Source organism: Paenibacillus physcomitrellae (genome assembly GCF_002240225.1).
GTDB classification, from domain to species: Bacteria; Bacillota; Bacilli; order Paenibacillales; family Paenibacillaceae; genus Fontibacillus; species Fontibacillus physcomitrellae.
In genome coordinates this window covers 346,028-461,370 of the sequence record NZ_CP022584.1, presented here as the reverse complement: position 1 = coordinate 461,370, position 115,343 = coordinate 346,028, and the positions used below count along the sequence as shown (strand labels likewise).

Here is a 115,343-nt window from a genome sequence, read left to right as displayed (position 1 = left end):
GACCTTGATGCAGTCCTCTTCCTTGTTGTCGAAGATGCTGTAGCCGTGTTCTGCCTGTTCCAAACCGAGGCGGTGCGTAATGATGTCCGTCGGATCTATTTTCCCATGCTTGATCTGCAGATAAAGCTCAGGAATCAAATGAATGACAGGGGCTTGGCCGGTCTTGATGGTAATGTTGCGCTCGAACAAATGGCCGAACGGGAACATGTTATAAGTAAGCCCGTAAACGCCGGTGACCTGGATGGTGCCGAATTTGCGAACCACTTTGGCTGCCAGCTCAAACGCGGACAAAGATCCGCCCTGCAGCTTGAGCGTTGTTTCAATCTTTTCGATCATCGATTTCTTGGCATCCAGCCCTACACAGTCAATCACGACATCTCCGCCGCCCCCGGTGATTTCCTTGATATGATCAGAGAAATCGGCGCCGTATTCTTCAAAGTTAAACACCTCAACGTTGTTGGTCCGTTTCGCATGCGCCAGCCGGTAAGGGACATGGTCGATGGCAATAACCCGTTTCGCACCTTTCTGCCAGGCAAATTTCTGAGCCAGTAAACCCACCGGTCCACAGCCTAAAATAATAACGGTATCTCCCGGCTTAACGCCCCCGTTAATTACGCTCCAATAAGCTGTAGGCAGTATGTCCGAGAGGAACAGCAGCTTCTCATCCTCCATTTCTGCATTCTCCGGAATGACAAATGGCATAAAGTTGCCGTACGGCACACGCAGAAGCTCCGCTTGTCCGCCCATAAAACCGCCGTAGCTGTTGGAGTACCCCAGATAGCCACCCGTATCTTTCGCTTCGTTCGCATTGTCGCATTGGCTCTCCATCTGATGCTTGCAGAAGAAACATTCCCCGCAGGACACATTAAACGGAATGATGACGCGGTCTCCTTTCTTCACATGCCTAACCTCAGGCCCCACTTCTTCGATGATGCCCATCGGTTCATGGCCTACCACATAATCATCGTACATGCCGGGAATCTCCCCGTTATAAATATGAAGATCCGATCCGCAAATAGCCGTACTTGTAATCCGAACCAGTACATCCTGTTTCGTTTCCAGCTTAGGGTCTCTTACTTCCTTAACTTCCATCTTCCGCTTGCCTTGATAGGTAACAGCCTTCATTTTCTCCTCCTTGTTGTCCAGCGCGGGTTTAAAGTTTCAGTTCATCGATTGATTACCCATTTTGAAGAAAATCAGAACCACCCGTCCAACGGGTGGTTTGCACTAGGGGTATAACCCCCTGTTACCAAACTGCGCCTAAAGACGCTAGCCTGACCACAAAGCGTTCAGGCTCAGTGTTATTTGTCTCTTTCACTTACCAGTTAAACTGGTTTTACTTTTTCTTGCCCTTGTTGCTGCTGAATGGATCTTCATACTCTTTTACACTCAGCTTATCTACGGCTTGGTCATGTGCCTCTTGCTCTCGAATGTACTTGGCGACGGTGGCTTCATTTAGCCCCACTGTACTTACGTAGTAGCCTTCCGCCCAGAATTTCCGATTCCCATACTTATACTTCAAGTTGGCATGCTTCTCGAATATCATGAGTGCGCTTTTCCCTTTTAGATAGCCCATAAAGGAAGACACCGATATTTTCGGTGGGATCGCCACCAGCATGTGGACATGATCCGGCATCATATGCCCTTCTAATATCTCTACTCCCTTGTATTTACATAGACGCTTCATGATTTCAATTAGATCTCGTCTCACTTGATTGTAGATCTCTTTACGTCTATACTTCGGGGTGAACACAATGTGATACTTACACATCCACTTTGTGTGCGCTAAACTAAAATTTTTATTTTCCATATAAGACCATCCTTTCGAATTGAGCCTGAACATCTCAATTTTATCCGGATGGTCTTATTGGTGTAACCCTAGATCCCTCCACCCGCATAGCGGGTGGTTTTATATTTCGCACGTTTCACGTGCTCAACAGGCTAAAGCCTAAAAATAAAAAAGCCAATCTTGGTAAGATTGGCTTCATTTAAACCTTATATACTTTAATTCCAAAAGAAGATTCGGCCCTATCGACATACGGGCCCTTGGCCAGACAAGTAAAAGACAAATGGCTGCCCCGCAGACAAAGGAGCTTGTCACCCGGCTGAAGTCCCCATTGTTTCAAAGTGGCAGGCGGCACGGTTAAACTGTGATCATTACGAAGCGTTACCCAACAGAACAAACGCTCTTTAAACGGGATGATATGCCCCTCCTGGACTGAAAAATCCTGCAATTCAGGAAGATTCGCAAACACGGCTGCCAGCGGGGAATTCGGAATCAGTTCCTTGCACATAACGTTAAAGCCGCTTGATGTATTTCGTCCGGACATGAGAATAATCGGACCTGGGCCAATACCGTATTCCTGCAAGGCCTGCTCAGGCAAATGAAGGGAGCCGTCTTCGCCGATCAGGCTCCAAGCATAAACAAACTTGCCGCCTCTGGCAGTCATGGACATGTTATCGCCTCCCGGAAATATAGAGAACTTGGATAACTCCATCATCCTCTATCCCGGGAAGGTCCCGATATGACATCTGTCACTTTCAGGCAAAGCCGGTACCTAATCCACAAATTCTTCCACTTTATCCGCCAGAAAGATCCGGTAAACGCGTACGATCGTAACTTTTACAATCATATACAGCGGGATCGCCAGCAGCATGCCCAGGATTCCGCTGATCTCCCCAGCAATCAAGATGAGCACCACCGTCGTCAGCGGGTGAATGTTAATCGTTCTGCCGTATACGTAAGGTGCGATCAGATTCCCTTCAATTTGCTGGGCTACAAATACAACCACGATGACCCACAGCACCATGCTCGGAGATTCGGTAAATGCAACGATGACGCAAGGAATGGCGCCGAGCAAAGGACCAAAATACGGGATGAAGTTAAAGATCGCGCAAATGATGGCAAGCAGCAGCGGATATGGCAGTCCGATGATGAGGTAACCAATAAAACTAAGCACGCCGAGCAAGAAAGAGCTGATGATGCGTCCGGCAATGAACCCGCTTAACGCATTATCGATTTCATCGGTTACATATTTGGCATCCTTGCGATATTTAGAGGGAATCATCCGCACAAGAGCGGCGGACATTTTGCCATCTTCCTTCAACATGTAATACAAGACGATAGGCACTGTACCTACAACGATGAAGAAACCGCTCAGGAACGAAATAAAATGGGACAAATAACCGCTGATGGTCTGAAGCAGTTCATTGGTATATTCCGTGATTTTACTGGTGAACTGAGCGTTATCGCTGTCGAACATCGAGAAATATTTACTTTTCTGGATCTCGTTCATCTGGTTCGTTAATCCGTCAATCAGAAACGGCACATTGTTGATGAACTGCTGAATCTGATTGCGGAGCGGCGGCCATACCACAAGGAAAAAGATCGTCAGCAGCAGGCAGATCGCCAAATAAATAACGAGGACAGAAGCTACACGATTAACTTTGCGTTTGTCCAGTAAATGGATGAGCGGCCGCAGTAAATAATACAGAAATACGGAGACGCTCACCGGCACGATCAGAATGGAGACGAGTGTCACAACCGGATTAAAAACAAAATTGATTTTGTGAAGCAGAAATACAATCGTAAGCACCATAACGATGCCAAGAGATGTTTTGAAAAAAGTATTCTGCGGCATGCCTGTTCCTCCCAGTCCTTTAAGCAAGGGCTAGGCAACACCGCCGGTTACAGCTCTGGATTGGCATCCAGCGCAGCGTCCAGCAGGTTGTCGAATGCCTCCTCGCTTTCTTCAATAAACGCATCGACCACAAGGAGTTTCTCTTCTTCTCCGGGCTCTGCATGAAAGTGAAGACTATAGTCCCAATCCTTCCCTTTTTTGCTGTAGAAAGTGATCTCATAAGGCTGGGTATGTCCTTCAACTTCAAATACGGTTTTACCCAGGAAGGCACCTTCCGAATCCTTATTCATTTCAGCGTTCTTGATTATCATGTTCATTTGTTCTAAAACTCCTTCACTTCATTAGTTGGTTGTGTGTTATTTTTCTCCAGCCAGACCTGCATAATACCTAATACATGATGGATATCCAGCGGCTTGCTGACATAATCGGAAGCTCCTGCAGCCAGGCATTTGTCTCGGTCTTCTTTCATGGCCTTTGCCGTCAATGCGATAATGGGCAGCTCCGTGAATCCAAGCGTCGAACGGATCTCCCGAATAGCCTGATATCCGTCCATCTCCGGCATCATAATATCCATAAGCACCAAGTCTACCGGCTCCTGGGAGACAACGTCAAGACTCTCATAACCGTTCTGGGCAATGAGAACTTTCATGTTCAGCTTCTCCAGAAAGCTTGTGAGCGCATATACATTACGGATATCGTCATCCACGATCAGAACCGTTTTGTAATCGAAAATCTCCGTCCGGACTTCATCCGAGCGAAGCTCCTCAACCGGCGCACTGATCGTCTCAACCGTAGGAGCGGCCTGGGCCTCCATCAGACTATCGTAAGGTTTAGGCAGCAACGCTTGATCGAACCTGAGCAGATCGCTTGTTTCTTCATAGAGCGGCAAATAAAAGGTAAATGTGCTGCCGCCCCCCCATTGGCTTTCGAGGCTGATGCTGCCGCCAAGCAGCTTGGCAAGCTGCAAGGAAATAGACAGACCAAGTCCAGTCCCCCCAAAACGACGGGAGGTGCTGCCTTCCGCCTGACGGAATGCTTCAAAGATCGACTCGTGCTTATCCTGCGGAATGCCAATTCCCGTGTCGCGGACGATAAAGGCAAGCACATCGACGGACTTACCAATTTGAGGGACAAACCTCCCGTCCTTCTGCTCGACGACTAACGAGACCTCTCCCTGATCCGTAAATTTAACGGCATTGGACAAAAGGTTCTTTAATATCTGCTGTACCCGCATGGAATCCGTCCGGATCGATTCCGGCACCTGGTCATCCATGCGTACGGAGAACGCTAAATTTTTCTGTTTGGCCGTATTCTCGAATTGAAGCTGCAGCGATTCCAGCATGTCCTTTATGGAGACATCCATCATATTTAGATCCATTTGTCCTGCTTCGACCTTCGACAAGTCCAGAATATCGTTAATCAAATGCAGCAAATCCTGGCCGGATGAGTGAATAACCGAAGCGTAGTTCTGCTCTTCCTTGGTCATATTTCCGCTTTGATTCGCGGATAAAATCTGCGACAAAATCAACATACTATTAAGCGGAGTGCGAAGCTCATGCGACATATTAGCCAGAAATTCTGATTTGAAATTGGAGCTGGTCTCGAGTTCTTCCGCAATTTTTTTGAGCTCTAAAGCCGATTGTTCAGCAACGGCCTTCTGCGATTCAAGGCGGTCATTCAAATGATGCAGCTCTTCGGCCTGCATCGTTAATTCTTCCGTTTGAGTCTGAAGTTCTTCGGCCTGGCTTTGGAGCTCCTCGGTCTGTACCTGCAGCTCCTCATTAACCGCCTGGGTTTCCCTGTAAAGGTGGTCCAGCTCCATTTTCGTACGGATAGAATGAATGGATGCCCCTACTGTGTTCAGCAGCTCGCTTAGGAATTTCTGCTTGTCTGCGGCCAGTTCTTCCATTATCCCGAACTCCAGCACAGACACCACATGATCTTCAAAGACTACAGGCACTGCGGCAACTTGGAACGGAACTACCGTACCAAAACCGGATTTGATGGACAAGGCATCCGAAGGGACTGCCTTCACCTGAACTTTGCTTTTGCTTACTGCACATTGACCGACAAGTCCTTCACCGAACTTGAACTCGGCAGGTCTATCCTTTTGCTCCATATTGTAGGCGGCTGCCCGGACTAAACGGCTTCCGTCCTTAGACAACATATATAAGGCGGCTACAGGCAGCTGCAGAAGCTCTGCCAGCTTCTGCAGCAGCACTTTGCCGAGTTCCTCGGTGGACGGTTTATTTTGCAGACTTAACGCCATTTCTTTCAACTGTTCTTTCTGCCAGTTCTCTTGTTCAATCTGACTTAGCAGCTCATTGGTGGCCTGTGCCAACACCCGAAACTCATCTTTGGTTCGGACCGTAATCCGGTCAGATAAATTCCCGCCGGTTCCAATCTTACGGATAGCCCCGGTCACTTGTTTAATGGCGCTCACGATATTATTGGAGACCATAATGGCGGCGATCAGCGCAATTCCCGCTACGCCCAGCCAGAGGAGCAATATAAAGCTGACCAGCTTCCGGTTGCCCTGCTCCAAAGCAACCACACGCTGTTGGGTCGCATTTCTTTCGTAGGCTCGGAAATTGTCGAAATCCCGCCGAATCTGATCGATTAACGGTTTACCAGGATCATTTTCAAAGAACTTCTCTAGCTCATCATCCATCTTCTGGCGTTTATATTCGATAGAGACGTTACCCGCGTTTTCGATCCAGTCAGTAATCTCTTCATCAATCTTGGCCAGCTGATCGCTCTGCCGGAGATCGCCGGCAATCAGCCCTCTCAGCGTATCGGAGGTTGCTTTCCAGGAACTATAAGCATTATTATAAGGCTCCAGATAGGCCTCCCTTCCTGTCAGAATGAATCCTCTCTGAGCCGTCTCCATATCCAGAACCAGCTTCTCAATTGTGTTCGTCTCGTTCTGTACCTCCAAATCATGATCACTGATATAGGCAGCTTCCGTCTGCAGGTCATCGAGTCTTGAAGCAACCGTCAGCAGGAGGATGCCAAGGAAAACAATGATCAGGATGAAACCGAGTAATATTTTGCTGCGAATATTCCAAATCTTCTGTCGCAAACCAGGGCCAACCTCCTTGAATTTTTATTGAAAAAGCTCATTTATCTCACATAAAAAGAGATTTGTGTGGTAATTTTAAGATATGTCACGCTTTATACTATCATTTTTTGCAGAGGCGGGCATTTGTTTTTAATAAAAGAAAGGGAGTTTTCTTTTCATGAATAGTCTTAGTTATGCTCTGCTCGGTATGCTGGTCAGAAAGCCTTGCTCAGGCTATGAACTCGCCAAAATGATGGAAGTGTTCTGGCAGGCCAAACACAGTCAAATTTACCCGCTTCTGTCTAAACTCGAAGAACAGGCTCTGCTAACCTCTGAAAATGTGGAACAAACCGGCAAACCGAATAAGAAGATCTATCACATTACCGAGTCAGGACGGCAAATTCTGAAGAACTGGATGTCCAAATCGCCGGCCCTGCCTGTTACACGGGATGAATTTCTCATTAAGGCTTACGCTCTTGCTTTAACCGAGCTGCCAACAGCTAAACGCCTGTTTCACGATCGAATCGCTTACTACCAAACAACCAGTGAGAACCGGAGAGCCAAGATCGCAAGTATCATCGAAGAATCGGGCGGTAGGGTTCCCGAATTTGGAGAGCTTCAGTTTGGACGTTACATTGTCCATAATCGCAAGCTCAAAATGGAAGAAGAAGAAATTGCATGGTGCAAATGGGTCCTTAGTCTTCTAGACCCGAATGAAACGAATTAGCTTTGGATTCTATATCCATTTCCTGTACAATAGGAAGGGTAGTTATTTGGTGAATGGAGGAAAAAACACATGTCAGATTTTTTGCAAAAATTAGAGAAATACGCTGAACTAGCCGTAAGAGTTGGAGCTAATGTTCAACCCGGCCAAACACTAGTCGTTAACGCTACGATTGATTCCGCGGAACTGGTCCGCCTGATTGTCAAGAAAGCCTATGAAAAAGGCGCCCGTTTGGTAAAAGTAAACTGGAACGATGATACCGTTACCCGCCTCAGATACGACATGGCTGCAGACGAATCGTTCCTTGACGAACCTAAATGGTACGCCGGCGAAATGCTGGAGCTTGTAGAGAACGGCGCAGCCGTGCTGCATGTCATTTCTTCCGACCCGGATCTGCTTAAGGGCGTCAACCATGAACGGATTACCAACCTGCAGAAAGTAACCGGCAAAGCAATGAGCAAATATCGCCAGTACCAGCAGGCCGATAAATTCAGCTGGTCCATCGTCGCAGTTCCTTCCAAAGCCTGGGCCGCCAAAGTATTCCCTGACGTTCCAGAACCCGAGCAGATCAATAAATTGTGGGATGCTATCTTCCATACGACACGTATTGACCGCGAGGATACGTTTGAAGCCTGGGACAACCATATTCGGACCTTGAACGAGAAATCCGACTACTTAAATGAGAAGCGATTCAAAAAGCTGCATTACATAGCGCCCGGAACTGATTTGACGATCGAGCTGCCTGAAGGACATCTGTGGGTTGCGGCTGACAGCATCAATCAGAACGGGCATGCCTTCCTGGCTAACCTGCCTACGGAAGAGGTCTTTACCGCTCCGCTCAAAACCGGGGTCAACGGTAAAGTATCCAGCACGAAACCGCTCAGCTACAGCGGCAACATCATCGACGAATTTACCATTACTTTCGAGAACGGACGGATTACGGACGTATCGGCCAAACAAGGCGAAGACGTGCTGAAGCAGCTTGTCTCCCTCGACGAAGGCGCTCATTATCTCGGCGAAGTGGCACTGGTGCCTCACAATTCCCCGATTTCCGAATCCAATATTCTGTTCTATAACACTTTGTTTGACGAAAATGCTTCCAACCACCTGGCCATCGGCAGCGCTTATGCCTTTAACCTGAAAGGCGGCAAGGAAATGAACCAGGAGCAGCTGGAGCAAAGCGGTTTGAACACCAGCATTACTCACGTCGACTTTATGGTCGGTTCCGGTGAAATGGATATCTTCGGCACTACCGAAGACGGTACGGAAATTCAAATTTTCAAAAAGGGCAGCTGGGCGATCTAATCGTTGCTCCTTTGTAGTTAAAAAACCAACAAGCGGATCCTCTCCTGCCGGAGAGATCCGCTTGTTTTTGTGTGATAACCAGCTATAGACTGGCCGTAACGCTTTGTTTGAGACGACGGACCCTCTCAGCGGCGGCAATGATCAGACCCAGCACGAGCAGCAGCGCTAATACTCCCGCCAGCAGCCAGCCTGTCGGGGCAGCCCCGTAATGATCCATGCTGCGGCCAAGCAGCAGCGGCAGCACGGCCCCTCCTACTCCACCCGATGCAATCAGCAGACTTGGCGTTGTCGCTTCACTGCCCGGAAGCAGAGTTGTTGCATAAACCAACGCAATCGAGAAGATCCCCGAGAGAAACAGCCCGATAAACAGGACGGCCAGCAGGAACATCGCAAAATGATCGACCAGATTAAACAAACTCAAGAACACCAGCGACAGAAAAATGCCGCAAATGATATATGGGGCAAATCCTATCTTTTGAGCCAATATCCCCGCATAGACTCTGCCAATCGACATGGCCAGCCAGAAGACCGCCACCCCATACGCTGCTGTAGCCTCCCCTGCCCCGCTTCTCTCGACCAGCATGGACGGCAGAAAGTTAACAAAACCCATTTCTATCCCCACATAAATGAAAAAGAAAAGAACAAACACAGCCAGCAGCACAGCTCGTGAACCCGTATAATGCCGGGCCCATCCCTTCTGTCCGCGTGTTTTGAAGTCTTCCGAACCTAGATCCGGCAAGTCAACCGGATTGAGCTGAGCTGCCGGATTGGCACTCTTCATCTCCCCTTCACCGTTTGCCTTTTGCTTGGCAGCCTTGCTCCCCGGACGATCCTTCAGCACCCCATCCAGCTCGCCAAACCGGACTCTGAGCCAAACAATCAGCATTACTGCCGCAAATATCGAAATAAGGAGGAAACCATAACGCCAAGCTCCCGAACGGATCAGCCAGCCTGATAACAGCGGCATCAATAATGCCCCCACACCAAAGGCTACCTCGATCCGGCTCATCGCTATAGCTGCTTTTTCTCTTGCCGCCGCAATAATCAGCGTCCCGATGACCGCTTCGATCATGCCAAAGCCAAACCCTGCAAACGATCCTATCACATACATAAGAGACCACGAGGGAAGCAGTGTGTAGAGCAGCTCGGCTGCTCCCAATACGCCCAGGGCGATTAACAATCCTGACCGCTTGCCCAGCCTGGAGATCAGCCATGGGGATCCAAGCACCCCGACAAGAAATCCCGCAAATTGAGCAAAAATCAAAGTTCCTCCCGCACTATAATCCTGTCCATAATGCTCCAGCAGCACCGGCATAATTGAACCGATAATGACATGAGCCAGGCCGATCAGCAAATAAGACAATCCGCTGATCCAGATCAACCTCTTCATCTGTATATCTCCTCTTCTGCAAATGTTGAAAACGTAAACAAACCGCACCTCCCATTGTATATGAAATGGAGTCATGCGTCACCGTCCCCTTTTTCCGGGTAAATAATAACTGACCTTATTCGGAGGAGGAAACCTAATGAATCATTTAACCCCATCCCAGCTGGATAAGCTGAAGCATATATTGCTAGATATGAAACAGGATTTGGAGAATCACTTCAAAGAAGACGGAGGCCCCGGCCTGAACGAATCCCTTAGAATGTCTACAGGTGATTTAAGCACGGCCGATAATCACCCGGCGGATGAAGGAACGGAAACATTTGAACGGAGCCGCGACCTGGCTATCGATGACAATCTCCAGCATCAGCTGGAGCAGGTGAATGCAGCCCTGCAGCGAATAGAGACCGGTGAATACGGTATCGATGAAATCACCGGCGAAGCAATTCCGTACGAGCGGCTGGAGGCCATTCCCTATACGACTTATTCGGTTCAAAATTCACCGGAGCAGCAGGTTCCATCCACTCGGCCTATCGAAGAAGAAGTGATGACACTGCCTCCAACCGGAGCGGGTGAACACCGCCAGCAAAATGCCGGACGGTTTGATGACGCTAGCGCCTGGAAAACCGTGGAGAGCTACGGCAATTCCGATTCCCCGGCCATGTCCGCTAAGAGAAATGTCGAGAGCTATGAAGACATGGCTTCGGATACAACGCCGGACGAGGATTAAGAGTCCGCAGGTTAAGTTAATAAATCTAGTTCACTGGGTTCAGTGCAATTGACAAATTCAAGCGCACGAGCCCAGTAGTCCAGGTTCAAAATCACAAGTTAAGAACACTAGTCAAAACTTACAATTCACAAGTTCAAACTCATAAGTTCAATCAACGTTAAATAAACGCACCCCCGATCGGGGGTGCGTTTATTGTTCTGTCTATCTATTTGTTGTATCCAGCTATTTATTGTTGTGATTATCTACTCGCTGTAATTATCTATTTCTCGTTGTACCTACCTATTTAATCTCTCTCGATCTAACCTTTTCATTTCCGTTAATCTATTAGACCAAATGACAAGCTACGAAATGGTCGCTGCCCACATTCCGGAACTCCGGAACCTCGGATTTGCAGCGTTCAACCGCAAACGGACAGCGGGTATGGAATTTGCAGCCGGAAGGCGGATTGACTGGGCTTGGAATATCCCCTTTCAGCACGATCCGCTCTCGCTTCAGCTTCGGAATCGGAACCGGAACGGCAGACAGGAGCGCTTTGGTGTACGGGTGCAGCGGGTTCTTGAACAGCTCGTCGCGTGAGCCCGTTTCCATCATCGTGCCCAGGTACATAACACCGATCCGCGTGCACAGGTGCTCAACCACGCTGAGGTCATGGGAAATAAACAAATAAGTCAGTCCGCGGTCCTCCTGCAGCTTTCTGAACAGGTTGATAATCTGGGCTTGAATAGATACATCCAGCGCCGACACCGGCTCGTCTGCGATGATCAAATCCGGGTTCAGAATCAAAGCCCGGGCGATGCCGATCCGCTGACGCTGGCCGCCGGAGAACTCATGTGGGAACCGGTCGATATGATAGGAAGAAAGTCCGCACAGTCCAAGCACTTCCTTCACCCGATCCCGGATTTCATTCTTGGGCGCCAGTCCGTGATCCAGCAACGCCTCCCCAATCGCATCGCCTACGCGTACACGCGGGTTTAGGGAGCTGTATGGGTCCTGAAAAATCAGCTGCATCTGCGGTCTGATCTTCCGCAGCTCTTCACCGGACAGCTTATAAATATCCTGTCCTTTGAACAAGATATCCCCGCTCGTCTTCTCGGTCAGACGAACAATGCTTCTGCCGACCGTGCTTTTGCCGCTGCCGGACTCGCCTACCAGGCCAAAGGTCTCCCCACGGCCGATGGTCAGGCTAATGTCATCCACCGCTTTGACATTGGCGACGGTCTTGTTCAGCAACCCCTGTTTAATCGGAAAATATTTCTTTAAATGTTGAATCTCCAGCAATGGCTCAGACATGGATGGCAGCCTCCTCTTCATACAGCCAGCAGGCCACTTTCTGCTCGCTGCCTACCTCCTTCAGACGCGGCTGGCGCACCCGGCAGATGTCCATGCAGTGTTCGCAGCGGTCATGGAAATAGCAGGACTCGGTCAGCTCCAGCGGATTCGGAACCTGTCCCGGAATCGAATAAAGCTCTTCCTGCCGCTGATTCAGAACCGGCTTCGATTTCAGCAAGCCTTGGGTATAAGGGTGCTTAGGATTCTCAAACAGTTCCACCACTTCGCCCTGTTCCACGACTTGACCGGCATACATAACTACGACGTAATCGGCCATTTCTGCCACTACGCCCAAATCGTGCGTGATCAGCAGAATCGACATATCGGACTCTTCGCGCAGCTTGCGCATCATCTCCAGAATTTGCGCCTGAATCGTAACGTCAAGCGCCGTTGTGGGTTCGTCCGCAATCAGCAGCTTTGGATTACAGGAAATCGCAATCGCGATCATCACCCGCTGCAGCATGCCGCCGCTAAGCTCATGCGGATAGGCATCCACAATTTGCTCGGCACGCGAAATACCGACTTCCTTGATTAATTCGATTGCGCGCTCGCGGGCTTCTTTCTTCCCCATCTTCAAATGCTCGCGCAGCGGCTCCATAATCTGCTGCCCAATCGGCAGAACCGGGTTTAGCGAAGACATCGGCTCTTGAAAAATCATCGCAATCTCTTTGCCGCGGAGAACACGTTTTTCGTTTTTTGTCAAGGTCAGCAGGTTCTGACCCTCCAGCTTGATTTGGCCGTTCACAACCCGGCCAGCCGGCTCTTTGACGAGGCCCATAACCGACATGGCCGTGATGCTTTTGCCGCTGCCGGATTCGCCAACGATACATACGATCTCGCCTTTACGAACCTGAAAGCTCACATCGTCAACCGCCTTGACCGTGCCTCCATCTGTGAAAAAGTGTGTGCTCAAATGCTCTATATCCAGCAAAGTTTTATTCATGACGAACTTGCCACCTACCTTTTATGGTTGGGATCGAGAACATCCCGCAGACCATCGCCAAACAAATTAATAGCGATGACCGTTGCAAAAATACACAAGCCCGGCGGTATCCAAAGCCAAGGTCTCATTTGGAAATCGATCAGGTTGTTGCTGTCCTGAATCATGTTGCCCCAAGTAGGTGTAGGCGCCGTAACGCCGACACCAAAATAACTCAGCACGGATTCCAGCAGAATCGAGCTGCCGATATTCAAGGTGGCAATAACGATGATCAGCGGAGCCAGGTTCGGCAGCAGGTGCTTAAACAATTTGCGGCGGTCCCGCAGTCCAAGCACTACCGTTGCCTGCATATATTCTCTTTCGCGGAGACTCAGCAGCTGGCCGCGGATCATGCGGGCCAGTCCCGGCCAGCCGACCACACTCAGCATCAGCATGACGACGTACATCCGATAATCCGTTGGCACATTCCAGCTCGACAGCATGGAACCCGCGATGAGCAGCAGCGGCAGACTTGGAATGGTGAGCAGCAGATCGGCAATCCGCATGATGACCTGGTCGACTACTCCCCGGTAGAAACCGGCGAGCGTTCCCAGAAGAGTACCGATAAATACGGACAGCACCATCGCAGCAAATCCGACGGTCAGCGAGATTCTGCCGGCCATAAGCACCCGCAGCAGCACGTCCCGGCCGAGTTTATCCGTACCTAACCAGTGCTGGGCATTAGGCCCCTTCCCCATGATCCGCAAATTAATCTGGTTGTCGGTATAAGGCGAAAATAAAGGCCCGATAAAACAGGCAAGAAACATAATAATAACGATAACTAGGCCGGTTACGGCCAGTTTGTTCTTCCATAGCTGTTTAAACGATTGTTTCCATAACGAGGTTTTGACCGGAGGCGCCTGGGTTCCCCCGGCGGCCAATTTGCCGCTAACCGATGACATGTATGACTACCTCCTTATAATTTCACGCGCGGGTCGGCTATTTTGTACAGCAGATCCGACAACAGGGTTCCGATCACCGTCAAAATCGCGATCAGCATCGTAAATCCCATCAGCAGCGGATAATCGCGGGTGGAGAAAGACGACATGTACAATTGGCCGATTCCGGGCCAGTTGAAGATTTTTTCAATAATCAGGGAACCCCCGAACAGTCCCGGAAGCTCGAAGCCAATCAGCGTAATGGCCGGAAGCAACGCGTTGCGCAAAGCATGAACAAACAGTACCTTGCGTTCTTTCAGCCCTTTGGCCCGCGCTGTCCGGATATAATCCTGCTGAATGACATCAATCATATTGCTTCTAAAGTAACGGGTCAGGGAGCCGAGCCCAAGCAGCGTCATAACGATAACCGGAAGCGTCATATGATGAATAACCTCCGAGACATAAGCCATCCCTGTCGCATTGCTGCCTGTCGTAATCATGCCGCCCGGAGGCAGCCATTTTAGGTCAACCGCAAGCATCTTGATCAGCAGCAGCCCGATAAAGAACGAAGGCAAAGACATACAGGCGAAGATTAATACCATGATCAACGAATCAAACCAGGAATACAGCTTGTAAGCAGCGACAACGCCGATGACAACCGCGATAAACCAGGTGAAGAAAGTAGAGACGACCGCAAGCAGGAACGAATTCCAGATGTAATCGTTAAACAAAGTGAGGACCGGTCTTTGCTGAGCCAGGGAATATCCGAAGTCGCCGTGGAAGGCATTTTTCATCCAGATGATGTACCGCTCCAGAACCGGTTTGTTCAGTCCGTAAATCTCTCTAAGCTCCGCTTTGCGTTCAGGACTAAGCTTCATATTGCCGCTGATGAAATCACCAGGTGTGAAGGCATACAGGCAAAAAATGAGCAGCGAGGCCGCAAGTAAAATCAATATCATATACGTAATACGTTTCGTAAGATAACTACTCATGATCGGCTCCTTATGATAAGGCATCCCCCACACCAGAAACAGGCGCAGGGGATGTCCGCATATTGATTATTTCAGAGTCCAATTGTTTACGTTTGGAGAAAGTCCAAGGATCGGATCCATCTTAAAGTTCTCGATGCGTCCGTTGTACGCGTAAACTTGTTTCTTATAGTTCGTGAAAATAACCGGAAGCTCGTCGTTCAACAGTTTATACAGCTCGGCATAAATCGTCTTTCGCTCTTCGATGTCGCTTGTGGCCAAAGCTTTGTTGTAAAGCTCTTTCACCTGCGGGTTGTCATAGCCTTTCAGTTCACCGTCCACAAATTGAGCGACGCCGTCGGAAGGATCGTTCAGCAGCGAAGTGGAGAACGCGGCCAGATCGTAATCTCCGCCTTCGACTTTGGCTACCATTGCGTTAAAGTCAGCGAAAATTTCCGGCTGGAAGTCGATGCCGATTGCTTTGAAGTTCTCGGTAGCTAGCGAGATAAAGATATCATTCTGCGCGTTCTTGAAACCAAGGAAATGAACCGTCAGCTTCTTGCCGTCTTTCTCACGGATACCGTCAGAGCCTACAGTCCAGCCGGCTTCATCCAGCAGCTGGTTGGCTTTGTCCGGATCGTATTTGTACGGGTTGATGCCGTCTTCCGTATAAGACCAGGAAATGGCGGCTGCCGGGATGTTCGCAACAGAACCTGCGCCTTGGTTGGCATCTACATAGATGCTCTGACGATCAAGACCATAAGCGATAGCCTGACGGACATTTTTGTCGCTCATTTGCGAATGCTCCAGGTTAACCTGCAGGTAGCCGTAGTTGCTTGGTGTATAAGTCGCGAGGTTGACAAAACCCATGCTTTTCAGCTTGTCGATGTTCTCCTGAGTAGCACTGAAGGAAGCATAGTCGACTTCGCCGGTTTCAAGGTACTGCCAGGTATCGCCGTCAGAGGTTTTATAAATGAAATGCTCTGTCTTTGGTTTGCCTGCAAAATAGTTTTCGTTGGCAACCATCCGGACTTCTTGACCCGGAATAAACTTCTCTAATTTATAAGGGCCTGTGCCGAGCGGTTTCGAGGACAAGTCTTTCATATAATTAAGGTTACCGTATTTGTAGTCTTTGCCGTAATAGGCTTTGGACAGCACATCCGAGCCCAGCAGCTCCAGAGCGGTTGCGTTCGGTTTCTCCAATGTAACCGAGACCGTCTGCGGATCAATCACCTTGATCCCGGAGATCGTTGTTGCTTTCCCGGCTTTGTAGTCGGCTGCTCCCTTGATTCCGATCGAAGGAATCAGCGAGTCCCCGTCATAGGAAGGATCATTGAGAATCGTCCAGGTAAAAGCCACATCGTCTGCCGTCAGCGGCGAACCATCGGTGAATTTCAGATCCTTGCGTAGATGATAGGTATAAGTCAGCTGATCTTCGGAAACCTCCCATTTCTCGGCCAGACCTGCTTTAGGCAGTCCTTTTTCGTCCTGGGTAACCAGCGGTGTATAAAGCAGAGAAGAAACGTTGCCGTCATAACCGCTTTGTTGGAAATATGGCGTAAACGATCCGCTTGGATCTGTAAGTCCTACAATGATGGTATCCGTACGGTTCTGGGCAAGCTGCGGCAGTTTGGTCATATCGCTCGCCTCGATGGACAGATCGTCGCCCTGCACGCCTGCGGCGTTCGAAGACGAATTGCTTCCGGAATTGCTTGCGACTGCATTAGAGCCGGCGTTCGAAGCGTTAGAAGCCTCGTTATTGCTGGAGCATGCGGACAGCAGAATCGATCCGGCAAGCATTAATGAAGCTAACAAAATCGTACTTTTTCTCATATCACTCTTACCCTTCTTATTTAATTTATCTAGGCCTACAGCACAGGGAGAGACTTTCTATGTAGCTAATGATTATAATTCCGATAAAATCAGTGTGCTTTAGGCTTGCTGACCTTATTATAAGTAAGTCGGGCGGTTCTGTAAAGAGAGAACTTTTTCAGTTTTCTTCTTTCGCAGAATCATAAGGGAAAAAATGCAATTTCGTATAGAAGCTGCCGGCCAAAATCAGCTTAATCGCACAAAAAAAGCCCGCTCCTTCATGGAAGGAACGGACGAATCGGAAAAGTGTTATTCCGTTGTTATTGCGTGATAAAGTCCACCAGCTTGTCCTGCATCTGAGCCAGTCCCTTCATCCGAGTGCTGTAGCTGGTCAAGTTCTCGCCCTGAAAATGAGCATAAATCAATCCGGCACTGCGCAGCTTGGAAATATGGTCATGAGTAATGCCTTTCGACAATTTCAATTCGCGAACAATTTCGATAAAAGGTTTGGGACCGTTCTGCAAATAACGCAGAATCTTCAGGCGGCTTTTCTCCGCAAGGCTTCGGAGAACCCGATAATCATGCATAGACATAAAATCCTCATCGTTGAGATCGATCCGCGAGGTATAATGGCAGAACAGAATGGAACCAAAATGGTAGATCAAATTGACAGGCTGAAAGTGATATTGCGGCACCAGAAGCAGCGTATCCGCCCCGCCCGTAGACTCAAAAACAAATCCGCCCGTCGTATCATCAATAAATTCTGCCGTATTCATCTTCGTTCGTTCGGCCGTCCGTTCAGCCAGATGCTGCTCAAGGGCCTCATGGACGGCCGGACTACACGCCTCAAAATATTGACGGTTCCATTCGGTAAATACCTTAATCATTTGGGATTGGAAATTCCCCATATGTTCCGGGAACTGACCGCCATAAGGAGCAAACCATTCGTACAGGTTGCCCGGCGTCAGTCCCTCCAGCCAGGCGATCACGTCTTGCGGAGTGTCCGTATGCTCGGACATGACAATCAGCAGATAGGCCAGCTTCCAGTCGGCGTTAATCTCCAACTCGTCCAGCATTGCGGCGAAGTCAGGCGTTATCCGCTGCTTGATCTCCTCGGCCCAATGGGGAGTGAGGTCGATTTTCCGGTGTGATTTCCGGCAAATATAGCTATGTAAGCTGCTTATAAATTCAAATTTCGGTTTAAATTGCAGATCTACATTCAGAACTTCGTTCACAGCTTTACACTCCTCTCCATTTCCCTTTATTATACTAAAGTCCCTATAGAAATCTCTACATATAGTTAAAAGACCATGAAAAAACGCGGCCTATCGCCGCGCTCTTCCCTTTTTCTACTGCTTTCCTTGCTTACTTACTTTGTTTCTTACTTCCTTGCATCCTTGCTTACTTTCTTCTATTTCATCAAGCGCCCGCTTCTTCAAGCGGAATAAACTGCTGTTTGAGCAGTCTGACGCGCGAAATTCTCTTGTTGTCTGTCTCCTCAACCGTAAACAGGTAGCCGCCAAATTCGGCGCTCTGCCCCACTTTCGGCGGGAGAACCTCGATGCGCGCATACAGCCAGCCGCCAATCGTATCATAGTCCTCTGAATCCATCTCCAGATTGAACCGGTCGTTGATCGAATCAATCAGCATCAACCCGTCAATCGAATAAACGTCGTCTTCGATTTGCTCAATACCCGGACGTTCCTCGTCAAACTCATCCTGAATTTCGCCTACAATTTGCTCCATGATGTCTTCCAGCGTAACAAGTCCCGATGTTCCGCCATATTCATCAATCAGGATTGCGATTTGCGTTTTGCTTTTCTGCATGCGTTTCATTAGATCGCTGATCGATATCGATTCAGGCACTGCCAGTATGGGACGAAGCAGCTCCCTGAGATCACTGCAATCCGAACGGATCATATCCTTGATATGGATAAAACCGATAATGTGGTCTTTGTCCGTATCGCACAAAGGATAACGCGTCCGCATGCCGCCCACAGCGATATCGATATTGTCCTGCAGCGAATTATTCATGTACAAACAGATCATTTCCGTACGAGGGATCATAATCTCCCGCGCCGTTGTCGCCGCGAAATCAAAGATGTTGTCAACCAGCTTCATTTCAGCGCTGTCGATCAAACCGCTTTCGCTGCTTTCCTTCATCATAATCCGGATTTCTTCCTCGGTATGCAAATAGTCCTGCTCGCTGGCGGGTCTGATATGAAGAAGGCCCAGCAGCCTATTGGCAAGACCATTGACGACCCAAATTAAAGGGTACATGATTCTGTAGAAAACCTTCATCGGTTTGGCCGAAAGCAAAGTAACTTCTTCGGCTTTGCGCACCGCAATCGTTTTGGGTGCCAGTTCGCCAAGCACGATGTGCAGAATGGCTATAAAGAGAAAGGCGATGATAAAAGAGATGCCGTACGCCCAGCCCTGCTTCCAGCCGAACGTTTCAAATAAAGGCTGCAAGAAGGACGCCACCACCGGCTGTCCGACCCAGCCCAGTCCAAGCGAGGCCAAAGTAATCCCCAGCTGACAGGCGGACATGTAACCATCGAGATGGTTGATAATGCTTCTGGCCGCAGCCGCATTTTTTCTTCCTTCTTCAACAAGCGTATCGATCCGGCCGCCTCGAATTTTGACGATGGCATATTCGGCCGATACAAAGAAACCGTTTAAAATCACCAATAATAAAATGAATACCAAATGTAAAAGACTCGGTAAAGGGTCACTCAATCCTTAATCCTACCCCCGCATCTGCAGGCGGTGAGTAGGAGCACCTCCTTCGCGGATTAAAATATGGATCATAAGCAAAAAATACAGCAGGCTTAAGCGTCAACTTCCCAATGGTTCCACCCCCTTTCAGAAAAGATGTGTCAACTTTTTCATAAATCTTTAACTTCATTATATATTTATACACTACACAGTCAAACCCCGTTATAGTACAGAAATGCAGTAAAAACAGAAGAACCTCCCCCAAATGTGGAGAAGGTTCGTCATTTTACGCCTTTTAGCCCCGTCTTGTTGCGGTAGGCGGATTGCCGATCACACCCGGATAAGTATAGTTAAGCGGTTGATCAAAAGTGGCATAGTCAAAATTCACCATAAGCATTACGATACGCTGGCCAGTTTTAGGGTCGCTGATAATGATATGGTCACGTCCAGCCGCTTCCAGTATGCCTTGGAAAATTTTCGCATTCCATTGGCTGTTGTTCTCATACGTCATATAGAAGGTGCCGAGTTTGCCGAGGTTCATGCGGAAAATGTTCTCAATATAAGACTGCTCGTAAGTAGGTGTAGGCGATACAACCACCGCTCCTCCTTGAGTCATCTGGTTGCCGCTCAGCGACGGCGGCGTGCCGGTGCCTCCCATCTGCATAGGCATAGCCGCCTGAGTACCTCCCATTTGGTTAGGCATAGCAGCCTGAGTACCTGCTGCTTGGTTAGGCATAGCCGTCTGAGTGCCTCCAAACGTATAGGAAGCGCGGTAATTCGGGTTAAACATTGAACATTTCCTCCTTAAATCAAATGGTTAACAATGAATAAACATGCATTTCGGCGAATCGCCCGGACAAGCTTAATAGACTGCCGGACATTCCCCTGCCGCCGGAGCAAAAAAGCAGTGGGCTTTGTATCTGCCGACGTTCTGCTGGTTATACCAGGTTGCCGGACAATCCCCAGCCGGACGGAAAAACCATAAAGCATTGCTGGCCGGCCACGTTCTTTCTCCGTTGATCGCGCGCTGTGCCAAACGGATATCCCTTTCGCGGGCTCTCTGGTAGAAATAGCCCTTCTGTGTTGATTCGTATCCGCCGGGCGATTGGAATACCATCTGGTCCATGGTCCGGATGCCCTTGAAATCCAGGCAGTTGGCTAGAATGCGGTTAATACCTACATTTCCGACCATCAGCATGCCCGGATCAAGATCCCCTTCCGCTTCCGCCCGCATCAGGCGGGCCAGCAGCTTAACGTCTTCCGAATTTGCATTTACAACCGCCAAGACGTTTCCTCCTTCTGACTGATCCTTGTCGGTTTATCTTATGTGCGAATGCCTATCCAGGTTCCATGATTATGGAAAAAATTAAAACGGCATCTGGCTGGTCAATTGTTTTTTTAATATGATAGGTAAGCAATAGTCTATGATCAGGACAAGCTGATGGAGGTAACGAAGATGAGCAAACTGGTATTTTTTCTGGGCCCTGCCGGCGCCGGAAAAACATCGCTGGCCAAGGCGCTTTGCGCCCGCCGCAAGGCGGCTTTTTTTGATATGGACGTTCTGCTTAGACCCGCGGCGAACGCCCTCATGAGCATGAAGGGTTTAGATCCGGCTGACCGGGACTCCTCGGCTTATAAAGAACTATGCCGTGATCTCGGTTACCGAATTACCATGGACGCGGCACTGGACAATGTAGTGCTGGATACAGATGTGTTTGTTGTCGGTCCCTTCACCCAGGAGACGGCAATGGAAAGCTGGATTGAAGATGAACTCCAGCGCATCGGCCGGACGCTGGCGGAGGTAGAAGTCAAAGTCGTTCTCGTAAGACTGGCGGACGAATCCCTGTACCGCTCAAGAATAGAAGCTCGCCGTTCTCCGCTTGACGCCTGGAAGTTGACACATTGGGACGAATTCAGACATTCACTGGGCCCTCGCAGTTTGGCCTGGCCAATACCTGAATCCAGTGTCCTTGAGCTCGACAACTCGGAACCGGACATGCATTTGGCCCTCGAGACTCTGGAGAGATTTATTTATGGCGAATAAAAGAAGACGATCCCACGCCCGCCTAGGATATGGGATCGCCACAAGCCTCATATCGTTTAGAAATCAGAAGCAACAATCTGAATCGTACCAAAGGTACCTGCAGCCGGCCCGGTCAGAAGTGCTGCGACGAGAAGCAAACCGACACCAATGGTCAGGCTGGTTCCGGCCGGAATCGTATACGTGAGCACCGGAGAATTGACCGGGAACAAGACAAGATCAATCGGGGCGGCCCCGTCATTATTTACGGTAACCGTAGCGTTGGTGCCGCCGCGCAAATCCTCAAAATAAGATTTACCGATACCGGGGCCGATGTCGAACGTTTGCAGCGGTAACAAAATAGCCATGTTTCATTCCTCCTTTTCTTGTTGCACTTTATCTTATGCGAGGAATCTAGCGAGGCATCGACGAATCTATCAGAAAGAACAACCATTTTTCTACTAAACTGTGCCTTAATCTTCTAATTAAATGTCAAATACATAGAGAACAGGCAAAATAGCCTCCCGGATTGGGAAGGCTGTTTTGGAGTTAGCTATGAGGTTAAACACATTAAAGGATTTATAAGAAAGGTTTGGTTCATATTAGGATTAGCAACGCGGAATTCCAAAACGTCCACCGAGGCTTTATTCTTTGCCTTCGGTTTGATCCAGCAGACTGCCGTATACCTTCTGAAGAAGCTGTACAAACTGGCGCTGCTCCGCCGCGGTCAAATCCCGGGTCAGCCGGCTGTTCGATTCATCCAAAATAGCTTGAAGCGTCGGGGCAAATTCCTTCCCCTTCTGCGTCGGATACAGCCGGATGGAGCGCCGGTCCTTCTCGTCGGTCCTGCGTTCGATATATCCGGCCTCTTCAAGCTGTCTGACCGTGCGGGTAGTCGTGGCTTTATCGAATTTTAAATCACTGGTAAGCTGCTCCTGACTCTGCCCGGGACGCTGGAGAATGGCTTTTAAATAGCTGTGGGCGCCGCCGCTTCCGATACCGAATGCTTTTAACTGGCTGGCAAGCTTTCTTTGGTTAACCCGGCTGATCAGGGAAATGAGCTTCCCTATGGATGGTTGTTTCACCATTGGCACCTTCCTTTGGAACGCCGATCTGGCTGAACGGTTTGAGGAGAATTTTACCTTAATTCAGTTGCGTCCGCAACAAAATCGGAGTACATTAAGAAAGGTTAAGTTAGTTGCGGGTGCAACTAACTAGTTTTTTAGAGAATAGAGGTGTCTACATTGATGAGTCAAGCGGCAGCCGCCCCCAGGAAAACTTATCAGGACGATCCGAACATACAGAGAAGACGCTGGATTATCCTGATCGTCATGAATTTGTTTACCTTCATGTCCACGCTCGACGGGAGTATCGTCAACATCGCGCTTCCGGTCATTTCCAAAACGCTGAACCTGCCGGTAGCGCAAACGGAATGGGTGGTCACCAGCTACCTGATGACGATCTGCGCGGCGATTTTATTTTTCGGCAAACTGGGAGACATCATCGGTAAAATCAAAATTTTCAAAATCGGAATGGTGATCTTCATTATTGGTTCCGCTTTATGCGGGTTAAGCCACAGTCTCCCCTTCCTCATCGCCTCCCGCCTGATTCAGGCCGTAGGAGCCTCGATGACCATGGCGAACAGCCAGGGAATTGTTACTGATATTTTCCCGAGCACCGAACGGGGCAGAGCACTGGGCCTGGTCGGCACTTTTGTTTCGCTGGGCAGTATCGCCGGTCCAAGTCTGGGTGGGGTGATCATCTCGGCGCTGGGCTGGGAATATATTTTCTGGGTCAACCTGCCGATCGGAATTATTGCTTTTATCTTCGGAATCCGGGTCCTGCCTAAGGACTATACGAAGCTGAAGGTAAAAATCGACAGCCAAGGCAGTCTCTTGTTTACCTTATTTATAGTGGCATTGTTCTCCGGCCTGCTGCTGGGTCAGCAATATGGTTATGGAGATATGAAGATCGTGGCGGCTTTGATTGTGGCCGTTGTGACTCTGGGTGTTTTTCTCTGGGTCGAATCACGGAAGGAAAATCCTCTGCTCCAGCTGACCATGTTTAAGAATCCGTTGTTTTCTTTAAGCATTACCTGCGGATTTCTAGTTTTCGTGGGCAATTTCTGCTACAACATCATTGCGCCTTTTTACGCGCAGAGCATCTTGAACCTGTCACCGTTTCATGCCGGGTTCCTGCTGATGCTGTTCCCGATCATGATGGTGATCGTAGCTCCGCTGAGCGGCGCCTTATCGGACAAAATCGGTTCCGAGCTGCTGACCTTCGTGGGTCTGGTCGTAACCGTCATCGCACAGGTAGGCCTGGCTAATCTGCATGAAGGAAGCCCGATTGCGCTTGTCGGCTTATGGATCGCCATGCTGGGCTTGGGTAACGGCGTCTTTCAGTCGCCGAACAACTCGCTGGTCATGTCGCGGATTCCCAAAACTCAGCTTGGGATCGCTGGCAGCATCAACTCCCTGATCCGAAACGTCGGGATGGTGGTGGGCATTACGGTAGCTACCACAACCCTGTTCGGCGTGATGAGCTCGGAAGCGGGGCACCGCGTTACCGGGCTGATTCCAGGGCAACCGGACATCTTTATTGCAGGCATGCATGTCGTCTTCATGACCTCTGCCTGCATCAGCACCGCCGCTGCCCTGCTGACCGGGCTCCGCCTTTGGTCCTCCAGACGCGGGCAGCGGCTGAGAACCAAGCAGGCCTGAGTGTCCATACAGCGAAGGCCCTCGGAGCCGCCAAATAGCGGAACCGGGGGCCTTCTTTTGCTTATGAACTGCAGCTTCTACGGTGCAAACAAGGCGCCCATTTAATAGCCTGTTGAAGTTATCCAACCAACATATTAAAAATCTTCATCGCCGCTCAAGCTGTCAATAAATCTTCTTCAACATCTCAATCATTTCATCCAGGGTGACGCCAAAGGATTTGTAGTACAAGGCGTCGCTTTCCATTTGCTTCAGAATCATTTCGCTGCGTATTCGCGACATCTCTTCCGCGGTAAATTCTGCTACAAAACATCCTTTCCCCGTTACCGTATTGATCAAACCTATTCGTTCGAGTTCTTCCCAGGCTTTCTTTACGGTGATGACGCTGACTCTAAGCTCCAGCGCCGCCTGCCGAATGGGCGGTAAGCAATAACCGCTTTCCAACTCGCCTTTCAGGATTTGAGCGCTGATCTGTTCATAAATCTGCTGATAGATCGGTTTCTCGGATGTATTCAAAATCGTTACGTTCATAATATCTCCACTTTTAGGAATCGTTTCACCGCAATCCGGTAAGCAATCAGAGTGAAAGCAATAAAAATGACAATGCCTAGGGCCAGTATGGAGAGCTGCTGCAACGTATGATTTGTACCGGAGCCATAAAAAATACCGTTCATCCACGGACTGCTTATTCCGGCCCATTGGGCAGCTCCGGCAAAAAGGATGGCGGCCGTAATGGATACAACGGTTGCCGCTCCATACTTATAGGCCGTTTTGTAATACATGGGCAGAAATACGATGTTGAAGATCCCAAGCATGATGAAACATAATCCCCAAAACCCCGTGTGCGGCGCAAAGAAATAATAAGTGAGATTCGGGTATAACCGAAGCGTAAACAGGCTGAAGATCATGGCAACAAGCAGATGCAAGAGCTCCAGAATGACAACAACGGTGATTCTGGCTTTTACGATGTCTTTTTTGGTCACGGGCATAATTGTACTAAACACCAAGTCGTTCTGACTTTTAAATCCGCCAAACATATTCGGCACCGTTATGAAGCAGAAATAAAGCGGGACGATAAAATAAACCCAACCGGGAACAAACATCAAGGCCCCCGTAAATAAAGGCAATACAAGGAACCAGGGATTTACGCCTAATTTCAAATCTTTCATCACCAAATTATACATGCACATCCTCCTTTTTCGCGAAGTAAATCATGATTTCCTCAAGACTTGGCGTGATTGCCTTTAGCTCTGAGAATGGCTCGAGGTCTTTGGTATGAATCAATCCGGTAAAGCCGAAAGAGTTTATTTTGTACGAAATCAACTGTTCCTTCACCTCGTTAAGCTGATCCTCGCTGCCGCTGAGCAAACGATAGGAGTCCTTAAAATCGTTTTTCTCGGAGCTGGCGATGATTTGCCCATTCTCAATAAAGGTTATAAAATCCGCACATTTCTCCAAGTCGGATGTAATATGGGTGGAGAACAGAATGCTGATCTCGCCATCAACGATAAGCTGCTGGAAGATATCGAGCAGATCGTCTCTTGAAACAGGGTCGAGTCCGCTTGTCGGTTCATCCAGGATGAGAAGCTTCGCGCCATGGGATAAAGCAAGGGCCAAGCTGTACTTGACTCTCATTCCTGTAGACAATTCGGCAATTTTTTTGTTTTCATCCAATTTGAATCTTTGCAAATAGTTATAATACGTTTCGTCATTCCAATTCTTATAGAACTTCTTTGTGATTTGGGTCATCGTTTTTATCTTGCTGCGTGTATAGAAATCAATATCACCGAAGGCGCACCCGATTTCCTGCTTCAGTTCCAATTCGTGCTCCGCCATATTCTTGCCAAAAACGTAGATCTCGCCGCTATCGATTTGAATCAGGTTTAAGATCGATTTTATCGTGGTTGTTTTCCCGGCGCCATTGGCACCGATAAACCCCATGATATAACCCTTCTCCAACTGAAATGAGACGTCTTTTATCTGAAAGTCTGAGTATTTTTTGTGCAATTTCCGAATGTCTAACGCGAGCATAACATACCTCCTCCGTAAATTGTGTATATCGTATATTCACAATGTATCACGAGGTATTTTGTAAAGTCAATAAAATTCCTATCTTTAGGCCATAAAAAAGCGGCGACCGGAGACAAAAATCGTCCCCAATCGCCGCTTTCCAGCCCGAAGGGCTGCAGCCCAGCAGCTGAGCTTTTTTTAAGACAAGATTAAATTAAACCAGTTGTTTCAAAGCAGAAATGGCTGCTTCATAGTTAGGATGGTCGGTCATTTCGCTCAGATATTCCACGTAACGGATCGTGTCATCAGCATCGATGATAAAGATCGAACGCATTTCCAATTGAAGTTCTTTGATCAATACGCCGTAAGCTTCACCGAAAGAACGGTGTTTGTAGTCCGTCAAAGTTTCAACTTTATCAATACCCGCTACGGAGCAGAAACGGCTTTGCGCAAACGGAAGGTCAACGGATACAGTCAGCACTACAACATTATCGCCCAATTTAGCGGCTTCTTCGTTAAAACGGCGGGTCTGCGCGTCACACACGTCCGTGTCCAGGGAAGGAACAACGGAAATCAACTTCACTTTGCCCGCATAGTCAGACAAACCGGCTTCCGTCACCAGGTCTTTGTTAATGCGGAAATCAGGGGCTATATCGCCAACTTTCAATTCAGGTCCGATCAGTGTAATTGGGTTCCCTCCAAGAGTTGCAACTCCAGTACGTTCTTGTGCCATTTTAAAATTCCTCCAATAAGTGTTTTTTATATTTTTGGTTGTGCAGCATGCTTAACGGTCAAAGCAAAGGGGATTAGACCACCTCCTGCACAGACGGCTCTGCTACAGGGTGTTCATCCAAGAATCTTTCCAGGTCCAGTGCCGCCATGGCGCCGCTGCCCGCCGACGTAATCGCTTGACGGTAAACAGGGTCCTTAACGTCGCCGCAGGCAAATACGCCCGGAATGCTCGTTTCGGAAGTCCCCGGTTTAACGACCAGGTAGCCGTTAGCATCCGTTTCCAGCTGGCCTTGCAAAAACGCCGTGTTCGGACGATGTCCAATCGCTACAAAGATACCCTGTGTGTCGATGACTTCGGTTTCGCCAGTTTCATTGTTGAGAACTTTAAGGCCCGTTACGCCGTGTTCCCCTTCCACTACTTCAATCGGCGTACGGTTCAGGCTCCATTCGATTTTTTCATTACTGCGGGCACGGTCCTGCATGATGCGGGAGGCCTTCAATTCCTCTCTGCGGTGCACGACACGCACTTCGCTGGCGAAGCGGGTCAGGAAATGAGCCTCTTCCATGGCGGAATCTCCGCCGCCGACCACGATGATTTTTTTGCCGCGGAAGAAAAATCCGTCGCAAGTCGCGCAGGTGCTGACGCCTCTGCCGATGTTCTCCATCTCATTCGGGATATGCAGCAAATTAGCCGATGCCCCTGTGGAAACAATCAGGGCTTCCGTCGTCAAAGTCTCACCGTTCTCCAGCCGCAGCGTGAATGGCCGGTTTTGCAGATCGATCTCCTTGACCCAGCCGGTTTGGAAAGCCGCGCCGAATTTCTCGGCCTGCTTTCTCATATTGTCCATCAGATCCGGACCGAGAATGCCCTCCGGGAAACCGGGGAAATTTTCTACTTCCGTTGTGGTAGTCAGCTGGCCGCCCGGCTGATCGCCTTCAATGACCAATGGCTGCAGATTAGCTCTTGCCAGATAGATAGCTGCAGTTAACCCCGCTGGACCTGTACCGATTACGATTGCTTTGTGCATGTTGATTTCCTCCACTCATTTTAGTTTTTACCAATTTGATTGTCAACAACATATTTGCTTAAAAAAATAAATACCTACATTTAAACGTGCAAAACTTTTTGGACCTGACTCAACTTTTTTTAATTTGCTGGCCGGTCAGTTTCTCCCGTGAGCATTGCTTTGGCCGATTAGGTTCGGTTGATTGGTTTCAAGCTGTTTATGTTTCGAACAATTATCTTTTGCACAATTTATTTATACTCCTTATTTTAATTCCTGTCAACACTTTTGTTTAAATTTGTTTCCCCCTGCATAAAACGCCTCCCCGCTCATATTCAATGTTGTATGGAGATTTGCCGCCATTTCGCGGAAACTCAGGATGAAAGGAGAATGGAGTTGAATTTGTACGATAAGTCAAAGCAGCCGGTGCCGATTCCCCAGCCGATCAGAGGAAAGGAAGGCACAGAGGATAAAGGGCCGCGAAACGTAATGCTGGATCTTCAAAATCCAGACCTGCTGGTGCCACCCGATACGGACAACGGTCTTGTACCCAACATGCGTTTCTCTTTCTCGAATGCACACATGCAGCTTAATGAAGGGGGCTGGTCCCGCGAGGTCACGCAGCGCGAGCTGCCGATTGCCACCACCCTTGCCGGCGTTAACATGGCATTGACGCCAGGCGGCGTCCGCGAGCTGCACTGGCATCAGCAGGCCGAGTGGTCTTACATGCTGCTGGGCAATGCCCGAATCACGGCCGTTGACCAGGACGGGCGCAATTTTATCGCCGATGTAAAACAGGGGGACCTTTGGTATTTTCCGCCGGGTATTCCCCATTCGATTCAAGGGCTTGAGGAAGGCTGCGAATTTTTGCTTGTCTTCGACGACGGTGCTTTTTCGGATTTAAATACGTTGTCCCTGTCCGATTGGGTTGCCCATACGCCCAAAGACGTTTTATCCGCCAACTTTGGCGTACCCCTCTCCGATTTCAGCAGCATTCCGGACGAACAGGTGTATATCTACCAGGCCCCGGTTCCGGGCAGCCTGGAGAGCCAAGCCGTCTCCTCCCCTTACGGATCGGTCCCGCTGTCATTCAAACACGAGCTGCTGGCCCAGGAACCGCTGATTACGCCTGGAGGGTCGGTGCGCATTGTGGATTCAACCAATTTTCCGATCTCAAAAACCGTGGCGGCCGCGCTCGTGGAAATCAAACCCGGCGCCATGCGCGAAATGCACTGGCATCCCAACAAGGACGAATGGCAGTATTACTTGTCCGGCAGCGGGCGCATGACGGTGTTTGCCGGCAGCGGAGCCGCCCGAACGTTCGATGTCAGGGCCGGCGACGTAGGTTATGTCCCGTTTGCCTACGGACACTACATTCAGAACACGGGCGATACGACGCTCTGGTTTCTTGAAATGTTCAAAAGTGACCGGTTTCAGGATGTTTCGCTTAATCAATGGCTGGCCCTTACGCCCAAGGAGCTTGTGGGAACCAATCTGAACGTGCAGCCTGCCTTCATGTCCAAACTGCGGAAAGAAAAGTGGCCTGTCGTAAAATATCCGGGTTTCTCTTATTATCCGAAACGGCCGCTCAATAAAAGCGATTCAAGGAGGAAATCATAATAAAAACGTTGGCGGAGCGGATCGCGTAATCCGTATTCTTCTTGGCATAGCTCTCTTGGCTCTCTTTGTTGTCCTTCCAGGTTACTGGAAACTGTTTGGCCTGACGGCCGTACTCAAAAAAAGCAAGCCCCCTTGAAGCAGCTTCAAGGGGGCTTATTGGATTCATGAAAGGTTATCCCGCCATATTGTTAACGGCATCCTGCGGTGAAAATACCGAAATATGATCCACCTTCCCGGTCGAAGCAGGAATGATGAATTTTAATTGAAATTGATCATTGGCGGTGTAAATATAAATGCTGTCGTCCCCGTTCTTCTTGGTGGAGACCGGCTTGCCGAGTGCCGACTCGATCTCTTCGAGCGTCAGCTTCTGCAAATCCGGGCTGCTGGACCGGACATCAAAAAGCTGGCTTCCTTTGTTATATCCAAACACTGCGTCTTTCTTCGCGTAGGTCGCATAAAAGCCGCTGCCTGCCATATCCACCTTATCGGCTTCTCCCCATGCTTTGGTCACATCATCAATCAAGGAGTTGTGGGCGGCAAACGGAATGCCGGGCGCTTCCCCTTTCTTCGCCAGCTCCAGCAGCTGCTTGATCTGCTCTTCGGCCGAGGAAGTCTGTTCTGCCGGGGCCGAAGGCTCGGTGCCTCCATTGGTGGCTGCCGGCGGGGTTGCGGATGCCTCCTGACCGGCGCCCGAAGGGGCTTCGGAGGCAGTTTCCGTACCAGACGGGGACGGGCTTGCCGTTTGAGCTTCATTGGAAGCATTGGAACTGCATGCCGATAAGGCAAACACGGTAGAAATGAAAAAGGCTCCTGCGGCTAATTTGATTGGTTTCATCATGTACATCCACTCCTGTTGCTCAAATTTTAATGCTTGGCGACTGATTTTCTCTTTCGAATCGCTTTGTACGGATATATATAAAACGACATAGGGTTCAAAAAGGTTCCGTTCTATCCTGATTTCCGCTAAAAGGAACTTTTGCAAGCGGCGGCAAGTATTCCACGTTCTTATGTAGATTCCCTCTCTTGGCGGATTTATACACGTTCACCTTCTTTAAGGTTTACTCCTGTCCGGATTTTTGTACAAATTTGACCTCATAACGGAGGAAATTTTGGAATATTGCAGTATTTTTTATTCTTTCTAAATCTGCAATTGCCTCATATGACTGGTTAAAACCGGTTCATTAGTGCTATTATCTTAACAGGAGAGTTATTAGCCCAATTACATAATTTATACTTAAGAAAAGGAGGAACCCCCTTGAAAATTGCAACTATTGTAGGAAGTCTGCGGAAGGATTCTTTTAATATGAGACTTGCCCGTTACATGCAGGAACAATTTAAACACAAGATGGATATAGAAATTTTAGAAATTCATGAGCTCCCGTTTTACAATCAGGATATTGAGCTGGATCCGCCGGAAAGCGTTCAAATCTTTAAACATAAAGTTAATATGGCTGACGCGGTTTTGTGGATCACACCAGAATACAATTACTCCATTCCGGGCGTCACTAAAAATGCGATAGACTGGCTGTCGCGCGTAGACAAGGTCATGAAAGGCAAACCCTCCTGGATTCTCGGATCTTCCATGGGTTTTCTGGGCAGCGTGCGCGCCCAGCTGCATCTGCGCGAAATTTTATTCTCGCCCAGCATCGCTTCCCCGTTTTATCAGGGCCACGAAGTTTATATTGGCACGGCTCACGAGAAATTCAACGAGCAGGGCGAATTGATCCACGAACCTACCAAACAGTATCTGGAGACGGTCACTGATCAATTTATCGAATGGATGGAATCCGGCTCCTGGCGTTTCAACCCAAGCACCACGAACAGTTCGATCAGCACGATGAGCAGAGTTTAAGGCTCGCTGGAACAACAATAAAAGCAGCTTTTCTCTCAAGAAGACAGGGAAGCTGCTTTTTCAGGTTTGAGACCTTTCATTTGCGGTCAAGCACAACGTTTTTTCTCCGAAAAAAAAACAGCCAGGCTGCCGCGGCAATGCCGATGCCGAGTACAAGTGCCCAAACCCAGGGACTGCTCCGCATTCCCGCATAAAGGCAGCTCATGGCGATGGAATAAGGTAAAATGCCTACGGCCGTCGTCCAGGCAAACCCCCAAAGTCCCACTTTCAACAGCCCCGCCGCATAATTGACGACATGGTAAGGGACAAACGGCACAAACCGGATCATCAGAAGCCCTAAGTCCCCGTACCTGCCCAGCCACTCTTCCATCTTGTCGAGCGCCGGTTTTACTGCCGCTACATGAGGTTTAGCCACCCAGCGGGTCAGATACAAGCCGCCTATGGAACCTACGATCCCGCCGATCCAGGCATAAACGCCTCCCCATACCGGTCCGTATACCTCCAGCAGAAGCAAAGCGGAAAACTCCCCCGGAACCGGCAGCATATTGAGCACCGCCTGGATGAAAATGCCGGCGACAATCCCTAAAATCCCCAGCTGCTGAACGGAATTCATGACTTTGGAATATTGTCCGGTTTTGATTAAATAAGCCACATAAACGATTGCAGCAAGAATCAGCAGCAGGCTGAAGGCGGATATCCATTTCACGCCTGTCCTGCACGTTTTGCAATTGCTTTTGTTGTCCATGAATTCCCCCGGCTATCGGCTCCCCTGCGGGATCCTTTTATTAAACCGTAACCCGCAGCCTGCTTTCCAGCAGCTCCAGCATATCACTGACGATCTTTTCCGCCGCCACGCCCTTGCAGAGATCCGACATTCGTCTGCGAATTCCCATTTCTTCTGCGGGATTATCCAGCAAACGGCTGATTTGCCGGCTTAACTCCGGGGCGCTTTCCGCGATTGTGGCTGCGCCTTTTCCGGCGAGATAAACCGCGTTTTCCTTCTCCTGTCCTGAAAAAGGTTTATAGATAAACACAGGCACGCGCAGCGCGATCGCTTCCGATAAAGTGACCCCTCCCGCCTTCGTAACCAGACAGGCGGCCTGCGCCATAATTTCGTGGATATTCGGCACAAATCCGAAAATTTCGACTTTCGGGTTTCCGCCAAACATTGCGGACCACCTGGCATATAGTCGTTCATTGCGGCCGCAGACGATCGCAAGCCGGCAGTTTCCCGCCGCCAACAGCCTCCGGACGATCTCCTCCAGCTGCTGCGGTACGCCGAATGAACCGGCGCTGAGCATTACCAGCTTGTTGCGGTGAGCACGGTCTCCTGACGGAATTTCCTGCTGCTGATAGTGTCCCCGGTCATCCCCGGCGCCTTGATTCCGCAGGACAAAACCTCTGCGGACCGGAATCCCCGTCACCAGAATCTGCTGCGCTGAAGCAAAGGCTTTCTTCTCCATATCATATTTCAATTCGTCCGTCGCCACATAATAGCGGCTCATGGCCGGATGCGTCCATCGTCCGTGGAGCGTATAATCGGTGATCACCGTGCAGACCGGCACGTCAAGCTCATTTCCGGCTTCAGCTGCCGCCCCGAAAGGGAAGGTGTTTAGAATGATGTCGGGAGAGACCTGGCTCAGCAGGGCTTTTAGCTTTCTTTTTCCAAGGGAATTAAAATATTTGCCCAGCGAGCTGCCCGGACGGGTTCCCCTCGTCCAATAATAACTCCAGCCATAGAGGTCCAAGCCGTACTGGGAAGTCAGGCTGCTCTTCAAATATAATTTCGTCGAAACCGAGTTTAACAGCGGGTGGGCCTCCTTCATCAAATCCACGATGAATACGTCCTTGATGCCTCTGGCGGCGAATTCCTGCTCCACAGCTCTGGAAACCTGATTATGCCCCTCTCCGTAACCGGCCGTTAAAATCATAATGCGCAGTTGACGCATTCCCACGAAGCAGCTCCCTCCTGAATAAACGTCGAATATTTTCGCTAACACTCCAAGTATAAAGGCAGAACATGAAAATTCGCTCCGAGAAAGGTTATCTGCATGTAAGAATTGTTAAAGACAAGGAAAAATAAGCGGTATTCCGGCCATTTTCCTAAAGGTTTGTTATAATGATGAAGACTAGTTGCAAACAAACAAAAATTTTCTGAAAGTCAGGTGAAAAAATGACGGAGAGAAGTATTATTTTCTTCGATATAGACGGAACGCTGCTGGGGGAGGATAAAAAGGTGCCGGCTTCCGCCAAAGAAGCGGTATTTGCCTTAAAACGCCTGGGCCATGAAGTGGCAATCGCGACCGGCCGGGCTCCCTTTATGTTTAAAGAACTTCGGAAAGAGCTGGACATCGACAGCTTTGTCAGCTACAACGGTCAATACGTCGTCCTGCGCGGCGAGGCAATTTACACCAATCCCATGGATAAAAATGCTCTGCAGCAGCTGACGGACCTGGCTCTCCAGCGTAATCACCCCGTCGTTTATATGGATCACGAGGATATGAAGGTGACGGTCCCGGATCACGAATACGTTACCGCCAGCATGGGGACTTTAAAAATTTACGATCTTCCCGGTCATGACCCGCTTTACTACCAGAACCGCGACATTTATCAGTCCCTGCTGTTCTGCGAAGAAGGCGAAGAACAGGAATACGAGCAGCAATTTAAAGCCTTCGATCTGATCCGCTGGCATCCTTACTCCACCGACGTCATTCCAGCGGGCGGCTCCAAAGCCAAAGGCATTGCCAAGATCACCGAGAAGCTGGGTATTCCGGCCGAACGCCAATATGCTTTTGGAGATGGACTTAACGATATTGAGATGCTCTCGCAGATTACGAACAGCATCGCTATGGGCAACGGAGTTCCGGAAGCCAAAGCCGCAGCCAAATACGTGACTAAATCAGCGGACGAAGATGGCATTTTACATGGGCTGCAAATGGTTGGACTGCTGTAATTCAGGCTGCGACTTCCCAGGATTTTCAGCAAAATAAAAAGCTGGCGTTAATCAGGCCCGTGGCTCCGAAATCGCCAGCTTTTATTTTTCACCAAGCTAATTAAGCACTATTTAGTTCCCTGCTGATCCCAGCGGTCATAGGCCGCCTGGTAGATCTCCGCGATGCGGTCGCCGCCCATTTGCTTCACTTGGGCATTATATTTATCCCAATTCGAAAGAGGCTCCTGACCCGTTACAAACTTGGCTTCCATTTGCTCCACATAGTTGCTCAGGTCGGACTGAAGCGCAGTAACTTCGTTTTGTTCCTCTTCGGTCAAGAAGACGTTCGGGTAAGGCACTTTCGCGTAAGGCAGAATTTTCTCCTTGTTCTCCTTCTCAACCCAATCGTCAATTTCCGATCTCAAGCCCTGGGTAACTTCGGGCAGACTGACACCAGGCGTCGTAATACCGTAGTTTGGCGTCAGAGTACCGCGGTACTGCTCACGGTCGCCTCCACCCGGAACGGGCAGCCACTCTTTGATATGTTTATCTTTGTCCGTATATTTCCACAACACATTTTCCGGCCCCTGGTTGAACAAAGTTGAGCCTTCATAGCCATACTGATAATCAACCCAGCGCATCGTTGCTTCCGGAGCCGGATTGGTTTTGGAAATGGCAAACGTGCCGTTTTTGGAAATGCCCGAGTTTTTGGCCACGACCGGAGAGTCCGGGAATCCCGTCTTCAGCGGCGCCATAAACGGATTTTCGGTGTTGGGCTCCCCGCCCAGCATAAAGTAAGGCAGCCAGTCGTTGAACAGCGCAACCTGGTTATTTTTCCCCTTGGCTTTCTTCTGATCGTCCGTTTGGGAGAAGGTTTCGTGATCCAGCAAATCATCCTTCCACAGACGGTTCAAGAAGGTCAAATATTCCTTGTACCCTTCCTCCTGCGGAGTGTAGTGCACTTTCCCCTCTTTGTCTGCGTAATATATCTCGTCGTACATACCCCAGAAACCCAGCAGCTGCACACGGATGTCCTTCAGTTTGGTAGAGGTGAGCGGGATTTCGTCCGCCTGTCCATTACCGTTCGGATCCTCAGTCTTCACCCGTTTCAAATAGTCATAAAGCTCATCCGGCGTTTCAGGGAGCTTGGTTACGCCAAGCTTCTTCAGAAAGCTTCCGTTGTAGTACAGCGGGCTTTTGTACCACACGGCGCCTTTATCAATATACGGCAGAGCATAAATATGACCGTCCGGCGTAGTGATGGATTTTCGGACATCCGGGTTCTCGTCCAGCAGCTTTTTAAGATTCGGCGCATACTCATCAATCAGATTTTCCAGTGGAATCAGCGTTCCCTGGCCTCCATAAGTAACCTGTTCAGCAGGAGTCAGATTCGCAGCATAGAAAATGTCCGGCAGATCTCCGCTCGCAAAGACCAGATTCTTTTTAGTCTCAAAGCTGTCTACAGGAGCTGTCTGGAAAGTAAGCTTGATGTTGGTCATACTCTCCATGTCCTTGAATACCTGCATCGTATCCCAGTTAGCAGCGCCAACGTCCGGCGCAAAGACCGACAGCGTGATCGGCTTGTCGACGATCGGAAAACCGTCCTTATGCACGTCTTCCGCAGAGCCTGAAGTCGGTCCGCTGTCCCCGGCTCCGCTCGATCCTGAACCGCAAGCGGCAAGCAGTGAAACGAACATCGTCAGGCACAGGATGATCCCCCATGGTTTTAACCTTTGTCTCATTACCAGATTCCTCCTGTCTTCTTCTTAGTAAGTGGCTTAATCTTGGACCGTTTGGCAGACGCCCTATGACAGATTCAAGTTCAGCATGGCCTTATGCCGCGTGGCCCAGAAAGAGGTCTAAGGCAAGCAGATTGGCTATCTGTCTGAATGCTGCCACCGCTAACTTGTTAGCGCTTACACAAGTGTAGGTGACGGCCGTTCGGAACGTAAATATGTTATTTTTGCTGTGGTTAAAAATCGAATCGGTCCGCTTGAATAACGCTGACAGGATCGGTCTCCGCGCCCTTTCAACAGACGATAATTCCAAATCTTTGCATTAAAGGAATATGTCAAATATGTTCTTGGATAATATCCATTTTGGATTAGAGGGTCCCTTGATCAGGTGCATGTTTGGTTCTTTACGCAAAAAAATAGAACTGGACAAATGTTAATCCCTTTGTCCAGTTCATTTAATTGATTTCAGTCCACGCACTCCATACGGAGTGCGACCGCGAGATGGTGACGGCGATCACGTAGCGGATTGATTTCAATCCACGCACTCCATACGGAGTGCGACGCACAGGCGTTATAACGTGCCGGCAGTGCGGATATTTCAATCCACGCACTCCATACGGAGTGCGACCACTTCGTAAAACTCGCCGTCAATTACGTGTTGAGATTTCAATCCACGCACTCCATACGGAGTGCGACGCGTTGCTTGTAGTAATTAACTTGCCGTTATGCCGATTTCAATCCACGCACTCCATACGGAGTGCGACAGCGAAATAACTCGCTTTTTTCTATTTTTATCATGAAAATCTTTGTTTTACAAAAACATTTATCTCAACAAAGCATTAATTCTTCACCTATCTCAGACTAAACGCAAGAAAATCCTCAAAATCTGACAGATTGTGAGGTGCGAATGTCCCGGGGTTTTCATGGGAGCTTCCCTTTCGCACCTCTTCCCTCCTACTGCTGTTGATCAACCACCCCTGTCACCTTGTCCTCCCAACTCCTTGCCGTAAGGCTCTGCTAGATCTTATACTGTTCGATATCAGGTTAGAGATCGTAGCGGTGAAAGGGCAGTTATCAAGCCCCTTAACCCCTACGATGGACGATTGGAGGATTACACTTTTGCATCACTTGTTATTTCAAGATCAAACCGTTAACCACCATATTACGGTTTACGATACGGATGAGCTGGATGGCCAGAAAGGCCGATTTCGGGTTTTGAAGTTTGCCAGCGAGGCTAATCAGGGAGCCATGGATTTGGATGATCCGGACCGTGTTTTATTTGAATATCCAAGAGCCATAATTCATTTGATGGAGCATAACGCACCTGATTTTGAAGAGGTTTTTATGATTGGACATGGGATTGGGACCTTGTCGCGTTATTTTTCAGAGAAGAATATCATGGTAGCCGAGCTTGACCCCGTGGTGATTCAAATCAGTCGAGATTATTTCGGCTACAGCCGGAATAATGTGCAGATCGGAGACGGGAGGGTTTTGCTGGAACGCCAGCCTGCAGGGAAGTTTGATTATGTGGTATTGGATGCATTTGACGCGGAGGGCACTCCCCTGCATCTGGTGTCTACAACGTTCTTTCAAATCATAGCTGACAAACTTAAGCCGGATGGAACGGTGCTTCTTAATCTCACAGGAAGGGCGGGTCATGACCATCTGTTAGGGGCTATTGGAGAGACCATGAGCCAACATTTTGCTTATACCCTGGTGTTTGCCCTAAAAGCGGACAGCCGCGGAGATGTGGTGAATTTTATTCTGGCTGGCTCAGGTAAACCGCTGCTTTATCAGGAACGCCAAATGGCTGGGTTTAAAGAGACAACTCTTCCTCCTGGGTATTTGCTGTGGGACGAATAGGGCGGGCATCCTAACAATGAAAAAAAGCGCCCCATCCGGAGCGCTCATTTCTCTACTAATCGAAGACTCTCTTTATGCGTGAAATTCCTGTCCGTCCAGCACTTCTTTCACATATCCGGCGCGGATCGTGAAATCACCGAAGTGCTCCCCTTCAAGCCGTTCTTTGGCATAACGGTTAATCATCGGCTGAAGCGAACTCAAAATTTCTTCTTCGCCGATATTTTCCTTGTACAGTTTGTTCAAGCGGTTCCCGCTGAAGCCGCCGCCCAGATACATATTGTAGCGTCCAGGAGCTTTGCCGATGAAAGACATCTCTGCCAGCATCGGTCTTGCGCAGCCGTTCGGGCAGCCGGTCATGCGGATCACGATGTCCTCATCGCGCAGGCCCGCTTCCTCCAGCATCGGCTCGATTTTGTCCAGCAGCGATGGCAGATACCGTTCCGACTCCGCCATCGCAAGCCCGCAGGTTGGAAGCGCAACGCAGGCCATCGAGTTACGGCGCAGCGCTGAATAATGGGTGCCATCGGTCAGGCTGTATTGTTCAATCAGTTTCTGAATCTTTTTCTTATTCTTGCTGCTTACATTGCCGATAACCAGATTCTGATTAGGCGTCAGACGGAAATCCCCGCTATGAACCTTCGCAATTTCGCGCAGCCCGGTCATCAACGGATAATCATCGAAATCTTTAACACGGCCATTCTGAATGAACAAGGTAAAATGCCATTTGCCGTTGCTGCCCTTCACCCAGCCATACCGGTCACCGTTATGTTCGAAATGATAAGGGCGGGCATCGGCCAGCGAATAACCCAAACGATTGGTTAATTCCTCGACAAGCCAGTTAATACCGCGATCATCAATCGTATATTTGAAGCGCGCATGCTTACGAACCGACCGGTCCCCGTAATCCCGCTGAATCGTCACTGTTTTCTCCGCGACGTCCACCATTTGCTCCGGTGTGCAGAAGCCGATAATTTTGGAGACCTGCGGATACGTCTTCGGATCGCCGTGGGTCATTCCCATACCGCCGCCGACCGCTACGTTAAAGCCGGCCAGTTTCCCGTCTTCCACAATAGCGATAAATCCAAGATCCTGTGAGAATACGTCTACGTCGTTTGAAGGAGGCACCGCAATACCGATTTTGAATTTTCGCGGAAGATAGACCGGACCGTAAATCGGTTCCACTTCCGTATCCTGATCCCGGCTGTCGATCACCTTCTCTTCGTCCAGCCAAATTTCATGGTAAGCTCTGGTCCGCGGATCCAAGTGTCTGCTGACCTTGGTTGCCCATTCGTACACTTCGCCGTGAACGTCAGACTGGTACGGATTCGGGTTGCACATTACGTTGCGGTTAACGTCTCCGCAGGCTGCCAGCGTGCTGAGCAGCGCCTCATTAACTTCGCGGATCGTATTTTTCAAATTCCATTTCAAGACACCATGCAGCTGGAACGACTGACGGGTCGTCAGACGGATAGTGCCATTCCCGTATTTATGCGAAATGCGGTCCATCATCAGCCACTGCTCGGGGGTCACCACACCACCCGATGCGCGGACGCGGAGCATAAACTGATAAGCGGGCTCCAGCTTCTGATGCGCTCGTTCGTTCCGCAGATCCCGGTCATCCTGCATATAGCTGCCGTGATGCTTCATCAGCCGGTTGTCATCTTCCGGTATGGAACCGGTAATCGGGTCCGCCAGCGTCTCCGTCAAGCTGCCCCGCAAATAATTGCTGTTTCGTTTAATCTCTTCAACGTCGCTGTGCGGTGCACTGTTCTTGGACAACAAATGATTTTCTGACATAAACTCTCTCTCCTTTCACAGGCTGGGCGGCTGCCCAGCCTTTTCGTCCCGTAATCCCCTTATCCCTTAATACACATCGCGCTGATAACGTTTCTGCTGCTGCAGACCGGTTAAATATTCAGCCGCTGCTTCAGGGCTCAGACCGCCTTGCTGCACCAAGATAGACTGCAGCGCCTGATGAACATCCTGAGCCATATATTTCTCATCACCGCATACATAAATATAAGCGCCGTCCTGAATCCACTTGTACAGCTCGGCTCCCCGTTCCAGCATCCTGTGCTGTACATAAACCTTCTGGTCCTTGTCCCTGGAGAAAGCGACATCCATCCGGGTGAGTACGCCGTCCTTCAACCAGCGCTGCCACTCTACCTGGTACAAGAAATCCGTAGCAAAATGCTGATCCCCGAAAAACAGCCAGGTCCGTCCGGCTGCTCCCTGCTCTTCCCTTTCACCCAGGAAAGAACGGAATGGCGCTACCCCTGTGCCCGGTCCAACCATAATTAATGGCGCATCCGGATCAGCCGGCAGCTTGAAGTTCGGATTCTGCTGGATAAACACCGGCAGACTGTCGCCCGGCTGGATGCGGTCAGCCAAATGAACCGAGCAGACGCCATAGCGCTGTCTTCCGCCTCTTTCATAGCGGACCGCACGAACCGTAACATGAACTTCATCCGGATTGGCGGAAGGGCTGCTCGAAATAGAATACAGCCGCGCCGGCAGCTTGCGGAGAATGCCAACAAAATCGCCTGCCGGAATGCCTTTGAGGCTGTAATCCTGAATCAGATCCAGCAGATCCCGCCCTTTCAAATAATCGCGCAGCTCCTGTTTGTGCCCTGCGGCCAGCAATTCCTTAAGCGTGCTGTCCGGAACCAGCTTCGAGGCCTGCTCCAGCAGCGGTTTGGTCAGCACTGTAATTTCGTAATGACGAAGCAGCGCTTCTCGCAGCGGTCCGGTCTGCCCTTTTTTATCCAAAGCCACCGTCTCTTCCGGATTCCAGCCCATCGCTTCAATCAGATCATCCACCAGCTGGGGATGGTTCTCCGGATAGATACCGAGGCTGTCGCCCGGTTCATAAGTCAGGTTTGAGCTTTCCAGCGAAAGCTCGAGATGACGTGTCTCTTTGCTCGCGCCGCGGCCGTTCAGATTCAAATTCTCCAGCACTTCCGCAGGGAACGGATTCGTTCTGGAATATTCCGACTGCACTTCGGCACTTGAAGCCGAACCTGCTTCTGACGGGCTCACCGATACGGCAGGCGCCGCCGTTTGACTGACGGATTCCAGCACCCGGTTCATCCACTCGGCCGCAGACTCGTCAAAATCGACGTCGCAGTCCGTACGCGGAACAAGGCGTCTCGCGCCAAGCTGTTCAAACCGTTCATCGAAATCTTTACCGGTTTTGCAGAAATACTCGTAGGAAGTATCGCCAAGGGCCAATACGGAGTAGCTGAGCCCGCTCAGCTCCGGTGCCCGTTTGCTGTTCAGGAAGCTGTGGAACGAAATCGCATTGTCCGGCGGGTCTCCTTCCCCCTGTGTGCTTACCACAACAAACAAGTAATGAAGTTTCTTCAGTGTGTTCGTCTTGAAATCGCTCATGGAAGAAAGCGTAACCGCAAATCCCTGCTGCTCCAGCTTCTGGGCCAGCTTCTTGGCCAAGCCTTGGCTGTTACCAGTTTGGGAGCCGAACAGAACGGTGGCTTCCTTGGGAACAGCCGGGGATGCCGGCACCGCTGAAGCAGCGCCAGACAGAAGATCAGCCGGAGTCCCGGCAGTATTCAGAGCAGCCGTGCCGGAAGCGGCCTGCCCTCCTGTTCCCTGCAAAGCGGCCAGGTAGCCGTTTAACCAGATTCGCTGGGAATCGGTTAAGGTTGGCAGCAGGCGGTTAAGCAGCTCAACCTGCTCTTGCGTAAAAGGACTGTTCGTGACTAAAAGTTCCAAATAAATCCACCTCGCACAGCATGCATGTTTTGTTAATCTCTTTAAATTCGATCAATTTTATATGAATTAATAATATCGCTCGTTTGAACGTAACATAGAAGACAAATGCGGTCAATTTCCTTCCTCTTATAGAAGCTATTAGGAAAGGTTATAAATGGAGTAAAAATAGATTTTTCCTGCGAATTGTAAGATAATACAATAATGAACTCAAAAACTATGCCATTTGGGGGTCAGGCGAATGGTACGCCTTTATGTATTAGCTGGATTTATCCTGGTGTTTCTTAAAATGCAGCTTGACGGAGATCTAAACAAATACATCAACACGAAATACGCTTACCTCTCGGTCAGCTCCATTGTTTTGTTGATTCTTTTGTTTATTTTTGAAGCGGTTCGTTTCTATGCGAAGGAACGGGAAAGCGGTCATAAAGAGAAAAGCTCCCTTCCTTTGCAGCAGCAGAATGGCAACAGCCAAGAGAACCCGACGAATGCGGTGCAGGTTCCTTCCCTGCACGAGCAGCAGCATGGGCATCAAGAATATGAACATGAACATGCTCACCGCCATAGTCACGTACATCAGAGCCACGAAGCTCACTCGCACGCGAGTCATGAAGGTCACTCACACGGTAGTTCTTCCCGGATCCTTCGTCTGCTCACGTATACCGTGCTGATTTTCCCGGTGGTAACAGGTTTATTCCTGCCCGTGGAGACGCTGGATTCCAGCTTCGTCAAAGCGAAGGGCTTCTCCTTCCCGGCGATCGATGTGTCAAACGACAATCCGGGCTATCACCAGTTTCTAAAGCCGGATACGAGCGTCTTCTACGGCAAGTCCGGTTACAAGACCGTTTCGCAGAAAGAACTGGCAGGCTTTGAAGACCAGCCTCAGCTGAATTTGAACGATACGAATTATCTCAGCGGTCTCGAAGCCTTGTACAACTACCCGGACAAATTTGCCGACAAGACCATCAGCTTCAAAGGTTTCATCTACAAGGGTGAGCAGACCCGGGAACAGAATTATTTCGTGTTCCGATTTGGATTTATCCACTGCGTGGCCGACTCTGGTGTATTCGGCATGCTGGTAGAGTTTCCGAAGGATACGACCCTCCAGGACGACCAGTGGGTACAGGTGACGGGCAGCTTGACCTCTGAACTGTACCAGCCTTTTAAACAGACTTTACCGGTTTTGAAGGTTGAAAGCTGGAAGACGATTGACGCACCTTCCGATCCTTATGTATACCGGACTTTCTAACCGGCCGTATCAGGTTTGCAAGGCAATAAGACAGCAATACGCGATCCACAAGCAGTTGCGCAACAAGTTTTTACTAAGGGAGCGATAAGGTTTGATGAAACAAATATCCTGGAGGAAGATCGCGCTAAAGCCGTTCTTGTTTTTCTCCATCGTCATGATTTTAAAAATGGTGCTGGTCTGGGCCGTTGTTTTCCGGCATGAAGGCAGCTTGATCCAGTCTCTGCTGGTCGGCATTCCGCCGGTATGGTTCATCTTCAGCCTGCTGGAGAGCTATGCTTACAAGCGTAAGCTCAGCGCTTATCTGATCGCGGATCTGGTGCTCACGATTATTTATTTTGCAGTTATTATGTATTACAAATATTTCGGTGTTATTGTCACCTATCATGAGCTGCGCCAGGTCAATCAGGTTTCGGAGGTTAACAGCAGCGTCTTCTCCCTGATGGATCCTTATTACCTGTTCGTATTCACGGACATTGTTGTTATCTTTGTACTCATGCTGTCGAACAAACGCTTTAAAGCTTTCGCCAGAGGGCTCCGGTTCCGGGAAAACCGCGGCCTGCTCGGCATCGGACAGGTTGTGATGCTCGTGCTGTGCGCCGTCATTATTTTGCCGTTCCGAAACGGCATGAACGAGCTGCAGCAGGCGAAGAATATGGGGGTTATCAACTACGAAGCTTATGTCGCCTTTGCCCCTTCCAAGGATCTGAAGATTGATCCGCAGACAGTAACCCCGGATATGGTAGCGCAGGTCAAGGGAATCACCGATCCGGCCCAGCCTGCTTACTGGGAAGCGGCCAAAGGCAAGAATGTCATTATCATTCAGCTTGAGGCTTTCCAGAATTTCCTGATCAATCTGAAGCTCGACGGCCAGGAAATTACGCCGAACATGAACGCTTTAGTGAAGAATACGTTATATTTCCCTCATTTCTTCCAGCAGGTAGGACAGGGCAATACAGCGGACGCCGAATTTGTGGTGAACACTTCCCTTTATGTCCCGCCTAACGGCGCGGCTTCCGAGGTTTATGCAGACCGGGAACTGCCAAGCATGCCTAAGAATCTCGCGAATCACGGTTACCGGACGGCCACGTTCCACACGAACAACGTCATCTTCTGGAACCGGGATCAGCTGTACAAAGCCTTGGGCTGGGAAAAATATTATGACAACACCTTCTTCGGCGACAGCGATCCGGTTGCATTCGGCTCCTCGGATGAGGTGCTCTACAAGAAGACGTCGGAAGAACTCGGCAAATTCCAGCAGGAAGGCAAACCTTTCTATGCACAGATCATTTCGATGTCCGGCCACCATCCGTTCCGGATTCCGGAAGCGAAATTCAAAATGAAGCTGCCAGACCGCTTTAAAGGCACGCTCGTAGGCGACTATATCCAGGCGCAGAACTATGCGGACTATGCGCTCGGCCAATTCATCCAGGAGCTTAAAGCCAATGGCGTTTGGGATAACAGCGTTATCGTGCTGTACGGTGATCACCAAGGGCTGCCGGTCTACTCTCTGAACAGCAAAGAGAAGGATCTTATGAAGGAAATTTACGGCCGTACCTACACCGTACCAGATATGATGAACATTCCGCTCGTGGTATCCGTTCCCGGCCAAGACGCGAAGGTATTTGACCAGATCGGCGGACAATCGGATATCTATCCTACGGTTGCCAACCTGATCGGGGTTTCGTTAAAGGACCAGGTGCATTTCGGGCAGGATCTGCTTAACCAGACGGAAAATGTGCTGCCGCAGCGTTACTACCTCCCGTCCGGTTCGTTCATTACGGAGCAAGGCGCGTTTGTGCCGGGCACCAGCTTTAATGACGGCAAAACCTACAAGCTGGACGGCGAGCAAGTGAACAAACCGCTGGAGGACAAAACCGAATACGACAAGGCTCGCAAGCTTATCAGTATGTCCGACGGTTACGTGTCATCCCTGCCTAAGCTGAAATAAAATCGACAAGGCCGCTACAGCGGCTCAAGTTCTGCAAACTATCAAATTAGGCTAAAAACAATCCAAAAACGCGCTCGCTGCATAGCGGGCGCGTTTTTTCTGTCTTTTCACAATCTGATCTTCATCCGCGATCAGGATTTTTAAGCTGTAGAACAGGAGGACTTATGCTAGAATGATTTGTTGGAACTACAAACATAGGGACACAGGATGAACTGCAGGCAGGAGGGAAACCATTGATTGACCGAATACGAAGTCTTTTTCGAATAAAAAACTATGGGCTGTACGTCATCGCCATGCTGCTGCTTGGCGCCTCAATTGGCGTAACCGGCCCTTATCTATCGTTGTACTGTACCAAAATCATCGGCATGAGCACCGGGGCCTACGGCCTGTTTATGGCGATTCTGGCTTTAAGCGGCGTTGCCGTAAATACAGTACTTGCCAAATTCTCCGATAACGGGCTCAACCGCAAAGCGGTCATCGTTACCGCCGTTTGCTGCTCGGCAATGGGGTACGCTTCTTTTCTGATCTTTCATCAATATGCGGCGCTGCTGATCAGCGCTTCTCTTCTGGTGGGGCTGGGCGCCCCGGCTTTACCGCAAATTTTCGCCTCTGCGCGTGAAGCCGTTAACGAGAATCAGGAAGCTGTCGATTCCACCTTCGCCAACTCCCTGCTTCGCTCACTGTTCTCCGCCGGGTTTCTGATCGGGCCGCTGATCGGCAGCCTGCTGCTGCTCACAGTCGGGTACAAGGGCGTATTTCTAGGTACTTCGTCCCTGTTTGTATGCATCGGGCTGCTGGTTCTGTTCTTGCTGAAGAACAAACAAAATGTGAAGTCTGCCGTAAACGTCAAGCCCATTTCGGACACCAGAAACGGCAGCAGCATAGGGCTTCGCAATAAAGTGATCCTGCTTCCGTTCATTACCCTGATTCTGCTGAACACCTGCAACACAGTTTATAATTCGACAATTCCGCTGTTTGTGGTCAACCAGCTTCATGGCACAGAGAGCCAGGCCGGTCTAGTCGTCGCTTTATGCGCCGGGCTGGAAATTCCGCTGATGATTGGACTGGGCGGGCTGGCGGCCAGAATCGGCAGCCGGGCAATGATGATGATCGGCTGTGTACTGGCTGCTATGTATCACGTTATTCTTCTGCTGACCCACGAGCTGTGGCCGATTATCGCCGGCCAGCTGCTCCAGGCTTCTTTTGTCGCCATGGTGATTGCCATCGCGCTCAGTTATTTCCAGGATCTGCTGCCAGCTTTGCCAGGCCTGGCAACCATTTTGTACACCAACGCTACCACGCTGGGACAGGTGGCCGGTAATTTGACCGGCGGCACTGTCACCCAATTTGCCGGCTTCCGCAATGTCTATTGGGTTTGCTTGATCCTGGTGCTCTGCGCGGTTATCCTGCTGCTGCGGACCAAACCGGCAGGGGGCAAGAGCCATTCGATTGAAATCGAGGGCTGAATGATTCGCCTTTGCTCTTGCCTCTGCCTGCCACTCCGCCCTTCCTGTCTCCCTTTCTGACAGGAACTTGCTATTCCGCCGACAATACCACCTGCGTTTCCGCAATCTCCCGGCCGTTAACCAGCAGCACGATCCGGTGCTGCCCCGGGTAATGGCGGCGGGTGGTCAGATCGGCCCAACGATGCGTGCGGGTTCCAGCAAGTCTTGTTCCGCCGAGTACGGTTTTATCGCTAAGCAGGAACAGCTTGCGGGAAACTTTCCCTCCGGCCTTCACGAAATCAACGCCGTACTCAAGCCGAATATGTACAGCTGCCCCTTCCCGAAGACGAAGCTCATAAGCCAGTTCCGACTGGCCGCCGATAGCAATCTGATCCGGGGATGCGGATAAATTCGCCGAGACTGCTAACGGCTCGCCTTCCCCGGGATCCGCATAACCAAAGAGAGCCAGTACCTCCGGGTCCGCTTTGCGAATGAGATTTCTGCAGCCGTGGCGCACGATCCAGTTCGTTTCCGGAGCATTTCCCAGCCACTGCCGAGCAAGCTCGATCACAATATCCGGGTGATCCTTGGCGATGTCGTTCAGGTTGTTCGCTACGCTCTTTCGGACGTATAGGGAAGGATCAGCTTTCAGCCGCTCCAGCACCGGCAGGATAGGTGCTGGGTTCTTCTTGAACATGCCAAGCGCCTGTCCCCATGGAAGCCGCGGACGGCAGCCTTCGCTGGCCAGGCGGCGGACATGCTCATTGGGATGTCCCGCCCAAATCAGCATCTGCTTCATCATGCGCTCAGGATCGCGCAGCAGGAAAGGTCTGACGGCGAACTCCGCCGAAGATTTCGGCGTAAAACGCTCCAGCGCCTGCATGGACAGCTCCCAATCCTTCTCTCCCTGACCAAACACCTCTACAAAATCCGGAAAAATCAAATAAGCAAATCCGCTGCAATCCTCGTCAATCGCATAAAGAACAGAAAGGGCCTCCGGAAAGGCGGATGGCAGATAACGTCCGAGCGTTTCCGTAATTTTGCGCATTCTCGCCTTCAGCTCCAGGCTCTCCCAATCCTTATTCAGCAAAGATCCCACAAATCCGCCAGTATCAAAGGGCGGGTAAACCCGGTGAAGCTTGTCTGCAAGCTGCCGGATAAAAGATTCGTTGTATACGTTCTTTAATGGCTCAGCCAATGAAATTCTCCTTTCCAGTCTGCGGTCTGCAGTCTAGTTTCTTTATTATAACATTCACAAGCCGAAATGCGTATATACGTTCGTATTATTAGCGAAAAAAAACGCCCAAAGGGCGTTTAACTCAAATGCTCATTCTTCTCCCGGTATCTTTTTTCCCGATGACATCTTCCCCAATATCGTCTCCCCGGTCTTATCTCTTTTGTTTCTTTCTTTTGTTCCTCTCTATTGGTTTTCTCTATTTCGGTTTCGTCACTCTTGGTCCCGATTCTATCTCTTCCGGTCTCCATCAACCGGAACACCGCCCGTAATTTAAGCCGTCTACCTGACCCGCTCGTTATTCCTGATTTTCCCGGGCAGCTTTCTTTTCCTGCTCGCGGAGTTCGACCCGGCGGATTTTACCGGAGCTCGTCTTCGGCAGATCTTCCGTGAACTGGATTTTGCGCGGATATTTGTATGGAGCCGTCATTTGCTTCACATGGTTCTGCAGCTCTCTGGCCAGCTCCGGAGAAGCCTCTTCGGCATTCCTTAATACGACGAACGCTTTCACGATATGTCCGCGGATTTCGTCGGGACTCGCCACCACTGCGCATTCCTTAACAGCCGGGTGCTTCATCAGCGCTTCCTCTACCTCAAACGGTCCGATCGTGTAGCCAGAGCTGATGATGATGTCATCCCCGCGGCCTTCAAACCAGAAATAGCCCTCTTCATCCTTGGAAGCCCGGTCCCCGGTAATGAAATATTCCCCGCGCATGCCGGCCTTTTTCCGGTCCGGATCTTTGTAATACTCGCGGAATAAAGCCGGCATATCCTGATGGACAGCAATATTGCCAACCTCGCCCGGCGGAACCAGGCGTCCCTCTTCATCCACGATTTCCACAAGGCCCGGCGCAAGCGCTTTGCCCATCGAACCGATACGCAGCGGAGCATCCTTCAGCGCACCGATCAGCAGCGTGCTTTCCGTCTGCCCGTAGCCGTCCCGAATCGTAATACCCTGTTGGCTTTTAAAAATATCAATAACTTCACGGTTAAGCGGTTCGCCAGCGGAGACCGCGCTGCGCAGCGAGCTGAGATCATATTCTTCCAGCCCGCCCGATTTGGCCATCAGCCGGTACTCAGTAGGCGTGCAGCACAGGACCTGAATCCGGTATTTCTGCAGCAGCTCCAAATAACGTTTAGGCGAGAAAGAGCCGTTATAAATAAATCCGGTTGCCCCGCTGCCCAGCACCGACAAGAACGGACTCCAGATCCATTTCTGCCAGCCTGGCGCTGCTGTGGCCCACACGATGTCATCCTGACGGATATCCAGCCAATTCTCCGCTGCAATGCGAAGGTGGGCATATCCCCAGCCATGCGAATGCACGACGCCTTTGGGATTGCCTGTCGTTCCGGAGGTATAGGCAAGAATGGCCATATCTTCGCGGCGGGTCGGCTCGGCCTGAAAGCTGTCCGGCTGGCCTTCCATCAACCGCTGCAAATCCAGCCAGCCTTCCTGCGGCTCTGCCTCTTCTTCCCCAACGGCGATCCTGTAATCCAGATTAGGCAGCTCTTCGTCAATCCGATTCACTTCACCCGTAAATTGGCCCCAGACCAGCACGGCTTTCGCCTCCGAATGCTTCAAACGGTAGACCAAATCTTTGGACCGAAGCAGCTCCGAGGAAGGAATGATAGCCAGACCGAGCTTTAGACAAGCCAAATAAATGAGGTAAGCGGTGATCGTCCGGGGGACCATGACCAATACCCGGTCTCCCTTGGTCAGTCCAAGCTGCTTTAAGCCACCCGCCAGGCGGTTCATCCGACTGACCAGCTCCCCGTACGTAATCTCTTTATATTCTCCGCTTTCACTCAGCCATTTGAGTGCCGTTTTGGCAGGCGGATGCTTCTCCACTTCCGACGAGATGTTGTAAATCTCAGGTGCAATCCATTCTTGTATGTTCACCCTGCGGTCTCCTTTTTTGTCCAAATCAATATTTAGGATTTCATTATAACACTTTATCCTAGTAGCTGGTACTAGTACCTGTGAATTTAGATCCCTCTTGCCCGGTTTGTTGGGTACCCATCAGGCTGACTCGCGCGGAGCCGCAGCTTACCTGACGGAATAGATTCCAACCTGTGTGCGTGAGGAGGACTTATTCATTTTAACTTTTAATGATTTTTTGATTGAGAAGTTTGATTGAGAAGATAGTAAAGTATACTTGACATTAAGTAAAATATAGATTACCTTATGTAAAGTAAAACTTACTTCAAAAGAGGGTGGTTAGTTGGATAACAAATTTCCTGTACTTAAAAATCGAATGCCGGTTCTAAGAGCGGAATGCCAATGGACGCAAAAAGATTTAGCTGAAAAAGTCGGAGTAAGCAGGCAAACCATTATTTCAGTAGAAAAAGGGAAGTTTACTCCCTCGTTAATTTTAGGTTTTCAAATCGCCAAGGCTTTTGGGGTAGACATTAATGAAGTGTTTCAGTTGGAAACAGGGGAGGAGGAATGACCATGGAGTTATTAATAAATATTACGAACGGCGTTTCGATAATAGCGCTGTTTGGGGTTATCGTATTATCGGTTTTAGTTAAAAAGGAAGGAACAGACGAAAGAGCGCGATTTATGGGTTTTAAATTATTCAGCTTTCTGTTCACCTTTCTTTTGGCAGGTTTATCTCTGATTATCCTCGTCACGGGGTGGAACGACATCGGGTATACATTGCTTAGAATTTGTATTACGAGTCTATTCTCACTAACTATCCTAGTTGGGCTCGGTTACTGGATCTATCTTAGCAAAAAGGTATAAACCTTCTTCTCTACCACGGGCAATCCACTATTCGTTATTTAGGAGGCTGAATGGTGAACAAAACTCGGATACTGTCTGTTATCCTGCTATTAACGGCCTTGGCTCCCTCGCAGCGACGGCAGCAGAACAAAGCGCCACACCATCCTGTGAAGCTACGCGTAAAGCTGCGGCAGAGAAGGCCGACCTTCTCACCGGTCAATATGATACAACAAGCGTTCAATATGCACTTATTGATCATGGTCAAATGGTCGTTTCGGGAGCGTTTGCCGAAGTAATGAAAAGGCAAAAATACCGCTGACGAGAAATACGTTATACGGCATTGGATCAGCGAGCAAAATGTTCATCACGGCCGCCGTAATGAAGTTAGCCGACGAAGGAAAATTGAATCTGGACACTCCTGTCGTTCAGTATATCCCTGATTTTACGATGCAAGATGATCGCTATAAGAAAATTACGCCGCGCATGCTGCTGAACCATTCCTCCGGACTTTACAGTTCTTCGGTGGCCAACGCCTTTTTGTTTGAGGATAACGACAGTTATGCCCACGATACGCTGCTTAAACAGCTGGCTAAACAGAAACTGAAAGCTGATCCGGGCGCCTACTCGGTTTATAGCAACGACGGTTTTACGTTGGCAGAGATATTGGTGGAGCGCGTCAGCGGTATGGACTTCACTGCTTACCTTCATCGTTATTTTACGCAGCCTCTTGGCATGTCCAATACAATGACGCCGAAGGACAGGATCGATTCCTCCAGAACGGCGGGTCTCTACTTCCCGGCTTATCAAGGCAGCTGCCAAACGAAACGGTGAACATCATCGGTGCCGGCGGCATCTACTCGACTGCGGAAGATTTAGTCCGTTTCTCGCAAATTTTCACCGATCCTCAAGCAGGTATACTTTCGGATGAATCGGTTGCAGCCTTGGAGCAAAGGGAATATGCACACGGTATATGGCCTAAAGACACGGATACTTCCATCAACTTTGGGCTTGGCTGGGATAGTGTGGATCTTTATCCCTTCGGAGAATATGGCATTCAGGCGTTGGCGAAAGGAGGCGACACCATTCTGTATCACGCTTGTTTTTGCCGGAGAAGCGGGTGCGAAGTTTGAAATTTCTTTAGAATAAGTTTAAAGCGAAATGTAAATACGCGGCGATTGTCGACAAAAGTCCAGGGAGGACGATGAATTGAAGTACTATTATTATTGGATCGGGCTATTTGTTTTTGCCGTTGATTTAATCACAAAGAAGATCATTGAGAGCACTCTAGTGGTGGGAGATACCGTTCATGTCATTGGAGAGCGTTTCTTTAGCCTAACTTCCGTTCGCAATCGCGGGGCGGCCTTCAGTTCGTTACAGGAGCAGCGTGTTTTACTCCTGTCCATCACGCTGGTAGTAGTTGCCCTCATCGTTTGGTATTTGCATAAAAACCGCCATTCCGGCAAAGTGCTGCTGCAGATCGGACTCGGCATGGTATTAGGCGGAGCGCTTGGTAATTTTCTGGATCGAGCGCTGTATGGGGAGGTCACGGATTTCCTACAGTTCACATTCGGCAGCTACGTCTTTCCGAGCTTCAATATGGCTGATACAGGCATATGCTGCGGCGTTGCGCTGATTGTAATTCATACGCTATTTTTTCATGAGGAAAGACAACAGCGACGCTCCAATGCTTAAGACAGCAATACTATTTAGCAAACATCGTCCAATCAAGCAAATGCTGAGTAAGATTAAGTTTCATGTCAGTGGCAATAACAAATGGTATGTTCAAGTGTTGCGCTCCCTCGAAATCATTTAATAATAGAAAAATAGAAAATACAGCCCATAAAAACCTTCAACCTCTTCCAAGAGGGCATGAAGGTTTTTTTCACAAGGTGGATGTTACGGATGACCTCAAACATTTTCATCCCTTGGCATTCGCCATCTTTTGCCTTTTTTTGATTCGATTGTTGCAAATTCAGCAAGGAAGGTTAAATAAGTCTCATAATTACTTCATCTGAGGGGGTTTAACCACATGCCATTCAAACATCTAAAAAAAGCCTTCCAGCTCACCGCTGTAGCCAGCCTGGTTTCATTGCTCGCCGCCTGCTCAGGCGGAACCTCGGGGGGACCTGCCGCAGCCCAGGCTGATGCAGCTGCAAACTCCGGCTCGGGCTCTTCCGTCAGCCCCGAAGGGCGGGTCGTGCTCGACTACTGGACCTGGTGGGGTTCTGAAACCCGCCGTCCGATTATTGAGAAGCTTGTCGATGATTTCAATAAATCGCAGGATAAAATTTTTGTGAAGCACAGCTATTATCCTTATTCCGACATCTTCACCAAAGAGCTTGCCGCAGTTTCGGCAGGCAACCCGCCGGACATCATGATGAACGACATCAACACCGTCCAGCAGCGCGCCAGCAAGAATCAAGCCATGAACCTGTCCAAATACGTCGAACGCGACAAGGTGCAGGACCGGTTTTTCCCGGAGCTGTGGAATACGGTGCTTTATAACGGCGAACCTTATGCGCTTCCGTTCAACACCGATACCCGCATGATGTTCTACAACAAGGATGATTTTAAAGAAGCCGGCCTTGATCCGGACAAGTTCCCGGATACGTGGGATGAGCTGGAGCAGGCCGCCCAGAAGCTCGATAAGAAACATGGCAATACTTACACCCGCATCGGTTATTCGCCGCAGTTCAACTCCGACTGGAATTTGCTGCAGCTGAACTTCGACGGGGGCCGCAACTTCTTCGACGAAAGCGGCAAGCCGGTCGTCAACGCGCCGGCCAAAGCCGAAGCCCTGCAGTATATCCTGGATAACGCCAAACGGCTCGGGCAGAAAAATATCGACGCCTTCAAAGCCGATTTCGGCAGCCAGCAGGCCAACCCGTTCCTGTCCGGCAGAGTGTCCATCTGGACCGACGTCACCAACTTCTATACACAGATTCGCGACTACGGGGACGGAATCAACTTCGGCGTAGCTCCGCTGCCTGAAACGAAAGAAGGCGCCGGACACTGGAGCGTCGGCGGCGGCTTCGTTATCGAAATCCCTTACGGAGCGAAACATCCGGATGAAGCCTGGGAATTCCTGAAATACATGACCGACGTTGAAGCTCAAACCTACTGGGCGGAGAAAAATTTCGACAATGTCGCCAACAAAGAAGCTTCGAATTCGTCCGAGCTGATGTCCAATCCGGTCTATAAGGCTTCCGTTGAGAACCTTGCTCATACGAAGCTTACGCCGAATCCGCTGAACGCGCCGGATTACATGAACCTGATCAACCCGCAGCGGGACGCGATCATGCTGGGGCAGACCTCCATCCAGGATGGGCTGAACAAAGCCCAGGCAGACGTGGAGAAGCTGGTGTCCGGCAAGTAAAGCAGTACCCGACATACAATCTATTCCTTAATACTTCTAAGAAAGAGGTGCAGCATATGGCACACCCTCAGCACGCAGCCGCCCGGAGAGGCCGGTCGCTCGCCAGCCGGGAAGCACTCCAGGGATTTGTATTCGTCAGTCCCTGGATTCTGGGGTTCCTGCTCTTTACTGCTGGCCCCATGCTCTTCTCGCTTTACGCGAGCTTTACGAACTATGACATTACTTCACAGATGGCCTGGATCGGATTCAAGAACTACGACACCATGCTGAATCATGATCCGCTGTTCTGGAAATCTCTCCGCAATACGCTGTATTTCGTCGTGATCAGCGTGCCGCTGCAAACAGCAGCCGGACTGCTGCTGGCCATGATCCTGAACCGGAGGATGCCGGGAATCCGGCTCTTCCGGACTGTCTTTTACCTCCCGTCCGTCTTGTCCGGAGTTGGCGTCTACGTCCTGTGGATGATGCTGCTCTCTCCGAGCGCCGGACTTGTGAACCTGACTTTGAGCTGGCTCGGCATTGACGGACCGGCCTGGCTGACTGATCCGGCCTGGACCAAGAACGCCATCATCCTGATGAAGCTATGGGGATCAGGCAGCATGATGCTGCTGTATCTGGCCAGCCTGCAGGGCGTTCCGAGCAAGCTGTACGAAGCTGCCGAGCTTGACGGGGCAGGGCGGCTGCGCAAGTTCTGGCACGTGACCTTGCCGATGATTACGCCGGTGATCTTTTTCGAAATTGTGACCGGATTCATCGGCGGCTTTCAAATCTTTCAGGAAGGTTACGTGATGAGCTACGGCAACGATCCCGGCGCACCGATGAACTCCTTGCTGTTCTACAATCTGCATATGTTCCTGAAGGCCTTCAAGGTATTCGATATGGGATATGCGATGGCGATGGCCTGGTTCCTTTTCCTGATCGTACTGCTCCTTACGCTCATTAATTTGACTTTGTCCAGGTTCTGGGTCCATTACGAGGGAGGTGAGCAGTAATGAATATGGCGACTTTCAGCAAAAGGGAATATGCCCGGGAACGCGAACAAGAACGCAAAATCGCGCTGATGAAGGCCTCGCCGGCCAAACCGCTGCGCCGCAAGCTGTCCACCCTGCTTCTGTTTGTGCTCATGACTCTGGTCGGCCTCCTGATGCTGGTTCCCCTGTGGTGGATGATCTCCACCTCGCTGAAATCGATGCAGGAGATCATGTCATACCCGCCGACGATCGTTCCGGAGCAGGTACATTGGGACAACTACATTCATGCCTGGCAGAAAGGCCACTTCGGGAGATATGCGCTCAACACCCTGCTGCTGGCCGGGATTGGCGTCTTCTCTCATGTCTTGTCCAATACGTTTGTGGCCTACGGCTTCGCTAAAATCCGCTTCAAAGGGAAGAAGCTGCTGTTCTCCATCATGCTAGGCACGATGATGATCCCAAGCTTCGTGACTTTGATTCCGCAGTATATCTTGTTCTCTAAGCTGCACTGGATCAACACGTATTTACCGCTCACCGTGCCTGGATTTTTCGGCAGCGCTTTCCAGATTTTTCTCGTCCGGCAGTTCTTCATGACCATCCCGAATGAGCTGATCGAAGCCGGCAAGGTGGACGGGGCAAACCATTTCCGGATCTGGTGGCAGCTGATGTTGCCCCTCTCCCTGCCAGTGATCGCCACCATTGCGATCATGACGTTCCAGGGAGCTTGGAATGATTTTACCGGACCGCTGATCTACATCAACTCGGAATCGCTGTTCAACCTGCAGATCGGCCTCCAGGCTTTCAAGAGCACCGAGACGACGCAGTGGCATTATTTGATGGCCGGCTCGGTGATCGTACTGCTGCCGGTGGTGCTTCTGTTCTTCCTGTTCCAGAAATATTTCATCGAAGGCATGAATATTTCGTCAGCGACCAAAGGGTGACCGGGCGACAGGCTGATACGCTGTTGTTCAGCAAAACAGCCTGGTCATAGTCCCCCGTCCAATGAAGTTCTCCAAAAAAGAGGCTGTCCCTCAGTCATCGAGATGACTTTTGGGACAGCCTCTTTCTGGCTTCAACCGGTGGCTGCCAGGGCTGCCAGGCTGCAAACCGCGATATTTTTACCCGATCAGGATTTTCTCCTCCGGATATTTAAGCTTGGAATCGTGTTTGGAATGGGTCAGCGCAAGCGCGATGGTCAGCGGCCCAAGCCGTCCTACAAACATGAGCAGCATAATGATAATTTTTCCCCATTCGCTCAAATTTGGCGTAACCCCAAGCGTTAATCCTACCGTACCAAACGCAGATACGGCCTCAAAGGCAAGATTCATTAGCGGGAGTCCCTTCTCCGTTACCTCCAGCAGGAAGCTGCCTGTAAAGACGAGGCCGATCCCGATCATAGAAATAGCCAGCGCCCGGAATACCAGATCCTTGGGGATCCGTTTACGAAGAATGGTTACGTCCTCTCTTTGTTTGATAAACGTCCATACCACTAGCAGCAGCAGGAAGAAGGTCGTGATTTTGATGCCGCCTGCCGTAGAGCCCGAAGATCCGCCGATAAACATAAGACCCATCATCAGCAGCACGGAATCGCTGTTCAACTGGGTCAAATCCACCGTATTGAAGCCTGCTGTTCTCGGAACCGTCCCCTGAAAGTAGGAAGCCAGAATCTGATCTCCGAGCGGGAGTGATCCAAGGGTTAAAGGATTATGGCGTTCCAGTAAGAAGAACAACACCGATGCCACAAGGTTCAGCAGCAGCGTTGCTCCCATAACGATCCGGGTATGCAGCGACCATCTCCATTTCCCGATCTTCTGAACAACCTCCAGAATAACCGTGAAACCCAAACCGCCTAAAATATATAAAAACGATAAAACCAGGTTGACTGGCCAGCTGCCGACATAAGCGGTCATACTGGCATAATCGCCCATGATATCAAACCCTGCATTATTAAAAGAAGATATTGAATGAAAAATCCCGTAATAAATCGCCCAGCCCAAGGGCATTTCTCTTGCCCAAGTGATAGTTAGCAGCAGCGCGCCGGCCCCTTCGATGACAAGCGTCATGACCAGCACCAGCTTGACCAGTTTGACAATCCCGGACAAATTGAACTGGTTCATTGCGCTTTGCGCCATCAGGCGGTTGGACAGGCTGATTTTCTTGCCCAGCAGCATGGCTACAAGGATCCCGAAGGTCATAAAGCCGAGGCCTCCCACCTGGATCAACAGCAGGAGAACCGTTTGACCAAACACCGTGAAGGTCGTTCCGGTATCGGTCACTACAAGTCCGGTCACACAAACGGCTGAGGTGGCCTCAAACAGCGCGTTCAGGAAGGAAATGGACTTTCCCGGCTTCAAGGAAATCGGAAGCATCAGCAGCAGCGAGCCGACAACGATCATGATCAGAAATCCAATGGACAAAATCTGCGGCGGACTAAAGCGTATTTGGTTGATTTGTTTCAGTTGTTTGTTCTGACTTTTGTTAAACAGCATAAAGGGCTCCTAATTAAAAAATGGTGATAGATTTACTTGGCATTCGGCCCTTCTCCCCGCTGCCCATCCTTCTGGCTCAGGCCCAGCTTCAGGACCAGCGGCTTGATAGTAAGTCCCTGCACTAGCAGCGAGAACAACACCACGCTGAACGTCAGGACAAGCACATCCTTTCGGCCTTCAAACGTCTGCGGCAGACTCAGAGCCAGAGCCAGCGAGAGACTTCCTTTCAGCCCTCCCCAGTTCAGTACGGCTTTCCAGGAAGCGGGAAAACCTTTAAGCGGCGCTGTGCTAACATATAAAGCAACGGTTCTGCCAATTAGCACAATTAGGATGGCGGCCAAAGCAAGCAGCCAGTGCTGACTGAATGAAATCCACTTGATCTCCAGGCCAATCATCAGGAAGATCAGGGAATTCGCAATCAAAGTAATCGTATCCCAGAACGAATTGATGTTCATTTTGGTTTTATCCGACATTCCCACTTTAGCGCCAAAGCTGCCAAAGATCAATCCTGCCGTAACTACCGCTATCACACCCGATACTTGGAGATGCTCGGCAATAAAATAACAGCCAAAGAACAGCAGCATGGAGAATGCAATTTCCAGCGGGTAATCATCGTAGAGTCGGATGATTTGCGAGAAAACATAACCGAGCGCCGCCCCCAGGACCAAGCCGCCCAAGAAGAATTGACAAAACAGCAGGATGCCATGGCCAAGGCCAACCCATCCCATTTCCAGATAGGTGAACAGATAAATGGAGGAAATTTGAAACAGAACCACGGCAATTCCGTCGTTCAGCAGCGATTCACCTTCAATAACCGCTACAACCGGTTTAGGCACTCCCAGTGATTTGAAGATCGAAATAACGCTGATTGGATCGGTTGCGCTCATCAGGGCGCCGAAAGTAAAAGCAACCGGCAAAGGAAGCTTTAATAAGTAGTATCCGAGCAGAGCAATCACAATAAAAGAGAGCAGCGTTCCGCCAAACGCCAAGGCAGCAACGGGTTTAGCCTGCTCTTTTAAATGGGAAACCGGCATTTTGATCGATGCATCGCCAAGCAGAATCGGCAGGAATAAAGAGATAATGATGCTCTGAAACACGTGGGATTGGGTAATATAAGATTTGGCACTCTCCAGAAAAGGGATGTAGGTTAAACCAAGCACCAGCCCTACAACGACCAGGGCAATGGAATATGGGAGCTTTAACTTCTGAGAGACAGCAATAACCGTGATCGAAATAGCCAGCAGCACCAGCAGTTCAATGAACGTAGAGTTAAAAGTATGCATGGGGAATCCTCCTTTATGCTCAGGCCTTATTTTCTTATACCGCTTATCCCACTATACTTATCTTAAGTATATAACTTTTGTTTCGGAAAGGAGACTCATCATGCCCGAACAGACGAACCACAATAACATCAACCGCTTTAACGGATTTGGAAATCTCTATGATCAAAATAGACCCAGCGCCCCTACAGAGGTCGTTCATCTCATTGAAGGCTATCTGAACAACAAGCCGGAACTCGTTGTGGATGTCGGCTGCGGAACCGGTCTCTCCTCCTTTTTATGGCTGGGGGAAGCCCGCAAGGTCATCGGTGTTGAGCCTAATGATGACATGCGTTCGGTCGCAATCGGCAAATGGAAGCAGCTGCAGAAACCCGAAGGCATTGAATTTGTAAAAGGACTCTCCCATCAGCTTGAGCTTTCTTCCGCTTCTTCTAATGTGATCACCTGCTCCCAGTCTTTTCACTGGATGGAGCCTGCTAGTACCCTGCGTGAGTTCGCGCGTGTTCTAAAACCAGGAGGCGTCTTTGCCGCTTATGACTGCGACTGGCCCCCTGCTTTCCGCTGGGAGATCGAGGAACTGTACTTGAATTTGCTGGAGCTTGGCGATAAACGTGCCCGGGACCTGGCCGGGCAGGATAAATGGGCCCAGAAGCGGGACAAGAACCAGCATCTTCATCAGATCCGTACTTCCGGATGGTTCCGTTACTCCCGCGAAATAGTCTTCCACCAGCGTGAAACCTTTGATGCTGAAAGATATGTGAATCTGGCCTTAAGCCAAGGCGGCATTCAAACCGCTCTAAAGCTGGGAGCATCGGATATTCTGGAAGCTGCTGAAGAATTCAGACGCAAGACGGAAGCCGCTTTTAACGGACAGACCTTGGAGCTTTTGATCAGTTACCGGATGAGAGTAGGCGTTAAATAAAGAACTGTGTACTCGTGTATGAAAAAAATCTGCCGATGTGCCGAAAAACCTCCACTTCGGTCCACCGGCTTCTTTAATTTAGATCAATTCCAGCTATGTCCTCGGTCGTGCCGGGTTCATGCCGGTCCGTATGGGTTCCGTTACCTCCGAACGCTGCCTCCGCCACCACCTCATACATCGGCTGACGACCCATACGGGTCCGGTACAAGACAACAGAAGCAGCCTCCCAACTGCCAAATTCCGCTTCTTCAGCTTGAAAGCCGGCCTCCGCTTCCTGCTGCCCGGATAGAAATTGACGGGCTAAAGTGACATGCGGGCTGTAGGGCCGTTCTTCCGGAATGAAGCCAAGCGGCGCCAGATTTGCCGTTACCGCTGCGTGCAGACGGTCTAATCCCTCACGTCCCTCTTTAACAGCCGCCCAAAGAACCCTTGGCTGCACAGGACGGCCGAATATACCGGTCCCCGCCAGCTTTACACGAAAGGGAGCTATACCCGCTGCTGCTGTACTTAATGCATGCTGTATCTCCGGAACCTTTGCCGGATGAATATCGCCCAGAAACTGAACCGTAATATGAAAATCCTCGTGATAAACCCATTTCTTAAACAAGAGCTTTGACTGCTGGTTCTCACACCAGGCTGCCAGCTGCTGCTTAATACGGTCCGGAAGAGGGACAGCGACAAATACCCTCCAGGATTCCTGCCCGCCAGCCGTTCTTCTCGTCCCGTCCGGTTGCTCTGCTTTCATAGGATCTGATGCTCCCTTCAACGTTCATGTGTACAGCATGAAAGTAGTATACATCAATCTGCAATTACCATTCTTATGAAACTTACCCGCTTGAGCCGAATTTGCGTTATAATAAATAAGTTTTTAAATATGTAGATTTTTAATCAAAGGAGATTCTGTAGCATGGGTTCACTTTCCAAGCGCCAGACAGCGCTTTATTTAACTTTTCTTATCATGGTTTGGGCCATTAACTGGCCTCTCTCCAAGCTTGCCCTGGCCTATACGCCGCCCGTCCTGTTTGCCGCCATCCGCACCTTCTTCGGTGGAATACTGCTGGTTCTGTTCGCCCTGCCCAATTACAGAAAACTCAAATTGCGGCGGAACTGGCCCACTTATTTAATTGCCGGCATTCTGAACATTACGCTTTATTACGGTCTGCAAACGGTTGGTTTGGGCTATATGCCGGCGGGTATTTTCTCTGCCATTGTCTTTCTACAGCCCGTCCTGCTGGGCATTTGCTCCTGGTTATGGCTTGGCGAGTCCATGTCGCTGCTCAAAATGGCCGGCCTGCTCCTCGGCTTCTGCGGGGTTGGAGTGATCAGCGCGGGAGGAATCAGCGAAGGGCTGTCGGTGATAGGCATTTTGCTTGCCCTTGCTTCCGCAGTCAGCTGGTGTCTGGGAACGGTATTCATTAAGAAAACCGGAGATTCAGTCGACATTATCTGGATGACAGCCGTGCAGCTGCTGTTCGGCAGCCTGTTTCTGTTTATTTGGGGAGGTTCTACGGAATCCTTCGCGGCGATTGATTGGAACCCGGCTTTTATCGGAGATCTGCTGTTTATTTCCGTATTTGTGATCGCCATCGGCTGGTTTGTATTCTTCCGGCTCGTGCAATCCGGCGAAGCCAGCAAGGTAGGCTCCTTCACCTTCTTGATCCCGCTGCTGGCGCTCTGCTTCAGCGCCTTGTTCATGCACGAACAGGTCAGCCTGCGCCTAGGGCTGGGCATGGTTCTTGTGCTCGCGAGTATCCTGCTGGTCAATGTCCGGCTTAAAGGAAGAACCCGCAAGCCGGATACGCCGCTTTCTTAATTTCCGATTGAACCACCGCCGTTCGAACCACTGCCGTTCGAAGGCGGTTTTTTATGGGATTTACTGTTTTGAGATTTGCTGTTTTGAGATTTGCCGCCGGCTTGCCTGAACCAGCTCACTATGGATAGAATTACTGCGCTCCCCACCAGAGTAAGCTGGAATTTCCAAGGCGTCGTTATAAAGTTCATCGACTCCCATGGAAACCAATATTCTTTCATGACCTCGCCCCCTGAATGATCTTCTTCAACAAAGTCGCTCCAAGGAATAGGAACGGAAGATACAAGAACAGGGGCAGCCAAATTCTTGAAGGGAGCACATTAATGGCAACCTGCAAATGATCCGTAAAGCTGACAACCATAGTTAAGGAGATAAAATAGGTTAACGAACAAACGATGGCAATGATGAACCCGTACTTTTGGGCTTTGAGAAGCTTTTGAATGCAGAAGACGGCTGCAAACAGATGGAGAGACAGCTTGCCAAATGCGGTTATGACCAAATAAATAATACCGACTGCATCCAGGTTATCGAGCAAATCGGCTATATTTGCAAGTTTCAGCAGGGCAAAAGCCGGATACATCATTTGCTTATAGATCGATTCACCCATGCATACGGAGCCGAGAAGAATAAATAAAGTGATGCAGAATCCAGACAGCAGACATCCGCTTATCATAATCCGGCCCAGAGACTTCTTCCCCTTGCTTTCAAGGTACTCCCAAAACACCGCAAATTCGATCGTCTCTCCAAAAGTCTGCGTAATCCCCAGAGGCCAAATCGTTTTCAAGACCCTGTCCCAGCCTTCCCCCATAATAGGCAGAAGATTTAACAGGTCAACCCGGTCGGAAAGCCATAATAACAAGGTCTCAGCAATCAGAAATACCAGTAGCAACGGCAGAAAAAGACTGGTCATTCGGGCTATGACCTCGAATCCGCTGTAAAGGGCATAAGCTACCACAAGGAGAAAGGTAACTCCGATGATCCAATTTGGTGTTCCATGCAGGACCGTAATGGGAAATAGAAACCGGATATCGCTTACGATTCTAGCCCCGTCATAAATAAAAACAAACGGATACAGCCAGGCAATCGGCATGCCGATCCATTTTCCAAACATAGCCGTTGGCCATTCCACTAGTGACAGCTCTCCGGTTAATCTGAAGATCAGCACATAACAGCCTACCAGAATAGAACCCAGCGCTGTTGTCATAAGGCTTGAAATCCAGGCATCTCTTCCCGCAGATGAGGCAAATCCGAATATGATCGTGGTGCCCAATTGAAAAATAACGACCATGGCGAATAGCTGATACTTGGAAATTCGAAGCAATGAACTCACTCCTCGGGTTTAATCACGTTGTTAGTCAGCCCGCTGCGGATAATACGGCCCTTAATTTTCACGTCAAGCTGAATCTGTGGAAATAATTCGTCCCAGCGCTCCTTATATTCCTTATGCCACTGCTTCGGATAACGGCGATATACAGATTGTCCAAATCCGTAGACATCGGTATTGTATTTCCCCTGAACCAGCTTGCAGTTGTCGTATATCCGTTTCTTGATCGCATCCTCCACCTTTTTTTGAACAAGATTAACATTCTGCACTTTATCCATATCAATATCAGATGTATTTTCATAAACATTTTCTGTTAGATTTATTTTCAGCGTAATGTGCACCTTGCCGTTTCGGATCTCTGTTTCCCGGTCTACAGTTACTCTTTCCAATTCCGTACTGACGTTGCCCGGGCGTTCTTCACCCTCAACCTGAATCGTTATCACTCCTTTATGGATTTTATTGATGACCCATAATATTCCGCGGCCGTTCTGCTCGTCCATCTCCGCAACCATTTTGTCCTTGTGAAACAGAGCAAGCCCGGTAATAGCAATATTATCAATCTTTCCTTTGGAACCCTCCCCATATTGGGAAGGCATGAATTCTATCGTTGGTACAATAGGCTCAATGCCTTCTGACATCAAGGTATTAAGAAAATCAATAAACTGGACACTTGGAGTCAAATTTTGTCGCATTTCCTGTTTAAGGACCTCAGACCCCAGCTTTTCGAACTTAGGCTGGAAATTTAAAATATCGAGAGCCGTAGTTTTGGAAACGGCCACGTAGCTGATCAGCTGGGACTGTCTGTAACGTTCAAAAAAGTCCAGGACAGGCTGCACACCTTCGGTCGCCAGCTTTTTGCCTATGATGATCACTCGGCTCTGCGAATAAAAGATTTCCCTGGGCAGCTTCTTCTGGAGAATCCGTGTGATATCCATAATAGAATCCCCTTCCTCGGATACCACCCATCCCGCAGAACTCTCCAATCTGCTTTCTCCGCCGCCTTGTGCGGACCCGGTTCCAAAGAGACGCGGAATCGCAATCAGCAGCGACAGACGCAGTTTTCCATTATCCATTCTATCCAGGCCCGTTGCGGTCACGATTGCAATTTCGTCAAGCTCCTGTTCGCTCCAGCAGGAGGTCAACAGCATGCTCAACATCAGCGTGACCAGCAATACAGCTGTTATACTGCGCATAAGTGGTATCCTTTCGAAAATAATCCGCCTTATTTCTTAGCGGCCGGCTCAGGGCGCAAATCCCCTTTCATCCGCCGCGAGTTTGCTCGTTGAATAAAGGCGGGTCTGTACTTAGCTCCCCAGAGCGGAATGCGGATAAGCGAATCTTTTAAATCCCTCCCGTGCAGAGGAGCAAGAGGCGACAGATAAGGAACGCCAAAAGAACGAAGCTTGCACAAATGAATCAGAAGAATCAGCAGGCCTAGGAATATCCCATACAGCCCCAGGAAGCCCGCCATGACAATCATCGGAAAACGCAGCACGCGAACCGCCATCCCTTGGTTATAAAGAGGGAACACAAACGAGGCGATCCCGGTAAAGGATACGACAATGACCAGCGTGGCGGATACAATCCCCGCCTGTACGGCCGCCTGCCCGATGACCAGCGCCCCAACAATACTCACGGCCTGGCCGACTGCCCGCGGCAGCCGGATGCCGGCTTCTCTCAAGCCCTCAAAAGCAGCTTCCATCAGCAAAGCCTCGACAATGGCCGGAAAAGGAACCTCTTCACGGGATGAAGCAATGCTAAGCAGCAGGTTGGTCGGAATCATCTCCTGGTGATAGGTTGAAAGTGCCACATAAATCGACGGGAATACCAGCGCACTGAAATGAAGCCAGATTCTCAGCCATCTGAGGGCGGTAGCCACGAGGTAATTCTGATAATAATCTTCACGGGTTTGAATCGAATCCGCTACAACCGTCGGGGCTATCAAAGCAAAGGGAGTGTTATCGACCAGAATGGCCGCCCTTCCCTCCAGGATTGCAGCCGTGACCTTGTCCGGTCTTTCCGTATTTAAGATCAAGGGAAATATACTTAACGCACTATCCGTGATCAGTTCTTCGATATAATGGCTGTCGAGCACCGCATCAATGTCTATCCGGGAAATCCTCTTCTTGATTTCTTCCGTCAATCCAGGCATGACCACGGAATCCAAATACGCAATCACCACTTGGGTTTTGGATAACCGCCCGACTTGCATCGTCTCCATCTTCAGATCCGGAGTGGGCAGCCGCCGTCTGAGCAAAGTGGTATTGGTTCTCAGGTTCTCAACGAAGCCGTCTCTAGGGCCGCGGATCGCCATTTCCGTTCCGGGTTCCTCCACGGCGCGGTGCTCTGATTTTCTCAAGCTGATCAAACAGACCATAGGCAATCCCTGCATAAACAGAGCCGTATCGCCGAGGCAAATGCTGCCTGCAATTTCACTCATCATGTCCAGCGTCTTCACCTGATCGGCTTGAATTTCGTTTAAGGACAGCTCCAGCAGGGATCTCAGGTCAGAGTCAGACAAATTCAAACGCTCGTATTGAGTCAAAATCCCCGTTTTCAGCGGCTCCAGAATCACCTCCTCGATCCGGGTATCATCCACGAGCCCATCCATAAACACCAAGGCTCCCTGATGTCCGGATGGAAAAGAAAAGGTCCGGTAAACCAAATCCGAGCAGTGATGAAAACTCTGCCGAATGTAAGTTAAATCATCGCTTAACACGCCTTTGACCCTTACATTTTGAATGTTTTGATCCGTTGATGCTCCTGCAGCCATGTGAAGCCTCCTTTCCCAATTCATCTATACCGGAATTCACCCACAACCCAAAAAGGAGTAAGAAGTTAATGGTAATTTTTCCATAATGGCTATGAATCATGCATGAATTCAATTAAAAAAGCGCCCAAACCGGCTCCTGCCGATTTGAACGCTTTGAATGCTTTGAATGCATTTAACACTTGAACGTATTGAACATTTTGAACGTTTTGAACATTTTGTGTGATACCCTGTAACTAATTTCAAGCTATAGTGGACACTGTCCCGAAACGATCGGGCCGGAAAGCTCCGGTCCAGCCCGGAAGCTCCCCGCCGTCCATAATGTCCGCGGCCAGCTTGGCTGTCACCGGGCTTAACAGAATACCGTTGCGGTAATGGCCTGCCGCGAGCACCACATTCGGGTGATCCGCCAGCCGCCCGATCAGCGGTGCCCCGTCCTGGGTAGCAGGTCTGAGACCAGCCCACCGGTGGAAAGGGGTTTCGCCGGCTAAGGCCGGCATCATTTTCTTATTCCATTCCATCAGTCGGTTAATCCCTCTTTCCGTAACCGAAGAGTCAAACCCGGCCATATCCTCGGATGCTCCGCAGACTAGAGGGCCGGACTCTTTCTGTACAAGATAACCCTGGCTGCTAAAGACCATATGATGAAGCGGTTCTGCAAAGCCGTCGGTATGATAGGCGCAAATTTGCCCTCTGATCGGCCGGATAGGGACGACAATTCCCAGCTGCTCAGACATTTTCCCGGCCCAGGCTCCTGTGCAGACCAGCAGCTGATCGCCGAGGAACACCCTGCCGTCCCGCGCTTTCACTTGTACTGCTCCGTCCTGTTCCACCCATTCCAGTTCAGCCAATTCCTCGACTATAACAACGCCAAGGCGGCGGCAGCCCTCTTCAAGCGCTTTGACATAATCGGGCGCATAGACATGGCTTTCTTCCGGCGTCCACAAAGCGGCCCGCACCTGTCTGGACAGCTGGGGCTCACGCGCAAACAGCGCATCCCCCTCCAGAATGGCCGCGGATGAGCCGTATTCCCGCTGCCATAAACGGCGGCTTTCCAGGGCCAGCATATCCGCTTCATGATAAACAATATAGAGACTGCCAGATTCGGTATACTCAAATGGACAGCCTGAGACCTCCTTCACCCGGGCCTGCCAGGCTGGATACAGCTGCAGGCTTTCCAGGCAGAGCCGGAAGAATTCGTCCGGAGACTCAAGATTCTCCGAATAAGGAGCCAGCATGCCGGCAGCAGCCCCCGAAGCTTGCCCGCCGCAGCGTCCGGTCTCCAGTACCGCAACCTCATAACCGCGGCTTGCCAGTTCAAAGGCGCTGGCCAGGCCGATCACACCGCCGCCCATTACTATAATTCGCTGCTTCATTTGCTTTCACCCCCGATTTAAGACATGGTTGCCTTATTGAAGCTTTAACGATTCCAGTCCGCTGCTCGCCGATGCATACCTCTTCTTGGACATCCGCCCCGACAAATAAGCCAGTCTGCCAGCGGAAATGGCCAGCTTCATCGCTTCGGCCATCCCGGCCGGATTCTTCGCTTTGGCGACAGGCGTATTCATCAGCACACCCGATACCCCAAGCTCCATCGCCTGGGTGACATCGCTTGCCGTCCCGAGTCCCGCGTCCACAATAACCGGTATATGACTTTCTTCTACAATCAGTCCGATGTTATAGGGATTCAGAATACCTAATCCTGTTCCGATTGGAGCGGCGCCAGGCATAATCGCCGCAGCCCCGGCCTCTTCAAGCTTCTTGCAGATGATTGGATCATCTGAAATGTAAGGCAGCACGGTAAAGCCTTCCTTAACCAGAATTTCAGTTGCTTTCAGCGTTTCGATCGGGTCAGGCAGCAGCGTCCGTTCATTCGCGCTGATCTCCACCTTCACCCAATCGCTCAAACCGGAAGCCCTGGCCAGCCGGGCGATCCGCACGGCCTCCTCCGCCGTGCGCGCTCCCGAGGTGTTCGGCAGGTAAATGAATTTCCGGTCCTGCAGATGCTGCAGGATCGAGTCATCTTCAGCCGCCTCCAGGTTCACCCGCCGGATCGCAAAGGTCAGCACCTCTGCTCCGGAAGCCTCAATCGCTTCAATCTGCACATAGGGATTCGGGAACAAGCCTGTGCCAAGGAAGAAACGCGAAGTCAGCGTGGTTTCTCCTATTTTCCAAGTGTCTCTGCCGGCCGTCTTGGTAACTCCACCAGCTGTTGCTGCCTGCTTCATTCCTTCACTCATCGCTTTCAGCCCCCTCCTACAAAATGAACCAGTTCGATTCTCATACCTGGCCTAACTGCGGTCTGACTCCATGCTTCTGATGTCACGACCAGTCCGTCCGCCTCGGCTACAACCGGTTTCCCCGTCAAACCGAGCTGCTCCACCACATCCGCCAAAGTCTCTGCTTGCAGCTCCTTGGCTGCCCCGTTGATGATCAGCTCCATATACGTGCCCCGCTTTCCTCAATCTTGCGGATGAAGGCTCTGCAGGTACCCGCAACGTCGCTGCTGCCTACAATTTCACTGACCGCGCAAATTCTTGTTGCTCCGGCCGCCAGCACGGCATCCACATTGTCCAGCTTAATCCCGCCGATCGCCACAAAAGGAATCTTAATACGCTCTGCCACTTCCCGTACATAAGACAGAGTAACCGGAGCCGCTTCCGCCTTCGTGGCTGTCGGGTACACCGGTCCAACCCCGATGTAATCCGCTCCCTGCTCTTCAGAGGCCAAAGCCTCTTCAATCGCGTGTGTGGAGATGCCGATGATTTTGCTGCCGACAAGCTTACGGGCTTCAGCAAGCGGCATATCCCCCTGACCCAGATGAATGCCGTCCGCTTCAGCCTCGAGCGCAATGTCCACATGGTCATTAACGATAAACGTCACGCCATGTTTGCGGGTCAGCACCCGCAAATCCTTGGCTTTACGCAGCAGCTCTTCGCGTCCGCTGTGCTTGTCGCGCAGCTGGAGAATATCCGCACCGCCAAGAATGGCTTCCTCCATTACCTCTATTAAATCCCGGCCGGGATGAAACTGCTCGCCGGTAATTGCATATAATTTGAAATCCTTCAATTCCTTCCTCTCCTTTCCCTAACCTCTTTTGATCCCCATTCGCTCCCAATCGGACCGCCTTGTTGTCAGCCGCCTATATACCGCGCATATAACGTTTTGGCCCGTACCAAATCGTCCGTTCCCTGGACGAGCACACGTCCATCGGCAAAGAGCACAAGCCGCTGTCCTTCGTTCAGCTCAGCCCGCAGCAGATAAGGATTCAGCTTCGTCTCTTTGACAGCCGGAGATAATCGGTCCTTCCACGCTTCCAGCTCAAACGGTTCATGCCCCGAAATCTGCACCGATTCACGTCCGCACAGCGAGACCATTTCGTCTGCCTGCTGCTCCAGCGCCGGATACTGCTTGAGACCACAGCAAGGGCAGTTCTCCTTCGGCTTGCCCATCTTCATTTCGAAATACTGGTTCTGCCAGATGTCGAGCGTTAGCAGACTGCCCCGCCGCTGCGCGGCCGCTCCTACCAGAAACTTCAGCGCCTCGGCAGCCTGATAAGAAGCCACAATGTCCACGATCGGTGAAATAACACCAATCGTGTCACAGGTTTGTCCTCCGCCGTCAGCCGAGGAAATGAAGCAGCGTAGGCAGGGCGTCACACCAGGTACAAATATGGCGCTCATCCCGCGCGAGCTGACGGCGCCGCCGTACACGAACGGGATGCCTTGGCGGTAGCAGGCGTCATTCAGCAGAAAGCGGGTCTGGAAATTGTCCGTTCCATCCAGAACGAGATCTACGCCCTCCAGCAAACCTTCGATATTGGCGGCCGTTACATCAGAGAACACGGCCTCCAGCTCCACGGAGGAGTTGATCCGGCTAAGTTTATGTTTGGCCGCAATGACTTTCGGAAGCCCTTGCTCGGCATCTTCCTCGTCATAAAGCATCTGCCGCTGCAGGTTGCTCGGTTCGACATAATCGCGGTCCACCATACGGACCCTGCCTACGCCTGAACGAACCATATGGTTTGCCAGCACTGTCCCGAGCGCTCCCATTCCGACGATTAAAATGGACTTGCTCATCAAAGTCCGCTGGCCCTGCTCTCCAATCGGCGCGAATAACATTTGTCTTGAATATCTCTCCAGCATCTATGCCTCTCTTCCTCAGGCCTGCATTCCCGGCCGGCGCCAATCCCTGAATTCCTCGGAGTTCCTTGCTCCGAACGGGCGACGCCTCTAGGCATAGCTGCAGCAGGGGGGCTGGACCATCGGTCATTGTTCTGTCCAAGTCTGCTGCGGTGCTAAACGCCTAGATTGCGGAATGCATCCTGTGCCTTGATCGTTGTGTCTGATTTGATTTGTCCATGGTCCTTCAGCCACTGAATGACTGCTTCCCATGAAGCCTCCGTCTGCTCGCCGAAGCCGGCCGACCCGTCATCCATCATAGGCAGCAGAATATTCAAGCTCTGCTTCTCTACGTCCGGATCCAGCGGGAAATCCTTGTTCTCATGCTCCAGCAGAATATTCAGCGCTTGATCCGGATTCTGTACGGTGTAGGCCTGCCCTTTGGCAGCGGCTTTCAAAAATTTGCGAATCGTATCCTCATGTTTGGCTAGCCCGTCTTCACTGGCCGCCAGCACCAATTCATAATTATCAGGCACCCCGTAATCCGCCGGATCAAATGTCCGCAGCGGAATGCCTTCCTTCTCGATCAGCAGCTTCTCATGATTGATGTAACCGCCGATGATGGCGTCGACCTTGCCGGTCGTCATGGCCGGAATGAGATCCCAGCCGATATCGGTATATTTGACCTGGGACGGATCGCCGTTGTCACTCGCCACCATCGTGTTCACCATCGCTTCATTCAGCGGAGTTGACGGGTAGCCGACCTTCTTCCCGGCGAGATCTTTCGGACTTTTAATATCCGAATCCGCCCGAACGAAGATCTGATCCAGCGGATGCCGGACGAGAGCCGCCACGGACACAACCGGAATATCCTCAGCCCGGGACTGCGCAATCTGCATTTGATAGCTGATGGCAAGATCCGCTTTCCCCGCAGCCAGCAATTTAATCGCATCATTCGTATCGGCCGGCGTCTCCAGATTCACCTTCAATCCCTCCTGCTCGAAATAACCCTGCTGCTCAGCAGCAAACAAGAAAGAGTGGACGGCATTCGGATACCAGTCGAGCAGAACATTGACTTCCGTAAGTCCCGACCCTGCCGATTTGTTGGCAGAACAACCGCCAAGGCCCACGGCCAAACAAAGCCATATAGATAAGAGTACCAGTTTTAGGCGCCTTCCGTCATTAATCCGGGGCCTTCTGTCACGAATTCGTTGAGATCTGTTCATCTTTCTTTGTCTCCCTTTTCTGATAATAATAGATAGAGAAAGGTTATGTACGTTCCCTCCTCTTCGCCAGGCAGATCCGGCCGAGCAGATGGGCCGCAGCGAACATCAGCATGCCTAAGGCCGCCAGAAGCAGCACACCGGAAAATACAGCGTCTCCGCGAAGCATATTGGAGGCTCTTTTGGTATAAACGCCTAACCCTGATTCCCCGCCCAGCCATTCGCCCAAGGTCGCGCCCCCTACGCTGTATGTAGCGGATAGCTTGAGGCCTGTGAAAAATCCGGGCAAAGCCGAAGGCAGCTTCCATTTCAGAAACAGCTGCCGTCTGCCGGCTCCCATCGTCCGCAGCACTTCGCCGATCCCGGGGTCTGCGCTGCGGAACCCGTCTGCCGTATTCACCGCTACAGGGAAGAAGGTAAACAAGATGACAACAGCCACCTTGCTCCAGATTTCGTAGCCAAACCACATAACCATGATCGGCGACAAGGCAATAATCGGAACGCTTTGGGAAGCGATGATCAGCGGATACAGCGTCTTCTGGGCCAGACCAGAGGCTTCGATCCAAACCGCGGCCAGAACACCAAACACGATGGAGAACGCCAGACCCAGCAGCGATTCACCGAGTGTAACCCCGACATGTTTGGTCAGCAGCCCGCGGTTATCCCAAATGGATTGAAAGACATCCGATAATTTAGGAATGATATAATGCGGGATATTCAAATAGGTGGTTGCCGCTTCCCAAAGCACTGCCACAAGCACAAGCATCACAATAAACGGAGAGACCTCGCGAACTCGCTTCATTCTAATCCCCCCTTGTTCATCGAAGCTGCTTCAAGCGGCCGCTGCCCCGGCCGCAGCAGCTCGAGCACCTGCTGCTTTAAGCCGATGAAAGGCGGCGTCAGCAGCGTCTCATAGCTGCGGGGTCTGGGCCGGCCTACTTCAACGTCATGCAGCCGGGAGACCGGCGCATGTGAGGCGATGAGCAATCGGTCTGACAGCAACAGTGCCTCATCTACGTCATGCGTAATGAACAGAATGGTCGTCCGGTGCTTCTCCCAAATCTGAAGCAGCCACTCCTGCATGCTGATGCGGGTCATCGCATCCAAAGCGCTGAACGGCTCATCGAGCAGAAGCAGCCGGCCACCAGCCAGGAGGCTCCGCATGAAGGAGACCCGCTGCCGCATGCCGCCCGACAGCTCATGAGGCATCCGCCGCCCGGTCCCTTCGAGGCCAAATTCAGGCAGCAGCTCAAGCGCCCGGCGTCTCGCCTCCCGTTTGGACATGCCGCCGATCTCCAGCCCGACGGCCGCATTGTCCAGCACGGTTCGCCAGGGCATCAGGCAGTCCCTTTGCGGCATGTAGCCGATCTGCCCCTCCGGCGCATGAATCTCGCCCGCCTGCGGCTTCAGCAGCCCGGCGATCAAACGAAATAACGTCGTCTTGCCCATACCGCTTGGCGCAAGAAGCGAAACAAACTCACCTTCCTGCAGCTCAAAGCTCAGCTTGCTGAAAATCGGTTTGTCTGCCGCAAACGCATACCCCAGATCCTTGACTGCAAGACACGGCGTCCCAAACGCGTGCCGCTCACCGGGATGACTCTGATGTGTCTGCGAGTGCAGGTTACTTCCAGTACCGTTAAATTCGCTTCTATTCCCGTTCAATTCGCCTGGCTCTGGAGATGGATTCCCACGTTCAGGCGCCGCCTGCCTGCTCATATGTCCCACGCGGCCTTGCGGTAAGCCATATCCCAGAACATATATTCAAACCGGGAGGTCGTAACAAAACGTTCTTCGAGCCTGGCCAGCTCACGCTCGGGCAGTCCCTCGGCCAGCTGATCCATCAGCTGAACGCACCAATCCGCCAAACTGCGGAACTCGTCCGAGTTGTACATCATAAACCATTCCCGGTAGAGCTCGTGCTTCAGGCATTCCGGATGGAGCCGGACAGCCTCGCTGCCGATTTCGCTGTAGCTCCACATGCATGGCAGCAAAGAAGCGACCACATCGCCGAGTGTGCCTTGGGCGCCTGCATCCAGCATGTATTTGGTATACGCCAGCGTGACCGGAGCCGGTTCAGTCGATTCAAGTTCATCGCGGGTAATGCCGAACTTCTCGGCATATTGGCGGTGCAGCTCCATTTCAACGTTCAGCGTTTGCTGCAGAAGATCCGCAAATTTCCCCATCGTCTCCAGATCCCAGGCTTTAAGACTGCCGAGGGCAAACATTTTGACATAGTCCTTGAGAAATACATAATCCTGCTTCATGTAGAAAGCAAACCGGTCCAAAGACAAGCTGCCGCTTCTCAGCTCCGTCAGAAAAGGATGCTCATGGCAGCCGGCCCAGACGGCCTGAACAGACTGGTGAAGCCGGGCTGTGAATTTGCCCTGCCCCGGATTCCCCTTATTATCAGCCGGTGTCCAGGCTGCAGGCGCTTGATTCGGTTGGTCGATCTTCGTCATTTCCCATTCCCCTTCCCTTTAGGTGTCTCGCAGTATTCGGTTATGAAGCCGATCATGACTTTGGCATAGTCAACCAGCTGTTGTACGGAGATGCTTTCATTGACGGCATGGGCCTGCTCCAGCTCGCCGGGTCCATATACGACGGTTGGAATTCCGGCCCGGCCGATCCATCCCGCATCCGTCACGCTGGGGTTCATGCCGACCTCAGGCGGACTTCCATAAGTGCGCCGGTGCCAATCTGCCAGCGTTATGAAACCAGGATTATGCGGATCTAATTCGAGCGCAGGAAAGATTTCGCCGCGATCTTCGATCATCGACCGGCCGCCCCATTTGAATGCTGGCGGATGATCCTTAAGCCAAGGATCGGCTGCCGCTACCCGCAGCAAGTGATCCTCGATCTCTGCCGTTACCGAGTCGTAATCCTCATCCGGATAGAAGTGAACGGTAATCCAGAGCGCACAGCGGTCTGCAATAAAAGCCGCATGCCGGCCGCCTTCGATCACAGCCGGATTGATCGTATTGATCCCCGGTGCAAAACCGGGATAACTTTTCGTTACGGCCCAGTGGCGTTCAAGCTCCTGCAGCCCTTGGATGAGTTTCATCATCTTTTCAATCGCGCTGGCTCCCTTAACACCCCCGCCTGCATGGATCATCCGCGAACGAAGCCCATCATGCTGAGTCACCGGGCTCTGAACCGTAACCCAACCGGTAATAACGCCGCCCTGGCCCTGAATCTTGCTGCCGCTGCCGTCAGCTACAACCGCGAAATCCGCGCTGCATCCCCGCTCCATGCACGCTCTTGTTCCAGCTTCCCCGGCTTCCTCGCCGATCACCGACTGAAAATGAAGATCGCCCTTAAGCTGAATCCCTTCTTCGTGCAGCAGCTTGAAGACGAACAGCAGAGCGGCGAGTCCTCCCTTCATGTCGGTCGCCCCGCGCCCGAAGGCCCGGCCGTTCTCGATAACCATTTCAAACGGATTCCGTTCCCACTCGCTGGTGTCACCGACTTCTGCAACGTCGATATGCCCGTTTAACAGCAGGCTGTTATAGCGGTCAGATGCGCTTCCCTTCTTGACGGCTGTTACATTCGGATCGCCGGGATACACCTCCCAGAGCTCCGCATCGAATCCGATCGATTCCAGCAGGTCAGCCACATATTGCTGCGCGTCCATCGTATTGCGGGCCGGCGGGCTTACTGTTGGAAATGAAATAAGCCGTTCCAGAATCTGAAACAGCTCGTCTTGTCGCATCTCCACCAATCGGTGAAGGTCATCCATCGTTTGGATTCCCATTCGTCTGTCTCCTCCTTCTTCCCAAGCGGTAAAGCTGGACGGAGAATTCGCTAAGAACAGCTGTGCTGATTCCTCGCGGCCGAAATAAAAAAGACCATTCGAGAATAACACGAATGGTCATAACAATTCGGATGATATCTCTACGCCAGCATTACCTGGATCAGATTAACGGTCAGGAGCATAAGGCTCCTATCTCAGCCGGACTTTATCCAGCACCCGTGTTCCATTATGAAGTTCAAATTTAATATATCTGAATCTCCTAAAATTGGCAAGGAGTAATTTTAAACGGTTCTCCACCATTTATCCCGGGGAAGCAGAGCTTCCTCCTTCAGAGAGACGGTTTCCCCGATTCTCGGAACGAGCAGCTCAACCCCTCGGCGTTCCGAATCTTCAGACACCCTTTCAACCGGTTCCATCCAACCGTGCATGGCCAAAGCGAAGCCCGCCCAATGGATCGGCAGCAGTCTTCTCCCTCTAAGATCCTTATGCGCCTGCACAGTCTGCTCCGGCATCATATGAATCTGCTCCCAGCGGGGATCGTATTGCCCGCACTCGATGAGTGTTAGATCAAACGGACCGTACAGATCGCCGATTCTCTTGAAATGCTCGTCATAACCGCTGTCGCCGCTGAAATAAACACGAGTCTTTGGATCCAGCAGCACCCAGGAGCACCAAAGGGTCGCGTCCTTATCAAACAACGCTCTTCCCGAGAAATGCCGGGCCGGTGTGCAGACCGCCCGGATTCCTTGCCATTCCACTTCTCCCCACCAGTCAAATTCCTGAATAAGCCCCCGTTCAACGCCGAAGCGGACTAGTCGGCTCCCTACCCCAAGCGGAACAAAGTAGCGCCCAACCTTGCCGGATAACTGCTGGATCGTGCTGTAATCGAGATGGTCGAAATGATCGTGGGAGAGGAACACAGCGTCAAGCCGAGGCAGGTCCTTCACCTCGATTTGAGAGCTGCTTTTAAACCGTTTCGCGCCAAATCCCGGCAGCGGGGAAGAATGCATCCCCAGCATGGGATCCAGCAGCAGATTTTTTCCGCCCAGCTTTAACAGAACGCTTGAATGGCCCAGCCAGGTGACCGAATCGGTTTCGGCTGCCGTCAGGCTGCCCAGGTTCGGATTCAGAACCGGCAGTTCGTGTGGCGGACGGCGTTTCGGATTATTTTTCAAATGGTCTGCGAACAGTGAATAAAAGCTCCGAATAGAAGAGTCTATGGATTGGGTTGGAATTCGATTCTGGAATTTCCCCTGCCGATAGTGCTCTGACTGCTCAAAACGGCTTATTCTGCTGCGGTCGACCGGCACCCCAAACGGCGGATAAATCCGAATAAATCCATAAACAGCAGCCGCGATCAGAACGATGAGAATCAGAATAATGGCCGCGGTCAGCATAAAATCCCCCCTTAATGTATGTCCTTATCGGCTGATATAAAACAACGCCTTGCCCGCAGGAGTAATGAATCACTCATGAACAGGCAAGGCGAAATTAGTATGCGCCGTATTGGGATTTTTATACTATTGCTCAAATTCTCGCCGAAGCGTTTCATGCGCTCCCTTACAGCAGACCTATAAGACCAAAGCCAAACTAAGCGTTAAGCAGCTTCTGAAGCGAAGATACCACCATTTCGTGATCTTCATGGCCCTGCAGGCCTGAAACGGTGATTGTGCCAACCATACCGACGTTTTTGATCAAAATCGGGAAGCTGCCGCCTTCTGCCGCATATTCCATCGGATCGATAAAATCGCTGTCCTGAATCGTTGTGTTCCCCGCCTTCATCCGGACGTGTATGTAATAGGAACTATGCTCATAGTGATGAACGACATTGATCTTGCGCGCGATCCAGCGGTCATTGCCTAAACCGTTTTCATTCATTTTTGCATGAAACAGAAGCATGCCGTTCTTGCGGATATCCACCGTAATTTGCTTGCCTTCGGCAAACGCTTTGTCGAGAATTAGATTTCCTAATTTAACTGCCGTATTGTTGCTGAATTCCGTAAACTGCAGTTCCTGTTCCTGACGGAGAAGCTCGTCTAACAGAACTGTATAATCTTCCATGCCGCACGCTCCCTTTAGCTGTAATTAGAATAAGTTAAGAAACCTACTCTAGTATACTGTGCCAAACGGATTTAAAAAAGAGTGTCTTTCAGCCCGATAACTTTTTCCTGCGAAGCAGCGATACTCCATAATAAACGGCCGGAATAGATTCAAAACCGATCCAGATGTGGGCAAGCCATGTCGAGTTATAGTGTGCGGAGAAAATGGCCGGATTCCGCGAATAGAGAATGGCAATAGTGACAGCGATGCCTAGCACGGCAGGCGTTACTCCCTTTAATTTCTTCAGACCAAATAACTGGCGTGCCGATTTGGATGCCGCATAAATCAAGAAGGAATTATGAATAAACATCGAGATCGACCATATCGCGATAAAGAGACTGTCCAAATTGCCTGTCATGCCCGCTTGTGCAGTGCCCCGGATCAGTTCCATGTAGGGATATTCCACCTCTCCCCCCAAGTAAGGCCGAAAATTGAGAAGGATAAAAAGCCAGCCGAGTATCAGCGCTACGAGGGTCAGGACTTCGGCCAACAACAAATTCCGGAACACTTTCCTGTCAAACGTGAAATCCGGCGAGATATACAAAAAGGTCAACCACTCTGCCAGCCAGGCGGCCACGGTAATGGAATCTTTAACAGCCAGGCCGGGATTGTGATAATGAATCAACGCCGGCAGCATCCGGAAATCAGCTTCAGGAAAAAACAAACCGACAAGGATCGCTATCACCAGAGCGGTGATCAGAAAGACCCCTTCCGCCATATAAACGATCGTGGTAAATCCTAACCGGGAAGTATAGAGCACAGCCGCTGCCACAATAAAAATGATGGCCCAGGCAGGCGTTACTCTCATATATATAGACCCGAAAAACTTACTGAAATTCTCAAGCTCCAGAGCCGCATAATAAATCAGCCAGGCAAACACAAGAAAGAGAAACAGCTTATGCACCCATTTCCCGACCACTTGCTGGCCAAATATATACCAGGGCGTATCTTTACCCAGCTTACCTACGCAGTAGGTACACCAAAGAATCACCACACTAAGAGCAAAACCTCCTAAAATGGCGATCCAGCCTTGATAACCTGAAGATTCGATCAAAGTGGGAACAAGGAAAATCGCTGATTGCGTATATAAGTAAATGTAGGCAAACCTGAACAACTGCCAAGATGTAGTCCTCATTCGCTCACCCCTTCTCTTCTCGGTCACACAGGATTTACCGCATCGATCCCTGGTTCGAGATAGAAATATCAGCGTCAATCTCAAATTGGGCTTTGCTCCGATATACCTCCGGCCATTGATCTTTGTAAGCCTGCCACTCCTCCGGGCTGTTCCATTCCATCAGCATACCGAGATTCAGCACATCTGCTCCCCATTGCTGGGTTTTAGCCAATGCCTTTTCCATATCCTTAACTACCCTCTTCCCGAGTAGCTCCATAATGATTTCGTTCGATTCGGCATTGGACCGATGCTCCATGTCTTTTTTATAGACCAGATTCCCCCTGCCCTTCAGAACGATTTTGAAGAGAGGGCCATCCTGATCTCCCTTATAAATCAACTTAGGATGCACACGGGTGATCAATACGCTTCCTGTACTTCTCCCTTCATCCCAGTTAACCGAGTAGACCTGGTCCCTGAATTTGCCCAATCCCCAGGAGATAGCTCGGCCTTGATCGATGCTCAGCTCACCCTTTAAAGCTCTGTCCCCGAACACGTCGATCCCTTTGATACCCGCCCAGAGCTCTTTCTCCCCATTTTCGCTTGCCACCTTCTGATCCCCATAGTTAAGAGCTGTCATCGCAAATCCCATTCCGGATTCCGCAGCAATCAGGCAGTGTCTGACCGTCGAATTCAGCATGTAATTCTGAACAGAGAAACGTTTGAACACTTCAGACGGCAGTTGTTCGGTAATGGGGGTGAGCTGCGCAATATTGCTGGCTTCACCCTTTACCGAAAGAATATAGGTGTTAAGCTCAACGCCCGGCTCACGTTTGAACCAGTCGAACAATTCGCCAAGCCCCAGTCTGGCATATTCTTCGGCTACCAGCACGACCTGCACATGACTGAAGTCGATACGCCGGGTTAAATCCTTCTGAATGGAGGTAAGAACATCCGGGATGTTATCACCTGACTTCGTCACGACAGTGAACGGTTTGCCACTCGCTTCCCCATCCTTCAGCTTGGCTGTTATAAAGCTGCTGATGGAAAGCTGCACTTGCCCCTCCTTTTGACCTTTATCCAAATAAATACCATCTATAAAAAGCCCTTCGTTAAGTTCGGCTTTCGACCAGCATCCGGTCAGGAGCAGGGCAGTCATCAGCAAAACGAGAAACATTCGCGAAGCATAGGTCATGGCTGTCTCCTTGTATTTTTCCGCGTATAAGCGTTTGAACGATTATTCATATAGGTTGATGGAACCCGGATGAAAATGTCTTTCCAGTCCTTGAGAACAAGCGGAGCTACGGGTGACAGATACGGCGTCCCGTAGGAGCGCAAGTTGGCCAGATGGCCGTAAACGATAAACGCCGCTACATACACGCCAAGCAGTCCCATAGTACCTCCAAGAATCAGCAGCGGAAAACGCATCAGCCGGAACGCTAACCCCAGCTCCAGATGCGGAATGATATAAGAAGCGATCCCCGTTATGGATACGACAATAATCATCGGGGCAGACACAATTCCTGCCTGTACGGCTGCTTGTCCAATTACAATACCGCCGATGATCGACACCGTTGATCCTACAGGTTTAGGTATGCGTGTGCCTGCCTCGCGCAAGGCTTCAAAGGTTAATTCCATAATCAACGCTTCGGTCAGAGCGGAGAAGGGTAAATTTTCCCGGGATGAAGCGATCGTAATCAGGAGCGCCGTCGGAATAATCTCAGGCTGAAAGGTGGTAACAGCAACATAAAGGGACGGCAGCAGCATGGAAATTATTGCAAAGAAGAAACGGATGGTCCGGATCCAGCTCCCTGCAAAATAACTCTGATAATAGTCCTCGGAAGATTGAAGCAGGGAAAACATCGTTACAGGTGCTAACAATGCCGAAGGCGTCCCGTCAATCAGCAGGGCGAATTTCCCTTCCAGGAGGGACGCTGCAACCGAATCCGGCCGCTCCGTATATTGAAACTGGGGGAACGGGGTTACTTTCTCCTTGATATGCTCCGCCAGATAGCTGATTCCCAGAACACCGTCGATCGTAATTTTCTTCAATTTGGCATCGACTTCGTCCAGCTTGCTTTGTTCGGCGATCCCTTCAATATAGAAAACATACACGGAGGTCTGCGAGTATTCGCCGATCGTGTATTCTTTCATTTTCAAATCCGGATGTTTAATTTTGTGCCGGAGCAAAGAAAAGTTGGTCTGAATGTCTTCATTAAAGGCTTCTTGAGGGCCGATGACGACCAGCTCGTTCTGAGATTCCGACACTGCCCGTTTCTGGTAGGAGGTTACTTCGAAATAATAAAAATAGCCGCATCCATGGATATAAAGAAGTGCTTTCCCCTGTACCACGAGAAAGGCCGCTTCCTCAAAGTTGTCCGCCTTCTGGCAGGGAATTGCGAACATACTTCCCTTCCCGATCCGTTCCATAAAGTGCTCGAGATCCGAGTCCTTGTCTGCTGCTTCCTCCTTGAGAGCCGCCCTGACTTCCTGGTCCAAGGTCTCCAAATCGATGATGGAGGGAATAAAAACCAGCGTACAAGGCGTGCCGTGGATTTGAAAGGTTTGGTAAACGACATCGGTACTGCCGCTTAACTCGATCTTTAATGATTCCAGAAAAGCTGCCACTTGCACTCTCCTTTGCTGGTTCAGATTTCCTTGTATTTTTCCATCGCTTATGGAAATTTATTCACGCATAAAAAACCGGACATCCATCATGGATGCCCGGTATCTCAAGATTGCAGCAATATTTGAAAAGCTATTCGTTCCCCGGCTCCCGTTTCGGCAGGAGCTTCACATATTCATCCGACAAGCCCATCAGCTTGAGGATATAATCGTAATCCTTCCGGTATTTCTCAATGTCCGTAACAGGCTCCAGCGTCTTCAGCGAAATCGCAGTGCCGTCGTCAAAGCCCGTACCGGATACAAACAGGACATCATCGTTAAAGAACGAACCCGTCGGCAGATAGTAACGCATGCCAAACACGTTATGATCAATGTTAAGCAGATCGTGTCCAAACGCAGTAAACTGCTCCTGCTGCAGCGAAACACCGAGCAGATTCGCAATCGTTGGCATCATATCAAGCTGCCCGCCGACTTGATCCACTTTCTGGCCTTGTTGTTCGCCCGGCAAATGAATAATAAACGGAATATTAAATCGGGAGACTCTGGAGTCGTACTTGATGCCAAGCTGAGACTGAATCCACTCTGGGTCGTTCTGGTCCGGCTGCAGGCCGAAATGGTCGCCGTACAGCACCAGTACCGAATTGTCCCACAAGCCTTCCTGCTTGAGCCGTTCAATCAACGTCCCAATGGCATAGTCGGTATAATTCACGGCCGTAAGATAATCGCCAAGTTGGGTATCCTTAAGCGAATCCGGCATCTGGATTTTCTTGCGGTCCTCCGGCACTTTAAACGGAAAATGGCTGGAAACCGTGATGAGCTGCGTATAAAACGGCTTGCCGCTGTCAGCGATTTCCTTCATATGGTCAACCGCTACCCGGTACAGCTCTTCATCCGAGGCGCCGAAGTCATTAAAATGATCATTTTTATAATAAGGTTTATCAAAATAGTGATCAAAATGCAGCGCCGGATACAGCTTGATCCGGTCCCAGAACGTAACGTCGTTAACGTGGAACGTATCGGCTTCATAGCCGTGGTTCTCCAGAAGTCGCGGCAGACTTGGCAGCGCCCGGTCCCCGAAGCCGGTAGACATCGGAATCGTTCCCGTCGGATAGATGGAGGTATTGGACATGAATTCCGCATCCGATGTATTGCCCTGCCCGATCTGCTGATACACATAAGGGAAATAATAGCTGGAGCCGATCAGCTTGTTCAGGTTAGGCGTGATCTCTTGTCCCCCCACTTTCAGGTTGATCGGGAAGTTTTGGAAGGCCTCCATTTGGACAACAATCAGATTTTTGCCTTTCGCAGCACCGAAATGTGCAGGCGTAACCGAAACAGCCCCTCGACCAGTCTTGTCATTGTACACGTAGGTGCTTTTAAGGTCATCGATCTTCTTGATCGTATCCTGAATATTCCCGTTGCGGATCAAAGCATCTTCTTTACTTGTCTTGATCGCAGCAGCTACCTGATAATCCAGAAATCCCAAATGTTCAACCTGCACAATTTCGTTCACAATAGAGTCGCTGGCCTGAATGCTTCGTTCCGAGAGGAAAAAGCAGGCGATCGCGGACACCAGCACCCCGGCTCTCCAAATAACACTTTTGCGCGCCGCAGATGCCGCTTTCCGGCGGCGGACCAGCCACACGATCAGCAGAATCGGCAGGTCCAGGAAGTAAAGGAAAAACTCCGGACGAATGGTCGACTGAACGCTTGCTTTGATCTGCATCACCTGGTGCAGCTGCAAGAGCGCCGTATAGGTCGGTACCGATCCGAAATGCGCATAATACAAGGTTGAAGCGAACAATATGAGGGAAACAAGCGCATTTAATGCGAAGTATACGTATTTGCCCCATTTGGCCGGAATAATGAGTTCAAACACGGCAAGCAGAAGCCAGAGCGCCAACAGGTCGGCGCCCACTTTGCTCCACATAATGTCGCGGAATAGGAAATAACGCAGCAGCAGCAGCTTTAACAGCAGAAGCAGAACACTGTATAAAACCGGCCGCCCGGTTAAAGGTCTAAGTGAAAACTTGTTCATAATGTTTCCTTTCTAAAAGCAGGTATGAAATCTGTAGATAAGATATTTTAAAAAATACGGTATACATAAGGATCGTCCGGCGCATCGATCTTGTCCCATTTATCAACCTTCAGCACCGGAATTGTCTGTTTAAACGGCTGATACAGCTCCGTGCCGAGATGGCCGGATACATGCACCCACTGGTCGTCCTGAAGATCCGTCCCTTCCGGAAAATCAACGAGCATGCCAAATACGCCGGAATCCGCCACGCAGTGAATAAAGCCAAAGCGGAATACAAAATATTCGTGATTGCTGACCTGTTCGCCATTATAGATAAACCCGTCGAAGGACAAAGTCTTATCCATAAACTGATCCGGGAAATTATAAATAGCTTCCATCCCTTTGAGATAGGTTTTGTCCGTTAGATCTACGGAACTTAAATTGCTAAATTCCCCGAGCTCTTTCCGCGAAATCTTGGTATAGCTGTCTTTCCCGTAGAACACGCTGGTATCCGGCTTCAGGAACTGGTGAAAGCCCGGGTTGTCCGCGGTATCATCAACGGAAGGAAACGAAAAGCCCTTCGCTTTGACAAAGCTGGAGTCCAGGGTAGCGACAGGCAGCAGCACTCCGGTCAGGATCGGAACGATCAGCACCAGATACACCAGCCTCTCTCCCCACCGGGAGGACGGGCCATGGGTATGCCCGTGATCGTCAGTATGATCGTGACTATGAGTATGCCCGTGATCATGAGCATGACTATGAGTATGCCCGTATTTATGGCCGTGCTCATGCCTGTTATGATCATATTGGAGTGTGACCTGCTCCTGTACAGCCGCACTGCGCTGACGGCGTTCCCGGATCACCAGCCTTATGAATTCAAAGACAGCCAGCAGGGATAACAGTACAATTGCACTTACCGATAAATACGAATATTTAAGATTGATATATTTGTTCAGGTTGCCGCTTAAATGAAGCTGCACAAACAGAAAAACAAACCCCAAAAGCACATATAACCGGGTCACCCAAACAACCTCCCCACTACCAGCGAAGACAGAAGCGTGCAGATGGCCACCAGGCCAATCAGTACCGCTACAAATCTGCCTTTAAATACGCCAAGCAGCATCAAAGTGTTTTTAATGTCGATCATAGGTCCAAATACTAGAAACGCGGATAACGCGCCCGTCGAGAATGTGCTGCGGAACGAAGAAGCGATAAACGCGTCAGCCTCCGAGCAAAGTGACATTACAAAAGCAAGCACGATCATAACCAGCGACGCGGTGAACGGATTGCTTCCCAAATGCAGCAAGGTCGAGGTCGGAAGAAAAGTCTGCATGCTTGCTGCAATGAAAGCACCGATGATCAGATATTTGCCGACGGAGAAAAATTCCTCGATCGCATGCTCCATGACCATCATCAGCTCGCGGCGCAGCGGAATTTTTGGAGCCTCTCCTGCCGGTGTTTCGGAAGTCGCGGCTACCAGGCCTTCGCTTCCGCTAGACGTGAAATTCCCGGTCCGGAACGGAAGGACAGGAAACAGAAACGATAAGACAACCGCCGCAACGAACGCAACGACGATCGACATGCCCGCACGGATGGCAGCCATTCTCCAATCATTACCGAAGGCAATATAAGTCGCGAACAGCACAACCGGGTTAATAATCGGGCCTGTCAGCATAAACGCGATACCCGCATGAAGGGGTACCCCTTTACGCAGCAGCCGGTTCGTAATCGGAACAATTCCGCATTCGCAGGCAGGGAAACAGATTCCCAAGCCGCAGCCAAGCAGTGTAGACAGAACACGGTTTTTGGGCATGATTCTCGCTATCGTAGCTTCCTTCAGGAAAATCTGAATGACACCCGACACAATTACGCCGAGCAGCACAAACGGAATAGCTTCCATGATCATGCTTAGAAAAATAGTATTCAGCTGTAAAAATGTTTTCATTGTTAACATTCTCTTTCCTGATTAGAATGATCTATCAAATTATTTACATCTATTAATCTTACAATTAATACTGCGAAAATAAAAGCAGTGCTCCTTTTCCAATAGGGGAAGGGTTTCCTATCAAACAGCAGCTCCAATTTCTGCCGCCCAAAGGCTATAAATCAGAACCACCCGTCCAACGGGTGGTTTGCACTAGGGGTATAACCCCCTGTTGCCAAACTGCGCCTAAAGACGCTAGCCTGACCACAAAGCGTTCAGGCTCAGTGTTATTTGTCTCTTTCACTTACCAGTTAAACTGGTTTCACTTTTTCTTGCTCTTGTTGCTGCTGAATGGATCTTCATACTCTTTTACACTCAGCTTATCTACTGCCTGGTCATGTGCCTCTTGCTCTCGAATGTATTTGGCGACGGTGGCTTCATTTAACCCTACTGTACTTACGTAGTAGCCTTCCGCCCAGAATTTCCGATTCCCATACTTATACTTCAAATTGGCATGCTTTTCGAAGATCATGAGTGCGCTTTTCCCTTTTAGATAGCCCATAAAGGAAGATACAGATATTTTCGGTGGGATCGCTACCAGCATGTGGACATGATCCGGCATCATATGGCCTTCTAAGATCTCGACTCCTTTGTATTTACATAGACGCTTCATAATTTCAATTAGATCTCGTCTCACTTGATTGTAGATCTCTTTACGTCTATACTTCGGGGTGAACACAATGTGATACTTACACATCCACTTTGTGTGCGCTAAACTAAAATTTTTATTTGCCATATAAGACCATCCTTTCGAATTGAGCCTGAACATCTCAATTTTATCCGGATGGTCTTATTGGTGTAACCCTAGATCCCTCCACCCGCATAGCGGGTGGTTTTATATTTCGCACGTTTCACGCGCTCAACAGGCTAAAGCCTATAACAAAACAAGCCGGCGGGTTCCCGCCGGCTTTCGATCTGTTCACTTCTTCCATCGTTTTCTTTCTACATATACTTTTTGCTTTCTCTTCCCTATTAAAATATCCGTCTTATACGTTCTTCCCTGCGCGTCTGCTTATGAACACGATACAGCTTACAACGGCCAGCACCTCTGCCATAAAAATAGTCAGCGCCATAGGAACCGCCGTTCCGCTGCCGCCAAGCCCCGTAAGCGGCGAAGCTGCCGCGCCAAGTACAAACTGAAGCAGTCCGAGCAGCGCCGAAGCGCTTCCGGCTGCCGTTCCCGCATTTTGCAAAGCCAGGGATGTAGAGGTCGTGCTGACAATCCCGACGCTGGATACGATCAGGAACAAGCAGCAGATTACGGCAATAAGTCCGCCGTCCAGCAGAACGGAGAGCAGCAAACCGATGCTTCCTGCGAGAGCAATGCCAAGTCCAATCACAAACAGTTTACGGACATCCTGCGTTAAAGCCAACCGGCCTGTAACCTGTGAAGCCACGATAATCCCTAATCCGTTTAATGCAAAAATCAGACTGTAGCCTTGAGCCGTTACGCCGTACAGATTCTGAAGCACAAATGAAGAACCGGATATGTACGAGAACATGCCCGCAGATACGAGGCCCATGGCGAGCACATATCCGACAAACAAACGATCTTTGCCGAACTGCCCGAAGGTACGAACCGTACTGGCCAAACCGCCTTTGTGGCGCCGATCCTTCGGCAGCGTCTCCGGCAGTCCCGTCAAAACCGCCAGCAGCAGGACCAGACCAAGCACGAACAGAAAAACAAAGATCCCCTTCCAGGACATAAATCTCAAGAACTGTCCACCAAACACAGGGGCGACGATCGGAGCCGCCCCGTTAATCAGCATCAGCTGAGAGAAGAAACGCGTCAGCTCCTTCCCGGAATAGAGATCGCGCACCACGGCGCGCGAAATCACGATTCCCGCAGCGCCTGATAAACCCTGAATAAACCGGAGAATAACCAAAACGGTTATATTCGGACTGAAAGCGCAAAGCAGCGAGGATATCGCGTAAAGAGCCATCGCGGCAATCAGCGGTTTACGGCGTCCCATCGTATCGCTAAGCGGTCCGGCCAGCAGCTGTCCCAGCGCCAGTCCCAGCATACAGAATGTCAAGCTGAGCTGCACAGCCGAGGTCCCTGTATGCAGCTCGCCCGCCATCTTGGGCAGCGCCGGCAAATACATGTCCAGCGAAAAAGGACCTATAGCCGAAAGCATGCCCAGAATAACTACAAATAAGGTTCGGCGTGATTTTGTCAGCTCGGCGGGGCCAATTTCCTGCAGCGCAGTCTCCGCCTGTTGATTAGTATTTCTATCCATTGAAGTCTCCCTTATGTATCATGCGAATAAAGCAAGATTTGATCTCTTAACTGCCAGCCCGAATTGGACCAGAATTGTTTCCCTATTTCGTTGTCATGAATGACCATCAAGTGGCATTTCTCAATGCCCTGCTCTCGCAGCTTGATCAAACAGCTGCTCACAAGCTGTCCGGCCAGTCCTTTCCCTCTGTGGCCCTGGTTCACCGTAACATGATAAAGGAATCCCCTCCGGCCATCGTGTCCGCAAAGCGCTGTGCCTACAATTTCATCGCCATATTTGCAAACGTGACTTAAACCTTCGTTCCGCTTCAAGAAAGCGGCAATCCCTCCATAGGAATCCGCCGAACTCAAGCCCATTCCCGGTGTATGCTCCCAAAGGCGGTAGGCGGCTTCATAATCCGCTGTCGTCATTTCCATTATGGTAAACACGCTGCTTGCACCTCCCATTCTCCCCGTAAAGGGCTGTCTATTAGGTAACGCCGCTTTTGCCGAATAGTATTTATTTTCGCACTACGGGCCCATCTTGTCTACTATCCGCTAATACTGGACTATTAGATCAAATTTCAGTTCTTACTAGTCCATACGTTATAATAAACAAGACAATCAAGGGAACGTTAAAACCAGCCCTGAAAGCTTAAAGCTTAATTTGCAGCAAGGAGGTTTCCAGTCTCATGACTTATTCGAAATCGGTTCTGCTTCTGGCCGCACTCTCTATGGGTTTGTTAGCTGGCGGCTGCGCGAAATCAGGTGGTCAGGAAGCGGTGCCGGCACAAACGGGGGCACCATCCGCATCAACAGCCGGGTCCGGTCAGACGGCCCCATCTTCACCTCAGCCCCCGGCTTCCTCTCCGGCACCGGAGATCTCTGCACAGCCGTCTAAAACCCCGTCCAGCCCGGCAGATCCCGTGCAGGCTCAGCTCGACAAAATGTCACTGAATGAGAAAATCGGCCAGATGGTCATCGTGGGTCTCGATGGGACCAATCTGCAGGCAGATGCCCGTAAAATGATCGAAACCTACAAGGTCGGCGGTTTTATTTTGTATAAACCAAACATTACAAGCGCCGAACAAACTTTAAAATTCCTCAATCAGCTAAAGAAAGCTAACCAGCCAAATCCCGCGGCGCTTTGGCTCAGCACCGATCAGGAAGGCGGTCGGGTCAGCCGCATGCCGGAGCCTTATCTTAAAATTCCGACGGCCAAAGAGATTGGACAAAAGAACAGCACCGCTTATGCGACCGGCATCGGTCAAGCGCTTGGTGAAGAGATTAAATCCGTTGGATTTAACCTCGATTTTGCTCCTGTCATGGACATCAACAGCAATCCCAATAATCCGGTTATCGGAGACCGGTCTTACGGAGCCAATGCTGATACCGTGATCAACAATGGAACCGCGGTACTCAAAGGCATCCAATCCGAAGGTGTCGCCGCGGTGGTCAAACATTTTCCGGGACACGGTGATACTTCAGTGGACTCTCACCTGGAGCTGCCCGTCGTGAACAAATCCCTGAAACAGCTTGAGGGCTTTGAGCTGCTTCCTTTCCAGGCCGCTGTAAAGCAAGGAACGGACATGGTGATGGTCGCCCACCTGCTGATTCCCAAAATCGATCCCGATTATCCCGCTTCCCTGTCCAAGCAGATGATCAGCGATTTGCTTCGCGATCAACTCGGGTATGACGGCGTAGTCATTACCGATGATTTGACCATGGGCGGCATCGTCAAGCATTACGGCATCGCCGAAGCGGCGGTCCGGTCGATTCAAGCGGGCAGCGACATTGTGCTGGTCGGCCATGATGTTGAACGGGAAACCGCCGTTATCAAAGCTCTTCAGAATGCCGCGAGCAGCGGCAAACTTACAGAGCAGGAGATTGATCAGCACGTCTACCGGATCCTGCAGCTCAAGCAGAAATATAAGCTGAGTGACAAAACCGTTTCCACCGTGGACGTCAGCGCGGTCAATGCCGATGTCAAGAAGCTGTTGAATCGCTGAAGCCAGCATCCAGGCGGCTTAGACAGCGCTGTTCAAGCTGTGCAGCTCAAGCAGCGCGCTCAAGCCCAAAAAAGCGTCCGCCTGCCAACCTTTCCGGTCGGCAGGCGGACGCCTTTTTTTTCGTAATAACCGTTAATCATAAACAACCTGAGTACCCGCGATAAAGTCGTGAATGGCCCGTTTGTCTTCCCTCACTCCAATCATAATGGCACTGACAATTACACCCACTCCAAAGGTCAAGCCATAAACAAGTCCGCCCACAATAACTCTCAGCACCATGGCGAGCAGCCCCGGATGGCTTCCGTCCATCTTCGTAATCCGGATACCGAGCATTCGTTTACCGAGCGTAAATCCGGCCCAGAAAACCGGGAGCAGCAGCGTGTAAAGCAAAGACAACATATTCGTCAGTTCCCTAGGTGTATTAAATAAAGTTCCGTAAACGATCAAAGTCAGCAAAACAGAGGCAATCCAAACGATAATGCCATCTGACAGAAAAGCCGCAAATCGGATCCAAAACCCTGCTGGTTCCTTCATTCCTTTCTTCCCCCTTTAGCCCTCTTACTTTTTACAAATTATGACTATAATTCCTATTATATCACATCCCTTGCCGGATATGACACGGCTCTACACCAGGTGAATGGTTCGTTTAGCGCCTTTAAAAGTAAACAAAAGTGGTATGTACGTTCTCATAGCATGATAGTAAACTGACACTGAAATCAATGGACAAATAGAACCCGTACTCTTTTCTCTTAAGGAATTGACGGGAAGATGGATAGGAACGGAGAGTGGTGATAGATGGAACGGGAACAAGTGGTGAGCGTAATTGTACCGGTGTACAATGTAGAAGCCTATTTACGGAAATGTCTGGATTCCCTATGCGGACAGACCTATTCCAATCTGGAAATTATCGTCGTTAATGACGGCACACGTGATGGCAGCCAGGCCATTATTGACGAATATGCTCGAAAGGACAGCCGGCTGCGGCCGCTGATCCAAGCTAATGGCGGCCTTTCCGCTGCCCGAAATACCGGAATGGACGCGGCAACTGGTGATTATATTGCTTTTGTGGATTCAGACGACTGGATTGCATCGGATATGTTTACCCAAATGGTCGAGTTGGCCGAAGCTTCTCAAAGCGACATCATCGTTTGCAACTACGATAAAGTGTATGACGACCATACGGAGCGGCAATATCTGAACCTTAAAGAAGAAGCGGTAGATGTACGGGAAATAGGCATTGCGGAGTACATTTACCGCTACCTGTTCACGTATCAACATGGCCACGAAGTCTGGAACAAACTTTATCGCCGGTCGGTCATCGAGCAGAACGCGATCCGCTTTGAGCCCAACAAGGAGATTTTCTCCGAGGACCTGATGTTTAACTTATTTGTCCTTTGCCACGCTGGCCGAATCTCTTCCCTCAATCATACCTTCTATTATTACCTGCAGCGTGAAGGCTCCATTATGCAGATTCCCAATCCGCAAATGGGTGCCCGCTATGTCACGCTTGTTGAACGGTTTAAACACTATGCTCAGCGCGCAGGCCTTGCCTCTGAAGTGGAGCCTGTCCTGCCCGTGCTCCTGTACGACTTAATGAACGCCTGCATCACGCAAATCTATAAGTCGGGCGGCAGCCGCGACAAGATTGGCGAGGCTTTGCGATTCACTTCGGCCGCCAGAAGCGAAAGCTTCATCCCTTACATGCGCAAGCTTGCCTTCGGCAAAGCCATGAGCCTTTATCGGACCAAGACGGGCGGCAGCCGCTCCAGCGATCTGTTCGCCCGTTTCTTCGCCATCTGCTGCATGCTTCGATTATGGGGAGTGTATTCAGGCATCAAATATAAACGGCTTGCCGGCACTGCCGTCCAGCTGTAGAAGGAGGAGACATTCCCGATGTTCGACGTTTCAATCATTATCCCAACCCGGAACCGGGTTCAGGATCTTACCCGCTGCCTGGAGTCCATTGCCGCTCAGCGGCAAATCAACGATACAGCGCTTGAGCTCATCATTGTCGATGACGGTGATATTCCCCAGAAGGTGCTCGATTACTATCTCGAGCTTGCCAGCCGCCTGAAATATAGCGAACTGGTCTATTACAAAAAGACTCGTCCAGGAGTATGGCTGTCGCGTTATGAAGCGCTGACTCTGGCACATCACGACATCGTGCTCTACTTTGACGATGATGCTGAGCTGGACGATCCGCTGTACATCCGCAAGATGATCGATACGTACCTGCAGGATGAGAGCATCGTCGGTGTCGGCGGTGTGGCGAAAGGGCTTCAGACCAGCTCCTTCGGCAGGCTGCTGGGCGTATTGACCTGTCAGATGTCGACTTCACCGGGCAAGCTGTCTCCAAGCAGTCTGGCCGGTTCCCTGCTGTACTGGAACGAGGCAGAAGCTATGTTCGAGACGGAAATTTTTCACGGCTGCAATATGTCCTTTAAACGGGAATCGCTGCGCGACATGCTTCCCTATCCCTGGATGACGAGCTACGCGGTAGGCGACGATCTGTACATGTGTGCGCTTGCTTCCAAGTATGGCAGGCTTGTCATCAATCCCGAGCTGAAAATCCTCCATCATGAATCTCCGCGCTCCCGGGACAGAGCCGGCAAAGTCGCTATGGCTACGGCCGTGAATCATTATTATTTGCTGAACCTGCGCAAAGCCGGGGCTTCCGGGTACGTAGCTTTAATGTGGACGCTGCTGTACCTGACCGGCAAAGAGACGCTTAAACGGAACATGGGTGCGGCGCTCGGCTATATCAAAGGCATCGGTTTCGTGCTGAATCCGCTCAAGAATAAATACCGGGAATATTTGACCGACTGATCCGCAGTCGAGAAAGGGGGCTGCTACCATGCAACCCGTAGCTGCAGCGAAACAAATGTTCAGCGGCAACAGTCTGGCCAAGACGATCATGCGGACAAGCTTTAACAACTTCTTTGTCCTTATTGTAACGACCTTAACCTCGATCCTGACCGCACGCATGCTTGGCGCAGACGGCAAAGGAGAATTGTCAGCCGTGCTGTTCTGGCCTGCCCTGCTGGGCAGTCTGATCGGCTTTGGTCTTCCTACCTCCCTCATTTACAGCTTGAAAAATAAAACCGGCAGCGTCCCCCAGCTCCTCTCCCTTGCGCTGCGCATCCAGCTTCCGGCCGCCCTTCTGGCCGGTGCCGCAGCCTGGTTCTGCATGCCGGCCTGGCTTGCGAACTATGATTCGGAGATCATAAGGATCGCCCAGTTGTACACCCTGGGGGCCATCCCCCTCGCCGTCCTGACCAATTTAGTCATAGCCCTGGCCCAAAGCCTGGACAAGTTCGGCGTATATAACGGCCTGCTATTTCTCGTCCCGTTCATCAACTTCTGCATTCTGATTGCGCTTTGGCAGCTCGGCTCGCTGAATGTGGCCGCAGCCTCAGCAGTCAGCCTCGGCGCAGGGGTGCTTACACTGCTTTGGGCGCTGATTCGGCTAAGGAAGCAGCTGCACTCATTTACTTTGTCGGTTGGCAAGCCGATCCTGCGGCCATTCTACAGTTACGGGGCCAGAGTGTACGGCATGGATCTGATGGGAACACTCAGCAATCAGACCGATAAAATCGTCATCGTCGCCCTTCTCTCCCCCACCGACTTCGGGCTTTATTCCGTCGTCTATGCGCTTTCCCGGGTGTTTAATGTGGTGCAGAATGCAATCACGAACGTCATATTTCCGAAAGTAACCGGCATGGAAAATAAGATCATTATCGAAAAAATCGGCCGGGCCTTCCGGATCTCCATGCTGGGCATGGCGGTCATTATCGTGCCGAGTCTGTTTATCGGCCGCTTTATGCTCGGACTGCTCTACGGCAGCACGTTCCTTGCCGGAGCTTCAACCTTTTACCTGCTGTCGCTGGAATGCATTATCGGGGGCGGCTCGTGGATTCTGGCATCAGCCTTTAACGCCCTCGGCCGTCCGGGGCTTGTGCTTGTGCGGCAGATTGCGGCATATCTGGTTACAGTAGCTTTGTTTTTTGTATTTACACCATGGCTCGGACTGCCTGGCATCGCTTTGGCCCTGTTATGCGGAGCGCTGGTCCGCTTGGCCGTATCCGTGCTCTCCTTCCCTGTCTTCTTTAAGGTGCCGCTCAGACGGATTTTGTTCGATACTGGCGACTTTGCCTTTGTAAGCCAAATGATCAGGAACAAACAGAAGTTTTCCAGCAAGCAGAAACCATCCAACGAGGAGGCGTTAGACTATGCATCCAATGGCTGAATTGAAAGAAAAGCTATCCGGCATTCTGGAGGCCATTCCGGCCGGTTCGAACATTTATTACGTGGATTACCCGCTTCATAACAATGGCGGCGATATGCTGATCATGAAGGGCACCGAGAAGTTTTTCAAGGATTACGGCATCCGGATACTGGCCCGCTACAATTTGTTCGACTTCCCCGAACATTTAAAGCCGGAGCCCGGCAGCATCTTTGTCCTTCATGGCGGCGGTAATTTCGGTGATTTGTATGTGCATCATCAGGAAATCCGCGAACGGGTCGTTAAGCAGTTCCCGAGTCACCGGATTGTGGTCATGCCTCAAACCATTTACTTCAGCAGCGAAGCCAATTATGATCGTTCGGCAGCGGTCTTCAACGCTCACCCGGATCTTCATCTATTCGTCCGCGATCAGGCCGGGTACGAGCTGGCCAAGCGGAAGTTTAACCGGTGCCGCGTCTATTTGTCACCGGATATGGCGCATCAGCTGTGGCCGATCCTGCCGAATACGAAGGAAGAGAAGGAGCGGCTTTATTTCCTCCGCACGGATATTGAAGCCGGCGATCAATCATTCTCCGCTGATCTGGATCCGCAGGACTGCCGGGACTGGGATTCGCTGTTTACGCATGCGGAAAGCCGGGTTACCCACCATCTGACCCGCTTCTGCCGGCTGGACAAAAAGCTGGGCGGGTCGCTTCCGACCCGTCTGTTCTGGTACAAATACACCGATTATCTGATCGACAAAGCCGTCAGACTGTTCGGCTCCTACCGGGAGATTCATACTTCAAGGCTTCACGGACACATTCTGGCCTGCCTGATGGATAAACCCCATGTCTTGATCGACAACTCCTACGGTAAAAATTCGCAGTATTACCGGACCTGGACTTACGTGTTCTCTAAAGCGAAGCTTGTTCAGGAGGCGCCGGACGAACAAATCCCCGTAGGAATAATCTAATTTCCCTTGATTCTTTAAGCTAACAGCGGATTTTGGAGCTTCTGCAGAATCCTCTGTTAGCTTTCATTACATAAAAGCCAGAAAATCATTAAACTTCAAATTAAATATAAAATTGTGTTAACTATATTGACATCAATTTGAAAAGCCATTATATTGTCATTAAAGATTTTCCCTTATTTCGCTCTTCCCGAGAGGCGTTTCCTGCACAACGTTGTGCAGCTGCCGAACCTTGAAGAGAACCCAAACTTTATAACAAGCTCAGCCACAATGACGTGCCTGACTTTGGCAACGAAGCCGATTGATCGAATCCGTATTCACGCGGATTAGATTCGTCGGCTTTTTCTGTTGCAAACCAAGAACAAGACAAAAATAAACAAGGAGGAGTTTGGAGATGAAAGTCCAGAATTTTCGCAAGGCAGGTCATTTTCCCAGTTTATTGTCAGCTTTTTTGTATTTTGATGTCAGCTTTATGATTTGGGTCATGTGCGGGGCACTTTCCCTGTTCATTACCCGCGACTTCGGCCTCAGCGATACACAAAAGGCGGCTATGGTGGCCATACCGGTGCTTGGCGGCTCTGTGTTCCGTATCCCCATGGGGATTTTAGCCGACCGCATCGGCTGTAAAAAAGCCGGTTTAACCGGAATGTTTCTGACGATCATCCCGCTGGTTTGGGGATGGCTTGGAGGAAGCAGCCTGCTTCAGGTCCATATGATCGGCTTTCTGCTTGGCTTTGCGGGAGCCAGCTTTGCCGTCTCTTTGTCTCTGGCCAGCCGCTGGTATCCTCCGCAGTATCAAGGTCTTGCCATGGGCATTGCCGGCGCAGGCAACAGCGGAACGGCACTCGCAACCTTCTTTGGTCCACAAATTGCGGAAGCCTACGGATGGCACAGCGTGTTTGGAATTGCACTGATCCCGCTGTTCATCATCATGGTGATCTATGCCATCCTGGTGAAGGACGCTCCGAACGCCCCGGCCCCCAAGCCTTTAAAAAGCTATCTCAGCGTATTCAAACATGCCGATACCTGGTGGTTTTCGATGTTCTATGCAATCACTTTTGGAGGTTTCGTCGGGTTCGCCAATTATGCGAATATCTTCTTTTATGACGTTTACGGAGACAACGTACATCCTGGAGGCTTAACGAAAGTCGAAGTTGGCTACCTTGTTACGATTACCGTTATTGCGGGCAGTTTCTTCCGTCCAATCGGAGGCTGGCTGGCCGACCGGATCGGCGGCATCCGGCTGCTGCTCATCCTCTTCAGCGTCATTACGGCATCCGCATTTGCGATCGCAACTATGCCCGGCTCTGTTGCTGTAATGCTCTGTTATACCAGCATGATGATGGCCTGCCTCGGAATGGGCAATGGTTCCGTCTTCCAAATCATTCCGCAGCGGTTCTCCAGCGAAATCGGCGTAATCACCGGCATCGTAGGCGCGGCTGGCGGTCTCGGCGGATATCTTCTTCCTTCTTATGTGCTCGGCCCATTAAAGCAGCATACCGGATCTCAGGTAACCGGGTTCCTCGTTGTCGGCTCCATCGTCCTCTTGACGACGCTGATCTTCTTTGCCGTAACTCGTTCCTGGAGAAAAAGCTGGGCCGCTGCGCAGTCGGGTGTAAACTTCTAAACTTGGACTTTTTCCGATGGTGGTGATGACTGATGAGTATTCGCCAAGTACGAAGTGTGTGTCCTTACTGCGGCGTCGGCTGCGGAATGATTATGGAAGTTAAGGACAATCAGATTGTCCAGATAAAAGGTGATCCCGATCATCCGGCCAACCGGGGGCGGCTTTGCACCAAAGGCAGTACGGCAGCTATTCCTCTGCAGGACCCGGGGCGCCTCTCCTCCGCTTTCCTGCGCCGCTCCCGAATGTCGGCTCCCGAACCGATTGGCATGGATGAAGCTATAGCGGAAACGGCGGAACGTCTTAATCAAATCCTTCGGGAGCACGGCCCGGACGCTGTATCCTTCTATGTCTCCGGACAAATGTCGCTCGAAGCTCAATATTTAATTAATAAACTGGCTAAAGGATTCATCCGGACCTCCAATATCGAAGCCAACTCCAGGCTGTGCATGGCCAGCGCCGCAAGCGGCTACAAGCTGTCGCTGGGAGCGGATGGGCCGCCGGGCTCCTACGACGACCTGGACCAGGCCGACTTGTTCTTCGTCAGCGGCGCCAATATGGCGGACTGCCACCCGATCCTGTTCCTTCGCATGATGGATCGCGTGAAATCAGGCGCCAAGCTGATCGTCGTCGATCCGAGACGCACGGCCACCGCCGACAAAGCAGACCTGTTTCTTCCTATCAAACCGGGCTCGGATTTGGCCCTTCTCAATGGCCTTCTCTACCTGCTCCTTCAGAACGGGGCTATCGATGAATCTTTCATCTCAGATCATACAGTTGGGTTTGAAGCAATGCCCGGGTTCCTCGAGGATTATCATCCGCAGAAGGTGTCCGAATGGACAGGAATTCCCGAAGAAGATATCCGGAAGGCGGCTGACTGGATCGGCCGTTCTTCCAACTGGATGTCTTTGTGGACGATGGGACTGAATCAAAGCACCCACGGAACCTGGCATACGAATGCGATCTGCAACCTGCACCTGGCAACAGGGGCGATCTGTCGTCCCGGAAGCGGCCCTTTCTCGCTAACCGGACAGCCTAACGCGATGGGCGGCAGGGAAATGGGTTATATGGGACCGGGCCTGCCCGGCCAGCGCTCTCTGCTGGACGAGGCCGACCGGGAGCATGCCGAGCAGTTGTGGAGCCTTCCCCGCGGATCAATCCGCACGGAGGTTCAGGCAGGAACCGTCTCCATGTTCGAGCGCATGACAGCCGGGGAGATTAAAGCTTGCTGGATCATCTGCACCAATCCGGCTGCGACCGTGCCGCACCGCCGCAAAGTGCTGGAAGGACTGCAGGCGGCCGAGCTGGTTATCTCCCAGGATGCCTTCTTCGAGACCGAGACGAACCGTTACGCAGATCTTATGCTGCCTGCGGCTCTGTGGGCCGAAGGCGAAGGCGTGATGGTCAACTCGGAGCGGAATGTGACCCTGATGCAGCAAGCGGTTGAACCGCCCGGCGATGCCCTGCCCGATTGGCAGATCATTGCCCGGGTAGCCTGTGCCATGGGCTTTGGCGAAGCTTTCTCTTATGCTTCTGCAGGCGATGTTTATGCAGAGATTCAGGAGGCCTGGAACCCGGCGACCGGTTACGACCTGAGAGGCGCCGGCTACTCCCGTCTCAGGGAGGGTTCGATGCAGTGGCCGTGCAGCCCGGATGATCCACAGAAGCGTAACCCGATCCGCTATCTGTCTCTGTCCCCGCCAGCAGAGAAGCAGCCATCGCTGCAATTTCCGACCGAGCATGGACGGGCGGTCTTCTGGGCTCGTCCCTATCTGCCTCCGGTGGAAAAGACGGACAAGGATTATCCTTTTGTGCTGAATACCGGGAGAGTCCAGCATCAATGGCATACACTGACCAAAACAGGGAAGGTCGCCAAACTGAACAAACTCAATCCGGGACCTTTTGTTGAAATCCATCAGGAAGACGCCAGGCAGCTTCATATTCAAGAGAGGGACTTGGTGGAAATTGCTTCGCGGAGAGGAAGCGCCGTTCTGCCAGCGGTCATTACGGATCGTGTCCAGCGGGGAAGCTGTTTCGCCCCTATCCATTGGAACGATTTGTTCGGCAGCCGCCTGGCGATCAACGAAGTCACTATCGATGCCGTTGACCCTATCTCCCTGCAGCCGGAGCTTAAATATTGCGCCGTGTCTCTGGTCAAAGCGGAAGTTCAGCCCTCTCCTCCGGATGTCCCGGAGCCGCTCCATTCTCCCGTTCTTTCAAGTGAAGGCGGGTATCAGGAAAAAATGTTGGTTATGGCCGATTTGCTCGGCTTCCGTCCTTCTCAGAAGATTGAATGGACGGAAAACGAGCAGGCTTATATCTCAGGCTTTCTGCAAGGGCTCGGTGGTCAGGCTTCGTCCAAGCCTGTTCCATCACTCCCGCCCTCCGCAGATATGAACCCGGTAAAACGAGCTTGGGTAAACGGCCTTCTGGCTGGCCTCTTTACCGAAGAACCTGCACAGGCCGGGACGCTGACGCTTGACCGGCCAGGTTCTGATCCATCATCCGTTACAGGCCAATCTGGTCTTAGGGCGGCGGCGGCGGTGACTCCCCCGTCCGCAGCGGGCCGATCGATTACGCTCGTCTGGGCCTCACAAACCGGCAATGCGGAGGAGGCCGCCAACTATTGTGCCGGTAAACTCCGCGAGAAAGGCATGGATGTTCAGCTGATCGGTATGGATGAAATCACCGCAGCCGAGCTGAAGCAGAAATCGCTTGTTTTATTTGCGGCAAGCACGTTTGGAGCTGGGGATCCCCCGGATCAGGGCGCCGCTTTCTTTCAAGCCTTGAAAGCAGACGTTGCTCCACGTTTAGATCATCTGAGCTATGCCGTGCTGGCACTTGGTGACTCCAGTTACGATTCGTTCAGCGAATTTGGCCGTAATCTGGATGAGCGGCTGCATGAACTTGGTGCCAAACGGCTTCTGGAGTGCGCCTGCTGTGACGGAGGTTATCAGGACACCGCAGATCAGTGGCTGTCTAGAATTACACCTGGGCTAATAAATGCCCAAGGCGCTCTACAGCTGGAAGCGACGCCCGAGCTCGGCAGCAGCCAGCCTGCTGCTTCAGGCAGGCTGCAGTCCCCAGCCGGAGCCTCGGTGCAGTCCGCAGCGCAGTCTGCTGCTGCCGCCGAAGCGGCTGAACCCGCCGGGTACAGCCGTCAAAAGCCTTTTCGGGCGCGTCTTCTTGTTAACCGGCTGCTAAATCAGCCGGGTTCCCGTAAGGAGACCCGCCAGTACGCCTTTGACCTCAGCGGAAGCGGATTGACCTATGAGGCGGGGGATGCCCTGGGCATCTGGCCCTCAAATTGCCCGCAGCTCGTCCAGGAACTGTTGGAGCTGCTTGGTCTTGCCGGTACCGACGAAATCATCGTTAATCGACAGCCCCTGACTCTTAGGGATGCACTCTTGCATCATTATGATATTGAGCGCGTTACTCCGGGAATGCTGGATTATATCCGCACCCATTCAAGGGGCCAGCAGCAATTCCGGCCGAATGACTCCCTACATGATTCACTAAATGATTATGATGCTCTTAATGGTTCATTACATGCTGACAGTCCAAATCATTGGCTGCGCGAGCGGCAGCTCATAGATCTGCTGCAGGCATTTCCGGCAGCAGTCTCGCCATCCGAGTGGGCTTTGCATCTTCGCCCTCTGCAGCCCCGGCTTTACTCGATCTCCTCCAGTTCCAGGAAATACCCGGACGAGGTTCATATCACCGTCTCCACCGTCCGATATGAACTTGCCGGAAGAGCAAGAAAAGGCGTTTGCTCTACCTTTCTGGCGGACCGGCTTCAATCAGGCGGCGAGGTTCCCTTGTTCATTCATAAAAACGCCCACTTCCGCCCTCCCGCCTCCCCGTCCTCAGACATCATCATGATTGGACCGGGCACGGGAATTGCTCCCTTCCGCGGATTTCTCCAGGAACGGGAGGCGATACGGGCGACGGGACGCAGCTGGCTGTTCTTCGGCGAGCAGCATGCCGCTCTCGATTTCTATTATCAGGACGAACTCGAAGCGTACCGGAACAACCATCTGCTGCATCGGCTGGACACCGCATTCTCCCGGGATCAGCCCGAGAAGGTTTACGTCCAGCACAAGATGGCCGAGCACGGCGCCGAGCTTTGGAGCTGGCTGGATGGCGGCGCTTATGTTTATGTATGCGGAGATGCGGCCGAGATGGCCCATTCGGTGGATCAGACCCTGCTCGAGATCATCCGGAAGCATGGCGGATTAACCGCCGAGCAGGCGAACCAGTATTTACAAGACTTGAAGCGCAGCAAACGCTACTGTAAGGATGTGTATTAATAGATTTAAGCGGATTACCCTTCGCCTTCGCGAAAAACAAAAAGTAGACATGAACGTCTTTAACGTTCCGTCTACTTTTTTTGCTTCTATCTATTATTTACTCCGCCTGACCAACCCAGCTTCCCGCTCCTTGACGAAGCAGCTCCACCAGGGCTTTCAGCTCCACGAAATCGTGAATCACCAGGTCGGCTTGGGCAAGCTCCTCGTCCTGGGCAAAATCAAAGCGGCAGCCGATAGCTGTCAGACCGTTTTCTTTCGCCGCACGAATGTCGGACAGCCGGTCCCCGACTACCGCACCTTCTGCAACCCCGTATTTCAGAAGGATTTCTTTCACCAGGTCCGATTTGTTTAACGACTGAATCTGCTCAATGCTGAACGTCTCGGTGATCCAGCGGTCCAACCGGTAATGACTTACAATGGCCTGCAAATAAGGCACCAAACCGTTGCTCGCAATAAACAAAGAACAGCCTGCCTTTTTCAGACCGGCGAGCATCTCTTCTACATATGGGTATAAAGCGCCTTTACCGGCTTCAATACTTCGTACCAGACTCTGCAGAAAATAAACATCAACCCGGCTCCTTAACTCCTCCGTTTGCCCGGGCAGCAGCGTCTCCCAAACCTTAGGCAGCGGAACACCCATGATCCGGCGGTACTGCGCAAGCGGCGTTTCCCCGGCCCACCGGCCATCCGATCTTAACCAGTCAAATGTTTCCTCCAGCGAGGCTTCTAGGATCTTGTCCGTTTGAAACAAAGTCCCGTCCATATCAAAAATAATCGTTTGCAGCATCTTTCTCTTCTCTCCCTATTTTCTCCAATCCCCAGTCCCCAGTTTCAAGCCCCCTGCCTCTGTACGAAGCTCTGCAAGGCATAAGGCACTATTTCGCGGGGCTTCCCTGCTGCAGATAGGCGAGTGCCTTCTCCATTTTGGCGATATACTCAGGGTTCGGACCGGAGCACATCAGTTTAATGCTGCTGGTTCCCTGCGTGCCAAGCAAATGGCGTTCGCTCAGCATCGTTGTCAGTCTCTTCACCGTTCCTTTGCTGCCATCGATCAGCTCGATGTGTGCCGGAAGCACCTCTCTAAGGATGTCCCTATAGAATGGATAATGCGTGCAGCCCAGCACGACCGTACCGTATTGACTTAAATCCAGCGGAGCCAGCTTTGTCCTGAAATATTGGCCGATTTCAACCGGATCAAAGTTCAGGCTTTCACAATAAGGAACCAATTCCGGCAGCGGGAAAGAATCCACAATGGAATGGTCATCTACCCGGGCTACCAAATCGGTATATTTGGCTTGACTTAAGGTAAGCGGGGTAGCGAAGACCAGTACCCGTCTCCCTTCCTCCAGGCTTATCTCAACTGCAGGCTTGACCGCCGGTTCCATCCCGATGATCGGAATGGAGTACATCCCGCGCAGCTCCGAAATAGCAGCACTTGTGGCGGTGTTGCAAGCAACGACCAGCGCTTTGATCTCTTCCTGCATAATCGCTTGAACCGACTCTTTGACATATTGATTCACTTCAGCAAGTGATTTGGTACCGTAAGGAACATGAAGAGTATCGGCAAAATATAAAAAGTCCTCGTCAGGCAGCTTCCGGATCGCTTCATTTAAAACCGTTAGTCCACCGATTCCTGAATCAAAAAAAGCAATTCTCACTTATATCACCTGTGTTCTTATATATTAGGCCTATCAGGCATCCCTGCCGTCGACCGCTTCCCATTCTTTATAAAACTGCTCCAGAAACCGCTCCATAACAAGGTGCCTGTTCTGAGCCAGCCTGCGGGCGTGCTCGGTATTCATCAGGTCCTTCAGCTTCAGGAGCTTCTCGTAGAAATGGTGCACCGTCGTATTGTCCTCACTGCGGTAGGAAATGCCGGTGAAATCCTTGCCAGGTTCATGCATGGAACGACCCTTTGAACCGCCGTAAGCAAAAGCCCGGGCAATGCCGATGGCTCCAATCGCATCCAGCCTGTCGGCATCCTGCACGACTTTGCCTTCCAGCGTTGTCATTGGCGGGTTGCTCCCCCCGTTATAGGACATCGTGGAAATGATAGACCTAATATGCGAAATAACAGGCTCATCTTGTTCACCGTTTAGATGCTCGCTTAACCAGCTGTCAACCTTCTCCAGACCGGCTTCTTTACTTTCATTCAGCTTCTCATCGGCCACATCATGCAAAAGGGCAGCCAGTTCGCAGACAAACGGGTCCGCCCCTTCCAGACCGGCCAGCTCCAGTGCCATCTTTCTGACCCGGTCAATATGCCACCAGTCGTGGCCGCTTTTGTCGGAGCCAAGCTGCTCCTGAACAAAAAGCTCGGCCTGTTTAATGACCATTTTATGCTGCTCCATTCTCTACCATACCTCTCCCTCTATGGCGTGACGACTAATCCGCATTCCGGATTTGAGTATTGTCCGCCGAAAACCCACTGCCTTTCATATTAACGCAAAATCTGGCGGAGAGAAACCTTTTGCCGGGGCAGGAAGAAAATGAAAAGGCTTATATCCAAATGGAAATAAGCCTTCAAGCCTATTAAAGCCGATTTAATGGAGCAAATTCGTCTTGGCCAGTTCAATCAGCTCGTCTCCACGTCCATTTAATACGGCTTTCATCATCCACAGACCAAAACCTTGGGCCTGCTTCAGTGTAATGTTCGGCGGCATGGATAATTCCTGACGGTTGACGACCACATCCACCAGTACTGGTCCCTCTTCCGTTAAAGCCCGGGTTAGAGCACCTTCCAGCTCGGCCGGATCCTCCACCCTAATGCCGCCAAGTCCCATAGCCTGGGCTACCTCGGCAAAGTTCGGGTTGACCAGCTCCGTACCGCTTTCGAGGAAACCTGCCGCTTTCATTTCCAGCTCGACAAAACCAAGTGCCCCATTGTTAAAAACGATCACCTTTACAGGTAATTGATACTGCTTCAGGGTCAGGAGATCGCCCATCAGCATGGCGAGTCCGCCGTCGCCGGATAACGAAATGACTTGCCTGCCGGGCTGCGCGGCCTGCACGCCTATAGCCTGAGGCAGCGCGTTCGCCATCGTGCCGTGGTTAAACGAGCCGAGCAGCCTCCTCTGTCCGTTCATTTGCAGGTAACGGGCCGCCCAGACGGTTGGTGTTCCGACATCACAGGTGAATACCGCATCCTGCGCGGCCAGGTCGCTGACCAGCTTCGTTACAAATTGGGGGTGGATCGGCTTCTTGCCTGGTTTGCCGACGGCCAGTTCATCCAGCCCCTGACGCACCTTGGCATAATGCCCGGCTGCCTTCTCCAGATGTGATGGGTCATGTTCTTCCGTCAGCAGAGGGAGCAGCTGCCGGATCGTCGCCCGCACATCTCCACAAACTCCGCAGGTCAGGTTTGTCCTCCTGCCCAGATGCGAAGGATCGAGATCTACTTGCAGCACCGTTGCATGCTGCGGATAGAACTGCCGGTACGGAAAGTCGGTGCCAAGCATCAGCAGCACATCACAGTCCATCATCGCCTGATAGCCGGAAGCATACCCGATCAGTCCGGTCAGACCGGCGTAATAAGGATTGTCGTATTCCAGAAACTCCTTACCCCGCAGAGCTACAACCATAGGCGACTTGAGCCGGTCGCACAGTTCCATCAGCTCTGCATGAGCCAGCCTGCACCCCGCGCCGCACAGCAGTGTAATCCGTTTGCCGGTGTTCAAATAGGCCGCCAGCTTCCCAAGCTCTTCTTCGGACGGATGAACGACCGGTTGTGTAACATGCATAACGTGTTTCGGCACCGTATTCTTCTCGGCAGCAAGCGCGGCCACATCCCCGGGAAGCACAATAACCGACACCCCGCGGTTCGCAACAGCCTGCTGGATGGCCATGGTCACCACGCTCGGGATCTGACGCGGCGTTGTGATAACTTCACAGTAGTGGCTGCATTCCGCAAAAACCTGCTCCGGATGTGTCGCCTGGAAATATTCGCTCCCGAACTCATCGCTCGGAATATGCGCAGCGATCGCCAGCACCGGCACCCTGCTCCGGTTACAGTCATACAAGCCGTTAATCAGATGGAGGTTTCCCGGTCCGCTGCTGCCAGCACATACAGCCAGAGTGCCTTCGAGCTGCGCTTCCGCGCCTGCGGCAAATGCGGCAACCTCTTCATGACGGACATGAATCCATTCGATTTCTCCATTTCGGCGGACGGCATCGATCATATTATTCAAGGAGTCTCCGACAATTCCGTAAATCCTTCTGACCCCTGCATTCACCAGTACCTCAACAACCGCATCTGCAAGTGTTCTCATAATCAGCTCCACTCCTTAACTTGGTGCTGATAGTATACCCCTTCCCGAATTGGGTTTATTCCCCTTAAGGCTCATGGACTCTCAGTCCCCGCCCTCCACGATTGCGATCAGCTCACTTAAATCGCCGATTTCATAGGTAGGCTTTATCCCCTTTGTATTCGGCAGCCCCTTAGGATTAAACCAGCAGGTGTCGATCCCGTAATTGATGCCGCCCTGAATGTCAGAGGTCAGCGAATCTCCTACGATCAAGACGGACTGCTTCTCTGCAAGCCCCAACTTGTCAAAGGCATAATCAAAAAATCCCGTATGCGGCTTCTGATACCCCGTATCCTCCGAGACGATGATCTCCTCGAACACATCCTTCAGTTCAGATCCCCCGATCCGGCTGAGCTGAACCTCGCGGATTCCATTCGTTACAATCGCCATACGGAAGCCTTGTTCCCCGAGATGGCTGCATAATTCAACCGCTCCCGGCAGCAGGAAAAATCCCTGGCTCAAATGCTTTACATAGGTCTGGCTCATGTCCTCCGCGTTCATTTCAATGGCAGGCTGCTCCTGCTCCAGCAGTCTTCTGAACCGTTCGGTACGAAGCTCACCGATCTTCACCAGCCCCTGCTCCAAATCGCGCCACAGACTGCTGTTGATCAGCTTGTAGCTGGCAAACAGCGGCTCCGCCGCGTCCAAGCCCGCTTCCTCAAACGTATGGGTTAAGGCTATCTTTTCGGTTTGAACATAATCAAATAAAGTATCGTCTGCGTCAAATAAAATCGTGGTGTATGCTCTCATTCTCGTCTCCCTCTCCTGTCTCTGCATGAACTACAAAGGGGTCAATCCCCCTTAAATGTTGACTTATTCCTCCAAAGCGGTCTTGATCAGCTGAATTTGGCTTTCAGGCAGACCTTCCGGCCACTCGCCGATTTTGCAAAACTGATACGCCGATATCTCTTCATTCTGCCTAAATGTGCCTGAGACCCATTTCGCCCGGTACAGCAGCTCAATACGATGAGGTTTCGTGGCATAAACCGGCTTGGCTGCACCCTCCACCTTCACCTTAAAGGACGTTTCTTCAAAAATTTCCCGCTCCAAAGCTTCCCCCGGACTTTCGTGCTGCATCCAGCCGCCGGGAATCCCCCACGGGTCTTTACGATATGTATGCTTAAGCAGCAGCACTTCTCCGGCCTCGTTGGTCACCACGGCGAGGACGGCCATTAGAAACTTGCTTTGCGAACGATAGACGAGCCAGTCCTTCACCCCTTTAATCGGAAACCGGACATACATCCAGACCAGCCATCGGTTCGGAATTTTTCGTATCAGTCTGGACATCATAAGCTGTCATTCCTCTCACGCCTGGTTCATTTTAGCCCGGCAAAAAATTGATCGTAAAGGACACATGTCTCCCGCAATACGTTTAACGATTCTTGAACAGTCCTCAAAGCAAGCATGTGATCGGCTCCTTCAAGGCTGTGCAGCTGCGCCCGTTCTGCCTCTCCTGCCGCTTTAACGCTGGATGGACTAAACACCGGATCTCTAGTGCCGTGAATGACCGTGCAGTCCGAGCTTTGAATAAAAGGCAGCGTTTGATCGAGCGGGGTCAGAAACAGCTGGCGGACAGCATCCTGACCGAGCATTTCGCCGATTTGCCCGGCAACGAGCGTGCCGATGCTTTTACTTACAAAAGCCGTTCGTTCATATTTATGTCTGATTTGATCAATAGCATGCTTGCATTCATACAGTAAAATATTCAAATCGTCCATTTCGAATTCCGTCCTGGCGCTTTGAAACCCGTATTCGAGTTCCAGCACGTCACAGCCATGCTCGAGAGCGCTTCTGGTTGCATAATGGAGCAGGGGCATTTGGCAGGGGTACGCTTTTCCAGGAAAAAGAACTACCAGTTTATCTCTGTCCATACTGTCCGCCCCTTTGGTGCTGCTGCCCAAATAATAACGGTGCTCCACATTCCGCCCCCAGGCCGAGGGCATTGAGATGATGTTCCGTTTCATGCCGGCCGCCTCCTTAGCCTATTTTTGCTGATTATAACATTTCATTGAACCACTTTGATATTTGCCCACCGAAAAAACAACAAACCCGCAGATCGCTCCGCAGGTTTGCCCGTCATTGTGTCATCGTCAATCGTTCTCGAGCAGCTCGACCAGTACCTTCAATTCCTTTGTTGTATCCATATAAGCATAACGCCCGCCCGTATATTCGCCTTTCTGTAGCAGCGGGAAGCCGCTGTCATGAAACTCCAGCACTTTCTCCTTCATTCCCTTAATACCAAAGGCAATATGGTGAGGACCTTCCCCATGCTCGGTCAGAAAATCCCGCCAGACGCTGGGCTGCTCATCCGGTTCAATCAGTTCGATCTGCAGCTCACCACAATCGAAGAAGGCCAGCTTGGCTCTCGCCGGGCAGCTTTCTCCCTTGTATTCCGTTTGCGCCTGCTCCACCGGGTCGGTCCAGGACCATTCAGGTTTCTCCACACCCAAGAAACGCGCATAATCCTCAGACACCTTCTCAATGTCGTTTACAATGATTCCGATTTGTGCCACAATCTGTGTTCCCAGCAATCCTGAACTCAATTGAATTCCTCCTCGCCAGCCTATTACCGCGTATTTAGTTTCATGGATACATTTCGGGAGAAGAAGATAAATTCCTTCCTGGTAAGTGTAGGCACAGTAAGAATAAGTGGGCAGCCGCTGCTGCTGAGGCTCTCTAAACAGGGAAAGACCCTGCGGCTTCTGCCGCAGAGTCTTTTATAGTGGGAAGCGGTTATTTACTAACTGGAACATTTAAGCCTTAGCCTTCTCCAATCGCTAGGGCCCTTTGCCTAAGAATAACCTCCGAAGCCTTCGGTTATTTTTTCTCAAACGTGTGTTCATGGACAATCAACTACCTTTCGGAATCCACGATAATCATGTCTTTCCTACGTGTGAATTGATGTGATGCCACTTCCCACTTGTCCTTTATTAACCTTGGGGCGGGGAAATGAAACACATTAATGCTGAACACCTGTAAAAATATGAATCGCCTCTCTCAGGAAGGCAGCCGTGCCCGGCTGGTCCCGGTCATAGTAGGCGGTGAAGCGTTCATCAGCCACATACAGATCGGCAAGTCCCGCATGAGCTTCGCTGCTGTAGGATGTCCAATAGTGCATCAGCCACTGCTTATGCATTTCCGCTGCCTGCTGCGCCAGCTCCCCTGCCGGGTCCCCTGTTTGGAAAGCCTCGGACAGCCGGGAAGCCAACTCTTGTTCCAGCGTCTTGAGATCCTTCCATTCTGCTTCACTCATCTGCTGCAGTTTGGCATTAGAGGTGTTTACGGCCTGATCTCCATACTTCTCACGGATTTCTTGGCCATAAGTTTGCTCGTTGTCGTCGATCATTTTGCGCTTAAACCCTTCAAATTTCTCACGGTCTGTCATTTCCATGCTCCCTTCTTTATTGGCCAGCGTCTTCTCCACATTAGCGATCAGCAGATCGAGCCGCTGCCGTTGCTCCAGAAGCTGCTCACGATGCTGCTTCAAGGCCCGAACCTCATCGAAAGAAGTCTTATTCAGAATTTCGCGAATACGCTCCAGTCCTATGCCAAGCTCACGGTAAAATAAAATCTGCTGCAGCCGGTCTACCTCGGCCTGCTTATAAAGCCTGTACCCCGCTTCCGTCATTCCCGCCGGCTTCAGCAGCCCAATCTCATCGTAATAACGCAAGGTTCGGGTACTGATTCCCGCCAGCTTTGCGATCTGCCGAATCGTATAGTCCATCTGATCTCCTCCCGACAAATCCAGCGTATACGTTGACGCTGCGTAAAGGTCAATCCCTATTGATTTGAAAAATTTGATCCGGGGCGCAGCTTCATATTCTGAGTATAGACAAAGTTCCGAATGCACACAAAAAACGGCTCCCCCATGCGGGGAAGCCGGAAAACCTTTTAACCGGGAAACTTTTTATCTGCCAGCCTCAATAGATACCGCATGAGCGATGCAGGGAATGCTTTCGCCCTGTTGAAAGGAGAGAGGAGACAATAAGGCGCCGGTAGCGACCACCAGCAGGCGGTTGATTTCGCCGCGATGCATTTTTTTAAGCAAATGACCGTACGTCACTACCGCAGAGCACCCGCAGCCGCTGGCACCTGCCTGAACGGATTGGGTTTCATAGTCGTAAATCATCATCCCGCAATCCTGGTAGTTCGTCTGCTCAATGGGAAAGCGGTGCTTCTCAAACAGCTCGTTCGCAATGGCATAACCGACCTTGGACAAATCTCCGGTCACGATCATATCGTAATGGCCCGGTTCAATCTGCAGATCCCGAAAATGAGCTTCGATTGTGTCGACAGCAGCAGGCGCCATGGCTGCTCCCATATTAAACGGATCTGTGATACCCATATCAATGACCCGGCCAACAGTAGCCGAAGTAACGACAGGGCCGTAGCCTTCTTTGGATATGACGGCTGCCCCGGCACCAGTCACGGTAAACTGCGCAGTCGGCGGTTTCTGGGAACCATATTCCGTAGGATAACGGAATTGTTTCTCGGCACTGGCATTGTGGCTGCCTGTTGCAGCCAGCACGTAGTCGGCCCCACCGGAATTGACGACATAAGCGCTCATGGCTAACGTCTCCATAGAGGTGGAGCAGGCGCCGAACATCCCGAAATAAGGAATGGAGAGCGTCCGGGCCGAAAAGCTGCTGCTAATGATCTGGTTCATCAAATCGCCGCCGAAATAGAAATGCACCTGTTCCTTCGTTAGCCCTGCTTTCTCGATAGCTTTATTGGCCGCCTCTTCGATCAGGGTCTTCTCCGCTTTCTCCCAGCTGTCTTGGCCGAGCGTTAAATCCCCATGCACAGTATCGAAGTCTTCTACCAGCGGTCCCTGACCTTCAAAGGGTCCTACGATTGTGGCTGTTCCCAAAATAGCGGGTTTATTCTCGAAGATCCAGCTTTGATGCCCTTTAAGCATGATGATAGCCCCTCCCTTCTCCTACAACAGATCAATAATGACGTGGATAACGCCGATAATAAATGCTGCAGCGACGCCGAATACAATAACGGACCCTGCCAGCTGAAACATGCTTGCTCCAACGCCGAGCACAAGCCCCTCCGCACGATGCTCAATCGCGCTGGAGGACATAGAATTGGCGAATCCGGTTACCGGTACAGCTGTTCCCGCTCCGGCCCATTGGGCAATCTTGTCGTAAACGCCGCAGCTCGTCAGGATGACCGAAATGAGAATCAGCACAGCAACGGTAGGACCGCCGGCGGTTTTATGGTCAAAACCTCCCCAGTGGACAAACATCTCTTCAATGGCCTGTCCGATAACACAAATTAATCCTCCGGATAAAAAGGCCCTCAGGCAGTTGACTGCTACCGGACGTTTGGGCTCTATATGGCTGGCCAGCGTCTGGTACTCCTGCTGAACGGGCGTCAGCTTTTTCTTTTTCTTATCCGCCATAGGAATTCCTCCTAACTGATCAGCAGCGGCCGAATGTCTTCAATGACCTTCTGCATCTCTTTGGAACATTGCTCATACAAGGATTTGCTGTCCTTGTTATTCGTCGATAAAGCAAACATTTCAAGGTCGGCTTCGCATTTCTTGAGCGTAGCCAGCAGTGCAGGTTTCTCCTGCGGCTCCGGCACCTTCAGCTTGTCATCGAATGTATCTACATACAGCTGTCCATAGCTGTCTACCTGACCGATAAACACATTGTCTATAGATACCCCCAGCTTCTCAAGCTCGGTGTTCAGCCATCTAGGGTTGAACCCTGCCGTAGCAAGCGGCTCCTCCATGACTTTTCCATCCAGGATGACGGTCTGAGGTTCGCTCTCAGGAGCCACCTTAACTCCGAGATCCGAAGGCGTGAGCGGCTGGTATTCTTTCTTCAGCAGGACATTAATTTCGCCATTGGGCTCCATAACCGCAAACTGAACTTCAGCTGCTCGAAAGACGCTTTTCTTGCGCAGCTGTTCAAGAAGCTCTTCATTGGTCAGCCGCTCTTTCTTCAAGTTGTCTTCCAGCACCTTACCGTCTTTGATCAGCACGGTACCGCTGCCGTCCAGCCATCCCCTGACCCGCTGACTCTTCATTTGGATGAATTCGATGCCCAGCGAAACCAGCACCCAGACCGTCAGGGAGATTGCTGCCAAATACCATTTCTCATGCAGATTGAGCGAGATGGCGGAAGCGATATCCCCGATCGTAATCCCCGTAATGTATTCGAAGAACGATAATTGTGAGATCTGCCTTTTACCCAGCAACCTTGTGAGCAGGAACAAGAAGACGACCGTAACCAAAGTCCGGACAATGATCTCCAGCCATTGCGGCATGCCAAGAACCCCTTTCTTCTCCAGTGAACAAAGATCAATGGAATTATTGCCTGAAAACAAATAATTATGCAGATGTAAACGCCGTCACTCCCATGTGTTATTTATTCCCATCTTTATCGCTATATGTATATTCAATTGGCCGAATCGACAAATTATAAAACGTTGCTTAATTCCATGTCAGTTGGAGGTGAAAAACCATGACCGTTGCTTCCCAAGTTAAAACCTGCGTTGCTTCGCTGAAAAGCGCCCAAGCGAGTCTTGAAACATTTGCTTTGAGCACGCAAAACCAACAAGCAAAAGATCTGTTCACAAATGCTGCTCAGCAGACTCAAACGATCATTGATCAAGTTTCTAGCCGTGTACAGCAGTTGGAGAACGAAGAGCCGCAATATAAAGGGTTCTAAGGAATTCATTTGAGGCATACGTACACAAAACAAGGGTCCCGGGCAAGAAACAAACTTGCTGCCGGGACCTTTATTTTTCTTGTGGTATATAATCTCAGGCTTTGCTGCTTCGCTTATCCTTTCATCCGCTGCAAGCGGAGTGAATTGGCTACAACCGAAACCGAACTGAGCGCCATTGCCGCTCCGGCGACCCATGGAGCGAGGAGACCGAACGCAGCAATCGGAATGCCGATGGCATTGTAGCCGAGCGCCCAGAACAGGTTCTGGCGGATATTGCGCATCGTCTTCCGGCTGACAGATATCGCCGCCAAAATATGATTCAGATCACCATGCATCAGCGTAATGTCGGCAGCTTCGATCGCCACATCTGTTCCCGTGCCGATCGCCATGCCGATGTCGGCCACCGCCAGTGCCGGAGCATCGTTGATGCCGTCGCCAACCATGGCGACTTTCCGGCCTTCCTGCTGCAGTCTGCGGATGATCACGGCCTTTCCTTCAGGCAGCACTTCGGCAAATACCCGGTCAATGCCTGCCCCAGCGGCAATAGCTTTGGCTGTCCGCTCATTGTCGCCCGTCACCATAATCGTTTCGATGCCGAGCGCTTTTAAACCGGCGACAGCACTGGCCGAGGTAGGTTTAATCGTATCGGCTACGGCGACCAGACCGGCATATTGTCCGTCTGCCGCAGCCAGCATCACCGTCTTCCCGGCTTGCTCAAGCTCCGTCATCCGCTTATAGACGTTATCGCTGATTAGAATGCCGTGTTTGTGCATCAGCTTACGAGTGCCAATCGCCAGCTTTCTGCCTCCAGCTTCCGCTTCAATGCCATAGCCTGGAAGGGCCTCAAACGCATCAGACTGCCCCAAGCTGATGCCCCGCTCCTTCGCTCCGGCTACGATGGCCTCTGCAAGCGGGTGTTCGGAGTTTCTTTCGGCTGCTGCCATCCACCCCAGAAATTGCTGTTCGTTAACATTGAAAGGCTCCACGTCTGTCAATGAGGGTTTACCTTGGGTTACCGTTCCCGTTTTGTCCAATACGACCGTATCAATATTTTGCGTCAATTCCAGGTATTCGCCCCCTTTAAACAGGACCCCGAACTCAGCGGCCCGACCGGAACCTGCCATGATCGAGGTTGGCGTTGCCAGCCCTAAAGCGCAAGGACAAGCGATGACCAGCACAGCAATTCCAATTTCAAGCGCATGGGCAAAGTCACCTGGAGCGACCAGGAAATACCAAACCAGAAAAGTAAGAATGGCAATGCCGACAACAATTGGTACAAAAATGCCGGAGATTACGTCCGCAATCCGCTGGATCGGCGCCTTAGATCCCTGCGCTTCCTCGACGATCCGGATAATTTGTGATAAAGCCGTCTCCTGCCCTACTTTTGAAGCGCGGATTTTCAGTGATCCGTTTTTGTTTACTGTAGCCCCAATCACGGGATCGCCGGGGCGTTTATCCACGGGCAGGCTTTCTCCGGTCAACATGGATTCGTCCACGGCCGAAGCGCCCTCCACTACCTCGCCGTCTACCGGGATTTTATCTCCAGGCCGGACAACCACCAAGTCCCCTTTGATGACTTGCTCTACCGGAACACTAAGCTCTTCTCCGTCCCGGATAACGATTGCCGTCTTGGCCCGCAGCCCCATCAGTGTTTTGATCGCCTCCGAGGATCTTCCCTTGGCGAGTGCTTCCAGCAGCTTACCTAATAGGACAAGAGTGATCAGCACCGCACTAGTTTCAAAATACAGGGAGGGGGTATGATGCATGCCGTCGTTGGCCCCTGCCGCCCAGTCCAGCGTCAGATATAAGCTGTAGAAATAAGCGGCCGAGGTGCCTAAAGCTACAAGCACATCCATATTTGCGCTTCCGTTCCGGAGCGCTTTATACGCCCCAACATAGAATTGAGCGCCGACGACAAATTGAACCGGAGTTGCAAAGGCCAGCTGGACCCATGGATTCATCAGCACATCCGGCATCCAGATCCACGACAGGAAAGCAAAATGACTGACCATTCCCCATAAGAGCGGCAGGGATAATAGAATCGAAAGTCCCAGCTTCAGCTTCTGCCTGGCAATTGCCCGTTCCCGGTGTTCCGCCTCTTTGCCGGGCTCTTGTTTCGGAATAGCCTGATAACCAAGCTTCTCAACCCGCTGCTGAATATCAGCGATCGTAACCTCGGCCGGGTTAAACTCGACTCGCGCCGTCTCCAGCGCATAATTGACGTTTGAGCTGGTTACGCCGGGCAGCTTGCTGATTGTTTTCTCAATTCGGTTTGCACAGGCTGCACAGTACATGCCGATGAGCTGCAAATCGGCGGTTTCTTTAGCTGTGCCGTAGCCCAGCTTCTCTACCTTCTCTTCCAGCTGCGGCACCTTTATTTCAGCGGGATCATAAGTGACGCTAGCCCGCTCCATCGCAAAGTTGACATTGACTTCTTTGACGCCACCCATCTTGCCTAAGCCTTTCTCTATCCGGGCTGCACAAGCCGCGCAGGTCATGCCTGTAATCTGCATCGTCACCTTCTTAAACTCAGCTGCCTTATTAGCGGTCTGTGCCGAAGGGTCGCGATTGATGTTATCATGCGTGACGTTTTCATGTATGACTTTTTCATGAGAAACGTTATCTGGACTGACCTTTTCTTCACGGAGTGATTCTTGGGGGGTGGTTTCTGTTCCTGCTTCTTCATCCATCATTCAGGACCTGCCTTTCCTCTTCCTCTCGACTTCAATATACCCCCCCACCGTATTTATGTCAAACCTTTTATCCTCGTTTTTTTACTTTTAGAACATACTCCAATCAAACTCACGCGAAAGCCGCTCGATCAAATGTACGCCCGCAATACTGTTCCCCTTTGCATTCAAGGAAGGGCCGACCACTCCGATCCCAAGGCGTCCAGGGACAAAAGTTAAAATACCTCCGGAAACACCGCTTTTCGCCGGCATTCCTGCACCGATTGCAAATTCGCCCGATCCATTGTACATCCCGCAGGTAATCATAAAGGTTTTGGCTATTTGTACAAAACGCCGTGGAATCAGCTGCTTGCCGGTAAGCGGATCAAGGCCGTTATACGCTAACACCAAAGCCATCCTCGCCAAATCAGCGGTCTCGACCTGAATAGAGCAATGACGGAAATACACGTCCAGCACGTCCTCCACATTTCCTTCCAGTATGCCTTTATCCAGCAGAAAATAAGCCATGGAACGATTCAAATGTCCCGTTTCACGTTCAGAACGGTAAACCTTATGATCGATGACCAGCCGGTCATTTCCGGCCAGCTCCCGGAAGAACTGCAAAATCCGCTCAGACTTCTGCTCCACAGAATTACCCTTGATAAGGGAAGAAATAACGATGGCGCCGGCATTAATCAGCGGATTAAAAGGGATTGCCGGCTGGATCAGCTCAAGCTTCATCATGGAATTAAAATTATCGCCTGTCGGCTCTTTGCCGACCTTGGAGAACACCGCTTCCTCTCCATGATCCATAAGAGCAAGAATCAGCGTAAATACCTTGGAAATACTCTGCAGTGTAAAAGAAAATGCCGTATCGCCCGCTTCTGAATATCGCCCGTCTGCATTTAGCACGCTGATCCCAAGCAAATCCCACTCCGCTTTTGAAAGTTCCGGGATATAGGTGGCAACCCGGCCATGGGCGCTTTCCGGGCGGCTTTTCTCAACCCATTGCGGCAGCAGGTTGTCCAGTCTGTCCATTTCCTTCATCACGTTGTTCATCCCTCATTTGTCCCCCTTCTCGAAATCGTTCCTAATAATTAGATTATTTCCCGTCCGTATTTGGAGGATTACCTAAACTAGGCAGCAATAGCCCCGATGGGCTCATCGGGGCTAAATAACATTCCACACAGTTAGCTGCGGCAGAAGAACATTTTATGGCCTTTTCAAGACCCTAATCATGGCATTAATCATGCCGACATGAGAATTTTCATGCGCCACATTCAGCTCCAGGAGATTGCGAAACGTTCTGGCATTAGCAAAGTTGTTCTGATGGGCGAGCGCTTCATCCAACCGATCCTCAAAGACTTCCCTGATCCGGGCCAGTTGACTCTCCATAACAGCTAATATATCTTCCCACGCCGGCGGCTCACCGTTCCAGTCCGCAGGTCTGGTTCCTGTATTAAAGAACTGCATATATTCCCCCGGCAGCTCGGAAGGTTCTCCTCTGAGGCTGTAAGCCAAGCGTTCGGCTACGGTCACAATATGGCCGATCTGCCAGTGAAGATTATTGTTAAAACCTTCCGGAATTACCGTACGCTGCTCTACAGCTACGTTGTCCAGCAATTTGACGATGTTCTGGCGGGCAGTACCTATTAAGTTAAAAATAAATGGATCCGACATAAATTCTCGTTGACCTCCAAGCTTTTAAATTAATGAATTCGATCTAGTGTAAAATCAGCCTTGATTACGCCGATTTGCTCCTTATGGGCGTTTGTTACCGGCGTATGGATGTAGGTTTCAAGCTGCTGGTAAATGCCCTCATCCCCAATACCCAGCTGTTTGAGTACCTCCATCGCGGCAACGCTGGCAGCCCGAGCCGTTCCATCCTCCGTCTTCACCGCAATTCCGATACCGGAATTCACGATTCCCAGACATTGTACACCCTCGGCACCTGTCTTGGAAACCACTCCTCCTTGGAAGGCGCGCATGACATCCGTATCGAAGCGATTTTTACCCGCTACCATCTCCGGATGCCGAGTCATCGCTTGACAAATCGTTCGCAAAGCCCCGGCTCTCTGGGGATCAGCAATGGCATCCGGACTTGCCAGA

At 50.8% G+C, this 115,343-nt stretch carries 104 protein-coding genes, 1 pseudogene, 1 CRISPR repeat array and 1 riboswitch (2 of these 107 running past the window's edge); of the genes and pseudogenes, 29 read left to right on the top strand and 76 right to left on the bottom strand.

The genetic code is table 11. The features are described from left to right. The 6 genes from CBE73_RS02115 to CBE73_RS02090 form a co-directional block, all read right to left on the bottom strand. A protein-coding gene (locus CBE73_RS02115) for a zinc-dependent alcohol dehydrogenase (protein WP_094092795.1) crosses the window boundary here: on the bottom strand, positions 1-1,125 show its 5' portion. 15 nt of this gene lie to the left of the window's left edge; the window shows 1,125 of its 1,140 coding nt (coding positions 1-1,125); its start codon is at positions 1,123-1,125; the stop codon falls past the left edge of the window. A 211-nt stretch (positions 1,126-1,336) separates the two neighbouring features. Beyond that, the gene (gene tnpA / locus CBE73_RS02110) at positions 1,337-1,810 is read right to left on the bottom strand and encodes an IS200/IS605 family transposase (protein WP_094092635.1); all 474 of its coding nucleotides are present in this window, start codon (positions 1,808-1,810) and stop codon (positions 1,337-1,339) included. A gap of 178 nt (positions 1,811-1,988) precedes the next feature. Continuing rightward, positions 1,989-2,456 (bottom strand): hypothetical protein, encoded by a 468-nt coding sequence (locus CBE73_RS02105; RefSeq protein WP_094092794.1) that lies wholly within the window; start codon positions 2,454-2,456, stop codon positions 1,989-1,991. Positions 2,457-2,558: 102 nt separating this feature from the next. Next, a complete protein-coding gene (locus CBE73_RS02100; RefSeq protein ID WP_094092793.1) occupies positions 2,559-3,641 on the bottom strand; it encodes an AI-2E family transporter in 1,083 nt (360 codons plus the stop codon). A 47-nt stretch (positions 3,642-3,688) separates the two neighbouring features. Next, a complete protein-coding gene (locus CBE73_RS02095) occupies positions 3,689-3,958 on the bottom strand; it encodes a hypothetical protein (protein WP_094092792.1) in 270 nt (89 codons plus the stop codon). 5 nt (positions 3,959-3,963) lie between these two features. After that, complete coding sequence (locus CBE73_RS02090) at positions 3,964-6,723, bottom strand: CHASE3 domain-containing protein (protein WP_094092791.1); 2,760 nt, start codon at positions 6,721-6,723, stop codon at positions 3,964-3,966. 157 nt (positions 6,724-6,880) lie between these two features. Between CBE73_RS02090 and CBE73_RS02085 the strand changes: the two genes are divergently transcribed. Further along, positions 6,881-7,429, top strand: a complete 549-nt coding sequence (locus tag CBE73_RS02085; RefSeq protein ID WP_094092790.1) for a PadR family transcriptional regulator — start codon at positions 6,881-6,883, stop codon at positions 7,427-7,429. Between the two features lie 69 nt (positions 7,430-7,498). Continuing rightward, positions 7,499-8,731: an aminopeptidase gene (locus CBE73_RS02080; protein WP_094092789.1), complete on the top strand. Its 1,233-nt coding sequence runs from the start codon at positions 7,499-7,501 to the stop codon at positions 8,729-8,731. A gap of 82 nt (positions 8,732-8,813) precedes the next feature. Here CBE73_RS02080 and CBE73_RS02075 read toward each other — a convergent pair whose 3' ends face one another. Continuing rightward, on the bottom strand, positions 8,814-10,121 hold the full coding sequence (locus CBE73_RS02075; protein WP_094092788.1) for an MFS transporter: 1,308 nt from the start codon (positions 10,119-10,121) through the stop codon (positions 8,814-8,816). A gap of 136 nt (positions 10,122-10,257) precedes the next feature. Here CBE73_RS02075 and CBE73_RS02070 point away from each other — a divergent pair, with 136 nt between their 5' ends. After that, positions 10,258-10,845 (top strand): TraR/DksA C4-type zinc finger protein, encoded by a 588-nt coding sequence (locus CBE73_RS02070; protein ID WP_094092787.1) that lies wholly within the window; start codon positions 10,258-10,260, stop codon positions 10,843-10,845. Positions 10,846-11,169: 324 nt separating this feature from the next. On the opposite strand, the gene CBE73_RS02065 is transcribed toward CBE73_RS02070, so the two are convergent. The 9 genes from CBE73_RS02065 to CBE73_RS02025 form a co-directional block, all read right to left on the bottom strand. Then, a complete protein-coding gene (locus CBE73_RS02065; protein ID WP_094092786.1) occupies positions 11,170-12,135 on the bottom strand; it encodes an ABC transporter ATP-binding protein in 966 nt (321 codons plus the stop codon). Then, complete coding sequence (locus tag CBE73_RS02060; protein WP_094092785.1) at positions 12,128-13,117, bottom strand: ABC transporter ATP-binding protein; 990 nt, start codon at positions 13,115-13,117, stop codon at positions 12,128-12,130. The genes CBE73_RS02065 and CBE73_RS02060 overlap by 8 nt, the downstream gene beginning before the upstream one ends. Positions 13,118-13,131: 14 nt before the next feature. Next, positions 13,132-14,055 carry an oligopeptide ABC transporter permease gene (gene opp4C, locus CBE73_RS02055; RefSeq protein ID WP_094092784.1) on the bottom strand — a complete coding sequence of 308 codons (924 nt, stop codon included), beginning with the start codon at positions 14,053-14,055 and terminating at the stop codon, positions 13,132-13,134. A gap of 14 nt (positions 14,056-14,069) precedes the next feature. Continuing rightward, the gene (locus tag CBE73_RS02050; RefSeq protein WP_094096077.1) at positions 14,070-15,023 is read right to left on the bottom strand and encodes an ABC transporter permease; all 954 of its coding nucleotides are present in this window, start codon (positions 15,021-15,023) and stop codon (positions 14,070-14,072) included. Between the two features lie 66 nt (positions 15,024-15,089). After that, positions 15,090-16,832 carry an ABC transporter substrate-binding protein gene (locus tag CBE73_RS02045; protein ID WP_094092783.1) on the bottom strand — a complete coding sequence of 581 codons (1,743 nt, stop codon included), beginning with the start codon at positions 16,830-16,832 and terminating at the stop codon, positions 15,090-15,092. A gap of 299 nt (positions 16,833-17,131) precedes the next feature. After that, the gene (locus CBE73_RS02040; protein WP_094092782.1) at positions 17,132-18,046 is read right to left on the bottom strand and encodes a winged helix-turn-helix domain-containing protein; all 915 of its coding nucleotides are present in this window, start codon (positions 18,044-18,046) and stop codon (positions 17,132-17,134) included. 184 nt (positions 18,047-18,230) lie between these two features. After that, positions 18,231-19,550, bottom strand: a complete 1,320-nt coding sequence (locus CBE73_RS02035) for a hemolysin family protein (protein ID WP_094092781.1) — start codon at positions 19,548-19,550, stop codon at positions 18,231-18,233. A 274-nt stretch (positions 19,551-19,824) separates the two neighbouring features. Next, positions 19,825-20,319 (bottom strand): spore coat protein GerQ, encoded by a 495-nt coding sequence (gene gerQ, locus CBE73_RS02030; protein WP_174704643.1) that lies wholly within the window; start codon positions 20,317-20,319, stop codon positions 19,825-19,827. A gap of 72 nt (positions 20,320-20,391) precedes the next feature. Next, positions 20,392-20,814: a cell wall hydrolase gene (locus CBE73_RS02025; protein WP_094092780.1), complete on the bottom strand. Its 423-nt coding sequence runs from the start codon at positions 20,812-20,814 to the stop codon at positions 20,392-20,394. Between the two features lie 171 nt (positions 20,815-20,985). Between CBE73_RS02025 and CBE73_RS02020 the strand changes: the two genes are divergently transcribed. Beyond that, entirely contained in the window at positions 20,986-21,573 is a 588-nt protein-coding gene (locus tag CBE73_RS02020) for a P-loop nucleotide/nucleoside kinase family protein (RefSeq protein WP_094092779.1), read from the top strand. 56 nt (positions 21,574-21,629) lie between these two features. Here CBE73_RS02020 and CBE73_RS02015 read toward each other — a convergent pair whose 3' ends face one another. Both CBE73_RS02015 and CBE73_RS02010 read right to left on the bottom strand, forming a co-directional pair. Further along, on the bottom strand, positions 21,630-21,917 hold the full coding sequence (locus CBE73_RS02015) for a hypothetical protein (protein WP_094092778.1): 288 nt from the start codon (positions 21,915-21,917) through the stop codon (positions 21,630-21,632). Positions 21,918-22,193: 276 nt separating this feature from the next. Then, complete coding sequence (locus CBE73_RS02010) at positions 22,194-22,634, bottom strand: MarR family winged helix-turn-helix transcriptional regulator (protein WP_373286397.1); 441 nt, start codon at positions 22,632-22,634, stop codon at positions 22,194-22,196. Between the two features lie 162 nt (positions 22,635-22,796). On the opposite strand from CBE73_RS02010, the gene CBE73_RS02005 reads away from it, so the two are divergent. Next, positions 22,797-24,272: an MFS transporter gene (locus tag CBE73_RS02005; protein ID WP_094092776.1), complete on the top strand. Its 1,476-nt coding sequence runs from the start codon at positions 22,797-22,799 to the stop codon at positions 24,270-24,272. A gap of 162 nt (positions 24,273-24,434) precedes the next feature. Here CBE73_RS02005 and CBE73_RS02000 read toward each other — a convergent pair whose 3' ends face one another. The 5 genes from CBE73_RS02000 to trxB all read right to left on the bottom strand — a co-directional run bounded on the left by CBE73_RS02000 (position 24,435) and on the right by trxB (position 28,039). Then, positions 24,435-24,800: a GntR family transcriptional regulator gene (locus tag CBE73_RS02000; RefSeq protein WP_094092775.1), complete on the bottom strand. Its 366-nt coding sequence runs from the start codon at positions 24,798-24,800 to the stop codon at positions 24,435-24,437. Then, positions 24,797-25,453, bottom strand: a complete 657-nt coding sequence (locus tag CBE73_RS01995) for an ABC-2 transporter permease (RefSeq protein ID WP_094092774.1) — start codon at positions 25,451-25,453, stop codon at positions 24,797-24,799. Before CBE73_RS01995 ends, CBE73_RS02000 begins: the two co-directional genes overlap by 4 nt. Continuing rightward, the gene (locus CBE73_RS01990; RefSeq protein ID WP_094092773.1) at positions 25,446-26,300 is read right to left on the bottom strand and encodes an ABC transporter ATP-binding protein; all 855 of its coding nucleotides are present in this window, start codon (positions 26,298-26,300) and stop codon (positions 25,446-25,448) included. Before CBE73_RS01990 ends, CBE73_RS01995 begins: the two co-directional genes overlap by 8 nt. A 193-nt stretch (positions 26,301-26,493) precedes the next feature. Next, positions 26,494-27,012 carry a thiol peroxidase gene (gene tpx / locus CBE73_RS01985; protein ID WP_094092772.1) on the bottom strand — a complete coding sequence of 173 codons (519 nt, stop codon included), beginning with the start codon at positions 27,010-27,012 and terminating at the stop codon, positions 26,494-26,496. Positions 27,013-27,085: 73 nt separating this feature from the next. Further along, positions 27,086-28,039: a thioredoxin-disulfide reductase gene (gene trxB, locus CBE73_RS01980; RefSeq protein ID WP_094092771.1), complete on the bottom strand. Its 954-nt coding sequence runs from the start codon at positions 28,037-28,039 to the stop codon at positions 27,086-27,088. A 366-nt stretch (positions 28,040-28,405) separates the two neighbouring features. Here trxB and CBE73_RS01975 point away from each other — a divergent pair, with 366 nt between their 5' ends. Beyond that, complete coding sequence (locus CBE73_RS01975; protein WP_094092770.1) at positions 28,406-29,635, top strand: oxalate decarboxylase family bicupin; 1,230 nt, start codon at positions 28,406-28,408, stop codon at positions 29,633-29,635. Next, on the top strand, positions 29,571-29,771 hold the full coding sequence (locus CBE73_RS22625) for a YgaP-like transmembrane domain (protein ID WP_094092769.1): 201 nt from the start codon (positions 29,571-29,573) through the stop codon (positions 29,769-29,771). The genes CBE73_RS01975 and CBE73_RS22625 overlap by 65 nt, the downstream gene beginning before the upstream one ends. Positions 29,772-29,807: 36 nt before the next feature. Here CBE73_RS22625 and CBE73_RS01965 read toward each other — a convergent pair whose 3' ends face one another. Then, entirely contained in the window at positions 29,808-30,470 is a 663-nt protein-coding gene (locus CBE73_RS01965; protein WP_373286396.1) for a YjgB family protein, read from the bottom strand. Positions 30,471-30,890: 420 nt separating this feature from the next. On the opposite strand from CBE73_RS01965, the gene CBE73_RS01960 reads away from it, so the two are divergent. Beyond that, entirely contained in the window at positions 30,891-31,487 is a 597-nt protein-coding gene (locus tag CBE73_RS01960; RefSeq protein WP_094092767.1) for an NADPH-dependent FMN reductase, read from the top strand. Positions 31,488-31,563: 76 nt separating this feature from the next. On the opposite strand, the gene CBE73_RS01955 is transcribed toward CBE73_RS01960, so the two are convergent. Together CBE73_RS01955 and CBE73_RS01950 are read right to left on the bottom strand one after the other, a co-directional pair. Then, entirely contained in the window at positions 31,564-32,232 is a 669-nt protein-coding gene (locus tag CBE73_RS01955) for a TVP38/TMEM64 family protein (protein WP_094092766.1), read from the bottom strand. A gap of 40 nt (positions 32,233-32,272) precedes the next feature. Next, on the bottom strand, positions 32,273-33,436 hold the full coding sequence (locus CBE73_RS01950) for an MGDG synthase family glycosyltransferase (protein WP_229752809.1): 1,164 nt from the start codon (positions 33,434-33,436) through the stop codon (positions 32,273-32,275). A 224-nt stretch (positions 33,437-33,660) separates the two neighbouring features. On the opposite strand from CBE73_RS01950, the gene CBE73_RS01945 reads away from it, so the two are divergent. Further along, a complete protein-coding gene (locus tag CBE73_RS01945; protein ID WP_094092764.1) occupies positions 33,661-34,440 on the top strand; it encodes a Cof-type HAD-IIB family hydrolase in 780 nt (259 codons plus the stop codon). 107 nt (positions 34,441-34,547) lie between these two features. Here CBE73_RS01945 and CBE73_RS01940 read toward each other — a convergent pair whose 3' ends face one another. Beyond that, positions 34,548-36,161, bottom strand: a complete 1,614-nt coding sequence (locus tag CBE73_RS01940; RefSeq protein ID WP_094092763.1) for a type 2 periplasmic-binding domain-containing protein — start codon at positions 36,159-36,161, stop codon at positions 34,548-34,550. A gap of 456 nt (positions 36,162-36,617) precedes the next feature. Next, a CRISPR array of direct repeats spans positions 36,618-36,919; the repeat unit is 33 nt; unit sequence ATTTCAATCCACGCACTCCATACGGAGTGCGAC. Positions 36,920-37,250: 331 nt separating this feature from the next. On the opposite strand from CBE73_RS01940, the gene CBE73_RS01935 reads away from it, so the two are divergent. Then, a complete protein-coding gene (locus tag CBE73_RS01935; RefSeq protein WP_094092762.1) occupies positions 37,251-38,018 on the top strand; it encodes a spermidine synthase in 768 nt (255 codons plus the stop codon). Positions 38,019-38,090: 72 nt separating this feature from the next. Here CBE73_RS01935 and cysI read toward each other — a convergent pair whose 3' ends face one another. Together cysI and CBE73_RS01925 are read right to left on the bottom strand one after the other, a co-directional pair. Continuing rightward, positions 38,091-39,815 carry an assimilatory sulfite reductase (NADPH) hemoprotein subunit gene (cysI, locus tag CBE73_RS01930; protein ID WP_094092761.1) on the bottom strand — a complete coding sequence of 575 codons (1,725 nt, stop codon included), beginning with the start codon at positions 39,813-39,815 and terminating at the stop codon, positions 38,091-38,093. Between the two features lie 66 nt (positions 39,816-39,881). Next, complete coding sequence (locus tag CBE73_RS01925; RefSeq protein ID WP_094092760.1) at positions 39,882-41,750, bottom strand: assimilatory sulfite reductase (NADPH) flavoprotein subunit; 1,869 nt, start codon at positions 41,748-41,750, stop codon at positions 39,882-39,884. Positions 41,751-41,988: 238 nt separating this feature from the next. Here CBE73_RS01925 and CBE73_RS01920 point away from each other — a divergent pair, with 238 nt between their 5' ends. The 3 genes from CBE73_RS01920 to CBE73_RS01910 all read left to right on the top strand — a co-directional run bounded on the left by CBE73_RS01920 (position 41,989) and on the right by CBE73_RS01910 (position 46,410). Beyond that, complete coding sequence (locus tag CBE73_RS01920) at positions 41,989-42,996, top strand: TIGR03943 family putative permease subunit (RefSeq protein WP_094092759.1); 1,008 nt, start codon at positions 41,989-41,991, stop codon at positions 42,994-42,996. Positions 42,997-43,090: 94 nt separating this feature from the next. Beyond that, positions 43,091-44,944, top strand: a complete 1,854-nt coding sequence (locus CBE73_RS01915; protein ID WP_094092758.1) for an LTA synthase family protein — start codon at positions 43,091-43,093, stop codon at positions 44,942-44,944. Positions 44,945-45,177: 233 nt separating this feature from the next. Then, a complete protein-coding gene (locus CBE73_RS01910; RefSeq protein WP_094092757.1) occupies positions 45,178-46,410 on the top strand; it encodes a sugar efflux transporter in 1,233 nt (410 codons plus the stop codon). 70 nt (positions 46,411-46,480) lie between these two features. On the opposite strand, the gene CBE73_RS01905 is transcribed toward CBE73_RS01910, so the two are convergent. Next, entirely contained in the window at positions 46,481-47,587 is a 1,107-nt protein-coding gene (locus tag CBE73_RS01905) for a DNA alkylation repair protein (RefSeq protein WP_094092756.1), read from the bottom strand. Positions 47,588-47,921: 334 nt separating this feature from the next. Continuing rightward, positions 47,922-49,523 (bottom strand): acetate--CoA ligase, encoded by a 1,602-nt coding sequence (locus CBE73_RS01900; protein WP_094092755.1) that lies wholly within the window; start codon positions 49,521-49,523, stop codon positions 47,922-47,924. Positions 49,524-49,878: 355 nt separating this feature from the next. On the opposite strand from CBE73_RS01900, the gene CBE73_RS01895 reads away from it, so the two are divergent. From CBE73_RS01895 to CBE73_RS01865, 6 genes and pseudogenes are all read left to right on the top strand, one after another. Next, on the top strand, positions 49,879-50,073 hold the full coding sequence (locus tag CBE73_RS01895) for a helix-turn-helix transcriptional regulator (protein WP_083180535.1): 195 nt from the start codon (positions 49,879-49,881) through the stop codon (positions 50,071-50,073). A gap of 346 nt (positions 50,074-50,419) precedes the next feature. Next, positions 50,420-51,445: pseudogene (locus CBE73_RS01885) on the top strand (serine hydrolase domain-containing protein); the annotation flags it as partial. Between the two features lie 109 nt (positions 51,446-51,554). Further along, positions 51,555-52,040: a signal peptidase II gene (lspA, locus tag CBE73_RS01880; protein WP_068694858.1), complete on the top strand. Its 486-nt coding sequence runs from the start codon at positions 51,555-51,557 to the stop codon at positions 52,038-52,040. A 337-nt stretch (positions 52,041-52,377) separates the two neighbouring features. Further along, positions 52,378-53,724, top strand: a complete 1,347-nt coding sequence (locus CBE73_RS01875; protein WP_094092754.1) for an ABC transporter substrate-binding protein — start codon at positions 52,378-52,380, stop codon at positions 53,722-53,724. 56 nt (positions 53,725-53,780) lie between these two features. Then, a complete protein-coding gene (locus CBE73_RS01870; protein ID WP_094092753.1) occupies positions 53,781-54,716 on the top strand; it encodes a carbohydrate ABC transporter permease in 936 nt (311 codons plus the stop codon). Continuing rightward, positions 54,716-55,636: a carbohydrate ABC transporter permease gene (locus CBE73_RS01865; protein ID WP_229752805.1), complete on the top strand. Its 921-nt coding sequence runs from the start codon at positions 54,716-54,718 to the stop codon at positions 55,634-55,636. The genes CBE73_RS01870 and CBE73_RS01865 overlap by 1 nt, the downstream gene beginning before the upstream one ends. A gap of 177 nt (positions 55,637-55,813) precedes the next feature. Here CBE73_RS01865 and CBE73_RS01860 read toward each other — a convergent pair whose 3' ends face one another. Continuing rightward, a complete protein-coding gene (locus tag CBE73_RS01860; protein ID WP_094092752.1) occupies positions 55,814-57,184 on the bottom strand; it encodes a TrkH family potassium uptake protein in 1,371 nt (456 codons plus the stop codon). Positions 57,185-57,216: 32 nt separating this feature from the next. After that, positions 57,217-58,467 carry a cation:proton antiporter gene (locus CBE73_RS01855; protein ID WP_094092751.1) on the bottom strand — a complete coding sequence of 417 codons (1,251 nt, stop codon included), beginning with the start codon at positions 58,465-58,467 and terminating at the stop codon, positions 57,217-57,219. A 100-nt stretch (positions 58,468-58,567) separates the two neighbouring features. Here CBE73_RS01855 and CBE73_RS01850 point away from each other — a divergent pair, with 100 nt between their 5' ends. Continuing rightward, positions 58,568-59,386, top strand: a complete 819-nt coding sequence (locus CBE73_RS01850; RefSeq protein WP_094092750.1) for a class I SAM-dependent methyltransferase — start codon at positions 58,568-58,570, stop codon at positions 59,384-59,386. Positions 59,387-59,459: 73 nt separating this feature from the next. Here the strand turns inward: CBE73_RS01850 and thpR are convergent, their stop codons facing one another. Continuing rightward, positions 59,460-60,131: an RNA 2',3'-cyclic phosphodiesterase gene (gene thpR / locus CBE73_RS01845; protein ID WP_094092749.1), complete on the bottom strand. Its 672-nt coding sequence runs from the start codon at positions 60,129-60,131 to the stop codon at positions 59,460-59,462. A 162-nt stretch (positions 60,132-60,293) separates the two neighbouring features. Here thpR and CBE73_RS01840 point away from each other — a divergent pair, with 162 nt between their 5' ends. Beyond that, positions 60,294-61,199, top strand: coding sequence for a DMT family transporter (locus CBE73_RS01840; protein WP_094092748.1), 906 nt, complete (start codon positions 60,294-60,296; stop codon positions 61,197-61,199). Here CBE73_RS01840 and CBE73_RS01835 read toward each other — a convergent pair. From CBE73_RS01835 to CBE73_RS01715, 25 genes are all read right to left on the bottom strand, one after another. Next, entirely contained in the window at positions 61,196-61,417 is a 222-nt protein-coding gene (locus CBE73_RS01835) for a hypothetical protein (RefSeq protein WP_094092747.1), read from the bottom strand. The two genes, CBE73_RS01840 and CBE73_RS01835, sit on opposite strands and share 4 nt — an antisense overlap. Then, entirely contained in the window at positions 61,414-62,517 is a 1,104-nt protein-coding gene (locus CBE73_RS01830; protein WP_094092746.1) for a GerAB/ArcD/ProY family transporter, read from the bottom strand. The genes CBE73_RS01835 and CBE73_RS01830 overlap by 4 nt, the downstream gene beginning before the upstream one ends. A 5-nt stretch (positions 62,518-62,522) precedes the next feature. Continuing rightward, complete coding sequence (locus tag CBE73_RS01825) at positions 62,523-63,713, bottom strand: Ger(x)C family spore germination protein (protein ID WP_094092745.1); 1,191 nt, start codon at positions 63,711-63,713, stop codon at positions 62,523-62,525. A 29-nt stretch (positions 63,714-63,742) separates the two neighbouring features. Further along, positions 63,743-65,293 carry a spore germination protein gene (locus tag CBE73_RS01820; RefSeq protein WP_094092744.1) on the bottom strand — a complete coding sequence of 517 codons (1,551 nt, stop codon included), beginning with the start codon at positions 65,291-65,293 and terminating at the stop codon, positions 63,743-63,745. 239 nt (positions 65,294-65,532) lie between these two features. Beyond that, positions 65,533-66,666 (bottom strand): glycine oxidase ThiO, encoded by a 1,134-nt coding sequence (gene thiO / locus CBE73_RS01815; RefSeq protein ID WP_094092743.1) that lies wholly within the window; start codon positions 66,664-66,666, stop codon positions 65,533-65,535. Between the two features lie 33 nt (positions 66,667-66,699). Next, on the bottom strand, positions 66,700-67,518 hold the full coding sequence (locus tag CBE73_RS01810; protein WP_094096074.1) for a thiazole synthase: 819 nt from the start codon (positions 67,516-67,518) through the stop codon (positions 66,700-66,702). Positions 67,519-67,535: 17 nt separating this feature from the next. Continuing rightward, positions 67,536-67,733 (bottom strand): sulfur carrier protein ThiS, encoded by a 198-nt coding sequence (thiS, locus tag CBE73_RS01805; protein ID WP_094092742.1) that lies wholly within the window; start codon positions 67,731-67,733, stop codon positions 67,536-67,538. Further along, complete coding sequence (thiE, locus tag CBE73_RS01800) at positions 67,724-68,359, bottom strand: thiamine phosphate synthase (protein ID WP_094092741.1); 636 nt, start codon at positions 68,357-68,359, stop codon at positions 67,724-67,726. The genes thiS and thiE overlap by 10 nt, the downstream gene beginning before the upstream one ends. Positions 68,360-68,424: 65 nt before the next feature. Continuing rightward, complete coding sequence (locus CBE73_RS01795; RefSeq protein ID WP_094092740.1) at positions 68,425-69,435, bottom strand: ThiF family adenylyltransferase; 1,011 nt, start codon at positions 69,433-69,435, stop codon at positions 68,425-68,427. A 152-nt stretch (positions 69,436-69,587) separates the two neighbouring features. Then, a complete protein-coding gene (locus tag CBE73_RS01790; RefSeq protein WP_094092739.1) occupies positions 69,588-70,637 on the bottom strand; it encodes an ABC transporter substrate-binding protein in 1,050 nt (349 codons plus the stop codon). A 43-nt stretch (positions 70,638-70,680) separates the two neighbouring features. Beyond that, positions 70,681-71,436, bottom strand: a complete 756-nt coding sequence (locus tag CBE73_RS01785) for an ABC transporter permease (protein WP_094092738.1) — start codon at positions 71,434-71,436, stop codon at positions 70,681-70,683. After that, positions 71,433-72,350 carry an ABC transporter ATP-binding protein gene (locus tag CBE73_RS01780; protein ID WP_094092737.1) on the bottom strand — a complete coding sequence of 306 codons (918 nt, stop codon included), beginning with the start codon at positions 72,348-72,350 and terminating at the stop codon, positions 71,433-71,435. Before CBE73_RS01780 ends, CBE73_RS01785 begins: the two co-directional genes overlap by 4 nt. Continuing rightward, entirely contained in the window at positions 72,347-73,093 is a 747-nt protein-coding gene (tenA, locus tag CBE73_RS01775; RefSeq protein ID WP_094092736.1) for a thiaminase II, read from the bottom strand. The genes CBE73_RS01780 and tenA overlap by 4 nt, the downstream gene beginning before the upstream one ends. Then, positions 73,090-74,385, bottom strand: coding sequence for an acetylornithine deacetylase (locus CBE73_RS01770; protein ID WP_229752803.1), 1,296 nt, complete (start codon positions 74,383-74,385; stop codon positions 73,090-73,092). The genes tenA and CBE73_RS01770 overlap by 4 nt, the downstream gene beginning before the upstream one ends. Before the next feature lie 120 nt (positions 74,386-74,505). Further along, positions 74,506-74,615, bottom strand: a riboswitch (TPP riboswitch). Between the two features lie 51 nt (positions 74,616-74,666). Continuing rightward, entirely contained in the window at positions 74,667-75,782 is a 1,116-nt protein-coding gene (locus CBE73_RS01765) for an MBL fold metallo-hydrolase (protein ID WP_094092735.1), read from the bottom strand. Positions 75,783-75,975: 193 nt separating this feature from the next. After that, complete coding sequence (locus CBE73_RS01760; RefSeq protein ID WP_094092734.1) at positions 75,976-76,446, bottom strand: heme-degrading domain-containing protein; 471 nt, start codon at positions 76,444-76,446, stop codon at positions 75,976-75,978. A gap of 88 nt (positions 76,447-76,534) precedes the next feature. After that, entirely contained in the window at positions 76,535-77,620 is a 1,086-nt protein-coding gene (locus tag CBE73_RS01755; RefSeq protein WP_094092733.1) for a GerAB/ArcD/ProY family transporter, read from the bottom strand. A gap of 34 nt (positions 77,621-77,654) precedes the next feature. Continuing rightward, the gene (locus CBE73_RS01750; RefSeq protein ID WP_094092732.1) at positions 77,655-78,791 is read right to left on the bottom strand and encodes a Ger(x)C family spore germination protein; all 1,137 of its coding nucleotides are present in this window, start codon (positions 78,789-78,791) and stop codon (positions 77,655-77,657) included. Continuing rightward, positions 78,788-80,224 (bottom strand): spore germination protein, encoded by a 1,437-nt coding sequence (locus CBE73_RS01745; RefSeq protein ID WP_229752801.1) that lies wholly within the window; start codon positions 80,222-80,224, stop codon positions 78,788-78,790. The genes CBE73_RS01750 and CBE73_RS01745 overlap by 4 nt, the downstream gene beginning before the upstream one ends. 130 nt (positions 80,225-80,354) lie before the next feature. Further along, positions 80,355-82,259, bottom strand: a complete 1,905-nt coding sequence (locus CBE73_RS01740) for an LTA synthase family protein (RefSeq protein WP_094092730.1) — start codon at positions 82,257-82,259, stop codon at positions 80,355-80,357. Between the two features lie 47 nt (positions 82,260-82,306). Next, positions 82,307-83,260 carry a TIGR03943 family putative permease subunit gene (locus tag CBE73_RS01735; protein ID WP_094092729.1) on the bottom strand — a complete coding sequence of 318 codons (954 nt, stop codon included), beginning with the start codon at positions 83,258-83,260 and terminating at the stop codon, positions 82,307-82,309. Beyond that, positions 83,257-84,192, bottom strand: a complete 936-nt coding sequence (locus tag CBE73_RS01730) for a permease (protein ID WP_229752799.1) — start codon at positions 84,190-84,192, stop codon at positions 83,257-83,259. Before CBE73_RS01730 ends, CBE73_RS01735 begins: the two co-directional genes overlap by 4 nt. Before the next feature lie 292 nt (positions 84,193-84,484). After that, on the bottom strand, positions 84,485-84,958 hold the full coding sequence (gene tnpA, locus CBE73_RS01725) for an IS200/IS605 family transposase (protein WP_068693347.1): 474 nt from the start codon (positions 84,956-84,958) through the stop codon (positions 84,485-84,487). Positions 84,959-85,208: 250 nt separating this feature from the next. After that, positions 85,209-86,462 carry a multidrug effflux MFS transporter gene (locus CBE73_RS01720; protein ID WP_094092727.1) on the bottom strand — a complete coding sequence of 418 codons (1,254 nt, stop codon included), beginning with the start codon at positions 86,460-86,462 and terminating at the stop codon, positions 85,209-85,211. 11 nt (positions 86,463-86,473) lie between these two features. After that, complete coding sequence (locus tag CBE73_RS01715; RefSeq protein WP_229752759.1) at positions 86,474-86,890, bottom strand: GNAT family N-acetyltransferase; 417 nt, start codon at positions 86,888-86,890, stop codon at positions 86,474-86,476. Between the two features lie 242 nt (positions 86,891-87,132). Between CBE73_RS01715 and nagZ the strand changes: the two genes are divergently transcribed. Then, positions 87,133-88,449: a beta-N-acetylhexosaminidase gene (nagZ, locus tag CBE73_RS01710; RefSeq protein WP_094092725.1), complete on the top strand. Its 1,317-nt coding sequence runs from the start codon at positions 87,133-87,135 to the stop codon at positions 88,447-88,449. Between the two features lie 132 nt (positions 88,450-88,581). Here nagZ and CBE73_RS01705 read toward each other — a convergent pair whose 3' ends face one another. Further along, positions 88,582-88,983: an RDD family protein gene (locus tag CBE73_RS01705; RefSeq protein WP_094092724.1), complete on the bottom strand. Its 402-nt coding sequence runs from the start codon at positions 88,981-88,983 to the stop codon at positions 88,582-88,584. A 261-nt stretch (positions 88,984-89,244) separates the two neighbouring features. Here CBE73_RS01705 and CBE73_RS01700 point away from each other — a divergent pair, with 261 nt between their 5' ends. The 6 genes from CBE73_RS01700 to CBE73_RS01675 all read left to right on the top strand — a co-directional run bounded on the left by CBE73_RS01700 (position 89,245) and on the right by CBE73_RS01675 (position 99,575). Beyond that, positions 89,245-90,324: a glycosyltransferase gene (locus CBE73_RS01700; protein ID WP_094092723.1), complete on the top strand. Its 1,080-nt coding sequence runs from the start codon at positions 89,245-89,247 to the stop codon at positions 90,322-90,324. An 18-nt stretch (positions 90,325-90,342) separates the two neighbouring features. After that, positions 90,343-91,275, top strand: a complete 933-nt coding sequence (locus CBE73_RS01695) for a glycosyltransferase family A protein (RefSeq protein WP_094092722.1) — start codon at positions 90,343-90,345, stop codon at positions 91,273-91,275. 28 nt (positions 91,276-91,303) lie between these two features. Further along, entirely contained in the window at positions 91,304-92,695 is a 1,392-nt protein-coding gene (locus tag CBE73_RS01690) for a lipopolysaccharide biosynthesis protein (protein WP_094092721.1), read from the top strand. Beyond that, on the top strand, positions 92,679-93,644 hold the full coding sequence (locus CBE73_RS01685; protein ID WP_094092720.1) for a polysaccharide pyruvyl transferase family protein: 966 nt from the start codon (positions 92,679-92,681) through the stop codon (positions 93,642-93,644). The genes CBE73_RS01690 and CBE73_RS01685 overlap by 17 nt, the downstream gene beginning before the upstream one ends. 391 nt (positions 93,645-94,035) lie before the next feature. Beyond that, positions 94,036-95,268: a nitrate/nitrite transporter gene (locus CBE73_RS01680; protein ID WP_094092719.1), complete on the top strand. Its 1,233-nt coding sequence runs from the start codon at positions 94,036-94,038 to the stop codon at positions 95,266-95,268. Positions 95,269-95,300: 32 nt separating this feature from the next. Further along, positions 95,301-99,575, top strand: a complete 4,275-nt coding sequence (locus CBE73_RS01675) for a sulfite reductase subunit alpha (protein ID WP_094092718.1) — start codon at positions 95,301-95,303, stop codon at positions 99,573-99,575. A gap of 97 nt (positions 99,576-99,672) precedes the next feature. On the opposite strand, the gene CBE73_RS01670 is transcribed toward CBE73_RS01675, so the two are convergent. From CBE73_RS01670 to CBE73_RS01615, 12 genes are all read right to left on the bottom strand, one after another. Beyond that, positions 99,673-100,362, bottom strand: coding sequence for an HAD family hydrolase (locus CBE73_RS01670; RefSeq protein ID WP_094092717.1), 690 nt, complete (start codon positions 100,360-100,362; stop codon positions 99,673-99,675). Positions 100,363-100,450: 88 nt separating this feature from the next. Next, positions 100,451-101,233 carry a glutamate racemase gene (gene murI / locus CBE73_RS01665; protein ID WP_094092716.1) on the bottom strand — a complete coding sequence of 261 codons (783 nt, stop codon included), beginning with the start codon at positions 101,231-101,233 and terminating at the stop codon, positions 100,451-100,453. A gap of 33 nt (positions 101,234-101,266) precedes the next feature. Then, positions 101,267-101,926 (bottom strand): HD domain-containing protein, encoded by a 660-nt coding sequence (locus CBE73_RS01660; protein ID WP_094092715.1) that lies wholly within the window; start codon positions 101,924-101,926, stop codon positions 101,267-101,269. A gap of 192 nt (positions 101,927-102,118) precedes the next feature. Continuing rightward, on the bottom strand, positions 102,119-103,843 hold the full coding sequence (gene poxB / locus CBE73_RS01655; protein WP_094092714.1) for a ubiquinone-dependent pyruvate dehydrogenase: 1,725 nt from the start codon (positions 103,841-103,843) through the stop codon (positions 102,119-102,121). An 81-nt stretch (positions 103,844-103,924) separates the two neighbouring features. Next, positions 103,925-104,629 carry a YjjG family noncanonical pyrimidine nucleotidase gene (locus tag CBE73_RS01650; protein ID WP_094092713.1) on the bottom strand — a complete coding sequence of 235 codons (705 nt, stop codon included), beginning with the start codon at positions 104,627-104,629 and terminating at the stop codon, positions 103,925-103,927. A 63-nt stretch (positions 104,630-104,692) separates the two neighbouring features. Continuing rightward, positions 104,693-105,169, bottom strand: coding sequence for an NUDIX hydrolase (locus CBE73_RS01645; protein WP_094092712.1), 477 nt, complete (start codon positions 105,167-105,169; stop codon positions 104,693-104,695). 26 nt (positions 105,170-105,195) lie between these two features. Beyond that, positions 105,196-105,843 (bottom strand): hypothetical protein, encoded by a 648-nt coding sequence (locus tag CBE73_RS01640; RefSeq protein WP_094092711.1) that lies wholly within the window; start codon positions 105,841-105,843, stop codon positions 105,196-105,198. Positions 105,844-105,969: 126 nt separating this feature from the next. Beyond that, complete coding sequence (locus CBE73_RS01635; protein ID WP_094092710.1) at positions 105,970-106,422, bottom strand: VOC family protein; 453 nt, start codon at positions 106,420-106,422, stop codon at positions 105,970-105,972. A gap of 416 nt (positions 106,423-106,838) precedes the next feature. Then, positions 106,839-107,603: a MerR family transcriptional regulator gene (locus CBE73_RS01630; RefSeq protein ID WP_094092709.1), complete on the bottom strand. Its 765-nt coding sequence runs from the start codon at positions 107,601-107,603 to the stop codon at positions 106,839-106,841. A gap of 183 nt (positions 107,604-107,786) precedes the next feature. Continuing rightward, positions 107,787-108,797, bottom strand: a complete 1,011-nt coding sequence (gene spoVAD, locus CBE73_RS01625) for a stage V sporulation protein AD (protein WP_094092708.1) — start codon at positions 108,795-108,797, stop codon at positions 107,787-107,789. Between the two features lie 21 nt (positions 108,798-108,818). Continuing rightward, positions 108,819-109,289, bottom strand: coding sequence for a stage V sporulation protein AC (spoVAC, locus tag CBE73_RS01620; RefSeq protein ID WP_094092707.1), 471 nt, complete (start codon positions 109,287-109,289; stop codon positions 108,819-108,821). 11 nt (positions 109,290-109,300) lie between these two features. Beyond that, entirely contained in the window at positions 109,301-110,161 is an 861-nt protein-coding gene (locus tag CBE73_RS01615) for a DUF421 domain-containing protein (protein WP_094092706.1), read from the bottom strand. Between the two features lie 197 nt (positions 110,162-110,358). Here CBE73_RS01615 and CBE73_RS01610 point away from each other — a divergent pair, with 197 nt between their 5' ends. Beyond that, positions 110,359-110,565: a DUF1657 domain-containing protein gene (locus tag CBE73_RS01610; protein ID WP_094092705.1), complete on the top strand. Its 207-nt coding sequence runs from the start codon at positions 110,359-110,361 to the stop codon at positions 110,563-110,565. 113 nt (positions 110,566-110,678) lie between these two features. Here the strand turns inward: CBE73_RS01610 and CBE73_RS01605 are convergent, their stop codons facing one another. The 4 genes from CBE73_RS01605 to CBE73_RS01590 all read right to left on the bottom strand — a co-directional run. Then, complete coding sequence (locus CBE73_RS01605) at positions 110,679-113,078, bottom strand: heavy metal translocating P-type ATPase (RefSeq protein WP_094096072.1); 2,400 nt, start codon at positions 113,076-113,078, stop codon at positions 110,679-110,681. 267 nt (positions 113,079-113,345) lie between these two features. Continuing rightward, the gene (gene glsA / locus CBE73_RS01600; RefSeq protein WP_094092704.1) at positions 113,346-114,293 is read right to left on the bottom strand and encodes a glutaminase A; all 948 of its coding nucleotides are present in this window, start codon (positions 114,291-114,293) and stop codon (positions 113,346-113,348) included. Between the two features lie 153 nt (positions 114,294-114,446). Next, the gene (locus tag CBE73_RS01595; RefSeq protein WP_094092703.1) at positions 114,447-114,914 is read right to left on the bottom strand and encodes a DinB family protein; all 468 of its coding nucleotides are present in this window, start codon (positions 114,912-114,914) and stop codon (positions 114,447-114,449) included. Between the two features lie 29 nt (positions 114,915-114,943). After that, on the bottom strand, positions 114,944-115,343 hold the end of the coding sequence (locus tag CBE73_RS01590) for an asparaginase (RefSeq protein ID WP_094092702.1). It continues 611 nt past the right edge of the window; the window shows 400 of its 1,011 coding nt (coding positions 612-1,011); the start codon falls outside the window, past its right edge — the gene reads right to left on this strand; it ends in the stop codon at positions 114,944-114,946.

What these genes read in the sequence shown, in the direction of transcription:
- thpR (WP_094092749.1), bottom strand. Translation starts at nt 60,131, where the DNA reads ATGAAAGCAGAGCAACCGGACGGGACGAGAAGAACGGCTGGCGGGCAG.
- CBE73_RS01820 (WP_094092744.1), bottom strand. Translation starts at nt 65,293, where the DNA reads ATGGCTGCAGGAGCATCAACGGATCAAAACATTCAAAATGTAAGGGTC.
- CBE73_RS01785 (WP_094092738.1), bottom strand. Translation starts at nt 71,436, where the DNA reads ATGAAGCGAGTTCGCGAGGTCTCTCCGTTTATTGTGATGCTTGTGCTT.
- CBE73_RS01945 (WP_094092764.1), top strand. Translation starts at nt 33,661, where the DNA reads ATGACGGAGAGAAGTATTATTTTCTTCGATATAGACGGAACGCTGCTG.
- CBE73_RS01750 (WP_094092732.1), bottom strand. Translation starts at nt 78,791, where the DNA reads ATGACCTATGCTTCGCGAATGTTTCTCGTTTTGCTGATGACTGCCCTG.
- nagZ (WP_094092725.1), top strand. Translation starts at nt 87,133, where the DNA reads ATGACTTATTCGAAATCGGTTCTGCTTCTGGCCGCACTCTCTATGGGT.
- CBE73_RS01690 (WP_094092721.1), top strand. Translation starts at nt 91,304, where the DNA reads ATGCAACCCGTAGCTGCAGCGAAACAAATGTTCAGCGGCAACAGTCTG.
- CBE73_RS01645 (WP_094092712.1), bottom strand. Translation starts at nt 105,169, where the DNA reads ATGATGTCCAGACTGATACGAAAAATTCCGAACCGATGGCTGGTCTGG.
- CBE73_RS01920 (WP_094092759.1), top strand. Translation starts at nt 41,989, where the DNA reads ATGGTACGCCTTTATGTATTAGCTGGATTTATCCTGGTGTTTCTTAAA.
- thiS (WP_094092742.1), bottom strand. Translation starts at nt 67,733, where the DNA reads ATGGAGCTGATCATCAACGGGGCAGCCAAGGAGCTGCAAGCAGAGACT.
- CBE73_RS02085 (WP_094092790.1), top strand. Translation starts at nt 6,881, where the DNA reads ATGAATAGTCTTAGTTATGCTCTGCTCGGTATGCTGGTCAGAAAGCCT.
- CBE73_RS01780 (WP_094092737.1), bottom strand. Translation starts at nt 72,350, where the DNA reads ATGAGCAGGCAGGCGGCGCCTGAACGTGGGAATCCATCTCCAGAGCCA.
- CBE73_RS01770 (WP_229752803.1), bottom strand. Translation starts at nt 74,385, where the DNA reads ATGGGAATCCAAACGATGGATGACCTTCACCGATTGGTGGAGATGCGA.
- tnpA (WP_094092635.1), bottom strand. Translation starts at nt 1,810, where the DNA reads ATGGAAAATAAAAATTTTAGTTTAGCGCACACAAAGTGGATGTGTAAG.
- CBE73_RS01790 (WP_094092739.1), bottom strand. Translation starts at nt 70,637, where the DNA reads ATGAACAGATCTCAACGAATTCGTGACAGAAGGCCCCGGATTAATGAC.
- CBE73_RS01850 (WP_094092750.1), top strand. Translation starts at nt 58,568, where the DNA reads ATGCCCGAACAGACGAACCACAATAACATCAACCGCTTTAACGGATTT.
- CBE73_RS01685 (WP_094092720.1), top strand. Translation starts at nt 92,679, where the DNA reads ATGCATCCAATGGCTGAATTGAAAGAAAAGCTATCCGGCATTCTGGAG.
- gerQ (WP_174704643.1), bottom strand. Translation starts at nt 20,319, where the DNA reads ATGTTTAACCCGAATTACCGCGCTTCCTATACGTTTGGAGGCACTCAG.
- tnpA (WP_068693347.1), bottom strand. Translation starts at nt 84,958, where the DNA reads ATGGCAAATAAAAATTTTAGTTTAGCGCACACAAAGTGGATGTGTAAG.
- CBE73_RS02045 (WP_094092783.1), bottom strand. Translation starts at nt 16,832, where the DNA reads ATGAGAAAAAGTACGATTTTGTTAGCTTCATTAATGCTTGCCGGATCG.
- CBE73_RS01990 (WP_094092773.1), bottom strand. Translation starts at nt 26,300, where the DNA reads ATGCTCGCGTTAGACATTCGGAAATTGCACAAAAAATACTCAGACTTT.
- CBE73_RS02060 (WP_094092785.1), bottom strand. Translation starts at nt 13,117, where the DNA reads ATGAATAAAACTTTGCTGGATATAGAGCATTTGAGCACACACTTTTTC.
- CBE73_RS01865 (WP_229752805.1), top strand. Translation starts at nt 54,716, where the DNA reads ATGAATATGGCGACTTTCAGCAAAAGGGAATATGCCCGGGAACGCGAA.
- CBE73_RS01615 (WP_094092706.1), bottom strand. Translation starts at nt 110,161, where the DNA reads ATGCCGCAATGGCTGGAGATCATTGTCCGGACTTTGGTTACGGTCGTC.
- opp4C (WP_094092784.1), bottom strand. Translation starts at nt 14,055, where the DNA reads ATGTCATCGGTTAGCGGCAAATTGGCCGCCGGGGGAACCCAGGCGCCT.
- CBE73_RS01740 (WP_094092730.1), bottom strand. Translation starts at nt 82,259, where the DNA reads ATGAACAAGTTTTCACTTAGACCTTTAACCGGGCGGCCGGTTTTATAC.
- CBE73_RS01680 (WP_094092719.1), top strand. Translation starts at nt 94,036, where the DNA reads ATGAAAGTCCAGAATTTTCGCAAGGCAGGTCATTTTCCCAGTTTATTG.
- CBE73_RS01975 (WP_094092770.1), top strand. Translation starts at nt 28,406, where the DNA reads ATGGAGTTGAATTTGTACGATAAGTCAAAGCAGCCGGTGCCGATTCCC.
- CBE73_RS01605 (WP_094096072.1), bottom strand. Translation starts at nt 113,078, where the DNA reads ATGCAGATTACAGGCATGACCTGCGCGGCTTGTGCAGCCCGGATAGAG.
- CBE73_RS01840 (WP_094092748.1), top strand. Translation starts at nt 60,294, where the DNA reads ATGGGTTCACTTTCCAAGCGCCAGACAGCGCTTTATTTAACTTTTCTT.
- CBE73_RS01695 (WP_094092722.1), top strand. Translation starts at nt 90,343, where the DNA reads ATGTTCGACGTTTCAATCATTATCCCAACCCGGAACCGGGTTCAGGAT.
- CBE73_RS01965 (WP_373286396.1), bottom strand. Translation starts at nt 30,470, where the DNA reads ATGAAACCAATCAAATTAGCCGCAGGAGCCTTTTTCATTTCTACCGTG.
- CBE73_RS01955 (WP_094092766.1), bottom strand. Translation starts at nt 32,232, where the DNA reads ATGGACAACAAAAGCAATTGCAAAACGTGCAGGACAGGCGTGAAATGG.
- CBE73_RS01650 (WP_094092713.1), bottom strand. Translation starts at nt 104,629, where the DNA reads ATGAGAGCATACACCACGATTTTATTTGACGCAGACGATACTTTATTT.
- CBE73_RS02005 (WP_094092776.1), top strand. Translation starts at nt 22,797, where the DNA reads ATGAGTCAAGCGGCAGCCGCCCCCAGGAAAACTTATCAGGACGATCCG.
- CBE73_RS02100 (WP_094092793.1), bottom strand. Translation starts at nt 3,641, where the DNA reads ATGCCGCAGAATACTTTTTTCAAAACATCTCTTGGCATCGTTATGGTG.
- thiO (WP_094092743.1), bottom strand. Translation starts at nt 66,666, where the DNA reads ATGAAGCAGCGAATTATAGTAATGGGCGGCGGTGTGATCGGCCTGGCC.
- CBE73_RS01835 (WP_094092747.1), bottom strand. Translation starts at nt 61,417, where the DNA reads ATGAAAGAATATTGGTTTCCATGGGAGTCGATGAACTTTATAACGACG.
- poxB (WP_094092714.1), bottom strand. Translation starts at nt 103,843, where the DNA reads ATGAGAACACTTGCAGATGCGGTTGTTGAGGTACTGGTGAATGCAGGG.
- spoVAD (WP_094092708.1), bottom strand. Translation starts at nt 108,797, where the DNA reads ATGCTTAAAGGGCATCAAAGCTGGATCTTCGAGAATAAACCCGCTATT.
- CBE73_RS01705 (WP_094092724.1), bottom strand. Translation starts at nt 88,983, where the DNA reads ATGAAGGAACCAGCAGGGTTTTGGATCCGATTTGCGGCTTTTCTGTCA.
- CBE73_RS02065 (WP_094092786.1), bottom strand. Translation starts at nt 12,135, where the DNA reads ATGTCTGAGCCATTGCTGGAGATTCAACATTTAAAGAAATATTTTCCG.
- tpx (WP_094092772.1), bottom strand. Translation starts at nt 27,012, where the DNA reads ATGGCACAAGAACGTACTGGAGTTGCAACTCTTGGAGGGAACCCAATT.
- CBE73_RS01730 (WP_229752799.1), bottom strand. Translation starts at nt 84,192, where the DNA reads ATGTTAACAATGAAAACATTTTTACAGCTGAATACTATTTTTCTAAGC.
- CBE73_RS02000 (WP_094092775.1), bottom strand. Translation starts at nt 24,800, where the DNA reads ATGAACGTAACGATTTTGAATACATCCGAGAAACCGATCTATCAGCAG.
- CBE73_RS01855 (WP_094092751.1), bottom strand. Translation starts at nt 58,467, where the DNA reads ATGCATACTTTTAACTCTACGTTCATTGAACTGCTGGTGCTGCTGGCT.
- CBE73_RS02015 (WP_094092778.1), bottom strand. Translation starts at nt 21,917, where the DNA reads ATGGCTATTTTGTTACCGCTGCAAACGTTCGACATCGGCCCCGGTATC.
- CBE73_RS01760 (WP_094092734.1), bottom strand. Translation starts at nt 76,446, where the DNA reads ATGGAAGATTATACAGTTCTGTTAGACGAGCTTCTCCGTCAGGAACAG.
- CBE73_RS01940 (WP_094092763.1), bottom strand. Translation starts at nt 36,161, where the DNA reads ATGAGACAAAGGTTAAAACCATGGGGGATCATCCTGTGCCTGACGATG.
- CBE73_RS01610 (WP_094092705.1), top strand. Translation starts at nt 110,359, where the DNA reads ATGACCGTTGCTTCCCAAGTTAAAACCTGCGTTGCTTCGCTGAAAAGC.
- CBE73_RS01935 (WP_094092762.1), top strand. Translation starts at nt 37,251, where the DNA reads ATGGACGATTGGAGGATTACACTTTTGCATCACTTGTTATTTCAAGAT.
- CBE73_RS01595 (WP_094092703.1), bottom strand. Translation starts at nt 114,914, where the DNA reads ATGTCGGATCCATTTATTTTTAACTTAATAGGTACTGCCCGCCAGAAC.
- tenA (WP_094092736.1), bottom strand. Translation starts at nt 73,093, where the DNA reads ATGACGAAGATCGACCAACCGAATCAAGCGCCTGCAGCCTGGACACCG.
- spoVAC (WP_094092707.1), bottom strand. Translation starts at nt 109,289, where the DNA reads ATGGCGGATAAGAAAAAGAAAAAGCTGACGCCCGTTCAGCAGGAGTAC.
- CBE73_RS01630 (WP_094092709.1), bottom strand. Translation starts at nt 107,603, where the DNA reads ATGGACTATACGATTCGGCAGATCGCAAAGCTGGCGGGAATCAGTACC.
- CBE73_RS02095 (WP_094092792.1), bottom strand. Translation starts at nt 3,958, where the DNA reads ATGAACATGATAATCAAGAACGCTGAAATGAATAAGGATTCGGAAGGT.
- CBE73_RS01895 (WP_083180535.1), top strand. Translation starts at nt 49,879, where the DNA reads ATGCCGGTTCTAAGAGCGGAATGCCAATGGACGCAAAAAGATTTAGCT.
- CBE73_RS01640 (WP_094092711.1), bottom strand. Translation starts at nt 105,843, where the DNA reads ATGAAACGGAACATCATCTCAATGCCCTCGGCCTGGGGGCGGAATGTG.
- CBE73_RS01875 (WP_094092754.1), top strand. Translation starts at nt 52,378, where the DNA reads ATGCCATTCAAACATCTAAAAAAAGCCTTCCAGCTCACCGCTGTAGCC.
- CBE73_RS01670 (WP_094092717.1), bottom strand. Translation starts at nt 100,362, where the DNA reads ATGCTGCAAACGATTATTTTTGATATGGACGGGACTTTGTTTCAAACG.
- CBE73_RS01950 (WP_229752809.1), bottom strand. Translation starts at nt 33,436, where the DNA reads ATGCGTCAACTGCGCATTATGATTTTAACGGCCGGTTACGGAGAGGGG.
- CBE73_RS01860 (WP_094092752.1), bottom strand. Translation starts at nt 57,184, where the DNA reads ATGCTGTTTAACAAAAGTCAGAACAAACAACTGAAACAAATCAACCAA.
- CBE73_RS02050 (WP_094096077.1), bottom strand. Translation starts at nt 15,023, where the DNA reads ATGAGTAGTTATCTTACGAAACGTATTACGTATATGATATTGATTTTA.
- CBE73_RS02080 (WP_094092789.1), top strand. Translation starts at nt 7,499, where the DNA reads ATGTCAGATTTTTTGCAAAAATTAGAGAAATACGCTGAACTAGCCGTA.
- CBE73_RS02105 (WP_094092794.1), bottom strand. Translation starts at nt 2,456, where the DNA reads ATGTCCATGACTGCCAGAGGCGGCAAGTTTGTTTATGCTTGGAGCCTG.
- CBE73_RS01755 (WP_094092733.1), bottom strand. Translation starts at nt 77,620, where the DNA reads ATGAGGACTACATCTTGGCAGTTGTTCAGGTTTGCCTACATTTACTTA.
- cysI (WP_094092761.1), bottom strand. Translation starts at nt 39,815, where the DNA reads ATGTCAGAAAATCATTTGTTGTCCAAGAACAGTGCACCGCACAGCGAC.
- glsA (WP_094092704.1), bottom strand. Translation starts at nt 114,293, where the DNA reads ATGAACAACGTGATGAAGGAAATGGACAGACTGGACAACCTGCTGCCG.
- CBE73_RS01675 (WP_094092718.1), top strand. Translation starts at nt 95,301, where the DNA reads ATGAGTATTCGCCAAGTACGAAGTGTGTGTCCTTACTGCGGCGTCGGC.
- CBE73_RS02075 (WP_094092788.1), bottom strand. Translation starts at nt 10,121, where the DNA reads ATGAAGAGGTTGATCTGGATCAGCGGATTGTCTTATTTGCTGATCGGC.
- CBE73_RS01660 (WP_094092715.1), bottom strand. Translation starts at nt 101,926, where the DNA reads ATGGAGCAGCATAAAATGGTCATTAAACAGGCCGAGCTTTTTGTTCAG.
- CBE73_RS01995 (WP_094092774.1), bottom strand. Translation starts at nt 25,453, where the DNA reads ATGTATAATTTGGTGATGAAAGATTTGAAATTAGGCGTAAATCCCTGG.
- CBE73_RS01765 (WP_094092735.1), bottom strand. Translation starts at nt 75,782, where the DNA reads ATGCTGACCGCGGCCATTATTCTGATTCTCATCGTTCTGATCGCGGCT.
- trxB (WP_094092771.1), bottom strand. Translation starts at nt 28,039, where the DNA reads ATGCACAAAGCAATCGTAATCGGTACAGGTCCAGCGGGGTTAACTGCA.
- CBE73_RS02020 (WP_094092779.1), top strand. Translation starts at nt 20,986, where the DNA reads ATGAGCAAACTGGTATTTTTTCTGGGCCCTGCCGGCGCCGGAAAAACA.
- CBE73_RS02070 (WP_094092787.1), top strand. Translation starts at nt 10,258, where the DNA reads ATGAATCATTTAACCCCATCCCAGCTGGATAAGCTGAAGCATATATTG.
- CBE73_RS01700 (WP_094092723.1), top strand. Translation starts at nt 89,245, where the DNA reads ATGGAACGGGAACAAGTGGTGAGCGTAATTGTACCGGTGTACAATGTA.
- CBE73_RS01825 (WP_094092745.1), bottom strand. Translation starts at nt 63,713, where the DNA reads ATGCGCAGTATAACAGCTGTATTGCTGGTCACGCTGATGTTGAGCATG.
- CBE73_RS01795 (WP_094092740.1), bottom strand. Translation starts at nt 69,435, where the DNA reads ATGCTGGAGAGATATTCAAGACAAATGTTATTCGCGCCGATTGGAGAG.
- CBE73_RS01915 (WP_094092758.1), top strand. Translation starts at nt 43,091, where the DNA reads ATGAAACAAATATCCTGGAGGAAGATCGCGCTAAAGCCGTTCTTGTTT.
- CBE73_RS01870 (WP_094092753.1), top strand. Translation starts at nt 53,781, where the DNA reads ATGGCACACCCTCAGCACGCAGCCGCCCGGAGAGGCCGGTCGCTCGCC.
- CBE73_RS01720 (WP_094092727.1), bottom strand. Translation starts at nt 86,462, where the DNA reads ATGGATAGAAATACTAATCAACAGGCGGAGACTGCGCTGCAGGAAATT.
- CBE73_RS01810 (WP_094096074.1), bottom strand. Translation starts at nt 67,518, where the DNA reads ATGAAGCAGGCAGCAACAGCTGGTGGAGTTACCAAGACGGCCGGCAGA.